We start from the raw sequence: 113,599 nt of genomic DNA, 5'->3' as shown, positions 1-113,599 counted from the left end.
AGGCCTCGGTGGCCGCGTCGACGCCCGCGAAGGGCTCGTCCAGGATCAGGATCGGCGCGTCCTGGATCAGCGCCCGGGCCAGGAACACCCGCTGCTGCTGGCCGCCCGACAGCTGGTCGATCTGGCGGTCGGCGTAATCCTGCATGCCGACCTGGGCCAGGGCCGCCATGGCGCGGGCCCGGGCCGCGCGGCCGGGTCGACGGAACCAGCCCAGGCTGCGATAGAGCCCCATCTCGACCACGTCGGCGGCGGTGGTGGGGAAATCCCAGTCCACGGAATGGCGCTGCGGGACATAGCCGATCCGCCCGCGCATCGCGCCGACCGGCTAAGCCCAGGAACCGCACATGGCCCGCGACCGGGCGCACCAGCCCCAAGGCCGCCTTGATCAGCGTCGACTTGCCCGCCCCGTTCGGCCCCACGATGGCGCACATTACCCCGATCGGCACGTCCAGGTCGATGTCCCACAGCGCCGGCATGCTGCCATAGCTGACGGTCAGGTCCTCGACATGCAGGGCCTGGTCGGGTTCGTGCAGCATGTCCTTGCCCATATGCGGCCTTTCGCCAAGATCCCGCGGCTCAGCGGGGCAGATCCCATTCGGCCGCCCAGCCTTCCAGCGCCTCGGGCCAATCCGGCACCTGCCCGCCCAGGGCCCGCGTGATGGTCACCGCATTGGCGCGGATCATGCCGATATAGCTGCCCTCGGGCGTGCCCGCATCCCCCATCGCATCGGAAAACAACGTGCCGCCGATGGCCAGGTCATGGCCGCGGCTGGCAACCTCGGCCTGCAGCGCCTCGATGGTGCGGGGGCTGATGGTGCTTTCGACGAAGACCGCGGGCACTTGGCGCGCGATGACGAAATCGGCCACCTGGCGGATGTCGCCGATGCTGGCCTCGGACGCGGTCGAGATGCCCTCGATCGCCTCGGAGGCCTCGATCCCATAGGCATCGGCGAAATAATAAAAGGCGTCATGCGCCGTGACCAGCACGCGCCGCTCCTCCGGGATCGAGGCGATGGCCTGCCCCACCCAGTCATGCAGCGCGGCCAGATCCGCGACCAGCGCATCCGCATTGGCGGCCAAGGTGTCGGCGCAGGCCGGGCGGGCATCGGCGATGGCATCCGCCAGGACCGGCACGATGCGCGACCAGCGGTCCACATCCATCCACAGATGCGGGTCCATCCGGCCCGGCGCCTCGGGATCCTCCAGCAGCGCATCGGCGCCGAAGGTCGCCTGCACCAGGCCCAGGGTCGGCACCCGCCCGTCGAACCGTTCCAGCACATCGGCCAGCCGTTCCTCCAGCGCGCGGTCAACATAGACGATCAGCTCGGCATCCGCGATGACCTGCACGTCGCGCGGCGTGGCGGAAAAGGAATGCGGATCCACCCCCGGCCCGATCAGGGTCGAGACCGCGGCGCAATCCCCCGCCACCCCCTGGGCCAGGTCGCCGATCATCCCCACCGTCGCCAGCACCTGCAAGGGCGCATCTTGGGCCTGGGCCGGTGCCGCAAGCCACAGCGCCGCCAGCAGGGTCGTGCATCGCATCACCATTCGTCCCATCCTGATTCGCCCCTTCGGTCCGGCGCAGGATATGCGAATGAGAATTGTTTGCAAGTTCTGCGCGCGGAGATGCTTGAGCCGCCCCGCGCACCGGTCTAGAACCACGGGCATGACGCACGAGATCGACGATATCGAAGCCCAGCTTCGCGCCAAGGGGGTGCAGGTCACGCGTCAGCGGCTGGCCATCGTCAACGTGCTGCGCCTGGCCGGCGATCACCCCACCGCCGACGAGATCCTGTCCCGGGCCAAGCTGGAGGATGAAAGCATCTCGCAGGCGACGGTCTATCGCACCCTGGCCGCGCTGGAAAAGGTCGGCGCGGTGCTGAAGAACGATTTCGACGGCGCGGGCGCGCGGTTCGAGCTGGCCGACCGCGCCCATCACGACCACCTGATCGACCTGGATACGGGCGAGGTGATCGAGTTTCATTCCGAACTGATCGAATCCCTGCAGGCCCAGATCGCGGCCGAGCTGGGATACGAGATCGAATGGCACCGGCTGGAGCTTTACGCCCGCAAACGCCCCGGGGGCTGACCGCCCCCAGCCCGCAAGCCGTTCGGGCATCGCATGGTCGCGGTCCAGCGCGATCACCCGGTCGCAGCTCTGCGCCAGCAGGTCGGGATCATGGCTGACGATCAGCAGGGCCATGCCGCCGTCACGGGCGGTGCGGATCAGCAGATCCGTCACCTCGGCCTGGGTGATCAGGTCCAGCCGCGATGTCGGCTCGTCCGCGAACAGGAAGACCGGATCCAGCAGCAGCAGCCGCAGCAGGGCCAGGCGCTGCAATTCCCTCCCGAAACCTCGGTCGGCTTGCGCGCCAGAAGCCCCGGATCCAGCCGCAGCTGCGTCAGCAGCGGCGCGACCCGCCCGCCGTCCAGCCGGTGCAGCCGGATCACGTCGCGCAGTGACCGGCCCAGGGTGACATGGCGGGGAAAGGCGCTCGGCGGATCCTGATAGAGCTTCTGGAACCGCGCCGGGGCCAGACCCGCGCCCCGTTCCACCCAGCCCGCCTGCGGCGGGGCCAGCCCCAGCAGCAGGTCGCCCAAGGTGGACTTGCCGCAACCGCTCGGACCCCAGATGCCGGTGATCTGGCCGGGATGCAGGTCCAGATCCAGACCCTGGAACAGGGTCCGACCGCCGCGGTGCGCGGTCAGGCCCCGTGCCCGGATCACCGGGGCGCCGGTGACGGGCCGGGCCGGACGCTTGGGCCAGCTGGCCGGATCCGCCGCGATCAGGCGGCGGGTATAGTCGTGACCGGGCCGCGACAGGACCCGCTCGGCGGGGCCGCGTTCCACGATGCGGCCCTTCAGCATCACGATCAGCTCGCCCCCCAAGCGGCGGGCCAGCGCCAGATCATGGGTGATGGTCAGCAGCGCGCCGCCCGCCTGGACCTCGCGGGCCAGAAGGCCGATCACCCCGTCGCGCCGCGCGATGTCCAGACCCTTGGTCGGCTCGTCCGCGATGACGATGCGGGCGCCGCCGGTGCGCGCGGCGGCGAAGGCCACGCGCTGCGCCATGCCGCCCGACAGCTGGTCGGGCCGGCGGCCGCCCGCACCCTCCAGCCCCAGATCGGCCAGGTCGCGATCGGCGGCGGCGCGGGCCTCGGCCCAAGGCAGGCCGCGGACCAGCGCGTGACCCTCCGCCACCTGCTCGCGGGCAGGCATCAAGGGGTCCAGCGCCAGCCACGGCTCCTGCGGCAGAACGCCCAGCACCCGCCCCCAGAGCGCGCGGTGGCCGCCCGGGCGCGACAGGTCCAAGGCCCGCCCCTCCAGCGTGACGGCGCCCTGCGCGGCCAGGCCCGCGGGCGGGGCCGATGATGATGGCCTGCGCCAGAAGGCTCTTGCCCGATCCGGTCTCACCCAGGATGGTCAGGACCTGGCCCGCCCGCAGCGACAGCGAGACGGGTTGGACCAGCGGCACGCCCCGGGCGGTGACCGCGACATCGCGGGCGATCAGCAATTCGGTCACGGGCGGCGTCCTCCGGCAATCAGGTTCAGGCCCAGCAGCGTGACGAATGTCGCCAGCACCGGCACCAGCAGCGCCATCGGCGCCTCGCGGTAATAGGGCAGCATCTCGACCATCATCTGGCCCAGCTCGGGCTCGGGGGGGCGGATGCCCACGCTGACGAAGCCGAGCGCCGCGATGGTCATCACCGCCGTCGCCGCACCGAAGGCCGCCAGCGTCAGCAGCATCGGCGCCAGCTCGGGCCACAGATGGCGGCGGAAGACGTGCCATGGCCCAAAGCCCAGCAGGCGCGAGGCCTGCACCCCCGGCGCCGCCAGAAGGCGGCTGACCGTGGCCCGGGTCAGGCGGAAATATTCGATCCACAGGACCAAGGTCAGGCCGATCCAGAAGGCCACCGGCGTCACCGGCACAATAGCCAGGACGATCAGCACCAGAAGCAGCCCCGGCAGGGCCAGAAAGCTGTCCGCGACCAGGCTGGCCAGCCGGTCGACCCAGCCCCCGCGCCACGCCGCCAGCACCCCCATGGCGACGCCCAGGACCGCCGAACTGACCACCGCCGCCGCCGCGATCGCCAGCGACAGGCGCAAAGCCGCCGCCAGCCGCGCCGTCAGCGACCGGCCCAGATGGTCGTAACCCAGGGGCGACGCGGCATCCGGCCCCGCCAGGATGTGGCGCAGGCTCTGGCGCAGCGGATCGGCGGGAAAGATCCACGGCGCCAGCAGCGCAAGGCCCAGCACCGCGGCCAGCAGCCCGGCTCCGATCCAGCGGCCCCAAGGGCGGGCGGCGGGGGCCAGGGGGATGTCGGCGACGATCATGTCCCGACCCCCCCTGCGCGGGGGTCGATCCAGCGCGCGGCCAGGTCGACCAGCGCGTTCAGCAGCACGAAGCCCAGCCCCAGCAGTAGCGCGGTCCCCTGCACCATCGGCACGTCGCGCCCGAAGATCGCATGGACCAGCGCATGCCCGATGCCCGGCCAGCCGAAGATCGCCTCGATGACCACCACGCCCTCGACCAGCATCGCGAATTGCAGGCCCAGATAGGTCACCATCGCCACGCCGATATTGCGCAGCCCGTGGCGGCGCAGCATCTGCGCCTCGGACAGGCCCTTCCAGCGGCCGAAGGCGTAATGCGGACTGCCCGCCACCCTGGCCATCGCGTCCCGCGCCACCCGCGCCGAGACCGCCGCCAGCCCCAAGGCCAGGGTCAGCGCCGGCAGGATGAAATGCTCGGCCCGGCCATGCCCCGCCGCGGGCAGCCAGCCCAGCTGGATCGACAGCAGCACGATCAATACCAGCCCCATCAGGAATTGCGGCACCGATCGCAGCGCGGTGGACAGGACCAGCAGCACCCGGTCCAGCGGCCCCCGCGCGCAGCCCGGCCAGGATGCCGATCGGCGGCCCGATCACCAGGGACAGTGCCAAGGCCGCCCCGGCCAGCTGCAGGCTGGCGCCCAGCTGGTGGCGGATCTCGGTCATCACCGGCGCGCCCGAGATCACCGACGTGCCGAAATCCAGCCGCATCAAGTCCCAGAGCCATGACCCGAAGGCCGCGATGGCCGGGCGGTCCAGCCCCAGCTCCTGCCGGACGGCCTCGGCGGCCTGGGCGTTCACATTGTCATAGCCAGCGCCCCGCCGCGATGCGAAAGGCCATGTCGCCGGGCAGGGACTGCATCATCAGGAAGGTCAGGACCCCGACCAGCAGTGCGACCATCACGGCCTGCGCCAGCCGGTGCAGGATCGCCCGCCTCATTCCGCCCACCGGATGGACCGCAGCCCGAGCGTGCGCTCGAAGGGATCGACCACCGCGCCGGTGATCGCCCCGGATATGGCGGCGGTCTGCTGATACCATGCGACAGGGATCACCGGCAGTTCGGTCTGCAGGATCTCGATGGCGCGGTCGCGTTCGGGCTGGCCGCCCTCGCCCCGGGCCAGGTCGCGGATCAGGGCGGTGAATTCCGGGCTGTCCCAGTTCATCGCCCCCCAATCGCCGGTCGGCGCGTAATCGGTCAGGAAGGTGCCGATCGGGTCCGGCACCAGCGCGAAGTTGCGCGCGAACAGCGCCATGTCCAGCGACCCGTCCCCGTGCCGCACCGCCACCTCGGAGGAGTTGGTGGAATCGATCACCACCTCGACCCCGATATCGGCGAACATCTGCTGCAGCACCGCCGCCGACAAGGGCAGCTCGGGGCGGTCGGGATAGGTGGTCAGCACCAGGCTGAAGCGGTCCCCGTCGCGGGTCAGGATGCCGTCCGGCCCCGGCTGCCAGCCCAGATCGGCCAGCAGCGCGCGCGCGGCTTCCGGGTCATGGGTCAGGGGCGCGACCGTCTCGGAATGCCAATCGGCCAGCGAGGGCGGCAGGATCTGGTCGGCCCCGGCGGGATAGCGCAGGATGGCCTGGGCCAGCCCCTCGCGGTCGATGGCCATGGACAGGGCCTGGCGCGCGCGGGCATCCGACAGGGCCGGATGATCGCCGTTCAGCTTGATCAGCAGCGAACGCGGGACCGAGACCGACTGCACCTCCAGCCGGTCCAGCCCCGACAGCCGCGCCACTGAGGCCGGGTCCAGGTTGAAGACGTAATCGGCATCGCCGCTTTCGGCCAGCAGGGCGCGCGTCTCGGCCCGGCCCACGGATTGATAGCTGGCGCGGTCGATGAAAGGGGGTCCGTCCCAGTGATCGGCGAATCCCTGCGCCTCCAGCCGCAGCGGCGCGTCCAGGCGCGTGACGCGATAGGGGCCGGTGCCGATCACCTCGGTCACCTCGCCGTCCGGGCCATAGGCGGCGGGGGCCAGGATCAGCGATCGGTATTCCGACAGAAAGGCCGGCAGCGGCGCGAAGGGTTCGGTCAGGGTGACGACCAGGTCCCCGCCATCCGCCGCGATGGCCGAGATGGGCGCTGTCTCCAACAGGCCGGGCTTGGCGCGGGCCACGTTCAGCGCATGGGCGGCGGCATCGGCGTCGAAGGCGCTGCCGTCGTGAAAGACCACGTCCGGGCGCAGCTCGAAGCGCCATTCCAGCCCGTCATCCGAGGCCTGCCAAGACAGCGCCAGGCCCGGGGTCAGCCGCCCGTCCGGGTCGACATTCACCAAGGTCTCGGCCAGGTCCATCTTGATGAAGATGTTGCCCGAGGTGACGGGATCGGCCCCCTTGATCTCGAACGGGGCGACAATGTCCAGGACACCGTCATTCGCCCCCGCGGTCAGGGGCAGCGACAGGGCGGCAAGGGCCGCCGCGGAAAGGAAAGCGGGACGCATGGTCAACTCCGATGATATGCGGCGTTATTATATCACATATCATGGATTGCAAGACGCGTCCTGCGAGGCGGGCGCGATCAGCGCGCGGCCAGCCGCACCGCGCCGTCCAGGCGGATGATCTCGCCGTTCAGGGCCGGGTTCTCGACGATCTGGCGGACCAGCATGGCATATTCCTCGGGCCGGCCCATGCGGGGGGGAAAGGGGATGCCCTGTTCCAGGTCCCGGCGCATCTGCGGGGTCAGGCCCGCGCTCATCGCGGACTCGAAGAGGCCCGGCGCGATGGTCATCACGCGGATGCCGAAGCGCGCCAGCTCGCGCGCGGCGGGCAGCGTCAGCGAGGCGATGCCACCCTTCGACGCGGCATAGGCCGCCTGACCCACCTGCCCGTCCTGCCATGCGACGGATGCGGTGTTCACGATCACCCCCCGCGCGCCGTCCGCATCCAGCGGATCGGCCTGGGCCATGGCCCGGGCGCAGATCGCCATGACGCGATAGGTGCCCATCAGCTTCACGTCGATGGTGCGGGCGAAGGCCTCCAGCCCCAGCTGGCCGTCGCGGGGCAGGATGCGGCCCGCCGTGCCGATCCCGGCACAGTTCACGACGATGCGCGGCACCGCCCCGAAATGATCGCAGGCGCGGTCCAGCGCGGCCTCGATCGCGGCCGCGTCGGTCACGTCGGCGGCCAGGCCCAGCCCGTCGATCCCGGTCGCGGCGCGCCGCGCGGCCTCGCCGTCGCGGTCCAGCAGGGCGACGCGGGCACCGGCGCGGGCCAGGTCGCGGGCGGTCGCCGCGCCCAGGCCGCTGGCCGCGCCGGTGACCAGGGCGATGGTGCCGGTGATCTGCATGGTCAATGTCCTTTCATGTCGATGAAGCGATGGGCGCCGCGCGCCTCGGCCGCCTGCAGGGCCAGCGCCGGGCGGGCGGTGGCCAGGAACAGATCGGCCGCCGCGCTGCCCGGGATCCGGGCCGACAGCCAGGCCTGGACCGCGATCCAAGCCGCCCGCATCAGCGGATCGGCCTGGGCGCGCAGGCGCGGCAGGCGCGTCTCGGCCCGCGGGGCGGTCATCAGGGCGGCGAAATCCTCGATCACGGCCAGCCGCAGGGGGCAGTCGGCGCAATCGCCCCGCGCGCGGTCCAGAAAATCGTCCAGCAGGCGGCCCTCGCAGGCCAGGCTCTGGCGGATCAGGAAATCCTGGGCCTGCATGGCGGTCGTGCCCTCGTAGATGGCGAAGACGCGGGCATCGCGCAGCGCCTGTTCGGCCGGATGGTCGCGCGTATAGCCCGCCCCGCCCAGCACGGTCACCGCCATGTCGGCGGCGTCGAAGGCCAGCTCGGCCCCGAAGGTCTTGATCATCGGCAGCAGCCAGGCGCAGCGGTTGTCGCGGCCCAGATCGGCCGAGACCGCCGCCTCCAGCAGCGCCAGCCGCAGCAGGTCGACCCGCATCGCGATCCGGGCCAGGTGACGGCGGATGTCGGGATGGCGGGCGATGGGCAGGGGCGGCGCGTCGGGCGGGCCCCCTTGGCAGCGTTCGGCCGCATGGGCGCGGGCCATGTCCAGGCAGCGCAGCGCGACGCCCAGGCCTTGGGTGCCGACGGTCAGCCGCATCTGCCGGATCATGGTGAAGAGCTGCGCCAGCCCCCGCCCCTCGGTCCCGATCAGCCGGGCGGGGGCCGCGTCGAAATGCAGCGCGCAGGTGGGGGATGCGTGCAGGCCCAGCTTGCGCTCGATCCCGGTGCAGGCGACGCCGGGGCCGCGTTCGACCAGGAACAGGCTGAGGCCGCGCGTGCCCGGGTCGTCCGTGCTGCGCGCCAGGACGCAATGGCCGATGCGGTCGGTCAGGTCGTGATCGCCGAAGCTGATCCAGATCTTGTCGCCCGTGACGCGCCAGCCGGTCCCGTCGTGCCGGGCGCGGGTGCGGATGCGCGCCAGGTCCGATCCGGCACCGGGTTCCGAGATGCAGATGGTCGCGGTCCGCAGCCCGGCGGCCAGCGCGGGCACCCAATCGTCGCGCGTCGCAGGATCGGCATGTTCCGCCAGCAGCCGCGCCGCCGCCCGCGTGCTGCCCGCGGCCATCATCAGCGCGGGCGAGGCGCGTTCGAAGGCCGGGTTCACGGCGGCGAAGACCGCCAGGGGCAGGCCCGCGCCGCCTAAGGCCTCGGGCAGCTCCAAGGCCAGCCAGCCGCCCTCGGCCAAGGCCCGAAAGCCGTCCCGCGCGCCCGGAGGCAGGGTGACGCGACCGCCCTCGTGCCGCGCGCCCGACCGGTCGCCCGGACCGTCCAGCGGCGCGATGACACCCGCGGCCAAGCGCGCGGCCTCGTCCAGGATCGCCGCCATCAGCGCATCGTCGGGCCGGCCCGCCACGGCATGCCAGCCGGGCGTCGCCCGCAGCGCGTCCAGCATCGCGGCGCTGTCCCCGTCCCAGCTCATAGCAGCGACGGCAGATACATGATGACCGCCGGGAACAGGATCACCAGCGCCACGACCACCAGATCGGCGGCGATGAAGGGCGTCACGCCGCGAAAGATCTGGCCGGTGGTGACGTATTTTCCTGCCACGCCCTTGATGACGAAGCAGTTCATGCCGACCGGGGGTGTGATCATCCCGATCTCCAGCAGCTTGACCAGCAGCACGCCGAACCAGACGAGGTCGATCCCCTCGGCCCGGAAGACCGGCAGCAGCACCGGCAGGGTGATCAGCATGGCGCCGAAAGGCTCCATGAACATGCCCAGGATCAGATAGATCACCACCACGATCAGCATCAGGTGCAGGAACCCGAAATCCGCCCCGCCGACGAATTGCGCGATATAGGCCGACATCCCCGTCAGGCCCAGAAAGCGCGTGAACATCGCCGCCCCCACCCCGATGATGAAGAGCGAGGCCGAGGTCATCAGCGTCTCGGTCAGCGCGTCGCGCATCACCTGCCGCGTCAGGGTCCGCGTCACGGCGGCGATCAGGATCGCGCCGCCCGCGCCGATGGCCCCTGCCTCGGTCGTGGTGAAGATGCCGGAAAACAGCCCGCCGAAGACCATCCCCATCAGCGCCAGCACCGGCCAGACCCGGACCAGCGCCTGGCGCATGGGCAGCACCTCCCCCTGGGTCGGGCGCGGCGGCGCGATGTCGGGCCGCAACCAGCAGGTGATCAGCACGACGACGCAATAGGACAGCGCGGTCAGCGCCCCCATCGCGATGCCGCCCAAAAAGACGCGCAGCACCGATGTCTCGGCAAAGACGCCATAGACGATCATCAGGATGGATGGCGGGATCAGCGCGCCGAGCGTGCCGCCCGCCGCGATGGCGCCCGCCGCGAAGCTGGGGGCATAGCCCGCGCGCACCATCTCGGGGATGGCGATGCGGCCCATCGTGGCGGCGGTCGCCAGCGACGATCCGCAGACCGAGGCAAAGCCCGAACAGGCGAAGATGGCCGATATCGGCAGCGCGCCGGGAATGCGGCGCAGGACGGCTTTGGCGGCCTCGAAAAGGCCCGTCGTCATGCCCGAATGATAGGCCACAAAGCCCATCAACAGGAACATCGGCACCGCCGACAGGGTCCAGTTCGCGACGAAGGAAAAGGGCGTGTTGGCAATGATGCCCATGGCCGGCCCGATCCCCAGCATCCAAGCGACGCCGCCGAAGGACACTGCGATCATCGCCAGCGCCACCGGCACGCGCAGCGCCAGCAGGACGAACAGGACGGCGATGCCGCCGAAGGCCGTGGCGATGCTCATGCCGGGGTCTCCTCGGGCCAGAGGGCGCGCAGCGCGGTGACCAGCGCCGCGATCCCGAGGCCGAGCGGCGGCAGCCAGAAGGCGGGCCAGGTCACGACCCGGACATTGTTCGTCATGATGAAGCTGCCATTGGCGGTGTTCGTCAGCGCCGTGCGCAGCGTGACCCAGGCCAGCGCGCCATAGACCAGCGCCGAGATCAGCGTGACCCCCAGATCCGAGACGCGCCGCACCCCCGCCGGCATCAGGCCGTGGATCACGTCGATGCGGACCATGCCGCCCCGCGTCTCGACCCAGGCCAGGGGCAGGAAGGCCAGGCCCACCATGTAGTAATGGGTCACGATCTCATAGGTGGCGGGGATGGGCGTGCCGCGCAGGCTGCGCATCGCCACATCGGCCGAGACATGGATCAGCAGCGCCAGCACGGCCAGCGCACCCAACAGGGTCAGCAGGGCCAGCAGCCCCGATTGCAGGCGTCGGATCAGATGCGGCATGACGGGCCCTTCGGTGAATGGGGGGCGCAGGACCGCGCCCCCGCGGGGATCAGCCGCCGTAGCTGGCGAAATCGACCTGCGACCAGACCTCGTCCTGGACGCGGGCGGCGATGTCGGCGGGGGCCATGCCGTCCACGATCCCCTCCCATTTCTCCAGCAGGTCCAGGAAGCGGGCGACGTGATCGCCGGCATCCTCGATCCCGAAATTGCGCTGCGCCAGTTCGATCGCGGTCTCGCGCTCGGTCGCGGCGAAATCCTGGACGGCCTGGATCAGCGAGGCGTCGGCCTCGACGAATTCGATGCCTGCCCCGCCCGCGGCCTCGATCGCCTCGGTCGGCATGTCATAGCCCCAACGCTGCGTCATGTCGGCATTGGCCAGGTTCGCGGCCTGGGCCAGGGCCTGCCGGTCCTCGGTCGAAAGGCTGGTCCAGGCGGCCGAGGACACGGTGAAGTTCTACGTCGCCTGATAAAGCCCGAGCGGCAGTTCGGTCACATGGGTCACCAGCTCGATCAGGCGGAAGCTCTGCAGATCCGCGACCGAGGCGATGGAGCCGTCGATGACCCCTTGGCTGAGGGATTCGAACGTGTCGTTGACCGAGATCTGGGCCGGGGTGGCGCCGAAATGTTCGGCCAGGCGCGCCCAAGGGGCGCCGCCGGTGCGCAGACGCATGCCGCGCAGATCCTCGGCGGTGCGGACCGGGCGGGTGGACAGGATCTCGTAGACATCCGAGGTGCCCGATCCCAGATAGACCAAGTTGAAGCGGCGCAGCTCGTCCTGGCAGGGCTCGCAGGTGACGATGAATTCGGTCATCGCGGCGCCCGCGGCATGGGACTCGCCCGGGATCAGGGACAATTCGCCCGCCAGCGCCATGAAGGGCAGCTCGGCCGGGTAATAGAGGGGCAGCAGGTTGCCGACCTCGACGATCTGGCTCTGCAGCGCGTCCTTCATCTGGCCGAGGCTCGCCACCTCGGGGCCCAGGATCGTGGCGCCGAGCCGGCCGTCCGAAGCCTCGGCCAGATAGCCGAGGAAGTTCTGGTACATCACCTCGTTCGAGGGATGGGCCGGCGGCGTGCCGGGGGCCGCGCGCAGCACGCGGTCCTGGGCTGCGGCCGGCAGGGCCAGCGCGGTGGTCAGGGCCAGCGCCGCAAGGGCGCGTGTCGTCAGGGTCGTCATCGGTCAACTCCTCCCAAAGTTGGTGACAGTCTCAGAGCTTCAGCAGCTTGCGCGCGTTCTCCTTGAGGATCAGGTCGCGCACCTCGTCGCGGAACGGGGCCTTGGCGAAATCGGCCAGCCAGCGGTCGGGCGTGATCGCCGGCCAGTCCGACCCGAACAGCATCTTGTCCTTCAGCAGCGTGTTGGCGTAACGCACGAGGATCTCGGGGAAATATTTGGGCGACCAGCCGCTGAGGTCGATATAGACATTGGGCTTGTGCTGGGCGACGGCCAAGGCCTCCTCCTGCCAGGGAAAGGAGGGATGGGCCAGGATGATCGGCATGTCGGGGAAATCGACGGCCACATCGTCCAGATGCATCGGGTTCGAATATTTCAGCCGCATTCCCATGCCGCCGCGCATCCCCGATCCGACGCCCGTCTGGCCGGTATGGAACAGGGTGATCGCGCCCTCCTCCGCGATCGCCTCCAGCACCGGATAGATGGCGCGGTCATTGGGAAAGAACCCCTGCATCGTCGGGTGGAACTTGAAGCCCTTGACCCCGAAATCGCGCACCAGCCGCCGCGCCTCGCGCGCGCCCGCCCGCCCCTTGGCCGGGTCGATCGAGGCGAAGGGGATCAGGATGTCGTCATTCTCGGCGCAGAGCTGCGCGACCTCCTCGTTGGAATAGCGGCGAAACCCGGTCTCGCGTTCGGCATCGACGGGAAAGATCACCGCGGCGATGCGGCGCTCGCGGAAATAGGCGGCGGTCTGCGGGACGGTGGGCAGCATCCCCTGCCCGCCTGCGGGGTTCCTGAAATACCGCGCCATCGCGGCCTGGAAATCGTTGTAGCCGTCGTCGCGATGCGTGCAGCAGGGTTCCTCGGCATGGGTGTGGATGTCGATGGCGATGATGTCGTCCATGTTGATCGGCATGGCGGTCCCCTTTCAGAAGGCCAGCTTGCGCATCAGCGCCAGCAGCGTGTCGAATTCCGCGGGCGTCATCCCCGTCGCCTCGGCCGAGGAGACGCGGCGGAACCGCTCGCGGTGGCGGTCCAGATGCGCGCGCCCCGCATCGGTCAGCGACAGCGTGACCGAGCGGCGGTCATCGGGCGGCACCAGGCGCGCGACCAGGCCCGCATCGATCATCCGCTGGACCAGCTTGGTCATATGGGCGGGCTTGATCAGCAGCGTGCGCGCCGCCAGCCCCTGCCGGATGCCGGGATTGAGGTCCAGCAGCCACAGCAGCGTCATCTCGCCCGGGCGCACGTCGGTGCCCTCGAAGGCGGCGAAGAAGCGGTCGTAATGGCGCACCTGCGCCAGCCGCAGCAGCAGGCCGAAGAAATCCGGCAGCTCGCCCAGCTCGGGCCGGTCGCCGGCCTGGGGGCCATGCGCGGTCATGCGGCGCCCCCCGGCCGGGCGACCTTGGCGGCGCGCTTTTCCAGAAAGGCGTTCAGCCGTTCCTCGGCCTCGGGCGAGGTCGCGGTGAAGGCCGAGACGATGCTCTCGACGAAGAGCCCCTCGCCCGAGGCCATGTCGGCGATGCGCGGCAGGGCGTGGATGATGGCATAGTTCGACATCTGCGCGTTGCCCGCGGCCTGCGCGGCCAGTTCGACCGCGCGGTCCAGCGCCTGGCCCGGGGGGGTGCGCAGGCTGACCAGGCCCCAGGCCTCGGCAGTGGCCGCGTCGATGCTGCGCCCGGTCAGCATCAGGTCGGTCATCCGCGCCACGCCCATCAGCCGCGCCGAGCGGACCGATGCGCCGCCGCCGACGAAGATGCCGCGCTGGCCTTCGGGCAGGGCGAAGAAAGCGCTGTCATCGGCGACCCGCACATGGACCGACGAGGCCAGTTCCAGCCCGCCGCCCACCACCGCGCCGTGCAGCGCCGCGAACCACGGGATCGCCCCCATCTGCAGCCGTCCGAAGACGGCGTGCCAGCGGCGCGAGTTCTGCACCCCCTCGAAGGGGGTCTTGCGGACATGTTCGCCCAAGTCCAGCCCGGCGCAGAAGTGATCGCCATGGCCGTGGATGACGCCCGCGCGGGCCTCGGTCTCGGCGCGGGTGATCAGGGCGTCCAGCTCCTCCAGCAAGGCATCCGATATGGCGTTGCGTTTGGCGGTGCGGTTCAGGCCGATCAGCGCGACATCGCCGCGGATCTCATAGTTCAGATGGGTCACGGGCGAAGCCTCCGGTTGGTCGGATTCAGTATCCGTGGAAAACATATCCATGTAAACCTAATCCGTCGCGGGCTGGGCCAGGGGGCGGATCACCTCCGCGCCCCCGGCCTCCAGCCGGGCGGCCAGGTCGGGGCGGCCGTTGCGGATGGCACGCTGATTGACCGATCCCTTGTCGGTCACCTCGCCGCGCTCGAAGCTGAGCGGGCGGTCGATGACCATGGCCCGGTCGATCCGCAGGGACAGGCCCGGATGGGCGGCGTTATGCGCGGACAGCCCCGCGGCCAGCGCGCGGCGCAGGTCGGGATGGGCCAGCAGGGCTGCATCGGACAGCCCCGCGCCGCCCGGGATCAGCCGCTCGATCGCCGGGCGGAAGGGCAGCAGCAGCGCCGACAGCCGGCCCTGCCCCTCGCCCAGGATGACCGCGTCGCGGACCAGCCCGCTCATCGCGTCGATCAGCCGGGCGCGCAGGGCACCGACATTCACCCAGGTCCCGGTCGACATCTTGAAGTTCTCGGCCACGCGCCCGTCGAAGAAGAACCCCGCGGACGGATCGCCCGGCACCGCGAAGCGCAGCGCGTCGCCCAGGCAGAAGAACCCCTCGTCGTCGAAGACCTCGGCCGTCAGGGCCGGGTTGCGCCAATAGCCGGGGGTGACGTTCGGACCCTTGACGCGGGCCTCCCACTTGCCGTCGACGGGGACCAGCTTCAGGATCAGGTCGCGGGCGGGCAGGCCGACATTGCCCGCCTCGGCCCCCGGATCGGTGTTGAAGATGGCGAAGGGCGCGGTCTCGGTCGATCCCAGCCCGGTGGTCAGCAGCACGCGCCGGCCATGGACCTGCCGCGACAGGGCGTCCAGCTTGTCCTAGGTGTGGCGCGCCATCGCCGCGCCCGCATAGAACATCACCTTCAGGTCGTGAAAGAAGGACCGCGCCAGCGCCGGGTCGGCCTCCATCGCCTCGGCCAGCATCTCGTAGCCGAAGGGGACGTTCCAGTACCAGGTCGGGCGGATCTCGCGCAGGTTGGCGATGGTCTGGCCGAAGGCCTCGCGCGTCGGACGCCCGCCGTCGATGTGAAGCGTGCCGCCGTTGTAGAGCGTCACGTTGAAGACCTTGTTGCCCCCCGCGACATGGTTCCAGGGCGACCAGTCCAGCACGACCGGCGGCTCGTCGCGCAGATAGGCGAAGCAGTCGGTCGATTGTTCGGCATTGGCGCACAGCATCCGCTGCGTGGTGATCACCGCCTTGGGCGATCCCGTCGTGCCCGAGGTGAACATGAACTTGGCCACCGTGTCCGGCCCCGTCGCCGCATGGGCCGCGGCGACCCCGGGTCCGGGGCGGGTCCGCATGATCGCCTCCAACGTCAGGGCGACGGGCCCCCGCCGCCCGATCACCGGCAGGCCCGCCAGCACGCCGTCTAGGGCGGCGGCGAAGGGCGCCGCATCCTCGGCATAGACGGCGCCGGGGGTGATCTGGTCGCGCACCGCGCGCAGCTTGTCATGATCGCCCGAGGCCAGCGCATAGGCCGGCGCGATCGCGGCCGAGGGGATGCCAGCATGCTGGGCCCCGAGCGCCATCAGCGCATGGCCCACCGAATTGCCCGACAGGATCAGCAGCGGCCGATCCACCGACAGGCCCAGATCCAGCAGCCCCTGCCCGATGGCCTGCACATGTCCGGCCAGCGCGCCATAGGTGACCCCTTGCCAGCCGCCGTCGGGGCCGCGCTCGGTCATCCAGACCCGGTCGGGGGCAGCCTCCGCCCAATGCGCGATGCGGTCCGACATCCGGTCGGGATGGGCGCCGAGCGGGTCCTTCTGGCGCAGGACGATGCTGCCGTCCGGGCGGTCCTGCCAAGTGATCCGCGGCGACCACAGGGCTGCGGGGCGAATGGTCGAATCAGTCATCTCGGTCCTCCCTGCAGTTAGTTTACGCGGAAATATTTGCCAAGTGGACGACAATCACATCAGCCCGGGCAGCCACAGCGACAGGCCCGGCAGCGCCACCAGCAGCATCAGCGTCAGCAGCATGGCGACCCAGAACGGCAGCACGCCGCGGAAGATGTCCATCAGCGGCACCTGGCGCGCGACGGATTTCACCACGAAGACGTTGATCCCCACCGGGGGCGATATCAGCCCCATCTCCAGCGTCAGGACGACCAGCACCCCGAACCAGATCGGGTCGATGCCCAGCTGCAGGATCACCGGCAGAAAGATCGGCAGCGTCAGGACCAGCATGGCCAGCCCCTCCAGAAAGCAGCCCAGCACCAGATAGACCGCCAGGATCAGCAGCAGCGTGCCATAGACCCCCAGATCGGCGCCGACCAGCAGGCGGCTGACCTCGGCGGGCAGGTGGCTCAGCGCGATGAAGGGGTTGATCAGATGGGCCGCGATCAGGATCAGCATGACGGATGCGGTGGTCACCGTGCTGCTGCGCGCGGCCCTCCAGAAGCCCCGCCAGTCCAGCGACCCGGTCGTCAGGCCATAGACGATGACCATCGCCGCCCCCACCCCCGCCGCCTCGGTCGGCGAGAAGAACCCGGAATAGATGCCGCCGATCGTCGTCACGATCACCGCCAGGATCGGCACCGCCCCCAGAAAGGCGCGGGCCTTCTGCGCGCGGTCGGTGGCCGGGCCGCGGGGCCCCATCTCGGGAAAGACCGCGCAGAGGATCAGCACCGTCAGCAGGAATGCCGACAGCAGCAGCAGCCCCGGCACCACGCCCGCCATGAACAGCCGGCCGATGCTCTGCTGCGTCAGGATGGCATAGATGACGAAGCCGGTGGAGGGCGGGATCAGGATGCCCAAGGTGCCGCCCGCCGCGACCACGCCCGTGGACAGGCGGCGGCTGTAGCCGAAGCGGTCCATCTCGACCAGCGCGGTGCGGCCCATGGTCAGGGCGGATGCGACCGACGATCCCGACAGCGCCGCAAACCCGCCGCAGCCGATCACGGTGGCCGCGGCCAGCCCGCCGCGCATCCGGCCGATGGTGGCATAGGCGGCCTCGTAGAGACTGCGGCTCATGCCGGTGACGCTGGCCACGTTGCCCATCAGGATGAACAGCGGCACGACGATCAGCTCGGCATTCGAGGCCAGCGCGAAGGTCTCGGAGGACAGAAGGCCCACCGCCGCCTGCAGCCCGTTCAGGGACCAGATGCCCAGAAAGCCCACCGCGAACATCGCGAAGGCCACGGGGATGCGGATCAGCAGCAGCACCAGCAGGACGGCGATGCCGGTCAGTCCGGCGGCGACGGGGCTCATGGGTCGGCCCCGGGCCAGGGGGCGGGGGGCGCGCCGCGGATCAGCGTGACCGCCGCGCGCAGCGACAGGGCCAGCGCGCTGACCAGCGACAGCCCGACCAGCGCGAACTGGAACCAGGCCGTGGGCAGGCGCAGCAGGTTGGTGGACAGGTTCAGCATCTGGCTCAGCTGGGCGCTGCGGAAGACGGCATAGGCGATGGCCAGAAAGATCACCGCCCCCAGAAGGGCGGCCAGCACGTCGATCGCGCGGTTCACCCGGTCGGGGAACCACGGCTGGAAGATGTCCACCGCGATATGCCCGCCCGTCCGGTCGCAGAGCGCCATGCCCCCGAAGACGACCAGCACCATGGTCATCGTCACGAGGTCCTGCGCCCCGAAGAGCGGCGCGCCCAGGTTGCGCCCCGTCACATCCGCGACGATGACGCCGGTGACGACGATCAGCCCCGCCGTCCCGATCATCGCCGACAGCGCGATCAGGGCGTCCGACAGCCGCACCAGCCGGTCCAGCATCATTCCCCGCGCATCCGTGCCAGCACCTCGGCGCCGCCGACGCGGGCCACATAGGCCTCGGTCACCTCGGCCATCGCGGCGTCGAAGGCGGCGGCCTCCTCGCCCTGCAGGTCGTGGACGGTCACGGCGTCCGACTGCCGCGCCGCGTCCAAGCGGAAGTCCTGCAGCACCGAGCCGCCGCTGACCAGCCCGTCGATCAGCCCGGTCTGCAGCCCGTTATAGACCTGGGTCATCGGGATCTGGACCGGCGTCGCGCCAAGCGCCGCGACGGCATCCGCTGCGATGGCCCCCGCAACGCGGATCTTCAGCCCGGCCAGATCGCCCGGCGCGCGGATCTCGCGGTCGCGCATCATCAGGATGTTGGGCTCGGAGCCCCAGAAGGACAGGACCTCGGTCATCGGAAACTCGCCCTCGACCGCATCGGCGGCGCGGCGGAAGGCGGCATGGACGGGTTCGTCCAGGGGCAGCGCGCCCGGCGCCTCCAACATCATCGTCAGCGGGAATTGCGACGAGGTGTAGCCGGGCAGGCCCCAGCCCAGATCGGCCGTGCCTTGGACCACACGCACGAACTGGTCCTGCGGGCCCGCCCCCAGCTCGCCCCCGTGATAGGCGCGCAGGGTGACCGCGCCGCCGGTGCCCGTGGACAGCGCCTCGGCCATGGGGTCGATCTGGGATGCGGTGATCGTGTGCATGGGCGCGGCCCAGTTGGCATAGCGCAGTTCCTGCGCATGGGCGGCACCCGCCGACAGGCTCAGCGCGGCGGCCAGGGTGATGGTGCGGGTCATGGTTCTCTCCTCCCAAAGAAAGCCGGTGTCAGGCGGCGATGATGCGGTCCAGCAGGGCCCCGTCCCCGTCCGGGGGCGATGACAGGTGGCGGCGCGCGGCCATATGGGTGCGCGGATTGTTCAGCGTCTCGATGGCGGCCAGGCCGTGTTCGTCGATCCGCGCCACGGTGCCGGGCGCCAGGACGCGGTCCTCGGCCCCCGGTCCGGCATGGCCCGCGATCTGCAGCTTGCAGGCCCCCTGATCCGACCAGAACCACGGCAGGGCGGCATAGTCGGCGGGCGCCCCGCCCGCGATGCGCGCGGCGATCAGCCGGGCCTGGTCGGTCGCCGCCTGCACGCTTTCCAGCCGCAGATGCCGCCCCGTCCGGGCCGAGGGCACCGAGGCGCAATCCCCGAAGGCCGAGATCGCGGGATCGCGCGTCAGCAGCCGGCCGTCGACGCGGATGCCGTCCGCGACCTCCAGCCCGGCGGCCTCGGCCAGTTCGGTGCGGGGCCGGACGCCCGCGGCGATGACGACCAGATCGGCGGGGATGTGGCGGCCATCCTCCAGGACCACGCCCCGGTCGACCTCGGCGGCCGCGCGGCCCAGATGCAGGACGCTGCCCTGCGCGCGGTGCCAGTCGGCCAGCGTCGCGGCCATGGGCGCGGACAGGGTGCGGACCATCGGGCGGGGGGCGGCCTCGATCACCGCCACCTCCAGCCCCAGGCCGCGGGCGACGGCGGCGAATTCCAGCCCGATGAAGCCCGCCCCGATGACCGCCACCCGCCGGGCATCCGCCAGCCGCGCCCGCAGCGCCCGCGCATCGACCATGCTGCGCAGGCCCAGGGCGGTGTCGGCCCCCGGCAGGGGCGGGACCAGGTTGCGCGACCCGGTGGCCAGGACCAGGTGGTCATAGGGCAGCACCCGCCGCCCGCCCGCATGATGCAGGGTGACGGTGCGGGCGGCGCGGTCGATCGCCTCGGCCCGGTGCCCGGGCAGGTAGGTGATGTCTTTGGACGCGAAGAAGGCGGCCGGGCGCAGGATCAGCGCCTCGGCCCGGCCGTCCAGCAGGAAGGCCTTGGACAGGGGCGGGCGCTGATAGGGCAGGCCGTCCTCGGCGCCGACCAGGGTCACGGGACCGGAATGGCCCGCCTGGCGCAGGCTAGCGGCCAGCTGCAGCCCGCCCTGCCCCGCGCCGATGATGACGGTCCCGGCCGGGGTCACATCTGTTCCTCGGGCAGGTGCACCACCAGCCCGTACAGCCCGGGCCCGAGCCGGATCTGGCAGGACAGGCGGGACCGGTCGTCGACCTCGGCGGCGGCGCCCTCCAGCATCTCGGCCTCGTCGGGGGACGGGCCTCCGGTGCGGGCGGTCCAGGCGGCATCGACATAGCAATGGCAGGTCGCACACATCATCGCGCCGCCGCATTCGCCGACGATGCCGTCGATGTCATGGGCGACGGCGGCCTGCATCACGCTCTGGCCGTCCTCGGCCTCGATGGTGGTGGCCTGTCCGTCGGGGGCAGTGAAGGTCACGCGGATCATGGGGCGTCCTTTCTGGTCAGTTCAGCCGCACGGGCAGGTTGACGGGGCCGCGGAACCCGAAGCCGCGCCAGCGCACCGCGTCCGGATCGGGCAGGCGCATGTCGGGAAAGCGGTCGAACAGCATCGGCAGGATGATCTTGCCGACGGTGCGCCGGGCGACATGGGCGCCCGCGCAGTGATGGGGGCCATTGCCGAAGGCCTGATGCGGGTTCCTGGCGCGGAAGACATGGAATTCCTCGCCCCGCTCGAAGATCTCCTCGTCGCGGTTCGCGCTGGCCTGGATGGTCATGACCGTGTCGCCGGCGGGAATGTCGAAGCCGCCCAGCTGGGTGTCGCGCGTCACCAGGCGCGAGCTGGCCTGGATGGGGGCGACCCATCGCACGCCCTCCTCGAAGGCCTCGGACCAGGCGTCGCGGGCCCGCACCTCGGCCAGCTGGTCGGGATTGGTCAGCAGCCCGAACAGGATCGTGGCCATCGCGTCGCGCGGCTCGTTGATGCCGCCGCCGATGGCGATCTTGATGTTGGCATGGATCTGGGAGACCGGGATCGGGCTGTCCGCCGTCAGCATCAGCGACAGGGCCGATCCGTCGGGATCGGCGATCCGCCGGGGCCCCACGCGGTCGAACAGGGCGTCCATCTCGTCATTGGCGCGGTCGGATGCGGCGAAGGGCTCGGGGCGCCAGCCGAAATTGCCCGCCCCGTCGATCAGCTGCTGGGACCAGCGCATCATCTGCGCGTCGCTGGCCTCCGGGATGCCCAGGATATGCGCCAGGATCCGCGCCGAAAGCGGCCCGCAGAGATCGGCGAAAAGATCCACGACCTCGCCCCGCGGCAGGCGGGCGATGTATTCCTCGGCCAGGCGTTCGTAGAGCGGTGCCCAATCCGCCACGATCCGCTTGGGCGTCAGCGCCTTGGAGATCGCGCGCCGTTCGGCCAGATGTTCGGCACCGTCCTTGCGCATCAGGGTATGGGCGCGGAAGGCCGGGCGCATGGGGGTGTTGGGGTCGTCGCTGCTGAACAGCTCCGGGTCGTCCTTGACCAGCTTGGTCAGCGCGGCCTTGGTCAGCAGGGTCCGGCCCACCGATTCCACGCGCAGCACCGGGCTTTCCGCCCGCAACCGGCGATAGACCGGATAGGGGTCGCGGGCCAGTCGGTCCAATGTGATCGTGCGGTCCAGGGGTGCAAGCGGCACGTCCAGATCCTCCCTTCCTCTCCTCCGGGGTCAGGCTAGACGATGCGGGGGGTTTCGATCCATGCGATGGATCGGTTATGATCCATCAGGAAATTCGATGGAGGCCGTCATGCGTCACCCCACCCTGCCCCCCGAGGCCGCCGCGCTGGACTTCGCCGCGCTGGAGATGCTGCAGGTCGTGCGCGATGCGGGGTCCTTCTCGGCGGCGGCGGACCGGTTGGGCGTGAACCAGTCGGCGGTCAGCTATACCATGGGCAAGCTGCGGGCCTGTTTCGGCGATCCGCTCTTCGTGCGCCAAGGCGGGGCGCAGGTGGCGACGGAACGCTGCGCCGCCCTGCTGGCGGGCACCGGCACGATCCTGGCCGCGATGGAGGAGATGGTGCGCCCCGACGCCTTCGATCCCGCCCGATCGACGCGCAACGTGACGATCGCCTGCAATTATTACGAACGGGTGCTGCTGATCCCGCGCATCGTCGCGGCGATCCGGCAGGCGGCGCCGCGGATGACGGTGGCGGTGATCAACGCCGCCGGGGACGGGCATCTGCGCCTGCTGTCGCGCGAGGCGGATGTGCTGGTCGGCCCCTTCGCGCCCGCGGGGGCGGGGTTCCATTCCCGCCGCCTCTATCCCGAGGATTACGCCTGCCTGATGGATCCCGCCCATCCCGCCGCCCGCGGCCCGGAGCTGGACGAGGCCGCCTATCTGTCGCTGGCCCATGTGCTGATCCAGTATGGCGGCACATGGCGGTCCGCCTATCTGCAGGAGATCGAGGCCGCGGGCCATCGCCTGACGCCCGCGATCACCGTGCCCAGCCCCGCCGGGCTGGACACGCTGATCGCGGGGTCGGATCTGGTGGCGACGGTGCCGCGCAGGCTGGGCGCGCGGCTCGGGGCGCGGCTGGTCCTGCGGGACTGTCCGTTCGGGGGCCGGTTCGACCTGCGCATCGGTTGGGCGGCCGACACGAACGCCTCGGCCCTGCATCGCTGGCTGCGCGAGCTGATCTGGCAGGCCTGCCGCGGCTGACCGGTCAGAAGGGGTAATGCTGATGCGGGTCCTCGATCGTGACCCAACGCAGCCAGGTGAAGGCGTCGATGGCCGCGGTGCCGCCAAACCGGCCATAGCCCGAATCCTTGACCCCGCCAAAGGGCATCTGCGCCTCGTCGCCCACGGTCGGGCCGTTGATGTGGCAGATGCCGCTGTCGATCCGGTCGGCCACGCGCATCGCGCGCGTCAGGTCGCCGCCATAGACCGCCGCCGACAGCCCGTAGGGCGTGTCATTGGCCACCCGCACGGCCTCGTCGTCATCGGCCACGCGGATGATCGGCTTGACGGGGCCGAAGCTTTCCTCGGCATAGACGGTCATGTCGGGGGTGACATGGTCGATCAGCGTCGCCTCGACCACGGCGCCGTCGCGGCCGCCCCCGGCGATCACCCGCCCGCCCTTGGCGGTGGCGTCGGCGATGATGTCGTCCATCCGGCCGGCCGCCTCCGGGGTGACCAGGGCGCCCAGGACGACCTCGCCCCGCGGATCGCCCGCGGGCAGGCCGCGGACCTTGTCGACCAGCGCCGCGACGAAGCGGTCGGCGATCCCCTGCTGGACGATGATGCGTTCGGTGGACATGCAGATCTGTCCCTGGTTCATGAAGGCGCCGAAGGCCGCGCCGTTCACCGCCGCATCCACATCCGCATCGTCCAGCACGATCAGCGGCGCCTTGCCGCCCAGTTCCAGCAGGGCGGGCTTCAGCCCCTCGGCGGCCAGGCGGGCGATGATGCGCCCGACCTTGGTCGATCCGGTGAAGTTCACATGCCTGAGGCGGTCGTCGCCGACCAGCGCCTCGACCACCGCGGCGGCATCGTCGGGGGCGTTCGTCACCACGTTCAGCACGCCCGGCGGAAAGCCCGCGCGGCGGAAGGCCTCGCCGATGGCCATATGGGTGGCGGGGCACATCTCGGAGGCCTTCAGCACCACGGTGTTGCCGCAGGCGATGGGCATGGCCACCGCCCGCGTGCCCAGGATGACCGGGGCGTTCCACGGCGCGATCCCCAGGCAGACGCCATGCGGGCGCCGCTGCGCCATGGCCAGGGTGCCGGGCTTGTTCGACGGGATGATCTGGCCCGCGATCTGGGTGGTCATGGCCGCGGCCTCGCGCAGCATCCCGGCGGCCAGGCTGCAGTTGAAGCCGATCCAGGGGCCGGTCGCCCCGGTTTCGGCCATGGCGGTGCGGATGATCTCGGGGGTCATCTCCTCCAGCGCGTCGGCGGCCTTGGACAACAGCTTGCGGCGCTCGCCCGGGCCGGTGGCGGACCAGGCGGGAAAGGCCGCCGCCGCCGCATCCACCGCCCGGCGCATGTCGTCCGGGCCCGCGGCGGGGGCGGTGGTGGCCACATCCCCCGTCACCGGGTCGCGGCGGTCATAGGTCGCGCCGGATGCGGCGGGGCTGTCCTGCCCGTCGATGATCATGGATAGCGTCATTGAGTCCTCCCTTTCCCGCCCCGGTTCACAGGGGCAGGCCCACGTAATTCTCGGCCAGGTCGCGGCGCGCGGTCTCGGACCGGGCCAGGTGGTCCAGCGTCGCGCGGCGCATCTGGGCGGCAAAGCCGTCCTCGCCGTCGAAGCGGTGCAGCATCGTGGTCATCTGCCAGCTGAACCGCATCGCCTTCCAGATCCGCGCCAGCGCGCAGTCGGAATAGCCGTCGATGCCCGCCCGGTCGCCGCCGCGCAGCGCCGCGATCAGCGCCTGGTGCAGATAGAACACGTCCGAGGCCGCCAGGTTCAACCCCTTGGCCCCGGTCGGCGGCACGATATGGGCGCTGTCGCCGACCAGGAACAGGTTGCCCCATCGCAGCGGCTCGGAGACGAAGCTGCGCAGCGGCGCGATGGATTTCTCGATCGAGGGGGCGGGGGTCAGGCCTGCGGCCAGTTCGGCCGGGATGCGGCGCGCGAAGGCCTGCCAGAACCGCTCGTCGGACCAGTCCTCGGGGCGGTCGGTGGCGGGGACCTGGACATACATCCGCACCAGCGCGGCGTTGCGCATGGAGGCCAGGGCAAAGCCGTCGGGGGAATTGGCATAGACCAGCTCGGGCGCCAAGGGCGCCATCCGCGCCAGGATGCCCAGCCAGCCGAAGGGATAGACCCGTTCGAATTCGCGGCGCCGATCCTCGGGAATGGTGCGGCGCGACACGCCGTGAAACCCGTCGCAACCGGCGACGAATTCGGCCTCCAGCCGCATGGCGCGGCCCTGATGGGTGAAGGTGACGACCGATCGGGGCTGGTCCAGATCGGTGATGCGCACATCCTCGACCCCGTGCAGGATCCGGGTGCCCATCGCATCCTGCGCCTGATAGAGGTCGCGCGTCACCTCGGTCTGGCCATAGACAGTGACCTGCCGCCCGGTCAGCGCATGGATGTCAACATGGATCATCCGGTCCTCGTCCGACAGGCAGAAGCCGTCATGGGGGATGCCCTCGGCCCGCAGGCGGTCATCGACCCCGGCCTCGGCCAGCAGGTCCACCGTGCCGCTTTCCAGGATGCCCGCCCGGATGCGCGACAGGACGTGGTCGCGGGTGGCGCGTTCCAGCACGACCGTGTCGATGCCCGCCCGGTTCAGCAGCTGCGACAGCAGCAGCCCCGACGGGCCGCCGCCGATGATGGCGACCTGGCTGCGGATGGTGGTCATGGCGCGTTCCCCCCTTGTCTGGTCCCAGCCTAGCGCCGGGCCGGTCCGGCGCGAATGGACGCGCCCGGCATTGAGTGGTACTTTTCGCGCATGATCCCGGTCTTTTCCCTCTATGGCGAAACCAGCGCCTTTCCCGATGTCGTGCATTGCGAACGCGTGCTGGACCGCGCGCGGCTGCATGACTGGGTGATCACCCCGCATCGCCACCCCCAGATGTCCCAGATCCTGCGCATCGAGGGGGGCGAGGCGCAGGCCCGCGCCGATGGCGAGGCGATGCGGCTGCGGGCGGGGGATTACCTCTATATCCCCGCGCAGGTGGTGCATGGCTTCGTCTTTTCCCAAGGGGCCGAAGGGGCGGTCCTGTCCTTTCCCAGCCCCGTGACGGCGGGGATGATGCCCGATATGGCGCCATGGCTGGGCGCGGTGCGGCGCGGGCGGGTGGGCGCGCGGGCCGGGACGCTGATGGACGACCTGCAGGCGGTCCATGCGGGCGCTGGCACATTTCGCGCCCAGCAGCTGGTCGGGCTGACCCAGGTCCTGCTGGCCAGCTTGGCCGAGGAGAGCGACGCCGCGGCCCCCCCTGCGGGCCATGCCCTGACCCGGCTGGAATCGCTGATCGCCGCCAATCTGGGCCGCGGCTGGACGGCGCGGGACTATGCGGCGGCGATGAACGTGACGACCAGCCATCTGAACCGGATCATCCGCGCCGCCAAGGGTCACAGCCTGACCGCCCATCTGGAGGCCGCGACCATGGCCGAGGCCTGCCGCCTGATCGCCTTCACCCGGATGCCGGTGGCGCAGATCGGCTATCGCTTGGGCTTTGGCGACCCGTCCTATTTCTCGCGCCGGTTCCGGCGGCGGATGGGGGAATCGCCCTCGGACTACCGTTTGCGCCTGCAGGACGGCTGAGCGGTCAGTCCCGCGACAGCCGGTCCAGGTTTTGCGCGATGCGGGCCAGAGTCCGGGCGGCCTGGTCCAGATCCTCGGGGGGGATGCCGCGCAGCACCTCGCGGCGCAGATGGTCGGTATGTTCGGCGATGGCGCTGTCGCGGCCCCGCGCGGTCAGGATCAGCGCGTTCTTGCGCGCATCCCCCGCCAAGGGCTGGCGGGCGACGAATCCGTCGGCCACCAGCGCGTCGATCTGGCGTTTGAGGGTCGGCGGCTCGATGGACAGCTCGGCCGCCAGCTCGGCCTGGGTGACGGGGGGATTGCCCAAGGCATGGTGGCGCGCCAAGGCCCCGAGCGCGCGGGCCCGCGACAGGGTCAGACCCACATCCCGCGCCCGCTGGTCATAGCTGCGGCGCAGGGTTCGGATGACATGCAGCAGCGTGTCCAGAAAGGTCGTGTCGGCGGACATGGCGGGCCTTTGCGGCGTCGGGGGCCTGCTGGACCTAGACATCCCGCCGGGCGGGGACAAGCCCGCCGCCCTCAGACGGGGCGGCGGTGCCGGGCGGCGAAATCGCGCGCCTCGGCCGGGGCGGTGCCCAGAAGGCGCGGCGCGATCAGCGCGGGCCAGTCATGGCCGGGCCAGCGTTCGGCGGCCAGATCGGTCAGGTCGCGCCCCTGGGCCAGGGCCTGGCGGGACAGCTCCGCCACCTCGGCCGCGGCGCGGGTCCGGGGATGGCCCAAATCGGTCAGGGCAAAGGCCAGTGCTTCGGCATGGATGGTGCCGTGCCCCTGCCCCAGATCGCGCGCCATCGCATCCGCATCGGGCCGCAGGCTGGCCAGCACCCCGCCCGCCCGGGCCAGCATCGCCCCCGTGGCCATGGCCAGCGGCGGCAGGATCAGCCATTCGGTGAACCAGGCCGCCCCGTCGCGCGCCTGCCGGTGCAGGCCGGTCGCGGGCAGCATCCCCGACAGGCCCAGCACCTGCCGCGACAGCGCCGCCAGCGCCGATGGCCCCACCGGGTTCTGCTTCTGCGGCATGGTCGACGACCCGCCCGCCCCCTCGATCCGCAGCAGGGACTGGCCGCTCTGGGTCATCAGCAGCAGGTCCTCGGCCATCTTGCCCAAGGACGCCCCCAGCCCCGCCGTCCAGCCCGCCAGCGCGGCCAGCCCCGACCGGTCGCTGTGCCAGCCATGGCCGGGATCGGCCAGGCCCAGATCGGCGGCCAAGGCCGCGCGCACCGCAGGCCCGTCGGGCCCCATCGCCGACAAGGTCCCCGCGGCGCCCGACAGCGACAGGCGCAGCACCCGGTCCCGCAGCCCCGCCAGCGCCGCGTCGTGATCGGTCAGGGGCCAGCCCCAGCCCGCCGCCACCGCGCCGAAGCTGGTCGGCACCGCCACCTGGCCATAGGTCCGCGCGGCCATGGCGAGATCGGCGTGATCGCCCGCCATCGCGGCCAGATCGCCCGTCAGCCCGCGCAGCCGCCCTTGCCACAGATCCAGCATGTCGCGCAGCCGCAGGGCCAGCTCCGTGTCCACGATGTCTTGGCTGGTCGCGCCCCAATGCAGGTATTGCGCCGCATCCCCGCCGATCCGGTCGCGCATCACCCGCACCAGGCCCGGCACCGGCACCCCGTCGCGGGCGCTGGCCTGGGCCAGATCCGCGGGCGTCACGGTCATCGCGCTGCAGGCCGTCGCGATGGCCGCCCCCGCATCGGCGGGGATCACCCCGATGCGGGACTGCGCCACGGCCAGCGCGGCCTCGACCCGGATCATGGCGGCGATCTCGGCCTCCGGGGTCAGCAGGGCGGCGGTTTCGGCATCGCCGAACAGACCCGCATGGATGGGGCTGGATGCCGGGCCGGTCATGCGGCGGCCAGGCCCAGGATCGCGCGGGCCTGTCGCCAATCGGCCACGGGGCGGTCGTGACGGTCGCAGATCTCGACCACCCGCCGCACCAGAGCGGCGTTCGAGGGGGCCAGCCGGTCGCGGTCCAGGCGGACGTTATCCTCCAGCCCGGTGCGGGCATGGCCGCCCGCGGCGACCGACCATTCGTTCAGCTGGATCTGGTTCGCCCCGATCCCCGCCGCGCACCACGGCGCATCCTGACCGAACAGCCGCCGCACCGTGCGGATATAGTAATCGAACACGTCGCGATCGGCGGGCATGGCGTTCTTGACCCCCATCACGAACTGCACATAGGGCCGGGTCCGCAGCCGCCCGTCCTTCCACATCGCATGGGCCTGCAGGATATGGGACAGATCGAAGGCCTCGATCTCCGGCATGACGCCATGGGTCGCCATCTCGGACGCCAGCCAGTCGACCAGATCGGGCGCGTTCTCGTAGACTCGCGTGGGGAAGTTGTTCGACCCTACCGCCAGGCTGGCCATGTCGGGCGACAGAGGCAGCATGCCGCCCCGGTCGCGCCCCGCGCCGGACCGGCCGCCGGTGGACAGCTGGACGATCATGCCGGGGCAATGGGTGCGGATCCCCTCCATCAGGCGCGCGAAGCGGTCGGGGTGGCTGGTCGGGCGGCCCTCGTCGTCGCGGACATGGGCATGGACGATGCTGGCCCCGGCCTCGAAGGCCTCCTGCGTCGATTCCACCTGTTCGGCGATGGTGATGGGCACGGCGGGGTTGTTGGCCTTGGTGGGCAGGCTGCCGGTGATGGCCACGCAGATGATGCAGGGATCAGACATCCAGAAATACCGTCTCTTGGTCACCTTGCAGGTGAATGTCGAAGTGATAGGCGCCGCCCTCGCCCGTGGCGATCAGGCTGCGGCGGCGATGCGGCTGCTCGATCAGGTTCAGGACCGGATCGGCATCGTTGTCCGCATCGGGCAGATAGACCCGCGTCTGCAGGCCGACATTGATGCCCCGCGCGACCAGCCACAGCGCGATATGCGGCGCGTGGCGGCCATGGGCGCCGGGGCGGATCGTGTCGATGACGAAGTCGCCCGTCTCGAAATCGGGGACCACGCGGGACCAGCCGCGAAACCCCGCCGCCGCCCCCGGCTGGCCGGGATAGAGGCCTGCGGCATCGGCCTGCCAGGTCTCGATCAGCACGTCCTTGACCGGCGCGCCCATCCCGTCGATCACCCGCCCGGTGATGCGGATGCGATCGCCCGGCACGTCACCCGGGACGGGATCGAAGCCCAGCTCGCGGTCATAGGCGTCGAACCCCGCCGCCGCCGGGGCCAGCCCGATATGCACATAGGGTCCCGCCGTCTGCGAGGGTGTCTCCTTCAGGTAATCCATCAGTTCCCCTCCGGCCGGTTTTCGAAGAATGTCGAGCGTCGCCCGCGCAGCACGATGTCGAAGCGATAGGCCAGGCAATCCAGCGGCCGGGCCTCGTTCAGGTCCAGGGGCGCGATCAGCGCCGCGATCGCGCGGGGGTCGGGGATCGACTTCACGATGGGGCAATGGGCGATCAGCGGGTCGCCCTCGAAATACATCTGGGTGATCAGCCGCTGCGCGAAGCTGGTCCCGAAGACCGAGACATGGATATGCGCGGGCCGCCAGTTGTTCACCCAGTTGCGCCAGGGATAGGCGCCGGGCTTGATCGTGCGGAAGGCGTAGCGGCCGTCGGCATCGGTCAGGGTCCGCCCGCAGCCGCCGAAATTCGGATCGACCGGCGCCAGATAGGCGTCCTTCTTGTGGCGGTATCGCCCGCCGGCATTGGCCTGCCAGATCTCGACCAGGGTATGGGGAACGGGGCGGCGGTTCTCGTCCAGCACGCGGCCATGCACGATGATGCGTTCGCCCACCGGATCGCCCGTCCTGGCATAGTTGGTGATCAGATCGTTGTCGCCCGGCGCGATGTCGTCATGGCCGAAGCGCGGGCCGGTCAGCTCCGACGGCGTCGCCTCCAGCGACAGCATCGCCTGGCGCGGGCTGCGCGCGACGGATGTCTTGTAATCGGGCGCCAGCGCCGGGGGGTGCCAAGTGCGGTCGCGCTGGACCAGGGTCATGCGGAGTCCTCCTCTGCGTCGGCCTGAGCAAAGATCTCGCGGGCCAGCTTGATGGCATGGTTGGCGCGGGGCACGCCGGCATAGATGGCGACATGCAGCAGCGCCTCGATCACGTCGTCGCGGCTGGCCCCGGTATTGGGGATGGCGCGCAGATGCAGCGCCAGCTCGCCGTCATTGCCCAGGCCCGCCAGCAGCGCGATGGTCATCATCGACCGTTCACGCAGGGTGATGGTGTCGCGCGACCAGACATGGCCCCAGGCCGCATCGGTAATCAGGTCCTGGAAGGGCGCGTCGAAGGGCGTGGTCGCAGCCTGGGCGCGATCCACATGGGCCGCGCCCAGCACGCGGCCGCGCGTGGCCGTGCCGGTGTCGGAAAGGGTGGTCATGCATGGTCCTCCAGAAAGGGCAGGATGGCGGCGGCCAAAGCGTCCGGCGTCTCGACGCAGGGCAGATGGCCGGCCTCGGGGATCAGGTGGAACCGCGCGCCGGGGATGAGGTCCGCCGTGGCGCGCACCTGATCGGGCGGCGAAGCGCCGTCCTGCCCGCCCGCGACCACCATCACCGGCAGGCGCAGCGCGGCGGTCGCATCGGTCTGATCCGCGCCCGCCAGCGCCTGGCAGGCGGCGGCATAGCCATCCGCAGGCGTCCGGGCCAGCATCGCCTGCCACAGGGCCAGTTCGGGCGTCCGGCGAAAGGCGGGGGCGAACCAGCGCTCCATCACCGCATCGGCGATGACGGCGGTGCCGCCCGCGCGCACCGCGGCGATGCGGTCGCGCCAGCCCTTGGGCGTGCCCATTCGCGCGGCGCTGTTCGACAGGACCAGCGCGCGCACGAGGTCGGGACGGGTCGCCGCCAGCCGCTGGCCGATCAGCCCACCGATGGAACAGCCGATCAGCGTCACGGGCCGCCCGACCCATTCCGCGATCGCCGCGGCATCGGCGGTGTGATCGGCCAGGGTCGTGCCATCCCACAGGCCCGAAAGCCCATGCCCCTGCTTGTCATAGCGGATCACGCGATAGCGCCCCAGATGCGGCATCAGCCCATCCCACAGGCGCAGGTCGGTCCCGAGCGAATTGGCCAGGATCAGGGCGGGCGCATCCTCGGGCCCTTGGGCGCGGATGTGCAGCACGCCGCGGGGGCGGGTCAGGGCTTGCATGATCTCTCCTCTTGCCCATAACCTTAGCAGGGTGAAACCACCCCTGATAATGCAAAATCATCCCTGATCCATAACCGGACCGTCATGCATCCCGCGATCAAGCTGCGCCATCTGCGCGTCTTTCTGGACATCGCCGCGCAGGGCAGCCTGACGGCGGCGGCCCGCGCGCAGGGCCTGACCCAGCCCGCCCTCAGCCGCAGTCTGGCAGAGCTGGAGGCGCTGCTGGACCGCCCGCTGTTCCGGCGCGAGGGGCGACGGCTGGTCCTGACGGATGAGGGCACGCTCTTTCGCGACCATGCCGCCCGCGCGCTGCAGATGCTGGAGGCGGGGGCGGCGGCGCTGCATCCGCGGGCCGGGGGCGGCTGTCGGTGGGGGTGCTGCCGACGGTGGCGGCGCGGCTGTTCCCGCGCGTGGCGCTGGAATTCGCAGGCCTGGCCCCGCAGGTCACCCTGGCGGTCGAGACCGGGCCCCATTCCCACCTGATCGCCCTGCTGCGCGAGGGGGGGATCGCGCTGATGATCGGGCGGATGCCCGCATCGGGGGACATGGCGGGGCTGCGCTTCGACCATCTCTATGACGAGCCGGTGGCCGTCGTCTCGCGCGCGGGGCATCCGATGGCGGGGCGGGCGCTGGCCGATGCGCTGGCGGCATCGCCCGTGATCCTGCCGCCGCGATCGGCGCTGATCCGGCCCGCGGTCGACGATTACCTGGCCGCGCGCGACCTGCGCCTGCGCCCGGCCTTCGAGACCGCCGCCCCCGCCGTGGGCCGCGCCATCCTGGAGCGGTCGGACGCGCTGTGGTTCATCTCGCGCGGGGTGGTGGCGGACGGGATCGCGGATGGGTCGCTGGCCGAATGGCCGACCGGGACAGGCGCGATGACCGGGTCGGTGGGCATCACCCGCAGGCAGGCCCAGCCCCCGGATGCGGGGCTGGACCTGCTGGTGCGGCTGATGCATCGGGGGGCCTAGCGGCGCGGCATCCCTGCGGGGCGGGCGGCGCGTTTCTGCGCGGCGATGCGGAAGGGCGCGTTCGGCGCGCCATAGCCCGCATAGCCGCCCTGCCGCTGGACGATCTCGAAGAAGAACCCGTCCGCCCGCGGCTCGCTGTAGAGCTGGAAGAACCGCCCCTCGGCATCCTCGTCATACATGACGTTGGCCGCCTGCAGCCGGGCGGTCAGCGCATCGTCCAGCCCGAACCGCGCCTGCGCGTCGCGATAATAGTTCGCGCCGATCCGCAGCGGGCGGAAGCCCCGCCCCTCCAGCGCGCGGGCGGTGGCGAAGATGTCGTCGCTGGCAAAGGCCACATGCTGGACCGAGGCGCCGAAGCTGTCCTCGATGAAGCGCCCGGCCAAGGTATGGCGCGCCTCGGCCCCGTTCAGGGTGACGCGCAGCCCGCCCGCGCGGATCGCTTGGCTGCGCACCAGCCCGTCGGGATCGGCCACATCGACCATCGGCGCCTTTTCCCCCGCGAAGATCGCCGTGTAGAACAGCGACCAGCTGAGCATCTCGTCATAGGCCATGGTCTGGCCCAGATGGTCGATGCCGGTGATGCCCGCGCCCGCGCCGGGCGGATCGGCGCGGAAATCCACCTCCCAGATGCGCGACAGGTCGGACGCGCCGTCCAGCAGTCGGATCACGCTGCCGCCCACGCCCCGGATCGCGGGGATGGACAGCTGGCCGGGTGTGGCGGGCTGTTCATGGGGCTGGGCCAGCAGGGCGGTGGCGCGGGCATGGGCGCTGCGCGCATCGGGGACCATCAGCGCGATCTCGGACACGGTGGTGCCATGGGCCACGAAGGAGGAATGCGCGAACCCCGTCGCATCGGTATTGACCAGCACGTTCATCGCCCCCTGCCGCCACAGGCTGACCGGCTTGGTCACGTGACGGCCCGCCCGGTCGAAGCCGATGCTGGTCAGCAGGCCCTCCAGCGCGGGGGCCTCGTCGGGGCTGGTGGCGAATTCGATGAACTCGACCCGCTCGACCGGGGCCGGGGGCGGCAGGGGGGGCGTCGCGCCCACTTGGTCCATCAGCGCGATCAGGCTGCGATGGCCATCCTGGGCTACCATGCGAGGCAGGCCCGCGCGGAACTGGTCGTTGAAGATCTCCAGGCTCAGCGGCCCGTCATAGCCGGTGGCCAGCACCGCGCGCAGGAAGGCCGCGACATCCAGGTCCCCCTCGCCCGGCATGTTGCGGAAATGGCGCGACCAGTAGAGCAGGTCCATCGGGATCGCCGGCGCATCGGCCAACTGGACAAAGAAGATCCGGTCGCCCGGGATGGCGCGGATCGTCTCCGGGTCGAGGCCGCGACTCAGGGTGTGGAAGCTGTCCAGGATCAGCCCGATGCGGGGATGGTCGGCGCGGCGCACCACCTCCCATGCGTCGCGATGGTCGAAGACGTGGCGGCCCCAGCACAGCGCCTCGTATCCCACGCGGACGCCGTGGCGTTCGGCCAGATCGCCCAGGTCGCTGAAATCCTGCGCCATGCGGTCGATGCCGCCTTGGGCCTGCGGATGGACCGAGGAACAGACCAGCATCAGGTCGGTGCCCAGCTGGTTCATCAGTTCGAACTTGCGTTCGGCGCGGGCAAAGGCGCGGGCGCGATGCGGTTCGGGCAGGGCCTCGAAATCGCGGAAGGGCTGGAACAGCGTGATCTCCAGCCCGTGGTCGCGGACCATGCGGCCGACCTCCTCCGGGGTGAAGTCGGAGGCCAGGAAATCCTGCTCGAAGATCTCGATCCCGTCGAAGCCGGCGGCGGCGATGGCGGCCAGCTTGGTGGGCAGGGTGCCCGACAGGGTGACCGTGGCGATCGAGGTCCTCATGCGTCGCGCCCCGCGGCCAGATCGGCGCGCAGCCGGGCCTGGTCCAAGGGCAGGCCGGTGAAGATCGCCCAGGCATCCACCCCCTGCCCGATGAAGAGCTCGTAGCCCGAGATGATGTCCAGCCCCGCCGCCGCGGCATCGTTCAGGAACTGCGTGTCCACCGGCGTGTAGACCGCGTCGAAGGCCCAGGCCGCGCCCGCCATCAGCGGGGCGGCCAAGGGCGTGCCGTCATAGCCGACCATGCCGACGGGGGTGCCGTTGATCAGCCCCGCCGCGCCGGGCGCCATGGCGGCGGCATCCGTGCCCGTCACCACGGACAGGTCGGGACGCGCCGCGCGCAGGGCATCCGCCAGCCCCTCGGCCTTGGCGGGGTCGCGGTCGGCGATGCGGATCTGGGACGCGCCGAGCGCGACCAGCCCGAAGGCCACCGCGCGGCCCACGCCGCCCGCCCCGATCATCAGGACCGCCCCCGGCGCCCTGTCGCCCCGCACCCGGCGATAGGCCGCGACGAAGCCCGAATAATCGGTGTTGAAGCCGCGCGGACGGCCTTCGCCGAACAGGACCGTGTTGCAGGCCCCGATCGCCGCGACCAGCGGATCGTCGATCCTGAGGCGCCCCGCCACGACCTCCTTATAGGGATAGGTCACGTTGATGCCGCGATACCCGCCCGCCGCGCAGCGCGCGAAGAGCGCGTCGAAATCCAGCCCCTCCTGCCGCGGGATCAGGCTGTCATAGCGCACGGTGCGCCCGTTCTGCGCCCCCGCCAGCCGGTGCAGGCGCGGCGATTGGGATGCGGCGATATTGTCGCCGATCAGCCCCAGCTGGATCGTGTCGGTCATGGTCAGGTCCTTCATCTCCGCCCCCGCCAGCGCGCCCACCAAGGGGAATTGGTCACCAGGATCATCACCACGGCGGCCAGCAGCGTCAGCGACAGCGGGCTGGTGAAAATGCCCATCATCATCGCGCCGAAATCCTCGCGCGTGCTGATGATCGCGCGGCGCCAGTTGTCGTCCAGCAGCCGCGACAGGATCACCCCCAGGATCACCGGGGCCAGCGGATAGCCGTAGAGCCGCATGAAATAGCCCAGCACCCCGAAGCCCAGCATCCAGTAGACATCCGTCAGGCTGTTGTTGATCGCATAGGCGCCGACGATGGACAGGACCAGGATCACCGGCAGAAGGACGGTGCGCGGCAGCTCGACCACCTTCACGAACAGGCGGATGCCCGTCAGGCCGAAGATCAGCATGAAGCAATTGGCCAGCATCAGCGATCCGACGATGAACCAGAACATGTTGGGCTGTTCGATCATCAGCATCGGGCCGGGGTTCAGCCCGTGGATGAACAGCGCGCCGATCATGATGGCGGTCACCGCATCGCCCGGAATGCCAAGCGTCATCATCGGGATGAAGGCCCCGCCGACGGCGGCGTTGTTGGCGGCCTCGGGGGCGACGAGGCCCTCGACCGCGCCCTCGCCGAAGGGGGTCTCGGGGTTGCGGGTGACGCGCTTGGCCTGATCATAGGCCATCAGCGAGGCGATGTCGCCGCCCGTGCCGGGCAGCGCGCCCACGACGGTGCCGATGGTCGCGCTCTGCAGGCCCAGGGGCAGGTGCTTGCGGACCTTGGCCCAGCTGGGGATGATACCCGAGATCTTCTGCCGGACGGCGGGGGTGTGGACATTGTGCAGCTGCATCAGCGCCTCGGACACGCCGAACATGCCGATCATCACCGCCACGAACGAGATCCCGCCCCGCAATTCGTCGATGCCGAAGACAAAGCGGTCCTGCACGGTCAGCGGGTCCATCCCAACCGCGCCGATCCCCACGCCCAGGGCACCGGCGAAGACGCCCTTGGTCAGGCTGCCGCCCGACAGCGATCCGACTAGCAGGATGCCCATGATCGCCAGCAGCATGAAGTCGCGCGGCTGGAACCGCAGGGCGAAATCCGACAGGACCGGGGCAAGGGCCGCCAAGGCCGCGATGCCGATGAAGCCGCCGATAAAGGACACGACCGTGACAATGCCGATCGCCTCGCCCGCGCGGCCCTTCTGGGCCAGGGGAAAGCCGTCCATGGCGGTCGCGATGGCCGATGGCGCGCCGGGGATGTTCAAGAGGATCGCCGTGCGCGATCCGCCATAGACCCCGCCCATATAGATGCCGATCATCAGCGCCAGCGCCGGATAGACGTCCCAGGCAAAGGTGAACGAGATCAGGATCGACACGGCCATCGTCACCGACAGGCCGGGGATCGCGCCGACATAGATGCCCGCAAAGGTCCCTGCCCCGATCAGGAACAGCAGGTCCAGATGCGTCAGCGGCATCAGCAGGTTCGACAGGATGTCCATGACGGCCCCTTCAGAAAAGCTGGGTGATGAAGGCGACGATACGGGCCTCGGGGAAGATCCCCGCCGGCATCAGCACCGAAAACACCATGCGGAAGATCAGCCAGATCAGCGTGACCGTCCCCACCGAGACCACCGCGCAGAACAGGATCGACCGCCGCGACAGGAACCGAACCAGCACCGCCAGGAACAGCACCGATGTGGGGATGAAGCCCAAGGGCCGCAGCAGCAGCGCATAGCCCAGGATCATCGCGATGGTCACCACCACCGACAGGGGCAGGATGTGGCGCGCGACGGTCTGGGTGCTGCCCGCCGGGCGGCGCAGCGTATGGACCAGCACCATGATCGCCGCGATGACCATGATCGCGGTCGTGGCCATGGGCACCGCACCGGGCGAGGACAGCGCCTCGAACCCCGCGATGCCATAGGCCGACCACAGAAGGCCTAGGCTGGCGGCCAGCAGGAACAGGGTGAAGACGATCTCGCCGGGGCGGCGCGGATGGGGGTCCATCGGCGGCTCCTTCCAGGGGTGGGGTTGGGGCGGCGGGTCAGCCGCCGCCCGCGGGCCGGATCAGGGACGCTCGATCCCGAAATCCTCGGGCGAATTGCGGGCGATCTCCGCATCCCACAGGATCCAGGCGGTCTGGCGCTGCCAGTCGTCCAGGAAGGACTGCGCCTCGTCGCCCGACAGCGACAGCATGCGGAAGCCGCGCCCGTCCATCAGCGACAGGAAATCCTCGTTCGCGGCACCGGTCTGGAAGGCGTCGGTCAGCGTCTCGACCACGTCGTCGGGCGTGCCGGCCTTGGCGAAGATGCCGAAGAACGGACCCCAGGGCAGCAGCTCGGCGAATTCGGGATTGGTCTCGGTGATGGCGGGGGTGTCGGGCAGCTGCTCGACCCGCTCGGTGTCGAAGATCGCGATAGGCTTGAGGTTGCCCGCGCGGATCGCCTCGATCGCGGCGCCCAGCACGGCGGGCATCACGTCGACCGCGCCGCCCTGCAGCGCCGTCAGCGCCGGGCCGTCGCCGTCATAGGGCACGGCCGTCACGTCGATGGGCGTCTTGTCGTTGATCATCGCCGTGACCACCGAAGGCAGCCCCCCCGGCCCGGTCGAGCCAAAGCGCAGTTCGCCCGGATTTTCCTCGATATAGGCGATCAGTTCGGGGAAGGTGTCGAAGGGCGCGTCCGGGCGGGTCACGATGATCGGGATGCCGCGCGCCAGGATGTTGATCGGCACGAAATCCGAATAATCCTTCTGGCCCAGCCCCATCACCTTGTAGAGCAGCGGGTTTTCCGCCCCGAACAGCAGCGTGTGGCCGTCGGCCGCCGCGCGTTCCGCCTGGTTCAGGCCGATGGCGCCCACGCCGCCGGTGACATTCTGCATGATGATGCGCTGGCCCAGGACGGCCTCGGCATGGGGTGCGACGGCGCGGCTGACCACGTCGGTCGACCCGCCCGCACCCCATTGGATGATGCCCTGGATCTCGCGTTCGGGGAAATCGGCGAGGGCCGGCGTGGCCGAGATCGCCAGTGCGGCGATGATGCCGCCCAGAGTGTGACGCATGAAAAACCTCCCAGTGAATGCGGTCCCTGTCCTCTCAGGGATACCGGGGAAGAATGGCAAAGGACAGATGTAACAGCAAATACCGATATGATCGCCATCGTAACATCGGGTTAATCGTCCCACCGGTCGCGCGCGCGGGCGCGGGCCAGTTCGCGGCGGAACAGCCCGATGGTCGTCTCGGCAAAGCTGGACAGGGCGCGGCCGCGCTTGGTGACCGACCAGGCGGTGATCGAGGCGGGCTCCAGCAGGGGCCTGCGGACCAGGCCGGGCATATAGACCTCGGCCACCGAGAATTCGTCGATGACCGCGACCCCCAGGCCGTGGCGGACCAGGCTGACGATGGTCTGGGCAAAGCGGCCGCGCATCGCATAGCGCGGGTTCAGGCCCGCATCCTCCAGCGGGCGGGCCAGGATGCGGCCATAGGGATCGGCCCGGTCCACCCCTACGAAGGGATGGCGCACCAGATCGTGGATCGAGACCACGCCCTTGGCCGCCAGCGGGTGGCCCTCGGGCATGATTGCGATGATGCGGCCCTCGCCCAGGGGGGTGTTCTCGACCGCGGGATTGTCCAGGGCAGATGACATGATGACCATCTCGCCCCGTTCCAGCAGCAGATAGTCCAGCGTCTCCTCGATCTTGAGGATGTCCAGCGCGATGTCCAGATCCGGCAGGCGGGTGCGCAGGCCCCGGATCACCCGCGCGGTGATGAACTGCGCGATCGAGGGGGCCGAGGCGAAGGACAGGGTGAAGTCGCGCCCTTTCTGCATGGCGCCCACGGCGGCGTTCAGGTTCTCCATCTGGCGGTGGACCTGTTCGATCATCGCAAAGATCGCATGCGCCTCCGGGGCAGGCACGAAGACCCCTGCCCGCCGTTCGAAAAGGCGCAGGCCCAGCCCCTCCTCGGTATGCTTGACCAGGCGGCTGATGCCGGGGGCCGAGACGTTCAGCAGGTTCGCCGCCCCCTGGATCGTGCCCGCGATCATCACCGCGCGGATGACCTCGACCTGGCGCAGGGTCAGTTCGCGCATCCGATCAGTCCCGGTCCACCGCGTCGGGGTCGGCGATCCAGGCGCGGCGGCGGGCATCCCGCAGCAGGCGGTCATGCAGCGCGCGGTCCCCGTCATGGCGGCCCGCCCGGATCGCCGCCGGGTCGGCATGGTCGGGCGCGGGCGGGGGGGATGACAGCTCGCGCCGCGCCATGGCCAAGGCATTGGCGGCCAGCAGCGCGTGATAGCGCGCATCAGAGCCGCCCGGCGCGACGGCGTCGCGCAGCAGCGCCTCGGCTGTGGCGATCAGGTCCAGCGCGTCGCTCATGCGGCCTCTGGCGCGGTCATGCGCAGCAGCTGGTATTCCAGCACATCGGCGATCCGCCCGGTCAGCGCCAGATGCAGCGAGGGTTCCGCCCCGCCCGCATGGCGGTCGCCCTGCTGCAACGCGATGACCGCCCATCGGGCATGGGCCATCACCTCCCACCAGCGGATGCGGTCGGGGTCGGGGACGGTGCCGCCGGCCGCGGCATATCCCTCCAGCACGGCGGAACGTGGGGCGATGCCGCCCCCCTCCAGGTCCGGGCGCGAGAACCGCCAGCAGCGTGCGCAGAACCAGCCGATGTCGCAGGCCGGGTCCGACCAGGCGGCGAATTCCCAATCCAGCACGGCGGTCAGCCCGTCCGCGTCGATCAGCACGTTGCCGCTGCGGAAATCCTGATGGGTCAGCGTCACGCGGTCCGGCGGGGGGGCGTGGCGTTCCGCCCAACGCAGCGCCCATTCCAGGCCCGGGCGGGGCGCGGGCCGTGCATCCAGCCAGCCCCGCAGGACCGCGACCGCGTCCCGGGCCGGATCGGCCGGGCGCGGCCCCAGGATGCGGGCCAGCGCGGCATCGGGGCGGATCGCGTGGATCAGCGCCATCTGGCGGCCCAGCTCGCGCCCCAAGGCCAGCCGGTCGCCGCCCAGGGTCAGGTCGCGCACGACCTTGGGGCCGTATCCCGTGCCCTCGACCCAGGCCATCGCCGCGAAGGGCGCGCCGATGACCGCCGGATCGGCGCAGAAGCCCAAGGGTTCGGGCACCCGCACCCCGGCCCGGTGGGCGGCGGCGATCAGGGCATATTCCTCGGCCCGGCTTCGGCTGGCGGCGATGGTGGCGGGGGCGTCGCGGCGGATCACCAGGCGGCGGCTGGACGCGCCCGTGGCCACCGTCACGGCCCAGTTTTCCTGGATCGCGCCGCCCGACAGCTTGTCGGCGGCCACGACCCGCGCGCCGGGCATGTCCAGCGCATCGGCCAGCCAGCCGTCCAGCGCCGGATTTCCCGTCAGGCTCATGCGCCCCAGCCCCAGAAATCGTCGCCCTCGCGCGCATAGGCATCGGCCAGCACCATCCGATGCACCTCGGAGGCGCCATCGACCAGCCGCGCCTGGCGCGCATAGCGATAGATCCATTCCAGCACCGTGTCGCGGCTGTATCCCCGCGCGCCGTTCAGCTGGATCGCCACATCCGCGGCCTGATGCAGCGTGTCGGCGACATGCAGCTTGGCCATGGACACCTCCTTGCGGGCATGGCTGCCGCGATCCAGCGCGGCGGCGGCGTTCATCGTCAGCAGCCGCCCGATCTGGATGTTCAGCGCCACGCCGCCCAGCATCAGCCGCACGGATTCCCGGTCGGCCAGGCGGATGCCGAAGCCCTCGCGCGCGTCGACATAGGCCTGCGCCTCGGCCATGCAGCGTTTCGCCAAGCCCAGCCAGCGCATGCAATGGGTCAGCCGCGCGGTGCCAAGGCGGATCTGGGTCACCTTCAGCCCGTCGCCCACGCCCATCAGGCGGTTCTCGTCGGGGATCTTCAGCCCGTCGAATGCCAGCTCGCAATGGCCGCCATGTTCCTCGGGGCCCATGATGGGGATGCGGCGCAGGATGCGCCAGCCGGGCTGGTCGCGGTGGAACAGAAAGGCCGTCAGGTGGCGGCGGCGTTCCTCGGGGTTGGGATCGGTGCGGGCGATCAGGATGAAATGAGCGGCACCCTCGGCCCCGGTGATGAACCATTTGCGGCCGGTGACGCGCCAGACATCGCCATGGCGGGTGGCGGTGGTGCCGATCATGCCGGGATCGGACCCGCCGCCGGGCGCGGGTTCGGTCATCACGAAGCTGGACCGCACATCCCCCGTGACCAAGGGCGCCAGCCAGCGCGCCTGCTGATCGGGCCTGCCCACGCGGGCCAGGATGTCCATGTTGCCGTCATCGGGGGCGGCGCAGTTGAAGACGGCGGGCCCAAAGATCGAGCGGTTGGCCTCCTCATACATGACCGCGCGGCCGGAGACGGTCAGCCCCATCCCGCCCAGATCGCGCGGGACCTGCGGGCACCACAGCCCCTCGGCCCGGGCCTCGGCGCGCAGCGCGCGCAGGGGCGCCTCGGCGATGTTGTCATGGGCGTCCCAGGCCGAGCGGTCGGCCTCCACCGGCAGGATGCGGGTCTCGACAAAGGCGCGCGTGCGGCGGCGGATCGCCTCCAGATCGGCGTCCAGGGTGAAATCGATGGTCATGGGGCCTCCTCCTGCCGGGGTCAGAATGGGGGATGCGCCCTGCCGCGTAAAGGCGCGATCAGACCATCTCGACCGGGCCGCCATAGCGGCCGATGGCGCGGTCGGCGGTCAACAGGATCAGCCCCTCGGTGATGGCCTGGGCCAGCAGCATCCGGTCGAACGGGTCCGAATGCAGCGCCGGCAGCGCGGTCAGCGCCAGGCAGTGCCGCCCCTCGACCGGCAGCTCGTGATAGTCGTTGGACAAAAGCCCCGCGCGCAGCACGCCGGGATCGACGCGGAAATCGGGCCGGTCCAGCGCGCGCTTGATCGACACCTCCCAGATCGAGGCGGCCGAGAACCACAGCCGGTGGCGCGGCTCCGCCATGATCGCGCGCGCCCGGTCGGGCAGGCGGTCCGCCCCGAAGGCCGCCCAGAGCAGCAGATGCGTGTCGATCAGATAGTTCACGCCGGGCCGTCGAACATCGCGCGGATCCGGTCGGCATCCATCCGGTCGAAATCGTCGGGGATGGCATAGGCGCCGTCCAGGAACCCGATGCGGGTGGGGGCGGGGCTGTCGATCTGGACGACCTTGACCATCGGGCGGCCGGCGCGGGCGATGACGAAGGGTTCGCCCTGGACGGCGGCCTCGACCAGGCGGGACAGGTTCGTCTTGGCTTCGTGGATGTTCACGGTCTTCATGGCGGCCTCGTGACTTAGTCCGGGGGACTTAGTCAAGATAGGCCGCCCGCCGCCTCCGGGCAAGGGCCGTGATCGGGCAGCGCGGGCAGGATGCGCCCGGTGCAGGGGCCAAAGCCGATCCGGTAGCCCGCGCCATGCGCATGGGCGAACAGGTCCACCCGGTCGCCATCCTCCAGAAAGCGGCGGGTCTGGCCGGCGACGGTGACGGGTTCGGCGCCGCCGCGCGTCATCTCCAGCAGGGCGCCGACCTGATCCGGGCCGGGCCCGGAGATCGTGCCCGATCCCAGCAGGTCGCCCACCCGCATCGGGCAGCCCGAACTGGCGTGATGGGCCAGCTGCTGGGCGGCGGACCAGGACATCACCGAATGGTTCACCCGCGCCATCACCTGCCCGTTCAGCGACCAGCCCATCTGCAGGTCGTAAAAGCCCGGACGCGGGTCCTGCAGATGCGGCAGCAGCGGCGCCTGGCGCTGTGCGCCGCGGCGGCGGAACGGCTCCAACGCGGCCTGGGGGACGATCCAGGCGCCGATGGTGGTGGCGAAGGCCTTGGCCTGGAACGGGCCCAGGGGCTGGTATTCCCAGGCCTGGATGTCGCGCGCCGACCAGTCGTTCAGCAGGACATAGCCGAAGATCATGTCCTCGGCCCGGTCCACGCCGATCCGCGCGCCCAAGGGGCTGTCGGCGCCGATCACCGCGCCCAGCTCCAGCTCCAGGTCCAGGCGGGCGGTGGGTTCGAAGCGCGGCCCCTGGGGCCCGCGAAGCTGGCCCATCGGCCGGTGGATGTCGGTCCCCGACACCACGACCGAGGATGCCCGCCCGTTATAGCCGATGGGCAGGTGGTCCCATTGCGGCGGTAGCGCGTTCTGCGGGTCGCGGAACAGGCAGCCCACGTTGAAGGCATGGTGGCGCGAGGCGTAGAAATCCGTGAACTCGGCCACCGCAAAGGGCAGGTGCATCCGCGCCGCGGCCATCGGCACCAAGGGCAGGTCGCCCTGCCCCCCCTGGCCCAGCAGCGCGGTCAGGGCCGCGCGCACCCGGTCCCATTCCGCCCGCCCCCGCGCCATGAAGCCGTTCAGCGCCCCCGCCCCGAAACAGCCCGCATCCGCGATCAGCCCGCGATCGGCGCAGGCGGCCAGATCCAGGATCATGTCGCCGATCGCCACCCCGCAGCGCGGCGCGCCCCCGTCCGAGAAGACCCCATAGGGCAGGTTGTTCAGCGGAAAGGGCCCGTCGGGCCGGTTGGCCGATGCGACGCGGCAGGGGATCGGGCCGATCACTTGACCCCCGGCGTGCCGTCGAACTTCTTGTCCAGCGCTTGCCACAGATCGACATAGTCGGGCTGCATCGGCGCCTCGCGCGCGGCCCATTCGGTCAGGTGCTGGGGAAAGCGGGTCTCGAACATGAAGGACATGGTCTGGTCCAGCTTGTGGGGCGTCAGCTCGGCATTGCTGGCGCCCTCGAAGGCGTCGCGGTCGGGGCCGTGGGGCAGCATGCAGTTGTGCAGGCTGACCGATCCGGGCGCGAAGCCTTGGGGCTTCGCGTCATACTGGCCATAGATGTTGCCCATCAGTTCCGACATGATGTTCTTGTGATACCAAGGGGGGCGGAAGCTGTGTTCCGCCACCAGCCAGCGTTCGCGGAACAGCACGAAGTCGATATTGGCCGTCCCCTCCTGCCCCGATGGCGCGGTCAGCACGGTAAAGATCGACGGGTCGGGATGATCGAAGAGGATCGCGCCGACCGGCGAATAGGTCCTGAGGTCGTATTTGTAGGGGCAGTAATTGCCGTGCCAGGCCACCACGTCCAGCGGGCTGTGCCCGATCCGGGTCTCGTGGAACTGGCCGCACCATTTGACCGTGACGCGGGACGGCACCTCGCGATCCTCGAAGGCGGCGGTGGGGCATTTGAAGTCGCGCGGATTGGCCATGCAATTCGCACCGATGGGCCCACGATGGGGCAGGTCGAACTTCTGGCCGTAATTCTCGCAGACAAAGCCCCGGGCGGGACCATCCAGCACCTCGACGCGGTAGACCAGGCCGCGGGGGATGATCGCGATCTCTTTCGGCTCAAGGTCGATGACGCCCAGCTCAGTGCAGAAGCGCAGCCGCCCCTCCTGCGGGACGACCAGCAATTCGCCATCGGCCGAGAAGAAATATTCATCCTCCATCGAGCGGGTGACCAGATAGACATGGGCGGCCATGCCGGTCTGGGTGTTCACGTCGCCCGCCGTGGTCATGGTCCGCATGCCGGTGATCCAGGTCAGCGGTTCATCGGGCACGGGAATCGGGTCCCACCGGTATTGCCCCAGGCTGGACAGGTTCGGAACCACGTTCGGCGCCGTCTTCCAATGCGGCATGTCGATGGGCGCGAACCGGCCGACATGATGGACCGAGGGGCGGATACGATAGCACCAGGTCCGTTCGTTCTGGCCCCGCGGCGCGGTGAAGGCCGTGCCCGACAGCTGTTCGGCATAAAGACCGTAATTGCATTTCTGGGGGCTGTTCTGGCCCTGCGGCAGCGCGCCGGGCAGGGCCTCGGTCTCGAAGTCGTTGCCGAAGCCGGGCATGTAGGCGGGACGGGTCATGGCGCACCTCCTGAGGGTCGGGGCCAGGATACCGTTGCAGATGCAACGAAGTCAATCGCGGCGGCGGCCATGAAAAATGGCGCGCCACGGGGGGCGCGCCAGTCAGGGAACATCGACGGGGATGCGATCACATCGCGGGCAGGACCGTCAGGTCGCGGATCTGGCCCTCGACGCCTTCGATCTGGCCGGCCTGGGTGGCCATGCCGCTGTCCAGATCGACGGAATAGATGGCATTGCCGGTGACCAACCAGGCCATGTTGTTGCCATCGGCATCGCCCTGGATGTCAAAGGCCATCTCGGCGCCGGGTTCGGCGACCTCCAGCATGCCGACCGTCGCCAGCGTGCCGTCATTGGGGGCGGTCTGGCGGATCAGCGCGCCGATGCCCGCATCGATGTTGTACATCGCGGTCGATTCCGGGGTGCCGAAGCTGTTGGTATAGCCGGTGGCCACGGACATGGGCATGGCTTCGGAATTCTCGTCCTCGGCGGCCCAGTTCAGGTCGCCGTCCGCGGTGACCTCGCCCGTGTCCATGTTGACGCGGTGGTTGGTCACGCCGGTCATCAGGCGCAGGCGGTCGGCGGCGGGGTTCACGTCCACGATCACCGGCTGGTCGGCGACCGGCAGGGGCGTGTCCATGACCGACAGTTCGGTCGCCGCGCCCGAGGCGGTGTCGATGGTGACGATGCGCATGTCGTCGGTCACGCCGATCAGGCTGTTATCGGCGGCGCGCATGTCGATGCCCAGCAGGCGGTCGACGCCCTCGACCTCCATCGTGCCGGTGACCTCCAGGGTCTCGGTGTCGAACATGACCAGGGTGCGGTCATCGGTCAGGCCGACGCCGGTGGCGGCGACGGCGGCGGTCATCGACAGGGCCAGGGCCGAGGTCGAAAGTGCAGCAAGGCGAAACATGGAAAACTTCCTTTCTGTTCGTCGACTGTCGAGCGGCGATCCGGCCGCTCCTGTCATGGGGACGCAGGGACGGGGAAAACGGATGCAGGAAAATTTCGCGCGATCCCGGCGGGGGGCGGTTGCAACCCCGGCGCGCGAGCGGCAGGATGCGCCCGAACCAATGCCCGAGATCGGGGACTGACGGGGGACGCCGTGACCGACCACGCATCCACGCGCAGCCGCAGGCTGGACCAGGCGCTGGCCGCCTGCGTCGCAGGTGATCCGGGCGGCATCGACATCATCCTGGACCTGGAGGGGCCGCAGCTTCTGGGCGTGGCCCGGCGCATCCTGCAGCGCCACGACCTGGCCGAGGAGGCGCTGCAGGACGCGATGGTGCTGGTCTGGCGCAAGGCCGCCCAGCAGAACCGCGACCAAGGCACGGCGCGCGGCTGGATCTATGCGGTGCTGCGCAACCGCTGCCTGACCATCCTGCGCGACGGCGCGCGCCTGTCCAGCCTGCCGCCCGAGGACCTGACCCGCCTGCAGGAGGCCCGCCAGGATCTGGTCCCCGACGATGGCTGGCGGCTGCTGGCCGGGTCGGGGCGGCTTGGCGAATGCCTGGACGCGCTGGACGATCTCAGCAGGCGGGCGATCCTTCTGGCCCATGTGGCGGGCTACAGCCATGGCGAGATCTCGGAACGTCAGGGCGTTCCCTTGGGGACCGCGAAATCCTGGATCCGGCGCGGCCTGGCATCCCTGCGCGAGTGCCTGTCATGACCGTGATCCGCGACGACCTGGCCGGCTATGCCGATGATTTCGTCCTGGGCCTGCTGACCCCGCCCGAGGCCGAGCTGTTCGAGGCGATGATGGCCGCCGACCCCGCGCTGGCCGCCCGCGTGGCGCGGATGCGCGACCGGCTGCTGCCGCTGGACCTGTCGGCGGCCCCCGCCGACCTGCCCGAGGGCTTCCGCGACAGGCTGCGCGCGATCATCGCGGATACCGCCCAGGACGCGGCCCGCGCCGGATCGGTCCTGCCCGACCCGACCGCGCCCTTGGCGGCCAATGACACGATGGGCCCGCGTCCCGCGCGGCGCTGGCTGGGGCTGGCGGCCGGTCTGGCCTTGGGGGTCCTACTGGGCTTTGGCGGCGCGATGCAGCGGCCCGGCCCCGACCCGGTGGTGGTCGCGGTCCTGCTGGACGATGACGGCCGCCCCCGCGCCATCATCGAAGATTACGGCAATGACCGGGCCCAGATCCGCTTCGTCTCGGATGTCGAGGTGCCGCCGGGCAGCACGATCCAGGCCTGGACCCTGCCCTCGGAGGAGATGGGGCCGATGTCGCTCGGGGTGCTGGACGCGCCGCGATCCGCGCGCCTGGCCTGGCCGGACCTGCCCGCCCCGAGCGACGCGCAGCTCTACGAGATCACTTTGGAGCCTGCGGGCGGATCGCCCACCGGGCGGCCGACCGGGCCGATCATCGCCAAGGGCCTGGCCGCCGCCCAGGATATCTGACCGCCCATCACGGTCACGTCATCGCATCGGGCGCGATGTCGCGGGCGGGAACGCGCGCGGGGCGGCGGCGGTTGGGGTCGGACATCCCATAGAAGGCCGCGCCATGACCCGAGACCCCGACCTGACCTGCGACGTGGCGATCATCGGCGCAGGCAGCGCGGGCCTTGCGGCCGAACGCGCCGCGCGCAAGGACGGGGCCCGCACCCTGCTGATCGACCCGGATTTCCGAGGCACGCTTTGTGCCAATACCGGCTGCATGCCGTCCAAGCTGGTGATCGCGGCCGCCCATGCCGCCCATGCGCTGGACCGCGCGCCGGTCTTCGGCATCCATCCCGGCACCGTGATGATCGACGGGGCGGCGGTGATGGCGCGGGTCCGGTCCGAACGCGACCGCTTTGCCGCGGCGACGCGGGAATCGCTGCAGGACCTGCCGGCGGGCACGATGCTGCGGGCGCGCGCGCGGTTTCTGGCCGCGGACCGGCTGGCTTTGTCGGACGGGCGGGTGATCGCGGCGCGGGCGGTGGTGATCGCCACGGGCTCGGTCGCCGCGGTCCCGCCGCCCTTCCGCGACCTGGGGCCGCGCATCCTGACGAACGAGACGCTGTTCGACCTGCCCGACCTGCCCGAAAGCCTGGCCGTGATCGGCGCGGGCCCCATCGGGTTGGAGATGGCGCAGGCCATGGGCAGGCTGGGCGTCCGGGTCACTCTCTTCGATCAGGGCGACCGGCTCGGCAAGGCACGCTGCGACAGGGTCCATGACGCGATCCGCCAGGCCGTCGCCCGCGACGTGACCCTGTGCCTGGGTGTCGAGGTCGAGGCCCGCGCCCATCCCGACGGCATCGCCATCCGCTGGACCGGCGACAGCACGGGCGATCAGGTCTTTGGCCATGTACTGGTCGCCACGGGCCGCCCGCCCAACCTCGACGGGCTGGACCTGGACCGCACGGGCCTGGCACTGGACGATCACGGCACACCGGAATTCGACCCCGCGACCATGCAATGCGGCGATGCGGCGATCTTCATCGCGGGCGATGCGGATGCCGACCGCACCCTGCTGCACGAGGCATCGACCGAGGGCGCCATAGCAGGCCGCAACGCCGCCCGCTGGCCCGAGGTGACCCCGGCCGAACGCAGCCTGCAATTCGCGATGACCTTCATCGACCCGCCCATGGCGACCTTGGGCGCGGATCCGGGCGATGGCGCGATCTGCGGCCATGCCGATTATTCGGATCAGGGCCGCGCCCGCGTCGAGGCGCGGGCCGAAGGGGCCGTCACGCTCTATGCCGATGCGGACGGGGTGCTGACCGGGGCCGATCTCTGCTGTCCGGGGGCCGAGACGATGGCCCATCTGCTGGCCTGGTCGATCCAGTCGGGGGCCACGGCGTCGGGGCTGCTGTCCCTGCCCTTCTATCATCCGACGCAGGTCGAGGGGCTGAAGCCCGCCCTGCGCCAGATCTGTCGCGACACCCGCCAGCCCGAACCCGAGGGGCGCGATTTCGGCACGCCCCCCGGCGCCTGACACCACGGAAAGGGATACGCATGCTGCATGATCTGGGTCACGGCTTCTGGACGATCCGCGGCGATCTGCGGATCGGGGGGGTGCTGAATGTCGGCACGCAGGCGGGGCTGGTCGCGCTGAAATCCGGCGGTTTCGTGATGCTGGACAGCTATCCGTTGAAGGGCGAGGTCCGCGACCGGGTCATGGCGCTGACCGATCAGGGCCGCGCGCTGAAGGCGGTGCTGAACCTGCACCCGTTCCACACCCTGCATTGCGCCGCCATCGCGCAGGATTTCCCCCATGCCGCGCTTTACGGCACGCATCGCCACCGGCTGCGCCATCCCGACCTGGACTGGCGCCCCGAACCCGTCGAAAGCCCGGAACTGGCCGAGATCTTCGCCGATGACCTGGTCCTGACCCAGCCCCGCGGCATCGACCTGGTCACCCGGAACGAGCGTGTCCATGCCGGATCGGTTCTGGCTTGGCACCCCGCCAGCCGGGTGCTGCATGTCGATGACACGATCAACCTGCTGCCGGTGCCGCGCCTGCTGCGGCGGATCTTTCCCACGCCGCGGGTCTTTCTGCACCCGACCCTGCCGAAGGCGCTGCTGCCGCGGGCGGGGGCGGTGCGGGATTTCCGCGACTGGCTGCACGGGCTGGCGGCGATGACGCGGGACCTGCGCTGGCTCTGCGCGGCCCATTCGGGGCATCACGAATTCGCGCCGGGCCAGTTCTCGGACCGGCTGCTGGCCGCCTATCGCCGGATCGAGGATCGCCTGACCCGCGCCGAGGCGGATCAAAGCTGACCCCTTGCGCCCCCGCCCGCCCCGCGCTTTGATCTTGCATCGGGTGGCCAAGCAGGCGGGATGGACGACATGGCAAGGCTGCCCGACGGGCGCATGGTGGGGGGCGTCACGCTGCGGGCGGGGCGGCTGACGGCGCGGGTTATCACCTTGGGGGCCATCGTCCAGGACCTGCGGATGGCGAGCGTGGACCATCCGCTGGTCCTGGGCCATCCCGATCCGGCGGCCTATCTGGACCGCTTCATCCATGTCGGCGCGATCGTCGGGCGGTTCGCCAACCGCATCGCGGGCGCGCGGTTCCGCCTGTCGGGGCGCGATCATCGGCTGGCGGCGAACGAGGCCGATGCCTGCCTGCATGGCGGGCCGAACGGCGCCTCGCTGCGGGTGTGGCGGATCGCGGATGCGGGGCCGGATCACGTCACCATGGCGCTGGATTTCGCGGATGGCGAGGCGGGGTTTCCCGGCGCCATGCAGGCGGTGGCGCGGCTGTCGCTGATCGACGGGCCGGAGGGGGCGGGCATGATCGTGGCCCTGCAGGCCACGGCGACGCGCGCCACCCCCTGCAGCCTGACGCATCACGGATATTGGACCCTCTCGCCCGGCGGGCGGGCCGATCAGCGCCTGCAGGTGGATGCCGACCGCTACCTGCCGGTGGACGAAGGCAAGCTGCCCCTGCCCTCGGCCCCCGCGCCGGTCGCGGGGACGCGGTTCGATATGCGCGCGCCGCGGGCCTTGGACGATCAGGGGATCGACCATTGCCTCTGCCTGTCGGACGGGCCGCGGCCGCTGCGCCAGGTGGCCTGTCTGCAGGCGCCCGATCTGCGGCTGCGGGTGCTGACCACCGCGCCGGGGCTGCAGGTCTATGATGGCGGGCATTTCCCCGCTGAGGGCATCGCGGGCCATCCCGGCCAGGTCTGGCGGTCCGAGACCCGCTACATGATCGACCGCGCCCCCCTTGCCGCGGGGGATCATTTCCGATAATCGGGAAAGATGGAAAAGTCTGACGCCCTCGCCGCCCTCGCATCCCTGGCCCATGACCGGCGGATCGAGGTGTTTCGCCTGCTGGTGCGCGCCGGTCCCGCCGGCATGGCCGCGGGCGACATCGCCCAGGATCTGGGCATGCTGCCCAACACCCTGTCGAACAACCTGACCATCCTGACCTCGGCCGGGATGATCCGGTCCCTGCGCGAGGGGCGGTCGATCCGCTATTTCGCCCGGATGGAGACGATGCGCGGCCTTCTGTCCTATCTGATGGAGGATTGCTGCGGCGGCCGTGCCGATCTCTGCCAGCCGGTGCTGGACGAGATCGCCTGCGCCTGCTGACCCCATCCCGAGGACGCATCCCATGACCGCGGCATCCGACCCCCTGGGCCCCGTCGAGCGCTGGCTGACGCTGTGGGTCGGGCTGGCCATGCTGGCGGGGCTGGCCATCGGGGCCGTCGCGCCGGGGCTGGTCCAGGCCGTGGCGGGGGCCGAGATCGCCTCGATCAACCTGGTCGTCGCGGTGCTGATCTGGGCGATGGTCTATCCGATGATGGTCAATGTGGACCTGGGCGCGGTGGCGGGCGTGGCGCGCCAGCCGCGCGGCCTGCTGATCACGCTGGCGGTCAACTGGCTGATCAAGCCCTTTACCATGGCGCTGCTGGCGGTGCTGTTCTTCGACCATGTCTTCGCCCCCTGGATCGCACCCGAGGACGCGCAGCAATATATCGCGGGCCTGATCCTGCTGGGGGCGGCGCCCTGCACGGCGATGGTCTTCGTCTGGTCGCAGCTGGTGCGGGGGGATGCGACCTATACGCTGGTCCAGGTCTCGGTCAATGACGTGATCATGGTGGTGGCCTTCGCCCCCATTGTGGCGCTGCTGCTGGGCGTCACCGATATCGCGGTGCCGTGGCATACGCTGGTCCTGGCCACGATCCTCTATGTCGTGCTGCCCTTGGCTGCGGGGCTGCTGACGCGCCGGGCGCTGCGCGCGCCTGCCCGGATCGCGGCGTTTTCCGCCCGCGTGAAGCCCTGGTCGATGATCGGGCTGGTCGCGACGGTGGCGATCCTCTTTGCCCTTCAGGGCCGGACGATCCTGGACCGGCCGGGCATCATCGCTCTGATCGCCGTGCCGATCCTGATCCAGAGCTATCTGATCTTTGCCATCGCCTATGGCGCGGCCCGGGCCATGCGCGTGCCGCACCGGATCGCGGCGCCCTGCGGGCTGATCGGGACCTCGAATTTCTTCGAACTGGCCGTGGCGGTGGCGATCAGCCTTTTCGGCCTGAATTCCGGCGCGGCGCTGGCCACGGTGGTCGGCGTGCTGGTCGAGGTGCCGGTGATGCTGTCGCTGGTGGCCCTTGCCAACCGCACCCGCACCCGCTGGCCCGAGGAGAGACGATGACCGACGACCTGCCCGCCCTGGACCGCACCCTGCTGCCCGGTGCCCTGACCCTGCCCGCCGCCGCCGATCCCGGCCATGCGCCGCGCATCCTGATCCTTTACGGCTCGCTTCGGGCACGCAGCTTCTCGCGCCTCTCGGCCGAGGAGGCGGGGCGCATCCTGACCCATCTGGGGGCCGAGGTGCGGTTCTTCGACCCCGCGGGCCTGCCCCTGGTCGATGACAATGCCGATGCCGACCACCCGCGCGTCCGCGCCCTGCGCGATCTGGTCGCCTGGTCCGAGGGCATGGTCTGGTCCAGCCCCGAACGCCATGGCGCGATGACCGGGCTGATGAAGACCCAGATCGACTGGATTCCGCTGTCGGACGGCGCGGTGCGCCCGACCCAGGGCAAGACCTTGGCCGTGATGCAGGTCTCGGGCGGATCGCAGAGCTTCAACGCGGTGAACCAGATGCGCGTGCTGGGCCGCTGGATGCGGATGCTGACCATCCCAAACCAGTCCTCGATCCCCAAGGCCTTTCAGGAATTCGACGAGGCCGGGCGGATGCGCCCCTCGCCGCTCTATGAACGGATCGTCGACGTGATGGAGGAGCTGGTCCGCTTCACCCTGCTGACGCGCGGCCGGTCCGCATGGCTGACCGACCGCTATTCCGAACGCCGGGAAAGCGCGGCGGATCTGATCGCGCGGGTGAACCTGTCGCAGGCGACCTGAGCCACGCCCTGTCATGGGAATGTCATTGGACGCGGGCCTTATTTCCTGTATTCCCGAATTATCGAACCGGTATCCGCCGTTCATCAGGGGAAACGATCCATGGCCGACATGTTCCACGTCCTGTTCATCTGTTCGGGCAATTCCGCCCGCTCGATCTTTGCCGAGGCGCTGCTGCGCGATCTGGGGGCTGGGCGCTTTGCGGCCCATTCGGCGGGCACCCGCCCCGGCACCCGGCTGAACCCCTTCGCGCTGGAGGTGCTGGAGCGCAACGGCCATGACGTCGCGCAGATGCGGTCCAAGCATCTATCCGAATTCCAGGCCCCGGATGCGCCGCGGATGGATTTCGTCTTTACCGTCTGCGACACGGCGGCGGCCGAGGAATGTCCCCCCTGGCCCGGCCAGCCCATCACCGGCCATTGGGGCCTGCCCGACCCGGTCAAGGCCGAGGGCACGGATGCGGAAAAGGCGCTGGTCTTTGCCCAAACCTATGGCGCGCTGCGCCGCCGGATCGAGGCTTTCGTGGCCCTGCCCATGGCCAGCCTGGACCGCATTTCCCTGCAGAACCGCGTCGATGCGATCGACGCCGAGGCAAAGGACTGACTAATGACGCGCATCGCATTGAACGGCCTTGGCCGCATCGGCAAGCTGGCCCTGCGCCGCCTGATTGACCAAGGCATGGGCGACCGGATCGTGCTGCTCAATGACATCGCCGGGGATGCCGAACAGCACGCCCTGCTGATGGAATTCGACAGCGTGCATGGCCGCTGGCCGGTGCCGGTCGCCGCCGATGGCGATGCGCTGGTGCTGGACGGGCACCGCATCCCGCTGACGCGGGAAAAGACCATCGAGGCCCTGCCGCTGGAGGGTGTCGATCTGGTCATCGACGCGACCGGCGTCTTCAAGACCGGGGCGAAGATCGAGCCTTATTTCGCGGCGGGCGTGAAGCGCGTCGTGGTCAGCGCCCCGGTCAAGGACGGCGATGCGCTGAACCTGGTCTATGGGATCAATCATGACCTCTATGACGGCAGCCAGCGCATCGTGACGGCGGCCAGCTGCACGACGAATTGCCTGGCGCCGGTGGTCAAGGTCATCCACGAGGGGTTGGGCATCCGCCACGGCTCCATCACCACGATCCATGACGTGACCAACACCCAGACCATCGTGGACCGCCCGGCCAAGGACATGCGCCGCGCGCGCTCCGCGCTGGCGAACCTGATCCCCACGACCACGGGCAGCGCCACCGCGATCACCCTGATCTATCCCGAACTGACGGGCCGGCTGAACGGCCATGCGATCCGGGTGCCGCTGCTGAACGCCTCGCTGACCGATTGCGTCTTCGAGGTCGAACGCGAGACCACGGTCGAGGAGGTCAACGCCCTGCTGCGCGCTGCCGCCGAAGGACCGCTGGCGGGCATCCTGGGATATGAGACCCGGCCGCTGGTCTCGACCGACTACGTCAACGATCCGCGCAGCGGGATCGTGGATGCGGGATCGACCATGGTCGTGAACGGCACGCAGGTGAAGATCTACGCTTGGTACGATAATGAATGGGGCTATGCCTGCCGGCTGGTGGACATCGCCCGGATGGTCGCGGAGCGCATGGCATGAATGGCTTGCGCGCCTATGCGGCGGTGACGGCGGCCTATTGGGCCTTCATGCTGTCGGACGGCGCGCTGAGGATGCTGGTCCTTCTGCATTTCAATGGGCTGGGATTTTCGCCGGTGCAGCTGGCATACCTGTTCCTGCTCTATGAGGTGGCGGGGATCGTGACCAATCTGGCGGCGGGCTGGCTGGCCGCGCGCTTCGGGCTGGCGGCGACGCTTTATGCGGGGCTGGGCATCCAGATCGCGGCGCTGGCGGCGCTGGCGCAGCTGAATCCGGGCTGGACGGTGGGGGCCTCGGTGATCTTTGTCATGGCGGTGCAGGGGGCATCGGGCGTGGCTAAGGACCTGGCCAAGATGTCGTCGAAATCCGCGGTCAAGGTGCTGGCGCCTGCGGATGGGGGCCTGTTCCGTTGGGTCGCGGCGCTGACCGGGTCCAAGAACGCGGTCAAGGGGCTGGGCTTTTTCCTGGGCGCGGCGCTGTTGGCGTTGGCGGGGTTCCAGGCGGCGATCTGGGCGATGGCGGCGGTGCTGGCGGTGATCCTGCTGGCGGTGGCGCTGTTTTTGCCGCCGGGCCTGCCGGGGCGGATGAAGGGCGCGGACAGCTGGTCGGGCTGGCGGTCGTCGGACCCTCGCGTGAACCGCCTGTCGCTGGCGCGGATGTTCCTGTTCGGGGCGCGGGACGTGTGGTTCGTCGTGGGCATCCCGATCTATTTCCAGGCGGTCCTGTCGGACGGCACCGCCGAGGGCCGGCGCGAGGCGTTCTTTCTGGTCGGCGGCTTCATGGCGGCCTGGATCATACTCTATGGCGCGGTGCAGGCGGCGGCGCCGCGCATCCTGGGCGGCGCGAACCGCCCCGAGGGCGCCGTGACCCGCGATGCGATCCGGTGGGCGGGGATGTTGGTGCCGATCCCGTTTGCGCTGGCCTTGGCGGTATGGGTCGCGGGCGATCCGGCGCCTTGGCTGACCGGGCTACTGGTGCTGGGACTGCTGGGCTTCGGCTATGTCTTTGCGATCAATTCCTCGGTCCATTCCTATCTGATCCTGGCCTTCGGGCAGGCCGAGCGGATCACGCGGGATGTGGGCTTTTACTACATGGCCAATGCGGCGGGACGGCTGATGGGGACGCTGTTGTCGGGGATCAGCTATCAGCTGGGCGGGCTGCCCCTGTGCCTGGCCACCGCCGGGGTGATGGCGGCGGCCAGCTGGTGGGCGGTCAGGCGTCTGGCGTGACGCGGATCACCGCCTCGGCCATGGGGAATTGCGGATGGCGGGCGGTCACACGCAGCGCGCCCGCTTCCCCCGTCAGGCGCAGGATCAGCCCCGCCGTGCCGCCCTGCAGGGGCCGCAGCTCCGGCCCGATCAGCCGCGCGGGCCCATCCACCGCGACCGAGACCGAACCCGGCAGGAAGGGCAGCCGGTTCCCCGCCTGATCCAGCGCCCGGATGATCACCCGCAGGTCGATATCCGCATCGGCGGGCAGCGCGTCCCGGTCCGGAGCCACCTGCAGCCTGGTGGGCAGCGGATCGGCGGCAAAGTCGCGCCGCGCGACCGCGACCCCGTCCAAGTATCCGGTGATGCGGCCCGGATGCCAGCTCATGCCCCAGAGGCCCAGATCCTCGGGCGACAGGTGCCGGTGGTCGATGATGACCGGCGGATGGGGCAGATGCGGGAACCGCTCGCGGTCGGGGCCGACCCGGCGGGTGACGCCCGCGCATTCGAACTCGACCTCGTCGCAATTCGTCAGGATGACCAAGGGCAGGACGCCGCCGATATTGCGCTCGCCCCGCGCCCAGAAGGTCACCGGCTCCATGACGATGCCCTCGGATGGCGGCTTCTGGCTGGCATAGGCATGGGCCGCGAATTTCGGCTCGCGCCAGATGTCCATGACGCCGTGATGGCAGATGCGGTCGCCCGCGCCGAAATCCTTGTGCGTGTTGTAGTCGAACATGCACCAGCCGATGCACCCCGAGATCGCCGGGTCGCCATGGGCGGCGTTCAGCACCTCCAGATGGCGGATCACATGCTCCATCTGGCGCAGTTCGGGATCGCCCGCCTTGGTCGGGAACATGTGGCCGTTATATTCGGTGACCAGATAGGGGACGGGTTTCTTGATGCCGGTGACCTCTGCCGGCGCGCGCAGCGCGGTGCGCGGGCGGTTGATCAGCGGCAGCTCAGATTCGTCCAGGATGAAATCGTTCATCGTATAGACATCCTCCAGCAGTTCGCTGTCGGTGATGCAGCGCACGCCGCCGGTGGCCCGCGTCGGGTCCAGGTCCCGCGCCAGCGCGTTGGTGCGGGTATAGAAGTCGTGATCGTCCGGGCTCTCGTTGATGCGCACGCCCCAGATGACGATGCTGGGATGGTTCCAGTCGCGGGTGATCATGGCGCGGACGTTGTCCACGCTGCGGTCCTGCCAGGCCTCGTCGCCGATATGCTGCCAACCGGGGATTTCCTCGAAGACCAAGAGCCCGATCTCGTCGCAGCGATCCAGGAACCACTTGCTTTGGGGATAATGCGAGGTGCGCACGATATTGCAGCCCAGATCATGGCGCAGGATCTCGGCGTCGCGTTCCTGCGCATGGCGGCCCGCAGCATAGCCCTGATGGGCCCAGCTTTGGTGCCGGTTCAGCCCGCGCAGCGTCATCGGCTGGCCGTTCAGCAGAAAGCCCTGCGGCGTCCATTCCGCGGTGCGGAACCCGAAGCGGTGCGTGGTCACGTCGCCGCTGTCGGGCAGCGTCAGCTCCACCGTGTAAAGCTGCGGGCTGTCGGTGGACCAGAGGCCGAGGCCGGTCAGGCCCGACAGGGTCAGATCACCCTCGCCTTCGGTGGCTGCGATCTCACGCGCGCCGTCCAGCAGGCGGGCGCTCACCAGGCCGGGGGCGGTGACCTCGGGGCGGATCACGACCGTTTTCGCGTCCGACAGCGCGTCGGGCGTCAGGATGCGCGCATTGGTCAGGTGCCGTTCAGGCCGCACCATCAGCCAGACATCGCGATAGATGCCCGCATAGGTCAGATAGTCGATCTGCGCGCCAAAGGGCGGGATGGCGGGGTTCTCGGACCCGTCGATCTGCACCGTCACCAGATTGTCGCCCGGGCGCAGATGGTCGGTCAGATCCGCCACGAAGGGCGTGTAGCCGTCGGGATGGGCCACGACCTGCACGCCGTTCACCCAGACCACATTGTCGGCCATCGCCCCGTCGAACCGCAGCTGCACCCGGCGGCCCGCCCACGCCTCGTCCCACGCGATCACGCGCTGATAGGTGAAGGGTCGCTGGAAATCCGCCTCGTCGAAATAGGTCAGGGACAGGTCCACCGCATTATGCGGCAGGGTGACGGAGGTGCCCTCCAGCGGCGCCGCGGGGTCGGCATGGCCTTCGGCAAAGGTCCAGCCATGGTTCAGTTTCGTCACGTCTCGCATGATCACCATTCCGCAAAGCTGCCGTCGGCATGGCGCCAGACGGGGTTGCGCCAGCGGTGCCCTTGGGCGGCCATCTGGCGGACCTTGTCCTCGTTCACCTCGATGCCCAGGCCCGGCCCCTGCGGGATCGCGACGAAGCCATCCTCATAGGCAAAGACCGAGGGGTCGGTCAGGTAGTCCAGCAGGTCGCTGCCCTCGTTGTAATGGATGCCAAGCGACTGTTCCTGGATGAAGGCGTTGTAGCAGACCGCGTCCAGCTGCAGGTTCGCGGCCAGCGCGATGGGGCCGAGCGGACAGTGCAGCGCCAAGGCCACGTCATGCGCCTCGGCCATGGCGGCGATGCGATAGGTCTCGGTGATGCCGCCCGCATGGCTGGGATCGGGCTGGATGATGTCGACATAGCCGCCCTGCAGGATCGCCTTGAAATCCCACCCGGAATAGAGGCGTTCCCCAAGCGCGATGGGGGTGGAGCAGTGATTGGCAATCTCGCGCAGCGCCTCGGCATGTTCCGACAGGACCGGCTCCTCGATGAACATCAGGCGGAAGGGTTCCAGCTCACGCGCCAGCACCTTGGCCATCGGGCGATGCACGCGGCCGTGGAAATCGATGCCGATGCCGAAATCGGGGCCCATCTCCTCGCGGATGGCCTGCACGCGCGCCAGGACCTGATCGACCTTGGCATGGCTGTCGACGAACTGCATCTCCTCGGTGCCGTTCATCTTGACGGCGGTGAAACCCCGGTCGCCGCAATCGCGCGCCATCCGCGCCGTGTCGCCCGGACGGTCGCCGCCGATCCAGCTATAGACGCGGATGCGGTCGCGCTGCTGGCCGCCCAGCAGGGCATGGACCGGCACGCCCAGATCGCGGCCCTTGATGTCCCACAGCGCCTGGTCCAGCCCCGCGATGGCCGACATGTGGATGCCGCCACCGCGATAGAAGCCCGCGCGATACATCACCGTCCAATGGTCCTGGATCAGGCGCGGGTCGCGGCCGATCAGATAGTCGGACAGTTCCTCGACGCAGGCGGCGACCGAGGCGGCGCGGCCCTCCAGCACGGGTTCGCCCCAACCGCTGATGCCCGCGTCGGTGCTGATCTTCACGAAGCACCAGCGGGGCGGCACGATGAAGGTCTCGATGGCGGTGATCTTCATGGGTGGTCCTCGAAGGCGGGGGCCGCGTGGCGGCGGCCGGTCAGGAAGGCATCGGCGACAAGGCGCAGCGGCGCCAGGTCGCAATCGCTGTGCCCGGTGGCGATCAGGTCGCGGAAACGGGCATAGAGGCGGGGATATTCGCGATCCTCGCCCCCCGTAGCGATGCCCGGCGCGGTGAAGCGGGCGCCGCCCTCGGACAGGGTCGCGGGGCCGTCATCGGTCTCGAAGGCGATCTGCCAGGTCTGGGGGCCGGTCTCGCGCCAGTCGAAATGCGCCGTGACCGGATGGCCCGCATCCAAGGTCAGATCGGCGGCGATGGGGGTCTGGCGGTTGTCGGGGATGTGCAGATCGGCCCCGACCAAGCGCGCATCGGGCATCAGCGCGGTCAGGATCGACAGCGCGTTGATGCCCGGATCGAAAACGCCCAGCCCCCCCGGCTGCCAGATCCAGTCCTGGCCCGGATGCCAGCGGCGCACATCCTCGCGCCAGTCGATGCGGGTCGCGCGCAGGCTGCGGCGCGACAGCCAGTCGCGGGCGGCCTCGACCGCCGCCGCCTCGCGCGAATGCCAGGTGGCGTGGAGGGTGACGCCCTGCCGCGCGGCCTCGGCCTCCAGCAGCGCCATTTCCGACAGGGCGGCACCGGGGGGTTTTTCCAGCATCAGGTGGCGGCCCGCGCGCAGCACGGCCATGGCCTGATCGAACCGCCCCTGCGGCGGCGTGCAGAGCGTCACCGCATCCACATCGCCCAGCATCTGGGCCAGGTCGGTATGGTTGGCGACGCCGGCCAGCGTCGCGTTGCGGCTGGCGATGGCGGTCAGGGTCAGCCCATCCGTCGCGGCGATGGCGGGCAGGTGCTGGGCGCGGGCGATGGTGCCCAGGCCCACGAGGCCGAGGCGCAGGCTCATCTGAGGCGCTGCCCGGTCTGGGCGTCGAAGAAGAAGGCATGCGCCGGATCGAAGGCCAGCCCCAGACTGCCGCCGCCCGCCGGGTCCAGCCGCTGGCCGGTCTGGACGATCAGCTTCTCGCCCGAGGGCGCGCGCAGATGGGCGAATGTCGTGCCACCCAGATTCTCGGCCAGCTCGACCCGGAAGGGGCCGTCGGGCGTGATGGTCAGCGCAACGGGGCGCAGCCCGATCTCGACCGCGCGGCCATCCGTCAGGGCGGGGCTGGCTGCGGGGATGGGCGTGTCGAAGGCAGGCGTCACGACCTGCCCGCCCTGCACCCGACCGGCCAGGAAATTCATCGCCGGGCTGCCGATGAAGCCCGCGACGAAGCGGTTGTCGGGATCGTCATAGAGGTCCATGGGCGCGCCCACCTGCTCGATCCGGCCGGCACGCAGGACCACGATCTTGTCGGCCATGGTCATCGCCTCGACCTGGTCATGGGTGACATAGATCATCGTGGCCTTGATCTCGCGGTGCAGGCGCGCGATCTCGGCCCGCATTTCCACGCGCAGCTCGGCATCGAGGTTCGACAGCGGCTCGTCGAACAGGAAGACCTTGGGGCCGCGCACGATGGCCCGCCCGATCGCAACGCGCTGGCGCTGGCCGCCGGACAGGTTGGCAGGCTTGCGGTCCAGCAGCGGGTCCAGCTTCAGGATGCGGGCGGCCTCGGCCACCTTGGCGGCGATCTGGGCCTTGGGATGGCCGTTCATCTTCAGGCCGAAGCCCATGTTCTGGGCCACCGTCATGTGGGGATAAAGCGCATAGGTCTGGAACACCATCGCCACGCCCCGGTCGGCGGGTTCGGCATGGGTGACGTCGGCGCCCTCGATGCGGACCTGGCCGGCGCTGGTCTCCTCCAGCCCCGCGATCATGCGCAGCAGGGTGGATTTCCCGCAGCCCGAGGGGCCGACGAAGACGCAGAATTCCCCCTGCTCGATGGCAAGGTCGACGCCGTGGATCACCCGGACGGGGCCGAAATCCTTGGTGACGCGGTTCAGCTGGACGCCGGACATGGGCAACCTCATGCGGATCTGTGTTCGGGAAACCGCCACGCCTCGGCGGCCTGGGCGATGCGGGCGGCGGCGTCGCGGACGGGACCGGCCAGGGCCAGCAGGCGGTCGCGCGGCGTACTCGCCGTGGTGGTCGTGACCGAGATCGCCCCCAGCACCCGCCCCGGTCCTGTCGGGGGCGGCGATGCAGGCGATGCCGGCCTCGTGTTCCTCGTCATCCAGCGCATAGCCGCGCGCGCGGATGCGGGCCAGATCGGCACGCAGCGCGGCCGGGTCGGTCAGGGTGCTGGGCGTGTGGCGGTGAAAGGACTGGCGGTCGATGGCGGCGGCCAGCCGATCCTCGGGCAGATGGGCCAGCATGGCCTTGCCGACGCCCGTGCAATAGGCGGGGCCCACCTTGCCCGATTGGGCGAACATCTCGACCGGCAGCTTGGCGTTGCGCTTGTCGACATAGAGGACCGCGCCATTGTCCAGCTGGGCCAGGTGGATCGTCTGGCCCAAGGCCTCGGCCAGCTCGTCCAGGACCGCGCGCGCCACCGGCGCCAGGCTAGACTGCGCCCAGGCCGAATGGGCCAGCCGGACCAGCCGCATGCCCGGCGCATAGGTCTGATGCGCCTCGTCGAAGGCCAGCATGTCCTGATGCGTCAGCGCCTGCAGAAACCGATAGAGCGTCGCCTTGGGCAGCCCCGCCACCGGCAGCAGCTCGGCGAACCGCACCGGCCGCCCGAACCCCGCCACCAGGTCCAGCACCGCCAGGGTGCGCCCCACCGTGCCGTCGCTCGTCTCGCGCCCTGTCATGCCGAACGGCCCTCCCCTCGTTGTTGACAGGCTAGGCGATTCGCCACATAGTTTCAATATTCAAAACACGGTTTCAAAATATGGAACAACGCAGGGAGGAACGACATGCTGACATCACGGAAGGCCCTGGCGCTTGCCGCGCTTCTGGCCAGCGCCGCGCCGGCGCTGGCGCAGGACCGCGTGCTGACCTTCAACACCAATGCCTCGGACCCCGCGCCGCGCCAGATGTTCGAGACGCTGGCCGCCGATTTCATGGCCGAGCACCCCGAGATCCGGGTCGAGATCAACACCTTCGACCACGAGGGCTTCAAGACCGCGATCCGCAACTTCCTGACCGCCGATCCACCCGACCTGATCACCTGGTTCGCGGGCAACCGCATGAAGCCTTTCGTCGATGCGGGCCAGCTGATGGACATCTCGGATGTCTGGGCGGCCGAGGGCGTGGGCGAGAACCTGGCCTCGGCCGAAAGCTCGGTCACCTTCGACGGCAAGCAATGGGGAATGCCCTACAGCTATTACCAGTGGGGCGTGTATTACAACCGCGACGCCTATGAGGCCGCGGGCATCGCCGAGCCTGCCACCGATTGGGACGGTTTCCTGGCCAATTGCGAAACCTTCCAGGCCGCGGGCATCGACTGCCTGACCACGGGCAGCAAGGCGCTGTGGCCGGTGGCGGGGCTGTTCGATTATCTGTCGCTGCGCACGAACGGCTATGACTGGCACATGCAGCTGACCAACGGGGAAATCCCCTGGACCGATGACAGCGTGCGCGCCGTCTTTGCCGAGATGGGCCGCATCGCCCCCTTCATCACCGCCAACCATGCCGCCATCGACTGGCAGGATGCGGTGGCGCTGATGGTCCAGGGCCGGGCCGCGCATTACGTCATGGGCAATTTTGCCGTGGCGGCATTCCGCGACGGGGGCATGACGGATGACAATCTGGGCTTCATGTCCTTCCCCACGATCAACGCGGACATCCCCCGCGCCGAGGAGGCCCCGACCGAGACCGTCCACATCCCCGCAGGCGCCCGCAACCCCGATGATGCCAAGCTGTTCCTGACCTATCTGGCCCGCGCCAACGTGCAGACCAAGATGAATGACATGCTGGGCCAGCTGCCGGTCAATTCCGAGGCCAGCGTCGGCGACGATCCCTTCCTGCAGGCCGGGTTCGAGATGCTGTCCACCGCCGAGGGCGGCATCGCGCAGTTCTTCGACCGCGACGCCCCCGCCGAGATGGCCAAGGCCGGGATGGAGGGCTTCCAGGAGTTCCTGGTCCGCCCGGAGCGTCTGGACCAGATCCTGGACCGGCTGGAGCGCCAGCGCCAGCGCATCTACGCCACCGCCCAGTAGGCGCCGGATGCGGGCCACTCACGGCCCGCATCCCCCCGGCCCGCATCACCTTGGCCCGACCCGGAGCGTCCGATGACCGCCCTGCCCCATGACCCCGCCCCGCCGCGCGCCCGCCGGACCCGCAAGACCCTGACGCCGTGGCTGTTTCTGGCGCCGGGCATGGCGATGTTCCTGATCTATGTGCTGATCCCGATCGTCCAGTCGGTCTGGGTGTCCTTCCATGACTGGGACGGGCTGGGCCAGATGCGCTGGATCGGGCTGGCCAACTATTCCGAGCTGTGGTGGGACGACGCCTTCTATACCAGCCTGAAGAACAACGTGATCTGGCTGGTCCTCTATATGCTGGCGGTGCCGGCGGGGCTGATGATCGCGCTGTTCCTGAACCAGACCGTGCGCGGCATCCGCATCTACAAGTCGCTGTTCTTCTTTCCCTTCGTCATCAGCCAGGTGGTCGTGGGGCTGATCTTTTCCTGGTTCTACGCACCGGGCTTCGGGCTGCTCTATGCGATGATCGAATGGCTGACCGGGCGCGGCGTGGCCATCCTGGCCGAGGAGGATTACGTCACCTACGGCATCATCGCGGCAGGCCTCTGGCCGCAGATCGCCTATTGCATGATCCTCTATCTGACCGGCCTCAATGCCGTCGCCCCCGACCAGATCGAGGCCGCGCGCCTGGACGGCGCCAAGGGCTGGCGGATGCTGTGGCATGTGGTCCTGCCGCAGCTGCGCCCGGCCACATTCATCGCGGTGGTGATGACCGTGATCGGCGCGCTGCGCAGCTTCGATCTGGTCAGCATCATGACCTCGGGCGGGCCCTTCGGGTCCAGCCGCGTGCTGTCCTATTACATGTATGAACAGGCGCTGTCGGAATACGGCTACCGGATGGGCTATGGCGCGGCCATCGCGGTGGTGCTGTTCGGCATCATGATGATCTTCATCTCGGGCTTCATCTGGAAGATGTGGCGCGACGAGAAAGGGCTGTAGAGCGATGTTCCCCCGTCCCGTCCAATCCATGTCCCCCGCCGCCCGGACGATGTATCAGGTGGCGCTGCCGGTGATGCTGATCCTGTGGCTGCTGCCTTTGCTGGGGGTGGCCGCGACATCGGTCAGGCCGTCATCGGACCTCGCGCAGGGTAACTACTTCGGCATGCCCTCGCGCCTGGCCTTCGAGAATTACCTGGATGTCTTCCGCAATTCGCCCATGGGCAGCTATCTGTGGAACAGCCTGCGCACGACGATCCCGGTGATGATCGGGGCGGTGGCCCTGTCCTGCCTGACGGGTTTCGCGCTGGCGGTCTATCGGTTCCGCTTTTCGATGCTGGTCTTCTTCATGTTCGTGGCGGGCAATTTCGTGCCCTTCCAGATCCTGATGGTGCCGGTGCGCGATCTGACGGTCAGCCTCGGCCTCTACAACACGATCACCGGGCTGGCGCTGTTCCACATCGCCTTCCAGACGGGGTTCTGCACGCTCTTCATGCGCAACTTCATCAAGGCCCTACCGCGCGAGCTGATCGAGGCCGCCCGCGTCGAGGGCGTCACCGAATGGCAGATCTTCTGGCATATCGTCCTGCCCTTGGTCCGGCCCGCCATCGCGGCGCTGTCGGTGCTGGTCTTCACCTTCATCTGGAACGATTACTTCTGGGCGATGGTGCTGACCCAAGGGGCGGGCACGCAACCCGTGACGGCCGGGCTGAACAGCCTGAACGGCCAGTGGATCGCCGCCTGGCACCTGGTCAGCGCCGGATCGATCCTGGCCGCCATGCCGCCCGTTCTGATGTTCTTCCTGATGCAGCGGCATTTCATCGCCGGGCTGACCTTGGGGGCGGTGAAATGAGCCTCTGGCGCATCGACAGCCCGGCGCAGACGCTGGTTTTCGGCAGCGATGGCGGCATGTCCGCCTGCCATTACTGGGGCGAGCCCCTGCCTGCCGATACCGACCTTGACGCACTGGTCGCGGCGGGCGCGGGCGGGGTCACCGGCGGGATGCTGGACGCGCTGCCGCCTCTGTCGCTGCTGCCCGAGGCGCGGCGCAGCTTTCCCGGCCAGCCCGGCCTGGTGGCCTTTCAGGACGACCGCCCGCTCCTGCCCGAATGGCGGCTGGCGGGGGCCGATCAGGATGATGGCGGCCTGGTGCTGCGCCATGTCGCGCCGGGGCTGCGGCTGGATCACCACATCGCCACGCGGGCGCATGGGCTGATCACGATCGAGGCGGTTCTGCGTGCGGATCGGCCGCTGGTCCTGCATCACCTGGCCGTGGCGCTGCCCGCGCCTTTGCACATGACCCGGCTGACCGAGCTGGCAGGCCGCTGGACGCGGGAATTCCAGCCCGTCACCGCCACGCTGGACCACGGCACCCGCCTGCGCGACGCGCGCACCGGCCGGTCGGGGCATGAACACCCGCCGCTCTTCTGGCTGACGACGCCGGGCACCAGCCACACGACCGGCGAGGTCGCGGCCCTGCACCTCGCCTGGTCGGGCGGCCACCGCATGCTGGTCGAGACCCTGCCCGAGGGCCGTCGCCAGATCCAGCTGGGCCCGGCCTCGGGCAGCGAACCGGAACCGGGCACGGAGTTCCGCACCGCACCCCTCTGGCTGATCCGGGGCGAGGCCGGGCTGAACAGCGCCGCCATCCCGCTGCAGCGCAGGATCCGCGACGCGCTGCCCCCGTCCCGCCAACCCCGCCCCGTTCATTACAACGGGTGGGAGGCCGTCTATTTCCGCCATGACCAGACCGAGCTGGCCCGCATCGCCGACCGCGCCGCGACGCTTGGCGCCGAACGCTTCGTGCTGGACGACGGCTGGTTCGGGCGGCGCGACGACGACACGACCTCGCTCGGCGACTGGACGGTCGATCCGCGCAAGCATCCCAAGGGCCTGGGGCCGCTGATCGCCCGGCTGCGCGCGATGGGCCTGCGCTTCGGCCTGTGGCTCGAGCCCGAGATGGTGAACGAGGACAGCGACCTGTTCCGCGCCCATCCCGACTGGATGCTGGGGCCGCGCGACCAGATCCGGGGCCGCAACCAGCTGCATCTGGACCTGTCGCGCCCGGAGGTCCGCGATCATCTGTTCGACCACATCGACCGCATCCTGACCGATCATGACATCGACTATGTCAAATGGGACCATAACCGCCTGACGCCCATGGCCGATGCGCGCCAGACGCGCGGGCTCTATGCGCTGCTGGACCGGCTGCGCGCGGCACATCCGGGGGTGGAATGGGAAAGCTGCGCCTCGGGCGGGGGGCGGATCGACGGGGCGATCCTGACCCGCTGCGGGCGGGTCTGGCTGTCCGACAGCAATGACGCGATCGAACGCCTGCGCATCCAGCACGAGGCCGCGATGCTGCTGCCCGCCTGCGTCACCGGCAGCCATGTGGGGCCCCGCGACTGCCACACCTCGGGTCGTGTCCTGCCCATGGCCCTGCGCGCCTGGACCGCCGCGCAGCGCCACATGGGCTTTGAGATGGACCCGCGCGAACTGACCGATGACGAGGCCCGCATCTTGGCCCGCGTTACCGCCTGGTGGCGTGAGAACCGCCACTGGATGATGGCGGGCGACATCTGGCGGCTGGACCGCCCCGCGGGCAGCCTGGCCGAGATGCAGCTGGCCGCCGATGGCGCGCGCATGGTCGTCTTCGCCGCCCAGATCGAGGCCCCCGTGGCCCTGCAGCCCCCGCCCCTGCGCCTGACCGGGCTGGATCCGCGGGCCGTCTATCGGCTGCGGATGCTGGAACGCCCGCGCGGGCATCCCGCGTCGCGGACGGCCCTGACGCAGGGGCCGGTCACCCTGACCGGGGCGGCGCTGATGGCCCAGGGGGTTGCGCTGCCGCCCGCCTTCCCGCAGACCATCGCCGTGATCGAAGGAACCCGCCTGTGACCATCAACTGGATCGCCGCCGATTGGGGCACCACGAACCTGCGCCTCTGGGCCATGTCGGGCCGCAAGCCGGTCGAGGCGCGGTCCTCGGATCAGGGCATGGGCGGGCTGGCCCCCGACCAGTTCGCCCCCGCCCTGGCCCGCGCGACCCGACCATGCCGCAGGCGATGACGGGGACGGCGGGCCAGCCCTCGGTCGCGCCAGGGCTGGATCGAGGCGCCCTATGCCCCCGTCCCCTGCGCCGCCACGCCCCGGCTGGTCGCCCTGCCCGGCGATCCCGGCGGCCGCCCCGTCCGCGTCGTCTGCGGCATCCGCCAGGACAGCCCCGCCGATGTGATGCGCGGCGAGGAGACCCAGATCGCGGGCCTTCTGGCGCTGGAGCCGGATTTCGACGGCATCGCCTGCCTGCCCGGCACGCATACGAAATGGGTCCGCATCTCGGCCGGCGAGATCTGCAATTTCGTCAGCTTCATGACCGGCGAGATTTTCGCCCTGCTGTCGCGCCAATCCGTGCTGCGCCATTCCCTGGGCGAGGGTCAGGGCGATCCGGCGGCCTTCCGCACCGCCCTGTCCGACGCCATGTCGCGCCCCGAACGCGGCTATGCCGGGCTGTTCCAGCTGCGGGCGGAATCGCTGCTGTCGGGGCTGGACCCGTCCGCGGCGCGGGGGCGTCTTTCCGGCACCCTGATCGGGTGGGAGCTGGCGGCCGCGCGCCCGTGGTGGCTGGGATCCCAGGTGACGGTGATCGGCGCCCCGGCCTTGGCCGACCTCTATGTCGATGCGCTGGCGGCCCAAGGCGTGCCCGCCGCGCGCATGTCGGCCACCGATGCCACCTTGGCAGGGCTTGCCGCCGCGCACCGCCGCTTTCAGGAGGAATGATCCCATGTCCCGCCCCATCATCGCCATCCTGCGCGGCCTGACCCCGCCCGAGGCCCCGGCCATTGCCCGCGCCCTGATCGATGCCGGCATCACCCGGCTGGAGGTGCCGCTGAATTCCCCCGACCCCCTGGACAGCATCGCCGCCATGGCCCGCGATTTCGGCGACCGGGCGCTGATCGGCGCGGGCACGGTGATGACCCCCAACCAGGTGGCGCAGGTCGCCCGGGCCGGGGGCCGGATGGTCCTGTCGCCCCATTGCGACGCGGCCGTGATCCGCGCCACGACCGCCGCCGGCATGAACAGCTTTCCCGGCGTCATGACCCCGACCGAGGCCTTCGCGGCGCTGGCCGCCGGCGCCACCGGGCTGAAGCTGTTCCCGAGCGAGCTGATCGGCCCCGCGGGCCTGCGCGCCCTGCGCGCGGTCCTGCCCGCGGGCACCGCATGCTGGGCCGTGGGCGGGGTCTCGGCCGCGACGATGGACGATTGGCGGCGCGCGGGGGCCGCGGGCTTCGGGATCGGATCGGCGCTTTATTCCCCCGGCGACGCGCCCGAGACGGTCGCCGCCAAGGCCCGCGACATCGTCGCCGCATATGAGGCATCCGCATGATCTTCGACGACACCCCCTGCACCTTGGGCGAAGGCGCGCTGTGGCATCCCGACCGCCAGTCGCTGATCTGGTTCGACATCCTGAATGCCAGACTGTTCGAGCGTCCCTTGGACGGCGCGCGCCGGTCCTTCGATCTGCCGGGGATGGGGTCGGCGGCGGGGATCGTGGATGCCGACCGGCTGATCGTCGCGACGGAAACCGCGCTGCGCCTCCTCGATCTGCGCGACGGCCGGTCCGAGGTTCTGGTGCCGCTGGAGGCCGACAATCCCGTCACCCGCAGCAATGACGGCCGCGCCGATCCGCAGGGCGGGTTCTGGATCGGCACGATGGGCCGGGCGGCCGAGCCGCGGGCGGGCTCGATCTGGCGATACCACCGGGGCGAACTGCGCAGGCTCTTTGCCGACATCACCATCACCAACGCGATCTGCTTTTCGCCCGAGGGCGACCTGGCCCATTTCGCCGATACCGACCGCGCGACGATCTGGCAGCTGCGGCTGGACCGCGACGGCTGGCCCCTGGGCGATCCGCAGGTCTTCGTCGACCTGGCGGCCGAGGGGCTGAACCCCGACGGCGCGGTGATCGACGCCGAGGGCGGGCTGTGGTCCGCGCAATGGGGCGCGGGGCGCGTCGCGCGCTATGACCGGCAGGGGCGGTTCGACCGGGCGGTGGCCTTTCCGGCGGCCCAGATCTCCTGCCCGTCGCTCGGGGGGGCGGGGCTGGACCAGCTGTTCGCGACATCGGCGCGTCAGGACATGGACGATCCCGGCCCGATGGACGGATGCACCTTCCGCGCGCCCGCGGGGGTCAGGGGCCAGGCGGAACATCGCGTCCTGCCGGGCTGAGCGTTGCACCCCCCCGCGGGCATAGGCTCCGGCCCTGCACGGAAGACGTGCGGGGCCGGGCGACACTGGTTTCTCGGAGCTCGTTTATCGAAATGGTAACTTTCCTGACATAGACCGGCAGGGACGGCGCCTGCGCGCCGCACCACGCACGGGACGTGTGACGAAAGGAAACACGATGACCAAACGGGCACTGATCACCGGCATCACCGGGCAGGACGGCAGCTATCTGGCCGAATTCCTGCTGGAAAAGGGCTACGAGGTCCACGGCATCAAGCGCCGGTCGTCATCGCTTAACACGCAGCGCATCGATCATATCTACGAGGATCCGCATACCAAGGACGCCCGCCTGTTTCTGCATTACGGCGATCTGGGCGACACCTCGTCGATCATGCGGATCATGGCCGACGTGAAGCCCGACGAGGTCTATAACCTCGGCGCCCAGTCCCATGTCGCGGTCAGCTTCGCCACGCCCGAATACACCGCCAATGTGGATGCCATCGGCACGCTGCGCATCCTGGAGGCGATCCGCTTTCTGGGGCTGGAGGGCAAGACCCGCTTCTACCAGGCCTCGACCTCGGAGCTTTATGGCCTGGTCCAGGAGATCCCGCAGCGCGAAACGACGCCCTTCTATCCGCGATCGCCCTATGCGGTGGCCAAGATGTATGCCTACTGGATCACGGTGAACTATCGCGAGGCCTATAGGATCTATGGCTGCAACGGCATCCTGTTCAACCATGAATCCCCCCGCCGGGGCGAGACTTTCGTGACCCGCAAGATCACCCGCGGCCTAACCAACATCGCCCAAGGGCTGGAGGATTGCCTTTATATGGGCAATATCGACGCGCTGCGGGACTGGGGGCACACCAAGGATTACGTCCGCATGCAGTGGATGATGCTGCAACAGGACGCGCCCGAGGATTTCGTGATCGCCACCGGCCTGCAATATTCCGTGCGCCAGTTCATCGAATGGTCGGCCGCGCATCTGGGCATCACCCTGCGCTTCGAGGGCACGGCCGAGGCCGCGCAGGGCATCGTCGAGGCCGTCAGCGGCGATGACGCGCCGGGCGTCAAGCCGGGCGACGTGATCGTGCGGATCGACCCGCGCTATTACCGCCCGACCGAGGTCGAGACCCTGCTGGGCGATCCGACCAAGGCGCGGGAAAAGCTGGGCTGGGTCCCCGAGATCACCACCCAGCAGATGTGCGAGGAGATGGTGGCCGAGGATCTGAAATCCGCCCGCCGCCATGCGCTGCTGCGCAGGCATGGCTATGATCTGCCGATCTATCACGAAAGCTGAGGGTCCCATGACGCGCATCTTCGTCGCAGGGCATCGCGGCATGGTCGGCAGCGCGATCCTGCGTCAGCTGCAGGACCGGCCGGATGTCACCCTGATCACCCGCACCAGCGCGGAACTGGACCTGACCGACCAGGCGGCCGTGCGCGCCTTCATGGATGCCGAACGGCCCGATGCGGTGATCCTGGCCGCGGCCAAGGTGGGCGGTATCCATGCCAACAACACCTATCCGGCGGAATTCATCCACCGCAACCTGATGATCGCCTGCAACGTCATCCACGAGGCCTGGGCTCATGGCGTCACGCGGCTGCTGCAGCTGGGCTCCAGCTGCATCTATCCGCGCGAGGCGGACCAGCCCATCCGCGAGGACGCCCTGCTGACCGGCATCCTGGAACCCACGAACGAGCCCTATGCCATCGCCAAGATCGCGGGGATCAAGCTGTGCGAAAGCTACAACCGGCAATATGGCACCGATTACCGATCGGTGATGCCGTCGAACCTCTATGGCCCTGGCGACAATTTCGACCCGGAGAACAGCCATGTGATGCCCGCCCTGATCCGCCGCTTTCACGAGGCCGCGCGCGACGACCTGCCCGAGGTGGTGATGTGGGGCAGCGGCAGGCCGCGCCGCGAATTCCTGCATGTGGACGACATGGCGCGGGCCTCGCTTTTCGTCTTCGACCTGGACCGGGCGGTCTATGACGCGCATACCGAACCGATGCTGTCGCATCTGAATGTCGGATCGGGCAGCGATGTCGAGATCGGCGAGTTGGCCCGGATGGTCGCGGATGTCGTGGGCTATCGCGGCCGTATCACCAACGACCTGTCGCGCCCGGACGGCACGATGCGCAAGCTGATGTCCTCGGACCGGCTGCGCGCCATGGGCTGGGCGCCGCAGGTCGATCTGCGCGACGGCATCGCCCGGACCTATCGCTGGTTTCTGGACAACAGGGCGGGCTGATCGGGATGGAGGACCGGGGCAAGCTGATCGCGTTTCGCGCCGACCGGATGGGGGGCCGGCTGATCGCGCTGCTGAACACGCTGCGTTTCGCGCGCAGTCACGACCTGCCCTTCGTGGTCCATTGGCGCGACAGCGACGGGTTGGGCGACGGGACCGAGCTGTTCTCGCAGGATTTCGTGCGCGACCATTTCATCGACAAGCCCAGCTATCAGCGGATGAAGGGCCGGGCGACGGCGATCGGCAGCGTCCTGCAGAGCCCCACGCGCGAGGCCTTTCTGGACCATTTCAAGGGTGGCATGCATGTCCTGCTGGACCCGCCCTTCGACGTGTTGAAGATGCCCTTCGAGGACGAGGCCGAGGTGCATCGCGACTTTCGCGCGGTGGTCGACGACCTGCCGCTGAACCCGGTCCTGGCCGAACATCTGGACCGGCTGCGCGGCCAGCTGCGCGACGGGCGGCGCACGGTCGCCTATCACATCCGCCGCGGCGATCTGACCAGCGACATGCGCGCGATGAACCGCGCCTGGCCCAACAAGTTCGTCCCCGACGAATTCTTCGAGACCCATATCCGCGCCAATTTGGAGGGCAGCGGTACGCGAACGATCCTGTTCAGCGACAATCCTTCGGTGCTGACCCGCTATACCGGCATGTTCCCCGACCTGCTGACCTTTGCCCGCGTCGCCGATACCAGCGCCCTGACCGAGGTGCAGCGCGACGCGCTGGAGCTGTTCGCCATGTCGCTGTCGGACCTGATCGTGGCGCCGCCCTCATCAGCCTTCAGCTCGACCGCGCGCACCATCGGCGGGGGCGAATTCCGCGACGTGGAATCCGAGATCACGCCCGAGGCGCGCCATGCCGCGCTGGACCTGCTGGCCAGCCGCCTGCGCGACCAGCCCGACCTGTTCGCCAATGAGGGCGAGATCGGGCAATATCTGGTCTATGCCTGCGACCACCTGGTCAAGACCGGCCGGCGCGCCGAATTCATCGAGATCGCCGCAGGCCATATCCGCAGCGGTCTGAACATCGCCTTCGTCCATGCCATGACCCTGCGCGAGATGTTCTTCGACGGCCAGTATCAGGCCATCTGCGACCTGCGCCCGGTGATCGACCGGGGTTTCGTGGCCTTTCAGCGCAGCTTCGCGCAGGTCGCGCTCTATCACGGGCTGGCGCTGCTGATGCTGGGCCGGCAAGCCGAGGGGCTGGAACAGATCGTCTCGGCCTTCTGGCACGAGCCGGTCGAGGGCGAGATCAACGCCCTGGCGGGCCTGCTCCGTGCGCAGGGCGATTTCGACCAGACGAATTTCTGGGTCTCGGACCCGGAGATCGAGCGGCTGTTCCCCAACCGCTTCGTGGTCGATCACGTCCGCACCTACTACACCCCGCTGGTCGATGCCGGGGTGCTGGAATTCGACAAGATGGTGCCCACGAACCGGGTGATGGTCTGGGAATGGCCGGATTTCACCCGGTCGGACCTGCGCAGCCATTACAAGTTCCGCGGCCATTTCCGATCGATCCTGCGCATCCTGGAACGGCGGGTCTGGTCCACGAACCTGAAGCCGCATTTCGACAGCTTCACCGGCATGATCGCCCTGCGCGAGGGCGATCTGGACCAGGCGGCCCGGATGATGGCCATGGCCATCGAAGCCAAGCCCGACATCGCCATCTTTCACAAGCGCCATGCCGAACTGCTGCTGGAACAGGAGCGCATGCCCGAGGCCTTGGCCGCGATCGACCGCGCCATCGCCCTGGCCCCGGAGGCGGGGATCTTTCGCGCCATGCGCGGGCTGATCCAGCTGCGCGCGGGCGATGCGGCGGGCGCGGCCGACACGCTGATGGCGCTGATGGACCAAGGCGCGATGCGGTTTCCGTCGGTGTTCTTTCTGGCCGCCGATGCCGCCCAGGCCGCCGGGCGTCCGCAGGACGCCGAACGCATGCTGGATGCGGGGCTGCGCCTGGCGCCGCTGAACTGGCGCCGGCAATGTGCGCTGGCGCAGCTGCGCGCGGATCTGGGCGATGTCGACGGCGCGCGCCGCGTGCTGGACTGGACCCTGCAATGGGCCGACGACCACCCGCCGCTGGTCATGCTGAACACCGATCTGCTGGTCGGCGCGGGCCGGCTCGACGATGCCCGCAGCAGGCTGGAACGCCTGATCCGGCGCTATCCCGACAAGCAGCAATATGCGCGCCGGCACAAGAAGCTGGCGCGTCTGTAACGATGGCGGCTTTTTCCGCCCCCAGACCGGAGCATCGAGGATGAGACGAGGTCACAGCAGCATCGACCAGGCCCATTTCCTGGTCTATTCCAACGGGGTCGACCCCTTTGCCGCGAATGCCGACGATTACTGCGCATCGGCGCTGAAGGTCGGCTTCGACAGCGCCACCCATGTCACCGAGGAGGCCCTGCGCGCCACCCCCTTCTGGGAGGAGAACCGATTTATCCTCGAACAGCCCCGCGGCGCGGGATACTGGCTGTGGAAGCCGTGGATCGTGCTGCAGAAGCTGCGCGAATGCGGGCCGAACGACATCGTCATCTACAATGATGCGGGCCGCTACGGGCGCGGGTCGTTCCGCCAGTTCCCGGCCTTTCCCCATGGGGCGGTCGAACTCTGCGCGCGCACGCCCAAGCGGTTCATCCACGGCTTCATCTCGAACTGGCAGATCCAGGGGCATTACACCAAGCGCGACGCCTTCATCCTGATGGATGCCGATACGGACGAACAGCGCCTCGCGGCCCAGGTCTGCACGGGGCCGCTGCTGTTCATGCCGTCGGATGACAGCTTTGCCTTTCTGGAACAGTGGCTGGACTACTGCCGCGACCCGCGCATCCTGACCGACCAGCCGGACGAGCTGGGCCGCCCCTTTCCTGTCTTTCGCGACCACCGCCACGACCAGTCGGTGGGGTCGATCCTGGCCCACAAGACCAAGGCGCATTACTTCGACTTTTCCGAAGGCGGCGCCTTCCAGGCATCCGAGGATGTGCGCCAGCGCAACCGCCATGTGCCGCGCCTGCACACCCATGTGGGCTATGTCTCGCTGATCGCGGCGCGGGCCATGCCGGACGATTTCCTGATGCGCGACGATCCCGACATGGCCGAGCTGTCGCATCTGCTGCGCAACCTTTCGCCGGACCAGCCCCTGCCCGTCCATCCCGACAAGGTCCCGCAGGCGGTCCTCGAGGCCGAACTGGACGAATTGCTGCTGGACCCGCGCCCGACGCTCTGCCGCGATCACATGATGGTGGCGCTGACCGACAACCGCATCGCCAATTCGCGCCTGCATGTTTTGGGCAAGTATCCCGACGATGCCGTCACCTTCTGGGAGATCGCCTGCCAGGCCTTCCGCGACCGCGCCGCCGCCGCCCATGCCGACGGCACGCCCCCCACATGGGCCGACGCGCCGCGCATGGCGGTCATGGCGCTGCGCGACGCGGAATCGCGCATGCCGGACCTGCGCCGCAGGGTCATGGCGGGCTATGTCTGGACGCTGCTGGATGACGATGCGCGGGCGATCTTCAAATCCGCCCACAAGAACATCAGGACCCCCCGCGGCATGGAGGCGATGGAACGCTTCGTCGCCCTTCTGGACGAGGGGGACGCCATCCCCCTGGCGGTCGAGCTGGCCGGCGACGACCGCCCGCTGAGCGAGGACGTGTCGCGCCGGCTGCGCGACTGGATGCTGCGCGACGGCCAGCCCGCGGGCTGATCCTCACGCCTCGACGGTGATCCGGCCCAGGGGGTTGGAACAGCAGGCCAGGATCCAGCCCTCGGCGATGTCGTCATCCGTGATGCCGCCGTTATGGACCATATGCACCTCGCCCGCGGTCTTGCGGATGCGGCAGGTGCCGCACAGCCCGAAGGTGCAGCCCGAAGGGATGTTCAGCCCCGCCCGCTTGGCCACGGCCAGCACGGTGTCGGTTTCCGTGCAGGCAGCGGTGACGCCGCTGGCGGCGAAGGTGACCTGGGCGCGGGCATCCTCGGTCGGGGCCACATCGTCGATCACCGGGGCCTCGGCCTCGGACGCCACCGGGGCGCCGAAGCTTTCCTGGTGATAGCGCTCCATGTCGTAGCCGAGCGATCCCAGCATGTCGCGCACCGCCTGCATGAAGGGCTCGGGGCCGCAGCAGAAGACCTCGCGATCCAGGTAATCGGGCGCCATCAGCCCCAGCATCAGGCAGTTCAGCCGCCCCTCATAGCCGTGCCAGACCCGGAAGGGCTCGGGCCGTTCGACGGTCAGCCGCAGCTGCAGCCCCGGCACGCGGGCCGCGTAATGCTCCAGCTGGTCGCGGAAGATGATGTCCGAGGGGCGCTGCGCGGCGTGGACGAAGACGATGTCGGTATCCTGCGCCCGGTCCCAGGCCCAGGTGGTCATCGACATCATCGGCGTGATCCCCGACCCGGCCGAGATGAACAGGTATTTCGACGCCGGATGGCGGTGAAAGCTGAAGATCCCGTTCGGCCCATAGGCGCGCAGCCGCATCCCCGGCCGCAGATGGTCCAGCATCCAGCGCGTGCCGACCGAGGCCTCCTGCGCCTTGACCGTGACCGAGATCGACAGCGGCCGCGAGGGCGACGAGCTGATCGTGTAGGTCCGCTGGATGTTGCCGCCGGGCACCGGCAGGTCCAGCGTCACGAACTGGCCCGGCTGATAGTCGAACCAGGCCCCGGAGGGCGCGCGGAAGATGAAGCTGGACGTGTCGCGCGTCTCGGGGACGATCATCACGCATTCCAGCATCTCGTCGTCGGACCACGGCTCGGCGGTCCAGTTCAGGCGGGGGCGCGGCATCTATTCCGCCGCCTGCCTGAGGCCGAGCCGCGCGGACATGACCCCGCAATACCAGTCGATCAGGTGGATCACCCCGGCCTCCTGGCTGGGGGAATAGGGGCCGGGCTCGTAGGCGGGCGACAGGATGCCCAGCTGGTTCTCCTCGACCACCTGGCGGTCCTCGTCATTGGTGGCCAGCCAGACGGTGGTCAGCGTGTCCAGGTCGTAATCCGTGCCCTCGACCGCGTCCTCATGGACCAGCCACCAGGTGGTGACCTGGGTTTCCGTGGGGCTGACGGGCAGGATGCGGAAGACGATGGCGTGATCGGGCAGGAAATGGTTCCAGCTGGACGGGAAATGATAGAACATCAGGCTGCCCGCGTCGTTCCACGGCAGCTGGCCCATGCGGCGCGCGACGGCGGCCTTGCCCGACATGGTGAAGCTTTCCTGATGATCCATCAGCGGCACGCGGGCCATGCGCCACTGCATGTCGGGGGCGTTGACGAAGCGCGCGGGCAGGCCCGCCGCGTCGCAGCGGTCCCAGTGGGCCAGGATCTCGGGGCTGGCGGAATTGGGCCCCTCCATCACCGTCATCAGCGGATCGTCGGAATAGGTCCGGCAGAGCGACGGATGGCTGCCGCTGCAGTGATAGCATTCGCGGTTGTTCTCCATCACCAGCTTCCAGTTGCCCTTTTCCACGATGGTCGAGCTGTGGGCGACCTTGGAGCGGTCCAGCCCCGAGGGCGCCACATAGCGCATCAGGTTGGCGGCCAGTTCGTTGATCGCGGGGGGCACCTGGGCCAGGCAGATGAAGATCATCCCCTTCAGGTCGATGCAGTGGACGGGCTTCAGGCTGTATTTCGCCGGGTCGAAATCCGGCCCCATGTCGCGCGCGAACAGCAGCTTGCCGTCCAGGTCGTAGGTCCATTGGTGATAGGGGCAGACCAGCTTGGCCCCCGTCCCCGCCGCCTTGGCGCAGAGCCGCTGGCCGCGATGGCGGCAGACGTTGTGAAAGGCGCGGATGCGACCGTCGGCGCCGCGCGTGACCACCACCGGGTAGTCGCCGACCTGCATGGTCAGATAGCTGCCCGTGCGCGGCACCTGGGCGGCGGGGCCGGCGAACAGCCATTCGCGATACCAGATGTGGTCCAGGTCGTCCTGATAGGCCTGACGCCCGCAATAGAGCGCGCGGTCCAGCGCATGTCCGGGACGGCGCGCGGCGATCAGCTGGGCGGTCGAGGGGGTTGGATCATGGGTCATGGCGCTGTCCGGGCAAGCGGGTGGATATCGGCCCCAACCTAGCCGCAGCGCCGCGCGGACATGGCCGAATTGCGACATTCGGCCAGCGGAATCAGACATCCCCCCCGGATGGGATCAGCCCGTCCTTGTGCAACCGGCCGAAGGGCTGGCCGGAATGGGGGCTGCGTTCGGCCAGCAGGCGGCGCCATTCGGCGACCAGCTCCGGCGGGCGGGCGCGGTTGACCGTGGTGAAGAGCGAGGTCGCCAGCAGCTCGTCGGTCATGGTGCTGACCATCCAGTCATGGGCGCGCGGTAGATCCACATCCAGGGCTCGCACCAGCGGGGGCCCGGTCCGCGGGGGTGGAAGTCGCAATCAACTCATGGGTCAACACCGCACCCGCTGGCGTTTTGCGAAATTATGGAATGTTTTTCCAAAATGCCTTGGCAGCGGCGTTCCGCTGGCGTATCACGGGGGTCAGACGCCACGCTGGCATGACCGGAGGACCACCCATGACCGCATCCACCGCCACCCGCAACGGGCTGGAGATCGACCAGGACTTCCTGCGCTTCGTCGAGGATGAGGTGCTGGCCGGGACCGCCGTCGCGGCCGATGACTTCTGGGCCGGCTATGCCGCGCTGCTGGACGAATTCGCGGCCGAGAACCGCGATCTGCTGGACCGCCGCACCGCCTTGCAGCGCCGGATCGACGATTGGCACCGCCAGCGGGGCAACCAGGGTTGGGACCAGGCGGCCTATCGCGACTTTCTGACCGAGATCGGCTATCTGGTGCCCGAACCGGCCCCCTTCACCATCGAGAACGGCCGGATCGACCCGGAGATCGCCACCATGGCCGGCCCGCAGCTGGTCGTGCCGGTCAGCAATGCGCGCTTTGCACTGAACGCGGCCAATGCGCGGTGGGGATCGCTCTATGACGCGCTTTACGGGTCGGACGTGATGGGGCCGCCGCCCGCCGGATCGGCGCTGGACCCGGACCGCCGCGACGCGGTCGTGGCCCGCGCCGCGCGCTTTCTGGACGAGGCCCTGCCGCTGGACGGGGGCAGCCATGCCGATGTCACCGCCTATGACAGCGACGGCCGGGGCCTGATCGCCACGGTGGGCGGCAAGGCGCTGCGGCTGCGCGATCCGCGGGCCTTCATCGGCACGCGGCAGGACGGTGCGGCGCGGGGGCTGGTGCTTCGCCATCACGGGCTGCATGTGGAACTGGTGATCGATGCCGACCATCCGATCGGGGCGGCCTCGCCCTCGGGGCTGCGCGACGTGGTGCTGGAGGCGGCCCTGTCGGCCATCCAGGATTGCGAGGACAGCGTGGCGGCCGTCGATGCGGCCGACAAGATCGCGGTCTATCGCAACTGGCTGGGGCTGATGAAGGGCGATCTGTCCGAGACTTTCCAGAAGGGCGGCCGCGCCATGACGCGCCGCCTGGCCGATGACCGGCAGGTGACGCGGCCCGACGGGACCACCGTCACGCTGCAGGGCCGCGCGCTGCTACTGGTGCGCAATGTCGGGCATCTGATGACCACGGATGCGGTGCGCCGCGATGGCCGACCCACGCCCGAGGGCTTCATGGATGCGATGGTCACCGTCGCCGCGGCGCTCCATGACCTAGCCCGCGACCAAGGCCCGCGCAACAGCCGGGCGGGCGCGGTCTATGTCGTCAAGCCCAAGATGCACGGCCCCGACGAGGCCGCCTTTGCCGACCGCCTCTATGGCCGGGTCGAGGCGATCCTGGGCCTGGCGCCCAACACCGTCAAGCTGGGCCTGATGGACGAGGAACGCCGCACCAGCGCCAATCTGGCCGCCTGCATCCACGCGCTGCGCAACCGCATCTTCTTCATCAACACGGGCTTTCTGGACCGCACCGGGGACGAGATCCACACCTCGATGCAGGCGGGCCCGTTCCTGGGCCGCGACGCGATGAAATCCGCGCCCTGGCTGAAGGCCTACGAGGATCGCAACGTGCTGATCGGCCTGAATGCGGGGATGCGGGGCCGGGCGCAGATCGGCAAGGGCATGTGGGCCAAGCCCGACGCCTTGGCCGAGATGCTGGAGGTCAAGATCGGCCATCCGCAATCGGGCGCCTCGACGGCCTGGGTCCCCTCGCCCACGGCGGCGACGCTGCATGCGCTGCATTACCACGCGGTCGATGTCGTTGCCGTCCAAGACCGGATCTCGGATCGTGCGGTCCCGGGGCTGGACCTGCTGCTGACCCCCGCCTTGGCGGATGCGCCGATCCCACGCGACGCGGTCCTGCGCGAACTGGACAACAGCGCGCAGGGCATCCTGGGCTATGTCGTGCGATGGGTCGACCAGGGGATCGGCTGTTCCAAGGTTCCCGATATCGACGATGTCCAGCTGATGGAGGATCGCGCCACCTGCCGCATCAGCGCGCAATATCTGGCCAACTGGCTGGAACACGGGCTGATCACCCGCGACGAGGTCGAGGACGCGCTGCGCCGCATGGCGGCCAAGGTCGATGCCCAGAATGCGGGCGATCCTGCCTATCGCCCGATGGCGCCGGGCTTTGACGGGCCGGCCTTCCAGGCGGCGCGCGATCTGGTGCTGACCGGGACCAGCCAGCCCTCGGGCTATACCGAACCCGCGCTGCATGCCCGCCGGGCCGAGGCCAAGCGACGCGCGGCCTGACGGGTCACATCTGGCGGCGCAGGTCGGCCTCGATCTGGCGCCGCTCGCGCCGCGACCGGATCTGGCGCGCGGACAGGGATTTCGGGCAGAGGCACAGCTCGTCCCCCTGACGCTGCATGGTGAAGTCGCGGTTCGCCGCGACGATGCTGCTGTCGGCGGCGGTGATCGCGGCGACGGTGACGCGGAATTCGCGCACATCCTGCGGCTCGATCCGGTCGAAGCCCTTGGACCGCGCCCGGTCCAGCAGGTCGGTGACGCTGCCGATCTCGACATGATCGCCGCTTTTCAGCGGTCCCTGTAGCGTCGCCTCGCGCGGGGTCGGGTGCTGGTCGCGGGCGATCTCGGTCCGGTCGGCGACCGAGGACATGCGCTGGCCGTCCGCGGTGCCGACGGTCAGCATGATCTCCAGCACATAGATCGGCTCGAAGCCCAGATTGCTGACCAGGAACCGGGCCGACAGGTCGCGCGAGCCGCCCAGATGGATCAGGATCTCGGTCAGCCGCTGGCGGCGCAGGCCCGACACGATGATGTGCAGATAGACCATCCAGACCAGCGCCGTCACCGCCGCCATCGATGCCTGCACCAGGCCGCTGTTCTCTGATATCCATTCCCACATGCGCCCCCAACCCGCCCCTGCCCGCGATGTTCCACCGAAGGGCCGCGCGGCGGACGCCGCAGGCTTGAACCCGCCTGATCACCCACGCGTTGGGCACAGGCCCCAACCGGAAGGACCGCGCCATGACACACCCCACCGACCCCGCCCTGGCCGCGCTGGAGGCGCGCCTGGTTGCGCAGCGCCGCCTGCTGGGCCGCCTCGTTGCCGCCCTGCAGCCCGACACCCGCGACCAGGTGATGGACTGGCTGGGCCAACGCGAAAGCCTGCGCGACGGACAGGAGGATCCCGGCGCCGTCCCCACCGAGGATGTCGGCCCCGCCTTGGCCATCGCCGATGAATTCCGCATGATCCTGCGCCTGGCCCAGGACCGCATGCACGAGGAGGACCGCCCCTAGGCCCCGCGCTCGGCCAGCATCCGGTCCAGATCGTCGGGCCGGATCAGCGCGTCCAGATCGACCCGCGCCCGCAGCCGCGCCAGCAGCAGGTAGAGCCCGCCGATCTTGCGATGCAAAAACAGGATCTCGGGCGGGGGCATTTCGGCACGGCTGCGCTTGCGGGCCAGGTCCATGGCCAGGTCGGCCACGCGCTGCGGAATGTCGGTCCGGGCCAGATCCATCATCCCCCCTCGGCGCAGCGGGGTGAAGGCCACCTCCATCATGTCCAGAAGCGCGCGCTGATGGTCGGGATCGGTCTCCTCGCGGAAATAGCCGATGCGGATCGCGGCCTCGCGCACGCCGTCGCGGTCCCCGGCAAGCGCCGCGCGCAGCAGCGCCAGATAGCGCGGCGCGACCTGGGGCGAAAACCCGCGCGTCGCCCCGAAATCCAGCAGCACGATGCGCCCGCCATCCGCGCGGGCCGGATCGGGCTGCCAGTGGAAATTGGCGAAGTTCGGGTCGGTCTGCATCAGATCGAAGCGGAACAGCTCCTCGATGACCAGCCGAGCCAGATGGGTGGCCGCGCGGTCGCGCTGATCGGCGGGGGCCTCGGCCAGGGTCTCGATCGGGCGGGCCTCGATGAAATCCATGGCCAGCACGTCTTCGGTGCTGAACTCGTCATCGGGCGTCGGCAGCAGGAATTCGTCCCGCCCCCGCAGGTTCGCGCGATAGAGCCGCATCTGCCGCGCCTCGCGCCGGTAATCTGCCTCGGCATGCAGCTGTTCGCGCGCCTCGGCCATCAGGGCGGGCAGGTCCACCCCCTGCGGCACCAGGCCGGGGACCCGCAGCAGCAGGCCCAGATTGTCGATATCGCTGTCGATGCTGGACCGGACGCCGGGATATTGCACCTTGATCGCCAGGTCGCGGCCATCCTTGGTGCGGGCGCGATGCACCTGCCCGATCGAGGCGGCGGCAATGGGGCGCACCTGGAACCGCTCGAACCGGGCCAGCCAACCGGGGCCCCAGGCCGCATCCAGAACGCGCTGCAGCTGCTTGGGCGGCATGGGGTCGGCATCGGATCGCAGGCGGGCCATGATCTCGGTCAGTTCGGGGGGCAGGAAATCGCCCGCCTCCATCGAGACCAGCTGGCCCAGCTTCATCGCGGCGCCCCGCATCTGGGCCAGCTGGCCCGCCAGCCGCGCGGCATTGGCCGGGGTCAGGAACAGGTCCGGCGCGCGGGGCCGCTGGCCGGTGGCCAGCTGGCGCACCCCCTGGGCCAAGGCGCGCCCGCCGATCCCCGAGGCCAGCCCGCCGATGCGCAGCATCCGGCCCAAGCGGCCCTGCGGCACGGCGCGCGGGGTGCGGTCGTCGACGCTCATGCGCCTTGGTCCCGCAGCCACTCGCCCATCGCCGTGCCGCTGGCCCAGCCATGTTCCGCCAAGGGCCCGAGCGCCCAATCCCCCCCCACCGCCAGCCGCGTCGCGGCATCGCCCAGAAACGCCTGGCCCAAGGCCCGGTCGGTCCGGGCATAGAGCCAGCGATGCGCCGCGCTGTGGACCAGATCCCCGGGTGCTGCGCCCAGTTCGCGGATCAGGGCGGGGGCCATCATCGCGGCCAGATCGTCGAAGGGCAGGTCGATATGCGCGGCGCTCCAATCCGGGTCGGCCTGGGCGATCCAGGTGGTCAGGGGCTGGCCCTGCCGCCCGGGCTTGTCGGCATCCTGCGCGATCCAGGCCAGCATGCCAGACCCCTCGCGTCGGGCGAAGGGGCGCGGGGCCGTAGGCGCCAGCCCCGCCATCAGCGTGACCGAGGCGTGATAGCGTACCTGCGCCAAGGCATCCGCAAAGGCGTGATCGCGGCCCAGAAGGTCGCGGGCCTGGGGCGCGGGGATGGCCAGCACGACGCTGTCGGCCTGATGCGCGACGCCCTCGCCGCCCAGATGCCAGCGGCCGTCGCGGCGTTGCAGCTGATTGATCGCGACGCCTTGGGTCACGGTCAGGCCTTGGGCCAGGGCGGCGGGAATGGCCGACATGCCCGGCAGGCCGACCAGACCCGCCTCGCCCCAGGACGCCGCATCGCCGCGCGTCGCCAGATCGGCCAAGGCGGTGGCCAGCCCCGGATCGCGCGGCGCGGGCAGGACCTGCGCCCCGTGATCGAAGCGCAGCCCATTGCGGGTGATCCGCGTCGCCATGCGCCCGCCGATCCCCCGCCCCTTGTCGAACAGCCGGACCCGGCGGCCCGCCTGGACCAGCACCCGCGCGCAGGCGATGCCGGTCATGCCCGCGCCGATGATGGCAACCTCGTCCGTCTGATCCACGCCCGTCCTCATCCGTGACCCGAGGCCCGCAGGCTGGCCGAAGGTCGGGGCCAGGTGCAAGGCGTCATTCTGTCCGAACGCGGGCGGGCGGGGCCGGGGTCCGGCCTGGGGGCGAAATGCCCTCAGCCGGTGCAGATGCGCGCGATGCGGTCCAGGATCGCCTGCGGATCGCCGTCCAGGGTGGCCTGCTGGGCGGGCCGCCCCTCCCACGCGCCGGCGGGGCCTTGGCGGTCGGCGGGGTTCATCAGCGTCAGGCCCATGGCGATGCCATCGGACAGGACACGCACCTGGCCCGCGACGGTCGTGAACAGGTCCGGATCGGTCAGATAGACCGCCGCCGTCGCGTCATGGACCAGCATCCCGTCATAGCCCACGCCCTGATAGAAGCGCACATAGCCTTGGGACAGATCGGCCACCAGCCGCATCCCCGGCCCGCCATCCCGGGCCAGTCGGTCCAGCTGGCGGCGGTCCAGAAAGGTCCGCGTCGTCAGGTCCAGGGGCACCGCGACCACCGGCCATGCCGCGCCGAAGACGATGTCGGCGGCCAAGGGATCGCCCCAGATATTGGCCTCGGCGGCGGGGGTGATGTTGCCCGGCTCGCGGAAGGCGCCGCCCATCAGGACCACGTCGCGCACCAGCCCCGCGATCCCCGGATCGATCTGCAGCGCCCGCGCCAGGTTGGTCATGCGCCCGACCGCCAGGATGCGGATCTGGCCCGGATGCGCGCGGATCGTGTCGACCAGGTATTGCGCGGCCTCGTCTGCGACCTCGGTCACGGGCATGTCGATGGGGTGATCGCCCAGGCCGTTCTCGCCATGGATATGGGCGGGAAAGAATTCCGGCGGCATGTCGGGGGTGATCGGCCCCGCGGCACCGGCATGGACCGGCACATCGGCCCCCCATTCGCGCAGCAGGAACCGCGCGTTGCGCGTGGTCACCGCGACCGGCGCATTGCCGAAGACCGTGGTGACGCCGATCAGGCCAATGCCCGGATGCCGCAGCAGGTAATAGAGCGCCAGCGCGTCGTCCACGCCGGGATCGGTGTCGAAGATGACCTTGTCCATGTTCTGCCTTTCGCTGTCGGGATGGCGGGTCTGTCCGGTCCGGGCGGCGCCGTCAAGACGGCTCGGACCGGGGTTCCTGCATCACCATCGTCGCCTTGACCGCGCGGCGCCATGCGCCGTATCGCGCATCGCGGTCCGCGCCGTCCATGTCGGGCTGGAAACTGCGGTCCAGCGCCCAGGAGGCCGCGAAACCCCCCGCATCGGGATAGAGGCCGCCGCGCTGCCCCGCCAGCCAGGCCGCGCCGAGCGCCGTCGTCTCCAGCACCTCGGGGCGGTCCACCTGGGCGCCCAGGATGTCGGACAGGAACTGCATCGCATAGTCGGAAGCGCTCATGCCGCCATCGACGCGCAGCGCGGTGCCGCCGCGCGGTTCCCAATCGGCCTTCATCGCCTCCAGCAGGTCGCGGGTCTGAAAGCCCACCGATTCCAGCGCCGCGCGGGCCAGTTCGGCCGGGCCGGAATTGCGCGTCAGCCCATAGATCGCGCCGCGGCAGTCGGGCTGCCAATAGGGCGCGCCGAGGCCCGTGAAGGCCGGCACCAGCACCACCTGCTGGCCGGGATCGGCCTGTTCGGCCAGGGGCTGGGTCTCGGCCGCGCTGCGGATGATCTTCAGCCCGTCGCGCAGCCATTGCACGACCGCGCCCGCGATGAAGATCGACCCCTCCAGCGCATAGGTGGGTTTGCCGTCCAGCTGATAGGCGATGGTGGTCAAGAGCCGCTGCGAGGATGCGACCGGCGTGTCCCCGGTATTGAGCAGCGCGAAACAGCCGGTGCCATAGGTCGATTTCATCATGCCTGGTTCGAAACAGGCCTGGCCCACGGTCGCCGCCTGCTGGTCGCCCGCGACCCCGGTGATGGGGATGGGGCGCCCGAACAGGTCGGGCCGCGTGGTGCCGAAATCGGCGGCGCAGTCGCGCACGTCGGGCAGCATCGCCATGGGAATGTCGAACAGCTCGCAGATCGTCCGCGACCAGCGGCCCTTGTGGATATCGTACAGCATCGTGCGCGCGGCATTGGTCGCATCCGTCGCATGGACCGCGCCGCCGGTCAGGTTCCAGATCAGCCAGCTGTCCACCGTCCCGAAAGCCAGGTCGCCCGCCTGCGCGCGGTCACGGGCGCCGTCGACATGGTCCAGGATCCATTTCAGCTTGGTGGCCGAGAAATAGGGATCGACCAGCAGCCCGGTGCGGGCGGTGATCATGTCGGCATGGCCCGCGGCCTCCAGTTCGCGGCAGAATTCGGCGGTGCGGCGGTCCTGCCAGACGATGGCGTTGTGGACGGGCTTGCCCGTCTTGCGGTCCCAGACCACGACGGTCTCGCGCTGGTTGGTGATGCCGATGGCGTCAATGCGGGGGTTGCCGCATTTCTCGATCGCGGCGCGGCAGGTGGCCGCCGTGCTGGCCCAGAGATCGCCCGGATCATGTTCGACCCAGCCCGAGCGGGGGAAATGCTGCTCGAACTCCTCCTGGGCGCTGCCGCAGGGCTGCATGTCGCCGTCAAAGACGATGGCGCGCGACGAGGTCGTGCCTTGGTCGATGGCAAGGATATGGGTCATGGCGGCGGTCCTTTTCCGACGGATTGGGGGGCGCGGTCGCCCGCGCCCCCCGTTATGGTTAGCGTGGCCAGATCACTCCTGCCAGCGCTGGATCAGCTCCTCATAGGCGATGGTGACCGGGGCGGGCTTCTCGTTCTCCAGCTTGGGGACCGGGGCGCCTTCGCGGTCCAGCCAGACCTGCGGATCCTCGGGCTCGTTCAGGACCGGGCCCAGATCACCCTGCACTCCGGACCGCTGGATGCGTTCCATCACCGCCTCCTGCTGTTCACACAGCGCGTCCAGAGCCTCCTGCGCGGACTTGGCGCCCGAGGAGGCGTCACCGATATTCTGCCACCACAGCTGCGCCAGGCGCGGATAGTCGGGCACGTTCAGACCCGTATCCGACCAGCGCGTCCGGTCCGGCGAGCGATAGAATTCGACCAGCCCTCCCAGTTGCGGCGCGCGCTCGGTGAAGCTCTCGTGGCGGATCGAGCTGTCGCGCACGAAGGTCAGGCCGACATGGCTCTTCTTGGTGTCGACGGTCTTGGACACGATGAACTGCGCATAGAGCCAGGCGGCTTGCGCCCGGTCCACGGGGGTCGATTGCATCAGCGTGGCCGAACCCACATCCTGATAGCCGACCTTCATCCCTTCCTCCCAATAGGCGCCATAGGGGGACGGGGCCATGCGCCATTTGGGCGTGCCGTCATCGTTCATGACGGGCAGGCCTTCCTTGACCATGTCGGCGGTGAAGGCGGTGTACCAGAACATCTGCTGAGCGATTGCGCCCTGCGCCGGGACCGGTCCGGCCTCGGAGAAGGTCATGCCGGCCGCCGCCGGGGGCGTGTAGTTCTGCAGCCAGTCGATGTATTTCTCGATCGCATAGACGGCGGCCGGGCTGTTCGTGGCCCCGCCCCGCGCCATGCAGGATCCCACCGGCTGATAGTCGTCATTGACGCGGATGCCCCATTCATCGACCGGGAAGCCGTTGGGTTCGCCCTTGTCGCTGGCGCCTGCCATGGACAGCCAGGCATCGGTGAAGCGCCAGCCCAGGCTGGGGTCCTTCTTGCCGTAATCCATGTTGCCATAGACCTGCTGGCCGTCGATCTCGCGCCCGGTGAAGAACTTGGCGATGTCTTCATAGGCGGACCAGTTCACCGGCACGCCCAGATCGTACCCGTATTCGGCACGGAAATCGGCCATGATCTCCGGGTCGGTGAACCAGTCATGGCGGAACCAGTAGAGGTTCGCGAATTGCTGCAGCGGCAGCTGATAGAGCTTGTCATCCGGGCCGGTGGCCGAGGCCAGGCCGATGAAATCGTCCAGGTCCAGGTCGGGATTGGTGAAATCCGCGCCCTCGTTCGCCATCCAGTCGGTCATGTTGCGGACCTGCTGATAGCGCCAATGCGTGCCGATCAGGTCGGCATCGTTGATGTACATGTCATAGACGTTCTCGCCGGTCTGCATCTGGGTCTGCAGCTTCTCGACGACGTCGCCTTCGCCGATCAGGTCGTGGGTGACCTGGATGCCGGTGATGGCGGTGAAGGCCGGGGCCAGGACGCGGGCCTCGTATTCATGGGTGGTGATCGTTTCCGACACCACGTTGATCGACATGCCGCGCAGGGGCTCGGCGGCGTCGATGAACCACTGCATCTCGGCCTCCTGCTCCTCTCGGGTCAGGACGGACTGGTCGCCGATCTCGGCATCGAGGAAGGCGCGCGCCGCCTCGATATCGGCGAAGGCCGGGCCGGTCAGGCCCAGCAGCACCGCCGTGGTGGTCATCAGTTTCAGGTTCATGGTTCTCCCTCCCATTGGTTCGGTTTTGCCCGTCACACCCACCGGAACACGGCTGCGGCATAGATCAGGCAGATCAGCATCGCCCAGGGTTGCAGCGCCGCCCCCATCACCCCCAGCCAGGCCAGGTTGATGAAGGCGGACCCCAGAAGCGTGATGAACAGGCGGTCGCCCCGCGTCGTCTCGATCCCCAGGATGCCGCGGCGGGGCGTCTCGGGGAAACGGATCGCCAGCACCGAAAAGGTGACCAGCAGCAGGGCGATGATGACGAAGAAGATCGCGGTCGGTTGGGTCCATGCCATCCAGGACATCGGCGCGCCCCCCCTTACACGCGGCCCAGGGCAAAGCCCTTGGCGATATAGTTGCGCACGAACCAGATGACCAAGGCGCCGGGGATGATGGTCAGCATCCCCGCCGCGGCCAGCACCCCCCAATCGACGCCGGACGCGCCTTGGGTGCGGGTCATCGTGGCCGCGATCGGCTTGGCCGCGACCGAGGTCAGCGTGCGCGACAAAAGCAGCTCGACCCAGCTGAACATGAAACAGAAGAAGGCCGCCACCCCGATCCCCGAGGCGATCAGCGGCATGAAGATCCGCACGAAGAAGCGCGGGAAGGAATAGCCGTCGATATAGGCGGTCTCGTCGATCTCCTTCGGCACGCCGCGCATGAACCCCTCCAGGATCCAGACGGCCAAGGGCACGTTGAAGAGGCAATGCGCCAAGGCCACCGCGATATGCGTGTCGAACAGCCCGACCGAGGAGTAGAGCTGAAAGAACGGCAGCGCAAAGACCGCGGGCGGCGCCATGCGGTTGGTCAGCAGCCAGAAGAACAGGTGCTTGTCGCCCATGAAGTGATAGCGGCTGAAGGCATAGGCCGCAGGCAGCGCCACCGCGACCGAGATCACCGTGTTCAGCACCACATAGATCAGGCTGTTGACATAGCCCATATACCAGGCCGGATCGGTCAGGATCACCTGATAGTTGCGGAAGGTCAGGGTCTGGGGCCAGAGGCTGAAGGTGCCGGTGATCTCGGCATTGGTCTTCAGGCTCATGTTCAGCAGCCAATAGATCGGCAGCATCAGGAACAGCAGATACAGCACGATGACCAGGGTGCTGCCGTTCAGGCGGGTGCGCATCATCCTCAGCCCCTTTTGTCCAGATTGGTCATGACCGTGTAGAACACCCAGGAGATCAGCAGGATCACCAGGAAATACATCAGCGAGAAGGCCGCCGCGGGCCCCAGGTCGAACTGGCCCAAGGCCATCTTGACCAGGTCGATCGACAGGAAGGTCGTCGCATTTCCCGGCCCGCCCCCGGTGACCACGAAGGGCTCGGTATAGATCATGAAGCTGTCCATGAACCGCAGCAGGATCGCGATCATCAGGACCCCCATCATCTTGGGCAGCTCGATATAGCGGAACACCTTCCAGCGGCTGGCCTGGTCGATGCGGGCGGCCTGGTAATAGGCCTCGGGGATGGATCGCAGCCCGGCATAGGCCAAGAGCGCCACCAGCGAGGTCCAGTGCCAGACATCCATCACGATGACCGTGGCCCAGGCATGGGCGGGGTTCTGGGTGTAGTTATAGGCGATGCCCAGCTTGTTCAGCGTATAGCCCAGAAGGCCGATATCGACGCGCCCGAAGATCTGCCAGATCGTGCCCACCACGTTCCACGGGATCAAGAGCGGCAGCGACATCAGGACCAGCACCACGCTGGCCCAGACCCCGCGCTTGGGCATGTTCAGCGCCACGAAGACCCCGAGCGGGATCTCGATCGCCAGGATGATGCCGGAGAAGGCCAGCTGGCGCCACAGCGCGTTCCACATGCGTTCCGAGGCCAGCAGATCCTCGAACCAGCCCAACCCGTGCCAGAAGAAGACGTTGTTGCCGAACGTGTCCTGGAAGGCATAGTTCACCACCGTCATCAGCGGGATCACCGCCGAGAAGGCCACCAGCACCAGCACCGGCAGGACCAGGAACCAGGCCTTGTGATTGACAGTCTTGTCCATCGCGATCCTCCTGTCAGTGCGGGGCCACGCGCCAGTCATCGGCATAGATGCCGATGCGGGCGGGGTCGAAGACGGCGCGGGTCATCTCCGGGCCGATGGGCTGGTCCTCGGGGGCGATGATGTTCAGGTCATGCCCCTCCAGATCGGCGCGGATGATGCGGTGGCGGCCCACATCCTCGATCCGGCGGATGGTGACGGGCAGGCCCTCATCGGCCGACAGGCGCAGATGTTCGGGGCGGATGCCCAGCTGGACGCGGCCCGTCAGGGTCGGGTAATCGACCGCCAGCGGGGTGACGCCGCCTGGGATGCGCGCCAGCCGGCCCGCCACCTCGGCCGGCAGCAGGTTCATGCCGGGCGAGCCGATGAAATAGCCCACGAAGGTATGTTCGGGCCGGTCGAACAGATCCTCGGGCGTGCCGATCTGGACCACGCGGCCGTCATGCATGACCACGACCCGGTCGGCAAAGGTCAACGCCTCGGTCTGGTCATGGGTGACATAGATCATCGTATGGCCGAAATCGTGATGCAGCTTCTTCAGCTGGGTCCGCAGCTCCCATTTCATGTGCGGGTCGATGACGGTCAGCGGCTCGTCGAACAAGAGTGCGTTCACGTCCTTCCTGACCATGCCGCGGCCCAGGCTGATCTTCTGTTTCGCATCCGCCGTCAGGCCCCGGGCCTTGCGGTCCAGCACATGCTCCATCCCGATCATCGCGGCGATCTCGGCCACGCGTTCGGCCACATAGGCCTCGGGGCGGCCGCGGTTGCGCAGGGGAAAGGCCAGGTTGTCGCGCACGGTCATGGTGTCGTAGACGACGGGAAACTGGAACACCTGGGCGATGTTACGCTCCGCCGTCGGCGCATGGGTCACGTCCACCCCGTCGAAGAGGATCCGTCCTTGGCTCGGGATCAGCAGCCCCGAGATGATGTTCAGCAGCGTCGATTTCCCGCAGCCCGAGGCGCCCAGCAGCGCATAGGCCGCACCGTCCTGCCAGTCGTGGTTCAGCTCCTTCAGGGCGAAATCCTCGGGGCCCTGCGGGCGCGGCAGGTAGGAATGGGCCAGGTTGTCCAGCGTGATCGTGGCCATGGGTCCTCAGGCGGCTTGCGCATAGGGGGCGGGGGCGGCCAGGCGGCCATCCGCGTCGAACAGATAGACGTGGCGCGGCTCCAGCCAGACCTGCAGCGCCATGCCGGGGGTCAGGTCGTGGATGCCATGGACCAGCCCCACCCACCGCTGGCCCGCATGGTCCAGATGCAGGAAGGTCTCGGACCCGGTCAGCTCGGTCACGACCAGGCGCGTGTCCAGCGCGACCGCATCGCCCGACGGCGCGCGCAGATGCAGGTGGTTGGGCCGGAACCCCGCCTGATAGGCGCCGGGCGCCAGACCCGGCGCGGGCAGCGCGGCGCCGCCCAGATCCATCCGCCCCCCCGCCACGGTGACGGGGACGAAATTCATCGGCGGATCGCTGAAGACCCGCGCCGTCGTCGCATCGACCGGCAGGCGATAGACATCGGGCGCGGGGCCGAACTGGGTCACCCGCCCCTGCCACAGGGTCGCGGTATTGCCGCCCAGCAGCAGCGCCTCCTCGGGTTCGGTCGTGGCATAGACGAAGATCGCCCCCGAAGCCGCGAAGATGCGCGGCAGCTCGGCGCGCAATTCCTCGCGCAGCTTGTAGTCCAGGTTCGCCAGCGGCTCGTCCAGCAGCACCAGGCCCGCATCCTTGACCAGCGCGCGGGCCAGGGCGCAGCGCTGCTGCTGGCCGCCCGACAGCTCCAGCGGGCGCCGCTCCAGCATGGGCGTCAGGCGCATCAGGGCCGCCGTCTCGCGCACGCGGGCGTCGATGGCGGCGCGGTCGATCCCCTGCAGGCGCAGGGGCGAGGCAATGTTGTCATAGACCGACATCGAGGGGTAGTTCACGAATTGCTGATAGACCATCGCCACCTGGCGATCCTGCACGCGCTGGCCGGTCACGTCGCGGCCCTGCCACAACACGCGCCCCTGGGTCGGGCGGTCCAGCCCCGCCATCAGCCGCATCAGCGAGGTCTTGCCCGACAGCGTCGGCCCCAGCAGGACGTTCATCGTGCCCGGCCGCAAGGTCAGGTCCGTCGGGTGGATATGCACCTGCCCGTCGACCCGCTTGCAGACGGCCTGCAATTCAAGGCTCATCGTCCTTCCCCCCCCATTTTGATCCGCCATGGCCGCCGACCCTAGCCGGTCGGCGCGGCCTCAGCGGGTGACTGCGGGCCTGCGCCGCGCGGTCATCCAATCCTCCAACGCCCGGACCTGGTCGGCATCCAGCCGCAGGCCCAGCTTGCTGCGCCGCCACAGCACGTCATCGGCGCGGCGGGCATATTCGTGATCCATCAGCCAGACCAGCTCGGCCTCGGTCAGGGTGGCGCCGAAATCGACGCCCAGATCGGCAGCCTGGTGCGCACCCGCCAGGATCCGGCGCGCATCCGTGCCGTAGGCCCGCACCAGCCGCCGCGCCCAAGCGGGGGTCAGGAACGGATGATCCGCCTGCAGCGCGGCCACCAGCGCATCGACCCCGTCCACCGGGAAATCGCCCCCCGGCAGGGCCACGCCCCGCGTCCAGGGACCGGGCAGGCCCGCAAAGATCGGCGCGATCTGCGCCATGGCCGATTCCGCCAGACGGCGATAGGTGGTGATCTTGCCGCCGAAGACGTTCAGCACCGGCGCCCCGCCCGTCCGGTCGACCTTCAGCGTATAGTCCCGCGTGGCGGCCGTCGCGCTTTTCGCGCCGTCATTATAGAGCGGCCGCACCCCGGAATAGGTCCAGACCACGTCATCGGCGGTCAGCTGGCGGCGGAAATACTGGTTGGCAAAGCCCAGCAGATAGTCGCGTTCCTCGGGCGTGCATTCGGGGCGGCGGTCGGGATCGTCGTGATCGGCATCGGTGGTGCCGATCAGGGTGAAGTCCGTCTCGTAGGGGATGGCAAAGATGATCCGCCCGTCGGTCCCCTGAAAGAAATAGCACTTGTCGTGATCGAACAGCCGCCGCGTCACGATATGGCTGCCCCGCACCAGCCGCACCCCGTCCGAGGAATTCAGCCGGATCGTCCCCTGGATGATCTGGCCCACCCAAGGCCCGCCCGCATTGACCAGCATCCGCGCCCGGTGCCGATGCGCAGCCCCCGCGGCGTCGCGGGTGGTGACGACCCAGTGATCGGCATGGCGGTCGGCGGACAGCACCTCGGTCCGGGTCATGATGCGGGCGCCGCGCGCCTCGGCGTCGCGGGCGTTCAGCACGACCAGGCGCGAATCCTCGACCCAGCAATCGGAATATTCATAGGCATGGCGAAACCGGTCCTGCAGGGGCGCGCCCTCCGGCGTGCCCTCCAGCGACAGGCTGGCGGTGCCGGGCAGGATCTTGCGCCCGCCCAGGCTGTCATACATCATCAGGCCCAAGCGGATCAGCCAGGACGGCCTGCGCCCACGCATCCACGGCATGACCCGCCCCAGCAGTTTCGACGTCGGCGTGTCGGATTCGAACCGCATGTCGGGATGCCATGGCAGCACGAAGCGCATCGGCCAGCTGATATGCGGCATGGCGCGCAGCAGCACCTCGCGTTCGATCAGCGCCTCGCGCACCAGGCGGAATTCGAAATATTCCAGATAGCGCAGCCCGCCATGGAACAGCTTGGTCGAGGCGCTGGAGGTCGCCTGCGCCAGGTCGTCCTTTTCGGCCAGCGTGACCGACAGCCCCCGCCCCGCCGCATCCCGCGCGATGCCGCAACCGTTGATGCCGCCGCCGATGACGAACAGGTCGGTCATGGGTGCTGCATCGGTCACGTCGGGTTCCTTCGGCTGGTTGCACCACCCGTTCTGGCAAATCCCGCGCCAAAAGGAAAGCAATTTGTTTTCGTTTGGGTTCACCGGGGATTTGCGCTATGTTTCATCGACCTAACTGCGGAAACCGGGCGGCGCGGGCCTTTTGATGGCCCAAAACGGCCGCCTTCACCTCCGGAACTTGCACGAAACGCAAAATAACGAACATCCGACAAGGAACCCGCCATGTCCCAGACCTTCCGCCAGCCCGAGATCCTGGAAATCGCCCGGCGCGACGGCAAGGTCACGGTCGAGGATCTGGCGGCCCATTTCGGCGTGACCCTGCAGACGATCCGCCGCGACCTGACCGACCTGGCCGAGGCGGGGCGGCTGGAACGGGTGCATGGCGGCGCGATCCTGCCATCCGGGGTGGCCAATATCGGCTATGAGGAACGCCGCGCGCTGAACCTGGATGCCAAGACCGCCATCGCCCGGGCCTGCGCGGCGGAAATCCCCGACAAGATCAGCCTGTTTCTGAACATCGGCACCAGCACCGAGGCGGTGGCCCGCGAATTGCTGGGCCATCGCGACCTGCTGGTGGTCACGAACAACATGAACGTGGCCAATATCCTGGCCGCCAATCCCGATTGCCAGGTGATCGTGACGGGCGGCAACCTGCGCCGCGCCGATGGCGGGCTGGTCGGCAACCTGGCGGCCGAGACCATCCGCCAGTTCAAGTTCGACCTGGCGGTGATCGGCTGCTCGGCGCTGGACCGCGACGGCGACCTTCTGGATTTCGACATCCAGGAGGTGGGCGTCAGCCAGGCGATCCTGCGCCAGTCGCGCCGCACCGTGCTGGTGGCCGATCATTCCAAGCTGTCGCGCAGCGCGCCCGCGCGCATCGCCTCGCTGTCGCAGCTGGACGCGATCTTCATCGACCGGCCCCTGCCCGCCGATCTGGCGCGCGCCTGCGCGGATTGGCAGACCCGGGTCGTCACCGCCTGAGACGCGGGCGGATGCCGCAAAGCTGACGCCCGCGCCTGCAACCCCCGGTGGACAGCCGGGCGCGGGACCCCTATCCAAGGCCGGTATCCGACCTTTGGGAGATCTTTGCGACATGTCCGACCCGATCCAAGGCAGCCTGCCCGCCGAACTGGTCCAGGCCATGGCGCGCCATGCCGACCGCCCCGCGATGCGCGACCGCGCCCGACACCTCAGCTATGGCCAGCTGGCGCGGGCGGTGGCGGCGATGGGGGCGGGTCTGGGCGATGCGGCGGCGGTGGGGATCTATGGCGTGCCGGGCGTGCCCCTGGGGGCGGCGGTGGTGGCCGCGACGGTAGCAGGGCGACCCTTCGTGCATCTGGACCCGGCCATGCCCGACCAAGTGCTGGGCAACATCCTGGACGAATTGCGCATCGACACGGTCATCGCCTGCCAGCCGGTGCCGCAGGGCCGCCTGCCCGCCGCCTGCCGGGTGATCGAGGCGGCCCCCTGCCTGACCGCCGATGCCGCGCCCGCGCAGGCGGCGACGGTCGATCCAGGCGATCCGGTCTATCTGGTCGCCACATCCGGCACGACGGGGCGGCCCAAATGCATCCCCGTCACCCATGACGCGGCCTGGCTGTCCTATCGCTGGCGCGACGCCCACACGCCCTATGGTCCGGGGATGCGGGTCGGGATCTACATCTTCGCCATCTGGGAATTGCTGCGCCCGCTGCGCGACGGGGCCGAACTGGTCTTTCCCGGCCTGAACGACCTGATGTCGCCACAGGCCCTGGTCGCCTTTCTGCGCGACGCCCGCATCGACGAGATGCTGTTCACCCCGTCCTTCCTGGAAAAGACCCTGACCGCCATCGCGCCGGATGGCGGCACCCCCCTGCCCCTGCGCCGCGTGATCCTGAACGGCGAGGTCGTCACCCCCGCCCTGGCCGCCGAGGCGCGCCGCAAGCTGCCCGGGGCCGAGATCCTGAACCTCTACAGCATCTGCGAGACGCATGACATCAGCCTGACCCGGTTGGAGGATGGCTGCGACGGATCGGTGGGGGTGGCCATGCCGCATCTGCGCGCCGTGGTGCTGGACGATGACGACCGCCCCTGCCCCCCCGGCCAGCCCGGGCGCCTGCATTTCGAGGGGCCGCGCATGCTGGGCCCCGGCTATGTCAACCGCCCGGAGGAGACCGCCCAACGCTTTCGCGACCTGGTGATCGAGGGGCGCGCCGCGCGGCTCTATGACACAGGCGACCAGGGCTTCGTCGCACCCGACGGGCGTATCCATGTGCTGGGCCGCATCGCGCATATGCTGAAGCTGCGCGGCCACAGCATCCAGACCGCCGACCTGGTCCAGACCCTGTCCGGCGCGCTGCGCTTTCGCCAGGCGATCCCGTGGGTCCAGCAGATCCCGGGCCAGGGCCAGGCGCTAATCCTCTATTACACCGCCGATGCAGAGGGCGCGGACCACAACGCCCGCCATTGGGGCCTGGGCGACGGCTGGCGGCGCATGCCCGCCGACCTGGCCCGCCGCCTGCAGGCGCAGCTGCCGCGCTACTGCATCCCCGCCTGGCTGGTGCGCCTGGACGAGGTGCCGCTGCATCCCGTCTCGGGCAAATGCGACCATCGCGCCCTGCCGCCCGCGCCGCCCGCCGACCGGATCGCCACGGGCGATGCGGGGCCGCCGGTCCTGACCCATGCGGCGGCGATCCTGGGGCTGGCCGCGGCGGATCTGGACCCGGACCGGTCCTTTCAGGACCAAGGGGGCGATTCGCTCTCCTGCGTGGATTTCCTGATCGCGCTGGAGGCCGCCCATGGCCGCCCCGTCGATTTCGAATGGGCGCTGACCCTGCCGCTGATGCGGCTGCACGCGCTGCTGACGCAGGACGAGGCCGCACGCCCCGACCGCCCCGACCGGCCCGGCATCCTGCTGACCGGGGCCACGGGGTTTCTGGGCGGGCATGTGCTGGCCCGGCTGGCCGCCAGCCTGCCGCCGGATCAGGTGATCTATTGCCTGGTGCGGCCGCGCAACCGCGATGCCCAGGACCGGCTGATGCGGGCGGCGCGCGATCACGGCGTCGATCCGGCGCGGCTGCGCGCGGTGCCGGGCACGCTGGACCAGCCGATGCTGGGACTGGACGGGGACAGCCATGCGGGTTTGGCCCGGGCCGTCAGCCGCGTCATCCATTGCGCCGCGATGGTCAACCTGGCGGTCGATCGCGACCATATGGAGGGGCGCGCCCGCACCGCCATCGGCCATGTCCTGGATTTCTGCCGCGCGGCGGGGGCGGGGCTGGTCTTTTCCAGCTCGACCTCGGCCTTTCCCGACCAAGGTGGCTCCTTTCCCGAAGGCCCGGTCAGGCCCTTCGACGGGATCTCGGGCTATGGCGCGGCCAAGATCGCGGCCGAGGCCGCCATCGCGGCATCGGGCGTCGATGCGTTGATCCTGCGCCTGCCCTCGCTCTATGATCTGGACCGCCCGAACCCGCGCGACATCTACGAGACGGTGATGGCCGCCTGCGCGCGGATGGGCCGGGCGCCGCGCGACCTGCGCTTTCACATGACGGATGTGCGCGCGGCGGCGCAGGTCATGGCCGATCACCGGCCCCGCGGGCTGGTCTGGGCGAACCTGGTGGCCGACCGGCCGGTCACGGTGCCGGGCGACATGGCGCCCGCCGACTGGCTGGACCAAGCCCCGCTGGAGCCCGCCATGGCGCGGTTCCTGCGCGACGCCCCGGACAGCCTGACCGCCGATCCCGCCTGCGACAATGCCCGGGCGCGCGACCTCTGGCCCGGGGATTTCGACCGGATCTCGCAGGCGCGCACGCTTCTGGCGCGGCGCCTGCCCGCAATGGCCTCAGCGCCGCGTCACCAAGGCGATCCCGCATTCACCGGGTAATCGGCCATGGTCATCGCCCGCCCCGCATCGGATGCCAGATAGAGCGCCAGCTCGGCGATCTCGTCGGGCTGGACCAGCTTGCCCTGCGGGTTTGACGCCTCGTAGGTGGCGCGCACCTCGGCCTCGGGCTGGCCGGTGCGGGCGATGTCCTGGGCGATGAACTGGCGCAGCATCTCGGTCTCGACCCAGGTGGGGCTGATGCTGGCGCAGGTGACGCCATGGGGCGCGCCCTCCAGGCTGACGCAGCGCCCCAGGCCCAGAAGCCCGGCCTTCGACGCGCAATAGGCCGCGTTCCCCGCCATGCCCGTATGCGCCGCCATCGAAGCGATGTTGACGATCCGCCCCCATCCGCGCGCGACCATGCCGGGCATGACGGCGCGGATCATCTTGAAGCTGCCGGTCAGGTTCGTGTCCAGCGTGTCGGACCAGAGCGCGTCCGGATGCCCCTCGATCGGGGCCTCGTCATAGATGCCGGCGGCATTGACCAGAACGTCGATGCGCCCCTCGGCCGCCATGACGCGATCGACGAAGGCCGCCACGCTGTCGCTGCAGCGCACGTCCAGGGCGGATATGGCCACCGGCCCCCCGAACAGGCGGTCCGCATCCGCGCGAAAGGCCGGGTCGTCGCCGCGGCGGGCCCCCACATGGACGGACATCCCCGCGGCGCGGAAACGGGTGGCTGTGGCGCGACCGATGCCGGTCAGGCCGCCGGTGACGATGGCGACGCGGGCTGTGGTGGTCATGGGCGATCCTCGTTCATGGCAGGTGCCGCCCTTATGACCGCCCGGGCCAGGATCGTCCAACCGGTATCCGGGATCAGCCGATCCCCGCCATCTCGGGCGCCGCGACGAAGCGCCAGTTCCGGCGCGGACCCGCCATGACGTTCAGGTAGTAAAGCCCGAACCCATGCGGCGCCCCGCAGGGGTGGTGGCCGCGCGGGACCAGCACTACGTCATGGTCGCGCACGGCCATCACCTCGTCCAGACTGCCGTCATCGGTATAGACGCGCTGGACCGCCCAGCCATCCGCCGGGTTCAGGCGGTGGTAATAGGTCTCCTCCAGATAGGTGATGCGGGGGAAATCATCCTCGTCATGGCGGTGGCTGGGATAGGAGGACCAATGCCCCGCCGGGGTGAAGACCTCGGTCACCAGCAGGCTGTCGCAGTGATCCTCGGCCTCCATGGCGATGTTGTTGATCCAGCGGGTGTTCGTGCCCTCGCCCCGCTGCGTCAGGGTGATGCCCTCGGGCCCGATCCGGCGCGCGGGATGCCCGCCATGGCCGGGCGCCGAACAGACCGCGATGGTGCAGTCGGTCACCGCCTCGGCCGCCCAGTCCTGGTCGTTCGGCACATAGAGGCAATGCGGCGGGGTCCGCTCGAAGACATCCATCCGCTCGCCCAGCACGCCCCAATCCCGGCCCGCGGCGCGGAAGGCGGCGCGGCCCTCGACCATGACCAGCATCACCTCGCGACCGCCCGTCGCCTCCGCGACGCGCTCTCCGGGCCGCAGGCGGTGCAGCGCAAAGCCCACGTAACGCCAGCCCGCGTCGGCGGGGGTGATCCGATGCACCGCGCCATGGGTGCCGAAGGGTCGTCTCAACAGATCGGCCATGGCCTGCTCCTATTCGGGGTTGGGGTCAAGACCGGCCTCGCGGGCGGCGGCCTTCAGCGCCTTGAGACCCATGGCCTGATAGGTCAGCGGGTTGCGGACCTCCGGGTCCTGTTCCGCCTCGATCACCAGCCAGCCCTGATAGCCCGCCTCGGCCAGGATGCGCAGCAGCGGCACGAAGTCGATCGCGCCCTCCGGGTCGCCCGGCACGGTGAAGGCCCCGGCCATCACGCCTTGCAGGAAGGACAGCCCCTCGGCCCGCACCCGCTCGGTCACGGGGCGGCGGATGTTCTTGGCGTGGACATGCGCCACGCGGGCGGCATGGCGGCGCAGCACGGCCTCCGGCTCGCCACCGCCGAATGCGCAATGCCCCGCATCGAACAGCAGATGCGTGGCAGGCCCGGTCGCGGCCATGAAGGCATCGATCTCCTCGGGGCTCTCGACCACGGTGCCCATGTGGTGGTGATAGGCCAGGGTGACCCCCTGCCCCGCCATCCAGGCCGCGAATTTCTCCATCCTGGCGCCGAAATCCGCCATCTGATCGGCGGACAGACGGGGCCGGTCGTTCACGGCGACATCGGGGTCGCCATGCACGCTGTTGGAACATTCGCAGACGATGCAGACGGTGCAGCCATTGGCCTTCAGCCGCGCCAGATGCGGCCCGACCGCCGCGATCTCCTCCGCGACCGAACGCGTCAGCAGATGCGTCGAATACCAGGCCGAGACCAACCGCAGCCCGTATTCCCCCAGAAGCGCCCTGACCGCCTGGCCGTCCTCGGGCCAGCGGTGGCCGTTCTCGATTCCGTCGAAGCCGATCTCGCGCCCCGCCTCGCGCAGGATCTGCTCGGTCGGGATATGCGCGCCGATGGACTGGTCGTCGTCATTGGCCCAGGCAATCGGGTTGGTGCCGTAGAGGATCATGGTCGTGCCTTCAATTGATCAGGGATTGCCGGGCGGCGTGGTCCAGATAGCGGGCATAGGCTACCTGCGAGCCGCCGGTCGCGGGGACGGCCACGTCCCACCAATGGCCCGCCCCCTCCAGCCCGTCGCCGGGGCCGGGGCGGGCGGTGGTCTCGATGACGATGACGGTGGGAATGTCGCGGCCCCGCGCGGCGGCGACCCCGGCCTCCAGCGCGGACAGGTCGGCGGCGCGGACTGCATGCGCCCCCATGCTGGCCGCATGGGCCACGAAGTCGATCATGGGCTGCGCCTCGACGCGGCTGTCCAGATACATGTTGTTGAAGGGCGCGCCGCCGCAATGCGCCTGCAGCCGGTTGATGCAGCCATAGCCGCGATTGTCGGTCAGGATCACGGTGAAGGGCACGCGGCGCATCACCGCGGTGGCCAATTCGCTGTTGGCCATCATGTAGCTGCCGTCGCCGACGAAGCACAGCACCTGCCGGTCGGGCCGCGCCAAGGCCAGCCCCATCGCGCCCGCGATCTCGTATCCCATGCAGGAGAATCCGTATTCCATGTGATAGCCGCCCTGCGAGGCCCGCCACAGCAGCTTCAGCGCGCCCGGCATGGTACCCGCCGCGCACATGGCGATGCCCTCGGGGGCCGCGCGCTGCACCGCGCCGATCACCTGCGCATCGGTCGGCAGGCCTTGGGGCGCGGTCGCGCAATGCGCCTCGACCGCCGCCAGCCACTCCGCGCGCGCCTGCATGTCGGGATCGAAGCGCAGATCGCCCAAGGCGCGGCTCAGCGCCTCCAGCGCGATGCACGCATCGGCGACCAGGGCCTGCGCGCCATGCTTGCCCGTGTCATAGGCCTGCACGTTCACCGCGATGATCGGCGCGGTGAACAGCGTCCGCGACCCGGTGGTGAAATCCTGCAGCCGCGTGCCCACCGCGATCACCAGATCGGCGTCCTGCGCCGCCCGGTTGGCCGCGGCCGAGCCATCGACCCCCGCCGCCCCCAGATTCATCGGATGCGCCTGCGCCAAGGCGGATTTGCCCGCCTGCGTCTCGATCACCGGGATGGCGTGGCGGGTCGCAAAGTCGCCCAGCACCGCCTCGGCCCCGGAATGGATCACGCCGCCCCCGCAGACGATCACCGGCGCGCGCGCCGCCCGGATCGCATCGACCGCGCGGGACAGCTCGCCCGCATCCGGCGCGGGGCGGCGGATATGCCAGATGCGCGGCGCGAAGAACGCCTCGGGCCAGTCATGGGCCTCGGCCTGCACATCCTGGCAGAAGGACAGGCAGACCGGCCCGCATTCGGCGGGGTCCGTCATCACCCGCATCGCGCGGGGCAGCGCGCTCAGCAGGTGCTCGGGCCGGGTGATGCGGTCGAAATAGCGCACCACGGGGCGGAAACAGTCATTTGCGCTGACCGTGCCATCACCGAAATCCTCGATCTGCTGCAGCACCGGGTCGGGGCGGCGGCTGGCATAGACGTCCCCGGGGATCAGCAGCAGCGGCAGGCGGTTCACATGGGCGACGGCGGCGGCGGTGACCATGTTCGTGGCGCCCGGCCCGATGCTGGACGTCACCGCCTGCGCGCGACGGCGCCCATGTCCCTTGGCAAAGGCGATGGCCGCATGCGCCATGGTCTGCTCGTTCTGGCCCCGCCAGGTCGGCAAGGCGTCCCCGATCCCGTGCAGCGCCTGCCCCAGGCCCGCCACATTGCCATGACCGAAGATCGCCCAGACCCCGTCGATGAAGCGCTCCCCCTCCTCGGTCATCTGCACCGACAGCCAGCGCACCATCGCCTGCGCCGCGGTCAGCCGCACCGTCTCGCCCATCGCCGCGTCACCCATTCCCGGATCCCCCTTTCCGTGCCTTGTCCCAGATCGCGCAGAGCCGCCGATACCGCGCCTCCATCGCCGCCACCGCGTCGCCATCGCCGATCCGCCCCGCGAACCAGTCCCGCGCCGCCGCGCCGAAGATCGTGCGCCCCACCGCAAAGCCCCGCACCAGCGGAAAGCCCGCCGCCACCGCGAAACTGTCGGCCAGCGCCTCCTCCGGCGCGTCGAGGCCCAGCACCACGATGCCGCGCGTGTGCCGGTCGTGATCCTCGATCGCGGCGACGGCCTTGGTCCAGGCGGCGGCGGTGGTCAGCGGCTCCAGCTTCCACCAGTCGGGGCGGATGCCCGCGGCATAGAACTGCCGGATCAGGGTCGCGGTCGTGTCGTCATCCACCGGCCCGACCTTGGAGGGAATGACCTCCAGCAGGAAATCCAGCCCGTTGCGGCGCGCGGCGGTGTAAAGCCGCGCGACCTCGGCCTCCTGCCGCGCGCGCAGATCGGGGGCGTCGTCGGGGTGACAGAAGCACAGCACCTTGACCACCTGTTCGCGCGGCCATTCCGCCAGCCCGCCGCAATCGGGGCCCAGCTGCGGCTCCAACACCAAGGGCCGCGATCCCGGCCATTCGGCGGGCCGACCGATCCACAGCCCCGTTCCGCTGGCCGCATGCAGCGCCCCCCGCCCGATCCGGTCGTCGCAGAGGATGCCATACCCCCCCTGCCCCTCCTGCACCCGCAGCGCCGCCTCCAGGCACAGGCGCTTGAACGCGCCGCCCTTTTCCGGGGTGTAGCCCTCCATCGCCTCCAGCTGGGCGCGGTGGTCGAAGGCAAAGACCCGCATCGTCGACCAGTCGCCGCCCATCCGGCCCTGCCGGTTGGTGGACCAGTGGATATGCTCCAGCGCGGCATCGTTGCGCAGATCGGGCCGCGTCACGCCGCGATCCAGGAAAAACCGCAGCTCCTCCAAGCTGGGATAGGCGGGGGTGCAGCCATGGCGGCTGACCGCGAAGGCGCCGCAGGCATTGGCGTATTCCAGCGCGCGCGGCCAAGGCGCGTCCTCCAGCCAACCCTTCAAGAGCCCCGAGAAGAACCCGTCCCCCGCGCCCAGCACGTTGAAGACCTCGATGGGAAAGCCGGGGCCCTGCTGGCCGCTCTCCCACCCCTCGACCGGGCCCTCGAAGACCACCGCCCCCTCGGCCCCCCGCTTGCAGACCAAGGTGGCGTCGGTGATCGCACGCACGGCGCGCAGCGCCGCCAGCGTGTCGGTCGCGCCACCGGCGATGTGGAACTCCTCCTCGGTGCCCACGATCAGATCGAAGAGCGGCAGCGTCGCCTGCAGGCGCGCGGTGACGGTGGCGCTTTCGACGAACCTGCTCTCGCCCGCGCCATGGCCCGCCACGCCCCAGAGGTTCGGGCGATAGTCGATGTCCAGCGCCGTCCGCGCCCCATGCGCCCGCGCCAGGTCCAGCGCGCGCATCACCGCGGCCTCGGTCCGGGGATGGCTCAGATGCGTGCCGGTCGCCAGGACGCAGCGCGCATCCGCGATCAGGCCCTCGTCGATATCATCCGGCGACAGGGCCATGTCGGCGCAGTTCTCGCGATAAAAGATCAGTGGAAAGCTGTCCTGATCGCGGATGCCCAAGATGACCAAGGCGGTCAGCCGCTCGGGGTCGGTCGCCACGCCGCGCACATCGACACCCTCGCGGATCAGCTGCTCGCGGATGAAGCGGCCCATATGCTCGTCGCCCACCCGGGTGATGACCGCCGAGCGCAGCCCCAACCGCGCCGTCCCGCAGGCGATGTTCGTCGGGCTGCCGCCGATATATTTGGCGAAGGACCCCATATCCTCCAGCCGCCCGCCGACCTGCTGGCCATAGAGGTCGACGCTGCTGCGTCCGATGGTGATGACGTCCAAGGTCTTCATGCGCCCTCCAGGGAAACGGGGCGACCGGCGCTGGTCGCCATGGCGTGGATGATCCGTTCGATCCGCAGCCCGGCGGCGAAATCGGGCCCGCAGGGCGCGCCGCCTCGGATGGCGCGGATCAGGTCGCGGCATTCCACGACCTTCTGTTCGTTGAAGCCGAAGCCATGCCCCGGCGCGGGGCAGAAGGCCGCAAAATCCGGCTGCTCCGGCCCGGTCAGGTGGCGGGTGAAGCCCGCATCGCCCGCCCGGTGGACCCAGAGTTCGTTCATATGCTCCTGGTCGAAGACCAACGTGCCCTCCGACCCGTGCACCTCCCATTGCAACCGGCATTTGCGGCCCCGCGCCACGCGCGACGTGGCGAAGGACCCCTGCGCGCCGCTGGCAAAGCGGATCAGGGCCAGGGCACTGTCCTCGTTCTCGACCGCGCGGGGGCCTTCGGGGGATGGGCGCGTGGGCACGGCGATCTGGGTCATGGCGGTCAGTTCCGCGACCGGCCCCATCAGCGCGACCATGACGCTGACCAGATGACAGCCCAGATCGCCAAGCGCGCCTAGACCGCCGCCCTCATGCGTCATGCGCCAGGACCAAGGCAGGGACGGGTCGGCGGAGTAATCCTCGTCGTAGACCCCGCGAAAGGCCAGGGGTGTGCCGATCACCCCATCCGCCACCATCGCACGGGCCGCCTGAAAGGCCGGGCTGCGCAGATAGTTGTAGCCCAGCAGCGTCACCTGACCGGGGTGCGCGGCGGCCAGATTGGCCATGGCCTGCGCGTCGGCCAGCGTCAGGGCCATGGGCTTTTCCAGCCAGACATGCTTGCCCGCGCGCAGGGCCGCCTCGGCCATGGGGCGGTGCAACCCGTTGGGCGTGGTGACGCTGACCACATCCACCGCAGGATCGCTGACCGCCGCCTGCCAATCGCCCGTGGCGCGGGCAAAACCCCAGGCCCGGGCCAGATCGGCGGGCGCCGTGGCATCGGCCAGAACCTCCAGCCGCGGCGGCACCCCGCCAAAGGCGGTCGCCACGTTGCGCCAGGCCATGGCGTGGCACTTGCCCATGAAGCCGATGCCGATCAGCGCGACGCCCAGGGACATCAGATCGTCCCCCCCAGGCTGCCTTCCAGCGCCGCCAGCTCCTGCCCGCCGGCCATCAGGTCCTGCAGCTCGGCGGCGTCGATCTGGCCCTTCTCGGCGGTGCCGAGCGTCTGGCCCCGGTTCAGCACCGTGAAGCGGTCGCCCACCGCCAGCGCGTGGCGGACGTTGTGGCTGATGAAGACGACCCCCACCCCCTGCGCCCGCACCCGCGCGATGGTCGCCAGCACGTTCGAGGTCTGGCGCACGCCGAGCGCGCTGGTCGGCTCGTCGAGGATCAGCACCTTGGCGCCGAAATGGACGGCCCGCGCGATGGCGACGGTCTGCCGCTCGCCGCCCGAAAGCGTGCCCACGGCCTGGTCCGGCGCGCGCAGGTTGATGCCCATCTCGCGCATCTTCTCCATCGTGATCCGGTTCGCGGTCTCCAGATCGAAACGCTTGACGAAGCGGCCCTTGGTGGGCTCGCGGCCCATGAAGAAGTTGCGCGTCACGCTCATCAGCGGGATCATGGCGAGATCCTGGAAAACCGTGGCGATGCCCGCCTCCATCGCGTCGCGGGGGCTGGAGAACTCCATCGGCCGGCCCTCGAAGGTGATCGTGCCCTCGGTGGGCTTGTGGACGCCCGACATGGTCTTGATGAAGGTCGATTTCCCCGCGCCATTGTCGCCCAGCAGGCAGTGGCATTCACCGGGGCGCACATCGAAGGTGACGCCGTTCAGCGCGATGACATTGCCGAAATGCTTCTTGATGCCCTGCATCCGGATGATGGGTTCGGACATCTCAGCGCTCCCCCGTCACACGCTTGCGGATCGCGTTGTTGAAGACCACCGCCAGCAGCAGCATGCCCCCCAGGAAGACCTGGAACCAGTCCTGGTCGAAGCCCGTATAGGTCAGCCCGATGGTGACCATGCCGAAGATGATCGCCCCGAAGAAGGCCCCGATGGCCGAGCCGTAACCCCCGGTCAGCAGGCAGCCCCCGATGACGGCGGCGATGATCGCCTCGAATTCCTTCATGAAGCCGCGGCGCGCATCCGTGGACCCGGTGTCGATCACGGTGATGATCGCCACCAGCGCCGCCGCGCAGGCCGTCAGCATGAAGAGCGAGATCTTGACCCGCCGCACCGGCACCCCGGAATTGCTGGCCGCGACCCGGTCTCCGCCGGTGGCAAAGATCCAGTTGCCCGCAGGCATGCGCAGCAGCACGAAGGTCGCCACCGCGGCAAACCCCAGAAACCACAGGATCGAGACCGGCACGCCCGGCACCGCGGGGTTCCCCGAGGCCAGCGTCGCGATCCAGCCCTGATCGGCCATCCAGCGGAACAGGCCCCCGAAGGCATGGCCCGAAAAGATCGGCGTCAGCCAGTCGCCCGCCACCGCGTCGCGCACACCGCGCAACTGGGTCGCGCCGCCGGTAAAGACCTTCAGCCCCACCAGCGAGGCCCCGCGCAGGATGAACAGGAAGGCCAGCGTCACGATGAAGCTGGGCAGCCCGGTCCTCAGCACGATCGCCCCGTTCACCGCGCCAAGCGATGCGGCCACCGCCATGGTCATCGGGATCGCCAGGATCAGCGGCAGGCCCATGCTGACGACCAGAACGCCAAAGACCATCCCCGCAAAGGCGATCATCGATCCGATGGACAGGTCGAACTCGCCCCCGATCATCAGCATGGCGGCGGCGATGCCGATGATGCCCAGCTGGGCCGCGGGCGTCAGAAAATTCATCACCCCGGCCAGCGTGAACATCGCCGGGCTGGCGGTGACCAGAAAGAAGATCGTGACCAGGATGACCCCGCCCACGGCGCCCAGCTCCGGGCGCTTCATCAGGCGGGTGGTCAGGGATTCGGTCCTGACGCGTTCATCCGGGGCGGCGGTGGTGGCAGACATGATCGGTCCTCCGTCAGATCGGCGGGAAGGCGGCGGATGGGATGGGGCCGGGCGCGAAGCCCGGCCCGGCGCGCGCGTCAGCGGATGCCCTGCGCCGACAACTCGATGGCCTGGGCGGCGGCATCCTGTTCGACCAGGTTCGGCCCCGAGGGCACGTCGCCGCCCGGCATCAGCCCGTATTCCGCATTCAGCGCCAGGAAGGTCACCGGCAGATAGCCCTGCAGATATTGCTGCTGGTCGATGGCGAAGCTGGCGCGCCCCTCGGACACGGCCTCCAGGAAACCCGCCGACAGATCGAAGGTCGCGATGCGCACGTCGTCGCGGCCAAGCGCCTCGACCGCGGCGATGGCGGGTTCGCCCACCAGGCTGGCCGACAGGCCCAGAACCGCATCCACCTCCGGGTCGGATTCCAGCGCGGCGCGGACGCGCGACTGGACCTCGGTCGGGTCGTTCTGGGTGGGGATGACGGTCACGGTCTGGGCAAAGCCCTCCTCGAAGCCCGCGCAGCGCTGGTCCAGGCTGACATTGCCGACCTCGTGATTGACGCAGATGGCCTTGGTCGCGCCCATCTCGGCCATGCGGGCCCCGGCGGCGACGCCCGCATCATATTCCGACTGGCCCACATGCAGGCGCACGCCCAGATCGGCGGCCACATCGCCGCCCGAATTCATCGAGATCACGGGAATCCCCGCCTCGACCGCGCGCCGGATCGACGGCCCGAGCGCGTCGGCATCGGGGATCGACACGACGATGCCTGCTGGCTGCTGGTTCACGGCCGCGTCGATCAGCTGGCCCATGGCGACCATGTCGAAGGTCTCGGGCGCGCGGAAATCGACGCTGGCGCCGGTATGGTCGCCCGCCAGCATGGCGCCGTTCCGGACGACCGACCAGAAGGGGTCGTTCGCCTGACCATGGGCCACGACGATGATGTTCTGGGCCAGCGCCGGCCCGGTCAGGGCCATCAGCGCGGCGACTGCGACGGTGATCTTGTTCATTCTATCCTCCCCTTTTGATGATGGTCCCGGCCGCTCCCCCGGCCGGGCTGGTGATGCCGCGCGTCTCCGCGCGGATGGCTCAGCCCAGCATGTCGGGCGTGATCTCGATGGTGACCCCTTGGGCCAGGGACCGCGTGGCGGCCTCGGCGCAGGCGAGCGCCGCCACGCCCTCGCGCAGGGTCACGGGCATGGGCCCGCCTTGGGTCACCGCGTCCAGAAAGGCGGCCCATTCGACCTGATAGGCCCGCATGTAGCGTTCCAGAAAGAAATGCAGGGGCTTGGCGGCCACCACGCCCGCGGCGGTGGACAGCCGGACGGTGTTCTCGGCCACGTTCTCGGCCTGCAGCAGGCCCTCGGCGCCCAGGATCTCGACCCGCTGGTCATAGCCATAGGCGGCGCGGCGCGAATTGCGGATCGTGGCGATGCGCCCATCGGCCCAGACCATGGTGACGGCGGCGCTGTCCACATCGCCCGCCTGCCCGATCGCCGGATCGACCAGCGCGGATCCATGCGCGGTGATGCGCGCGGGCGGGCCGCCGAACAGCCAGCAGGCCATGTCGAAATCATGGATCATCATGTCGCGGAACAGCCCGCCGGACACGCGGATGTAATCGACCGGCGGCGGGCCTGGATCATGCGAGGTGATGGCCAGCATCTCGCCCCGCCCGACATGGCCCGCATCGAAAGCCGCTTTCAGCGCCGCGAAATTCGGGTCGAAGCGGCGGTTGAAGCCGATCATCACCGGCGCATCGCCCGCCAGGCGCAGCGTCTCCAGCGCGCGATCCAGCGACAGGTCCACCGGCTTTTCGCAAAGCACTGCCTTGCCCGCGGCCACCGCACGCCGGATCAGGTCGGAATGCGTATCGGTCGATGTGGCGATCAGCACCGCACCGATGGCCGGATCGGCCAGGATGGCGTCGATGCCCCGCGCCTCGGCGCCGATGGCCTGGGCCAGATCGCGGGCCGCGCCCTCGTCGCGATCGGCCACCGCGACCAGGCGGCACCCCGCCCCCGCCGTCATCGACAGCGCATGCACCCGGCCGATACGGCCCGCCCCCAACAGCGCCACCTGCAGCATCCCCGTCCCTTCCCCCGCTCGAATCGCCCCCTCCGGCGATCTCCTCCGGGGTGACGTTGCGTCGCTTTGCACGCGTGTGCAAGAAAAATCTGCACGCGCGTGCAAACGGGTTCCTGCCCGGCCCGCGACGGGGTAGGATCGGCGCCATGGACGGAACGGAAAACAAGGGCGCGGTCACCGCGGATGATGTCGCGGCGGCGGCAGGCGTGTCGCGCTGGACGGTGGCGCGGGCCTTCAAGCCCGATGCCTCGATCTCGCGCAAGGCGCGCGAACGGGTCCTGGCCGTGGCCGAGGATCTGGGCTATGCGCCCGACCTGCTCGCCGCCTCGCTGGCCTCGGACCGGTCGAACCTGGTGGCCATCGTCAACAACGATTTCCGCAACCCCCACAAGCTGGTCGTGCTGGAACGGCTGACCCGCATCCTGTGGACGCGCGGATGGGGCACGCTGCTGGTCCACATGTCCGACAGCGAGGACGCATCCGCCGCGCTGCTGGCAGCCAGCCAGCGCCGGGTTGATGCGGCGGTGCTGATCGGCACGCGCTTCGACGACCGGATCCTGGACACGGCGCTCGGGGCGCGGCGGCTGAAGAAGCTGGTGATCTTCGCCCGCTACAGCCAGAACCCCAACACGCTGACCATCGCCTGCGACGACGTGATCGCGATGCGCCAGATCGGCGACCACCTGCTGGCCAAGGGCTATCGCCGCCCGGTGTATCTGGCGGGGCCGGACACGCAATCGGCCAAGCTGCACCGCCGCGCGGCCTTCGCCGCCCATTGGCAGGCCGCGACCGGCGACGCGGTCCCCGCGCTGCATGCCGAGGCCTATGACACCGACGCCGCCATCGCCCGCGTGACGACCCTGTTCGCGACCCAAGGCCCCCGCCCCGACGTGCTGGTCTGCGAAAACGACATCATCGCCATCGGTGCCATCGACGCGCTGCGCCACAATCTGGGCCTGCGCGTCCCCGAGGACGTGGCCGTGACCGGCTTCGACGACATTCCCTTGGCCGCATCCCCGGCCTACCGACTGACGACCTATCGCCAGCCCATCACCGCCATGACCGAGGCCCTGCTGGAGGTGCTGGAGGGCAAGCGAGACCGCGACATCCACCTGCCGGGACGCTTCGTCGCACGCACAAGCGCCTGATCCGGGAACGAAAAAGCCCCCGCGCGGTTCCTGTTCGGACGCGCCTTGGCCTGCCGGGCCGGGCATCCCCGGAACTCAGCCAAAGGAAATCGCTCCATGGAACTCGTCCTTGCCTTGGTGGCGGTGCTGGTCCTCGTGGTCCTTCTGGGCCTCAAGATCGTGCCGCAATCGCAGAATTTCGTCATCACCCGGCTCGGCGCCTATCACCGCACGCTGGATGCGGGGGTCAACGTGATCGTGCCCTTCCTCGACCGCGTCCATTCGCGCGTGCCGGTCAACGACCAGGTTCTCAGCGATATCGAGCTGGAGGTCGTGTCCGCCGACAACGTGGTCTTCGGCGCGCAACTGCTGGTGGTCTACAGGATCGAGAACCCCGAGGCCGCCGTCTTCCGCGTCAATTCCATCAATGCCCTGGTCATCGGCCTGGTACAGTCGCTGGTCCGGTCGGAACTGGGCAAGGTCGAACTGGACGCGGTGCAATCCGATCGCGGCTCGCTGAACGTCGCCCTGCTGGAGGCCTTGGAAGATGCCGGCAAGACCTACGGCATCCGCATCTCGCGGTCCGAGATCACCGACGTGCGCCTGAACGCCACCACCCAGACCGCCATGGCCGAGGTTCTGGCCGCCGAACGAGAACGCCGCGCCGCCATCACCCGCGCCGAGGGCCAGCGCCGCGCGGCCGAGCTGAACGCCGATGCCGAGCTTTACGAGGCGCAGCGCCGCGCCGACGGCATCCGCGCCATCGCCGAGGCCAATGCCGAGGCGAACCGGATGATCTCGGCCTCTCTGGTGGGCGAGAACACGCGCGAGGCGCTGACCTTCCAGACCGCCCGCATGCAGGTCGAGGCGTTGGAGGGGCTGGCCAAATCCCCGAACGCCAAGCTGATCATGCTGCCCGGCGGGCCGTCCAACGCCTTCCGCGAGGCCGCCGCCATCCTCAAGGAGATCTGATCCATGGGCATCCTGGGCCTGCCGGACTGGGTCATCTGGGGGCTGATCGCGGCGCTGCTGCTGGCGGTCGAGATGATCTCGACCGCCTATATCGCGCTCGGCTTCGCGGTGGGCGCGGCTGTGGCGGGGCTGGTCGTCTTTCTGCTGCCCGGCCTGCCGGTGGTGGTTCAGGCGCTGATCTGGGCGGGGATGGGCCTCGGGGTCTGGCTGGTCCTGTCGCGCCGCAACCGCATCCGCCACGCGCTGCGCCCCGACATCAATGATTTCGACCCGGTCGAGTCCCTGCCCCGATCCGACCGCGCCCGGCGCGAGGCGCAACGGCGGATGGACAACGCCCCGGATTGATCCCGCATCTGGTGGTTAGATTGGATTGATATACTACATATGGGAACGGCCCGGGCATCGCTGCCCGGGCCGTTCCACCTTCCCCGCGGGGAAGGGTCACTCGATCTGGTCCAGCAGCGAGGCCACCGCAGCCTCCAGCTTGCGCCGGTCGATGGTCGAGAAGTCCCGGCCCAAGCGGATCTCCAGCCGGCCATTGGCGGCGATGCAGCGGGCGCTGCCCTGCGGACGGGCCAGCTGAAAGGTCGTCTTGGCCTTGGCCGCCTGCTGCGGCGTGGCGGGCGTGGCGCGTGGCGCCGCGACCCCTGCCCCATCCCCCTGCCCCGCGAAACGGCGCAGCACCTCCAGCTCGTCGGTGATCGACCGCGTGTCCCAATCACGCAGCTCGGACTTGATCGCCGCGGCCATGCCCGGCATCTCGGTCAGGCGGCTGGCCAAGGCCAGGCCCAGGGCGCGCGGGATCTCCTGCGGATAGATCAGAGCCTCGCCCAAGCGCTCGACCAGCGGGATGAAGTTGCGGATATAGCTGCGCTTCTGATAGCCGGCCGACTTGAACAGGATCGCCACCGCCTTTTCGGGGTCCGTCTCGGCGGTCAGCGGGTCCATCGCGTAATGCAGCGCCAGCTGCGCCATCTCGGCGAAGGAGATGTCCTTGCGCACCAGGTTCTCATCCACCATCCGGCGATAGAGGTCCTCCAGCGCATCCCCCCGCGCGGCGATCCCGGCTGGAATGCGGCCCCAGGCCTCGGCATCGCCCGTCTCCTCCAGCAACTGGCGAAAGGCCGACAGGCGGCGCCAGCCCTGGATCAGCTCATATCGCCCATCGCCCGAGGGCTCAACCCGGATCGGGTTCGACAACCCGATCTCGCGGATGGACGCGACCAGCTCGGCCAGTTCGAAATCCGCGACCGGGCGGCGGTCGCGGATCAGCTTCTGCGTGTCGATCGCATCCAAGGGGATCATGTCGGTGATCAGCCCTGCCCGCTTCAGCCGCACATGCTCGGCGGCCAGCGCGTCATTCTCGGCGCGGATCTGCGCCTCGACCCGCGCCCGGTCGCGGGTGCTTTCGGCGGTTTCGCTGATGGCGGCGGCCATCGGCCCGCGGCGGGATTCGACCTTCCCCGCGGGGAAGTCCTCCGGATCGTCGGCGGGCAGGTCGATGTCGAACATGCGGCGCTTGCGGCTCATGCGCTTGCCTCCTGCGCGGTCCAAGCGGCCAGCACATGGCCGCGGAATTCCTCATAGGCCTGATCGAATGTCGCCCGCGCCCGGCGCCAAGTGCCTCGGGTCATCTCGCGATAATCGATCTCGTAGATCGAGGACAGGAACCGCCCCGACTGCTCGACCGCCCGGGTCAGCTCGATGGGATGTTCCGCGACGCGGTCGCCGAAGACCTGGCGGAACGCCCCCAGCATGGCCTGATGCAGCTCGTTCGAGGGCTCGTAACGCGTCATCAGGAAACGGATGTCGTCAAAGGCCTTGGGCAAGGCGATCTTCCCCGTGGGGAAGTTCTCGAAGCCATGGGACAGATCCTCCAAGGCTTCGGCCAGCTGGCCGATAAAGCTGGTGGTCGAGTCGTATTCCCAATAGCCCGGCCCCGACGGGATATAGAGCATGTCGGCGGCAAAGACCGCGTTCATCGACTGATAGCCAATCGCCGGCGGGCAATCGAAGAGGATCAGGTCATAGGCATCGTCGGCCAGGGTGTCGAGAAACCGCGACACGGCGCCGAAGAAGGTCCATTCCGGGTTCAGGTGCCGGTACTGGGCGCTGGCGAATTCGACGAAGGCGGCATTGGCGCAGCTGGGCACGATGTCGATCGTGGGCCAGGCGGTGGGCTTGATGAAATCGGCCGGGCGCAGCGTGCCCAGCCCCATGTCGCGGATCGAGGCGGGCAGCTTTCTTTGGGGCAGGGCGGTCCCGGACTCCGCGCCTTGGGCAGCGGCGTTCATCCGGTCGGTCTCGCGCTCCAGATCGCGGGCCATAATGCCCCAGACCGTGTGATCCTCGCCCACATCGGACAGGCCCATCGAATGGGACAGCGTCGCCTGCGGGTCGAAATCGACGACCAGCACCCGATACCCGTCCAGCGCCGCCGCATGGGCGAAATGCAGCGCCACGGTCGACTTGCCCGCGCCGCCCTTGAAATTGGCGATGGCCGCGCGGAAGGCGCGCTTCCCCTCGGGGCGAGGGGGCATCAGGGACTTGCGGTTGATGCGGATGCGGCGGCGCAGCTCATTGACCTCCTCCAGGCTGAACCAGCGCTGGCGGCCATCCTCCTCGACTTCCCCGAGGGGAAGGTTCGGATCCGCGGCCAGCTTGCCGCGGAAGGTCGACTGGTTGATGCGGAAGATCAGCTCGGCCACCTCCCAGCTGGAGAAGCGGCGCAGCGTCTTCTCGTTGCCGGGGCTGAAGGTCTGGCGCCGGATCCAGCCCTGCATCTTCAGGGACTGGGCCTGCAACCGCGCGAGGTCTTGGTGGGTATACAT

106 protein-coding genes and 6 pseudogenes (1 of these 112 cut by a window edge) are annotated in these 113,599 nt (G+C 69.5%); 34 read left to right on the top strand and 78 right to left on the bottom strand.

The features are described from left to right. Together JHW48_RS17625 and JHW48_RS17620 are read right to left on the bottom strand one after the other, a co-directional pair. Positions 1-548 (bottom strand): annotated as a pseudogene (locus JHW48_RS17625) (metal ABC transporter ATP-binding protein); it reaches 224 nt to the left of the window's first position. A 28-nt stretch (positions 549-576) separates the two neighbouring features. After that, positions 577-1,542, bottom strand: coding sequence for a metal ABC transporter solute-binding protein, Zn/Mn family (locus JHW48_RS17620; RefSeq protein WP_272835866.1), 966 nt, complete (start codon positions 1,540-1,542; stop codon positions 577-579). A gap of 124 nt (positions 1,543-1,666) precedes the next feature. Here JHW48_RS17620 and JHW48_RS17615 point away from each other — a divergent pair, with 124 nt between their 5' ends. Further along, positions 1,667-2,089, top strand: a complete 423-nt coding sequence (locus JHW48_RS17615) for a Fur family transcriptional regulator (protein ID WP_119887467.1) — start codon at positions 1,667-1,669, stop codon at positions 2,087-2,089. A gap of 42 nt (positions 2,090-2,131) precedes the next feature. On the opposite strand, the pseudogene JHW48_RS17610 reads toward JHW48_RS17615, so the two are convergent. The 21 genes and pseudogenes from JHW48_RS17610 to JHW48_RS17515 form a co-directional block, all read right to left on the bottom strand. Beyond that, positions 2,132-3,523, bottom strand: a pseudogene (locus JHW48_RS17610) (ABC transporter ATP-binding protein); the annotation flags it as partial. Next, a complete protein-coding gene (locus tag JHW48_RS17605) occupies positions 3,520-4,335 on the bottom strand; it encodes an ABC transporter permease (protein WP_119887463.1) in 816 nt (271 codons plus the stop codon). The pseudogene JHW48_RS17610 and the gene JHW48_RS17605, both read right to left, overlap by 4 nt. Next, positions 4,332-5,269, bottom strand: a pseudogene (locus JHW48_RS17600) (ABC transporter permease). Before JHW48_RS17600 ends, JHW48_RS17605 begins: the two are co-directional and overlap by 4 nt. Beyond that, entirely contained in the window at positions 5,266-6,771 is a 1,506-nt protein-coding gene (locus JHW48_RS17595) for an ABC transporter substrate-binding protein (RefSeq protein WP_272835894.1), read from the bottom strand. Before JHW48_RS17595 ends, JHW48_RS17600 begins: the two are co-directional and overlap by 4 nt. Before the next feature lie 77 nt (positions 6,772-6,848). After that, positions 6,849-7,616, bottom strand: a complete 768-nt coding sequence (locus JHW48_RS17590) for an SDR family NAD(P)-dependent oxidoreductase (RefSeq protein ID WP_119886916.1) — start codon at positions 7,614-7,616, stop codon at positions 6,849-6,851. Positions 7,617-7,618: 2 nt separating this feature from the next. Beyond that, on the bottom strand, positions 7,619-9,199 hold the full coding sequence (locus JHW48_RS17585; RefSeq protein WP_170152322.1) for an acyl-CoA dehydrogenase family protein: 1,581 nt from the start codon (positions 9,197-9,199) through the stop codon (positions 7,619-7,621). Beyond that, positions 9,196-10,497: a TRAP transporter large permease gene (locus tag JHW48_RS17580; RefSeq protein WP_119886915.1), complete on the bottom strand. Its 1,302-nt coding sequence runs from the start codon at positions 10,495-10,497 to the stop codon at positions 9,196-9,198. The genes JHW48_RS17585 and JHW48_RS17580 overlap by 4 nt, the downstream gene beginning before the upstream one ends. Next, positions 10,494-10,988, bottom strand: a complete 495-nt coding sequence (locus tag JHW48_RS17575) for a TRAP transporter small permease (protein ID WP_119886914.1) — start codon at positions 10,986-10,988, stop codon at positions 10,494-10,496. Before JHW48_RS17575 ends, JHW48_RS17580 begins: the two co-directional genes overlap by 4 nt. A gap of 49 nt (positions 10,989-11,037) precedes the next feature. Next, positions 11,038-11,433: a hypothetical protein gene (locus JHW48_RS17570; RefSeq protein ID WP_205961946.1), complete on the bottom strand. Its 396-nt coding sequence runs from the start codon at positions 11,431-11,433 to the stop codon at positions 11,038-11,040. A gap of 9 nt (positions 11,434-11,442) precedes the next feature. Further along, positions 11,443-12,162 carry a type 2 periplasmic-binding domain-containing protein gene (locus JHW48_RS17565; protein WP_205961945.1) on the bottom strand — a complete coding sequence of 240 codons (720 nt, stop codon included), beginning with the start codon at positions 12,160-12,162 and terminating at the stop codon, positions 11,443-11,445. 31 nt (positions 12,163-12,193) lie between these two features. Beyond that, positions 12,194-13,069, bottom strand: a complete 876-nt coding sequence (locus tag JHW48_RS17560; protein ID WP_119886920.1) for an amidohydrolase family protein — start codon at positions 13,067-13,069, stop codon at positions 12,194-12,196. Between the two features lie 18 nt (positions 13,070-13,087). Then, complete coding sequence (locus JHW48_RS17555) at positions 13,088-13,540, bottom strand: MarR family winged helix-turn-helix transcriptional regulator (RefSeq protein WP_119886913.1); 453 nt, start codon at positions 13,538-13,540, stop codon at positions 13,088-13,090. Beyond that, entirely contained in the window at positions 13,537-14,361 is an 825-nt protein-coding gene (locus tag JHW48_RS17550) for a crotonase/enoyl-CoA hydratase family protein (RefSeq protein WP_119886919.1), read from the bottom strand. Before JHW48_RS17550 ends, JHW48_RS17555 begins: the two co-directional genes overlap by 4 nt. A 12-nt stretch (positions 14,362-14,373) precedes the next feature. Beyond that, positions 14,374-15,135, bottom strand: a complete 762-nt coding sequence (locus JHW48_RS18595; RefSeq protein WP_336390911.1) for a hypothetical protein — start codon at positions 15,133-15,135, stop codon at positions 14,374-14,376. Positions 15,136-15,177: 42 nt separating this feature from the next. Next, positions 15,178-16,215 (bottom strand): AMP-binding protein, encoded by a 1,038-nt coding sequence (locus tag JHW48_RS18590; RefSeq protein ID WP_336390910.1) that lies wholly within the window; start codon positions 16,213-16,215, stop codon positions 15,178-15,180. Between the two features lie 54 nt (positions 16,216-16,269). After that, complete coding sequence (locus tag JHW48_RS17540; RefSeq protein ID WP_119886912.1) at positions 16,270-17,568, bottom strand: TRAP transporter large permease; 1,299 nt, start codon at positions 17,566-17,568, stop codon at positions 16,270-16,272. Then, positions 17,565-18,080 (bottom strand): TRAP transporter small permease, encoded by a 516-nt coding sequence (locus JHW48_RS17535; RefSeq protein ID WP_272835893.1) that lies wholly within the window; start codon positions 18,078-18,080, stop codon positions 17,565-17,567. The genes JHW48_RS17540 and JHW48_RS17535 overlap by 4 nt, the downstream gene beginning before the upstream one ends. Beyond that, positions 18,077-18,862: a TRAP transporter substrate-binding protein DctP gene (dctP, locus tag JHW48_RS17530; RefSeq protein ID WP_119886911.1), complete on the bottom strand. Its 786-nt coding sequence runs from the start codon at positions 18,860-18,862 to the stop codon at positions 18,077-18,079. The genes JHW48_RS17535 and dctP overlap by 4 nt, the downstream gene beginning before the upstream one ends. A 28-nt stretch (positions 18,863-18,890) precedes the next feature. Then, on the bottom strand, positions 18,891-20,066 hold the full coding sequence (locus JHW48_RS17525) for an FAD-dependent oxidoreductase (protein ID WP_119886910.1): 1,176 nt from the start codon (positions 20,064-20,066) through the stop codon (positions 18,891-18,893). Then, complete coding sequence (locus tag JHW48_RS17520) at positions 20,063-20,386, bottom strand: 2Fe-2S iron-sulfur cluster-binding protein (protein WP_119886909.1); 324 nt, start codon at positions 20,384-20,386, stop codon at positions 20,063-20,065. Before JHW48_RS17520 ends, JHW48_RS17525 begins: the two co-directional genes overlap by 4 nt. A 16-nt stretch (positions 20,387-20,402) precedes the next feature. Next, complete coding sequence (locus JHW48_RS17515) at positions 20,403-21,578, bottom strand: cytochrome P450 (RefSeq protein ID WP_119886908.1); 1,176 nt, start codon at positions 21,576-21,578, stop codon at positions 20,403-20,405. 109 nt (positions 21,579-21,687) lie between these two features. Between JHW48_RS17515 and JHW48_RS17510 the strand changes: the two genes are divergently transcribed. Next, on the top strand, positions 21,688-22,599 hold the full coding sequence (locus JHW48_RS17510) for a LysR family transcriptional regulator (protein ID WP_119886917.1): 912 nt from the start codon (positions 21,688-21,690) through the stop codon (positions 22,597-22,599). A 4-nt stretch (positions 22,600-22,603) separates the two neighbouring features. On the opposite strand, the gene JHW48_RS17505 is transcribed toward JHW48_RS17510, so the two are convergent. Both JHW48_RS17505 and pobA read right to left on the bottom strand, forming a co-directional pair. Then, the gene (locus JHW48_RS17505) at positions 22,604-24,049 is read right to left on the bottom strand and encodes an aldehyde dehydrogenase (protein WP_272835908.1); all 1,446 of its coding nucleotides are present in this window, start codon (positions 24,047-24,049) and stop codon (positions 22,604-22,606) included. 25 nt (positions 24,050-24,074) lie between these two features. Next, positions 24,075-25,253, bottom strand: coding sequence for a 4-hydroxybenzoate 3-monooxygenase (gene pobA, locus JHW48_RS17500; protein ID WP_119887904.1), 1,179 nt, complete (start codon positions 25,251-25,253; stop codon positions 24,075-24,077). 54 nt (positions 25,254-25,307) lie between these two features. Here pobA and JHW48_RS17495 point away from each other — a divergent pair, with 54 nt between their 5' ends. Beyond that, the gene (locus JHW48_RS17495; protein WP_272835907.1) at positions 25,308-26,162 is read left to right on the top strand and encodes a helix-turn-helix domain-containing protein; all 855 of its coding nucleotides are present in this window, start codon (positions 25,308-25,310) and stop codon (positions 26,160-26,162) included. 4 nt (positions 26,163-26,166) lie between these two features. Here the strand turns inward: JHW48_RS17495 and JHW48_RS17490 are convergent, their stop codons facing one another. The 7 genes from JHW48_RS17490 to pcaD form a co-directional block, all read right to left on the bottom strand. Further along, positions 26,167-26,610, bottom strand: coding sequence for a MarR family winged helix-turn-helix transcriptional regulator (locus tag JHW48_RS17490; protein ID WP_119887771.1), 444 nt, complete (start codon positions 26,608-26,610; stop codon positions 26,167-26,169). 71 nt (positions 26,611-26,681) lie between these two features. After that, positions 26,682-28,007, bottom strand: coding sequence for a lyase family protein (locus JHW48_RS17485; RefSeq protein ID WP_119887772.1), 1,326 nt, complete (start codon positions 28,005-28,007; stop codon positions 26,682-26,684). Further along, positions 28,004-28,837, bottom strand: coding sequence for a 3-oxoadipate:acetyl-CoA acetyltransferase (locus JHW48_RS17480; protein ID WP_119887773.1), 834 nt, complete (start codon positions 28,835-28,837; stop codon positions 28,004-28,006). Before JHW48_RS17480 ends, JHW48_RS17485 begins: the two co-directional genes overlap by 4 nt. Further along, the gene (gene pcaG, locus JHW48_RS17475) at positions 28,830-29,396 is read right to left on the bottom strand and encodes a protocatechuate 3,4-dioxygenase subunit alpha (protein ID WP_119887774.1); all 567 of its coding nucleotides are present in this window, start codon (positions 29,394-29,396) and stop codon (positions 28,830-28,832) included. The genes JHW48_RS17480 and pcaG overlap by 8 nt, the downstream gene beginning before the upstream one ends. Next, positions 29,396-30,109 (bottom strand): protocatechuate 3,4-dioxygenase subunit beta, encoded by a 714-nt coding sequence (gene pcaH, locus JHW48_RS17470; protein WP_119887775.1) that lies wholly within the window; start codon positions 30,107-30,109, stop codon positions 29,396-29,398. The genes pcaG and pcaH overlap by 1 nt, the downstream gene beginning before the upstream one ends. Next, the gene (pcaC, locus tag JHW48_RS17465) at positions 30,106-30,495 is read right to left on the bottom strand and encodes a 4-carboxymuconolactone decarboxylase (protein WP_119887776.1); all 390 of its coding nucleotides are present in this window, start codon (positions 30,493-30,495) and stop codon (positions 30,106-30,108) included. Before pcaC ends, pcaH begins: the two co-directional genes overlap by 4 nt. Next, entirely contained in the window at positions 30,492-31,265 is a 774-nt protein-coding gene (gene pcaD / locus JHW48_RS17460; protein WP_119887777.1) for a 3-oxoadipate enol-lactonase, read from the bottom strand. Before pcaD ends, pcaC begins: the two co-directional genes overlap by 4 nt. 84 nt (positions 31,266-31,349) lie before the next feature. Between pcaD and JHW48_RS17455 the strand changes: the two genes are divergently transcribed. Then, positions 31,350-31,748, top strand: a complete 399-nt coding sequence (locus JHW48_RS17455) for a LysR family transcriptional regulator (RefSeq protein ID WP_272835906.1) — start codon at positions 31,350-31,352, stop codon at positions 31,746-31,748. Beyond that, positions 31,634-32,233, top strand: coding sequence for a LysR substrate-binding domain-containing protein (locus JHW48_RS17450; protein ID WP_272835905.1), 600 nt, complete (start codon positions 31,634-31,636; stop codon positions 32,231-32,233). The genes JHW48_RS17455 and JHW48_RS17450 overlap by 115 nt, the downstream gene beginning before the upstream one ends. Here JHW48_RS17450 and JHW48_RS17445 read toward each other — a convergent pair. The 14 genes from JHW48_RS17445 to JHW48_RS17380 form a co-directional block, all read right to left on the bottom strand. Next, positions 32,230-34,083: a bifunctional sugar phosphate isomerase/epimerase/4-hydroxyphenylpyruvate dioxygenase family protein gene (locus JHW48_RS17445; RefSeq protein ID WP_119887360.1), complete on the bottom strand. Its 1,854-nt coding sequence runs from the start codon at positions 34,081-34,083 to the stop codon at positions 32,230-32,232. The genes JHW48_RS17450 and JHW48_RS17445 overlap by 4 nt on opposite strands. Continuing rightward, positions 34,080-34,922, bottom strand: coding sequence for a shikimate dehydrogenase family protein (locus tag JHW48_RS17440; RefSeq protein WP_170152344.1), 843 nt, complete (start codon positions 34,920-34,922; stop codon positions 34,080-34,082). The genes JHW48_RS17445 and JHW48_RS17440 overlap by 4 nt, the downstream gene beginning before the upstream one ends. Before the next feature lie 11 nt (positions 34,923-34,933). Next, positions 34,934-36,424: a tripartite tricarboxylate transporter permease gene (locus JHW48_RS17435; RefSeq protein WP_119887359.1), complete on the bottom strand. Its 1,491-nt coding sequence runs from the start codon at positions 36,422-36,424 to the stop codon at positions 34,934-34,936. A gap of 10 nt (positions 36,425-36,434) precedes the next feature. After that, positions 36,435-36,932: a tripartite tricarboxylate transporter TctB family protein gene (locus JHW48_RS17430; RefSeq protein WP_119887358.1), complete on the bottom strand. Its 498-nt coding sequence runs from the start codon at positions 36,930-36,932 to the stop codon at positions 36,435-36,437. Between the two features lie 60 nt (positions 36,933-36,992). Further along, a complete protein-coding gene (locus tag JHW48_RS17425; RefSeq protein WP_119887357.1) occupies positions 36,993-37,985 on the bottom strand; it encodes a tripartite tricarboxylate transporter substrate binding protein in 993 nt (330 codons plus the stop codon). A gap of 110 nt (positions 37,986-38,095) precedes the next feature. Continuing rightward, entirely contained in the window at positions 38,096-39,013 is a 918-nt protein-coding gene (locus JHW48_RS17420; RefSeq protein WP_119887356.1) for a LysR family transcriptional regulator, read from the bottom strand. Between the two features lie 4 nt (positions 39,014-39,017). Further along, entirely contained in the window at positions 39,018-39,299 is a 282-nt protein-coding gene (locus tag JHW48_RS17415) for a hypothetical protein (protein ID WP_119887355.1), read from the bottom strand. Next, positions 39,296-40,303 (bottom strand): phosphotransferase family protein, encoded by a 1,008-nt coding sequence (locus JHW48_RS17410; protein ID WP_205961970.1) that lies wholly within the window; start codon positions 40,301-40,303, stop codon positions 39,296-39,298. Before JHW48_RS17410 ends, JHW48_RS17415 begins: the two co-directional genes overlap by 4 nt. Further along, positions 40,300-41,508, bottom strand: a complete 1,209-nt coding sequence (locus JHW48_RS17405; RefSeq protein WP_119887361.1) for an acyl-CoA dehydrogenase family protein — start codon at positions 41,506-41,508, stop codon at positions 40,300-40,302. The genes JHW48_RS17410 and JHW48_RS17405 overlap by 4 nt, the downstream gene beginning before the upstream one ends. Positions 41,509-41,572: 64 nt before the next feature. Further along, complete coding sequence (locus JHW48_RS17400) at positions 41,573-41,959, bottom strand: type II toxin-antitoxin system VapC family toxin (protein ID WP_119887354.1); 387 nt, start codon at positions 41,957-41,959, stop codon at positions 41,573-41,575. Continuing rightward, positions 41,956-42,192: a type II toxin-antitoxin system Phd/YefM family antitoxin gene (locus JHW48_RS17395; RefSeq protein ID WP_119887353.1), complete on the bottom strand. Its 237-nt coding sequence runs from the start codon at positions 42,190-42,192 to the stop codon at positions 41,956-41,958. Before JHW48_RS17395 ends, JHW48_RS17400 begins: the two co-directional genes overlap by 4 nt. A gap of 32 nt (positions 42,193-42,224) precedes the next feature. After that, on the bottom strand, positions 42,225-43,469 hold the full coding sequence (fahA, locus tag JHW48_RS17390; RefSeq protein WP_419182430.1) for a fumarylacetoacetase: 1,245 nt from the start codon (positions 43,467-43,469) through the stop codon (positions 42,225-42,227). Beyond that, positions 43,466-44,776, bottom strand: a complete 1,311-nt coding sequence (gene hmgA / locus JHW48_RS17385; protein WP_119887668.1) for a homogentisate 1,2-dioxygenase — start codon at positions 44,774-44,776, stop codon at positions 43,466-43,468. Before hmgA ends, fahA begins: the two co-directional genes overlap by 4 nt. Before the next feature lie 127 nt (positions 44,777-44,903). Then, a complete protein-coding gene (locus tag JHW48_RS17380) occupies positions 44,904-45,686 on the bottom strand; it encodes a DUF4394 domain-containing protein (protein ID WP_119887667.1) in 783 nt (260 codons plus the stop codon). A gap of 192 nt (positions 45,687-45,878) precedes the next feature. Between JHW48_RS17380 and JHW48_RS17375 the strand changes: the two genes are divergently transcribed. The 11 genes and pseudogenes from JHW48_RS17375 to arsJ all read left to right on the top strand — a co-directional run bounded on the left by JHW48_RS17375 (position 45,879) and on the right by arsJ (position 55,407). Then, on the top strand, positions 45,879-46,442 hold the full coding sequence (locus JHW48_RS17375) for a sigma-70 family RNA polymerase sigma factor (protein WP_240637968.1): 564 nt from the start codon (positions 45,879-45,881) through the stop codon (positions 46,440-46,442). Further along, entirely contained in the window at positions 46,439-47,176 is a 738-nt protein-coding gene (locus JHW48_RS17370) for an anti-sigma factor (RefSeq protein WP_119887666.1), read from the top strand. Before JHW48_RS17375 ends, JHW48_RS17370 begins: the two co-directional genes overlap by 4 nt. A gap of 103 nt (positions 47,177-47,279) precedes the next feature. After that, on the top strand, positions 47,280-48,695 hold the full coding sequence (locus tag JHW48_RS17365) for a dihydrolipoyl dehydrogenase (protein ID WP_119887665.1): 1,416 nt from the start codon (positions 47,280-47,282) through the stop codon (positions 48,693-48,695). A 20-nt stretch (positions 48,696-48,715) separates the two neighbouring features. Next, the gene (locus JHW48_RS17360; RefSeq protein WP_119887664.1) at positions 48,716-49,480 is read left to right on the top strand and encodes a hypothetical protein; all 765 of its coding nucleotides are present in this window, start codon (positions 48,716-48,718) and stop codon (positions 49,478-49,480) included. 69 nt (positions 49,481-49,549) lie between these two features. Continuing rightward, positions 49,550-50,458: an aldose epimerase family protein gene (locus tag JHW48_RS17355; protein ID WP_272835904.1), complete on the top strand. Its 909-nt coding sequence runs from the start codon at positions 49,550-49,552 to the stop codon at positions 50,456-50,458. A 9-nt stretch (positions 50,459-50,467) separates the two neighbouring features. Next, positions 50,468-50,800, top strand: coding sequence for an ArsR/SmtB family transcription factor (locus JHW48_RS17350; protein ID WP_119887320.1), 333 nt, complete (start codon positions 50,468-50,470; stop codon positions 50,798-50,800). Positions 50,801-50,822: 22 nt separating this feature from the next. Further along, positions 50,823-51,863 carry an ACR3 family arsenite efflux transporter gene (gene arsB, locus JHW48_RS17345; protein WP_119887319.1) on the top strand — a complete coding sequence of 347 codons (1,041 nt, stop codon included), beginning with the start codon at positions 50,823-50,825 and terminating at the stop codon, positions 51,861-51,863. Next, the gene (gene arsH, locus JHW48_RS17340; RefSeq protein WP_119887318.1) at positions 51,860-52,573 is read left to right on the top strand and encodes an arsenical resistance protein ArsH; all 714 of its coding nucleotides are present in this window, start codon (positions 51,860-51,862) and stop codon (positions 52,571-52,573) included. Before arsB ends, arsH begins: the two co-directional genes overlap by 4 nt. Positions 52,574-52,684: 111 nt before the next feature. After that, positions 52,685-53,173: pseudogene (locus tag JHW48_RS17335) on the top strand (arsenate reductase ArsC); the annotation flags it as partial. A 3-nt stretch (positions 53,174-53,176) separates the two neighbouring features. Next, complete coding sequence (locus JHW48_RS17330; protein WP_119887317.1) at positions 53,177-54,181, top strand: ArsJ-associated glyceraldehyde-3-phosphate dehydrogenase; 1,005 nt, start codon at positions 53,177-53,179, stop codon at positions 54,179-54,181. Further along, the gene (gene arsJ / locus JHW48_RS17325) at positions 54,178-55,407 is read left to right on the top strand and encodes an organoarsenical effux MFS transporter ArsJ (protein WP_119887316.1); all 1,230 of its coding nucleotides are present in this window, start codon (positions 54,178-54,180) and stop codon (positions 55,405-55,407) included. Before JHW48_RS17330 ends, arsJ begins: the two co-directional genes overlap by 4 nt. On the opposite strand, the gene JHW48_RS17320 is transcribed toward arsJ, so the two are convergent. The 5 genes and pseudogenes from JHW48_RS17320 to JHW48_RS17300 all read right to left on the bottom strand — a co-directional run. Then, a complete protein-coding gene (locus tag JHW48_RS17320) occupies positions 55,391-57,595 on the bottom strand; it encodes a glycoside hydrolase family 2 protein (RefSeq protein ID WP_119887321.1) in 2,205 nt (734 codons plus the stop codon). The genes arsJ and JHW48_RS17320 overlap by 17 nt on opposite strands. A gap of 2 nt (positions 57,596-57,597) precedes the next feature. Beyond that, a complete protein-coding gene (dgoD, locus tag JHW48_RS17315) occupies positions 57,598-58,746 on the bottom strand; it encodes a galactonate dehydratase (RefSeq protein ID WP_119887315.1) in 1,149 nt (382 codons plus the stop codon). Beyond that, complete coding sequence (locus JHW48_RS17310) at positions 58,743-59,651, bottom strand: Gfo/Idh/MocA family protein (RefSeq protein ID WP_119887314.1); 909 nt, start codon at positions 59,649-59,651, stop codon at positions 58,743-58,745. The genes dgoD and JHW48_RS17310 overlap by 4 nt, the downstream gene beginning before the upstream one ends. After that, complete coding sequence (locus tag JHW48_RS17305) at positions 59,648-60,703, bottom strand: ABC transporter ATP-binding protein (protein WP_119887313.1); 1,056 nt, start codon at positions 60,701-60,703, stop codon at positions 59,648-59,650. Before JHW48_RS17305 ends, JHW48_RS17310 begins: the two co-directional genes overlap by 4 nt. A 231-nt stretch (positions 60,704-60,934) precedes the next feature. Next, a pseudogene (locus tag JHW48_RS17300) lies at positions 60,935-61,498 on the bottom strand (IclR family transcriptional regulator); the annotation flags it as partial. Positions 61,499-61,603: 105 nt separating this feature from the next. On the opposite strand from JHW48_RS17300, the gene JHW48_RS17295 reads away from it, so the two are divergent. From JHW48_RS17295 to JHW48_RS17245, 11 genes and pseudogenes are all read left to right on the top strand, one after another. After that, entirely contained in the window at positions 61,604-62,848 is a 1,245-nt protein-coding gene (locus tag JHW48_RS17295; protein ID WP_119887311.1) for an ABC transporter substrate-binding protein, read from the top strand. A gap of 72 nt (positions 62,849-62,920) precedes the next feature. Beyond that, a complete protein-coding gene (locus JHW48_RS17290; protein WP_272835903.1) occupies positions 62,921-63,832 on the top strand; it encodes a carbohydrate ABC transporter permease in 912 nt (303 codons plus the stop codon). Between the two features lie 4 nt (positions 63,833-63,836). After that, positions 63,837-64,682, top strand: coding sequence for a carbohydrate ABC transporter permease (locus JHW48_RS17285; RefSeq protein ID WP_119886169.1), 846 nt, complete (start codon positions 63,837-63,839; stop codon positions 64,680-64,682). Then, complete coding sequence (locus tag JHW48_RS17280; RefSeq protein WP_119886168.1) at positions 64,679-66,724, top strand: alpha-galactosidase; 2,046 nt, start codon at positions 64,679-64,681, stop codon at positions 66,722-66,724. The genes JHW48_RS17285 and JHW48_RS17280 overlap by 4 nt, the downstream gene beginning before the upstream one ends. Next, a pseudogene (locus JHW48_RS17275) lies at positions 66,721-67,602 on the top strand (2-dehydro-3-deoxygalactonokinase). Before JHW48_RS17280 ends, JHW48_RS17275 begins: the two are co-directional and overlap by 4 nt. Positions 67,603-67,606: 4 nt before the next feature. Next, positions 67,607-68,209 (top strand): 2-dehydro-3-deoxy-6-phosphogalactonate aldolase, encoded by a 603-nt coding sequence (locus JHW48_RS17270; RefSeq protein ID WP_119886166.1) that lies wholly within the window; start codon positions 67,607-67,609, stop codon positions 68,207-68,209. Then, positions 68,206-69,051: an SMP-30/gluconolactonase/LRE family protein gene (locus tag JHW48_RS17265; RefSeq protein WP_119886165.1), complete on the top strand. Its 846-nt coding sequence runs from the start codon at positions 68,206-68,208 to the stop codon at positions 69,049-69,051. The genes JHW48_RS17270 and JHW48_RS17265 overlap by 4 nt, the downstream gene beginning before the upstream one ends. A gap of 175 nt (positions 69,052-69,226) precedes the next feature. Further along, complete coding sequence (gene gmd / locus JHW48_RS17260) at positions 69,227-70,348, top strand: GDP-mannose 4,6-dehydratase (RefSeq protein WP_119886164.1); 1,122 nt, start codon at positions 69,227-69,229, stop codon at positions 70,346-70,348. Positions 70,349-70,355: 7 nt separating this feature from the next. After that, positions 70,356-71,306, top strand: coding sequence for a GDP-L-fucose synthase (fcl, locus tag JHW48_RS17255; protein WP_119886163.1), 951 nt, complete (start codon positions 70,356-70,358; stop codon positions 71,304-71,306). Between the two features lie 5 nt (positions 71,307-71,311). Next, complete coding sequence (locus JHW48_RS17250) at positions 71,312-73,519, top strand: tetratricopeptide repeat protein (protein WP_119886162.1); 2,208 nt, start codon at positions 71,312-71,314, stop codon at positions 73,517-73,519. Positions 73,520-73,559: 40 nt separating this feature from the next. Beyond that, positions 73,560-75,008 (top strand): hypothetical protein, encoded by a 1,449-nt coding sequence (locus JHW48_RS17245; protein ID WP_119886161.1) that lies wholly within the window; start codon positions 73,560-73,562, stop codon positions 75,006-75,008. A 3-nt stretch (positions 75,009-75,011) separates the two neighbouring features. On the opposite strand, the gene JHW48_RS17240 is transcribed toward JHW48_RS17245, so the two are convergent. From JHW48_RS17240 to JHW48_RS17230, 3 genes are all read right to left on the bottom strand, one after another. After that, positions 75,012-76,088 (bottom strand): FAD-binding oxidoreductase, encoded by a 1,077-nt coding sequence (locus JHW48_RS17240; RefSeq protein WP_119886160.1) that lies wholly within the window; start codon positions 76,086-76,088, stop codon positions 75,012-75,014. Beyond that, positions 76,089-77,327, bottom strand: coding sequence for an aromatic ring-hydroxylating oxygenase subunit alpha (locus JHW48_RS17235; RefSeq protein ID WP_119886159.1), 1,239 nt, complete (start codon positions 77,325-77,327; stop codon positions 76,089-76,091). A gap of 91 nt (positions 77,328-77,418) precedes the next feature. Further along, positions 77,419-77,643 carry a transposase gene (locus JHW48_RS17230; protein ID WP_147388090.1) on the bottom strand — a complete coding sequence of 75 codons (225 nt, stop codon included), beginning with the start codon at positions 77,641-77,643 and terminating at the stop codon, positions 77,419-77,421. A 173-nt stretch (positions 77,644-77,816) separates the two neighbouring features. On the opposite strand from JHW48_RS17230, the gene JHW48_RS17225 reads away from it, so the two are divergent. After that, complete coding sequence (locus tag JHW48_RS17225; RefSeq protein WP_119886157.1) at positions 77,817-79,970, top strand: malate synthase G; 2,154 nt, start codon at positions 77,817-77,819, stop codon at positions 79,968-79,970. A gap of 4 nt (positions 79,971-79,974) precedes the next feature. Here the strand turns inward: JHW48_RS17225 and JHW48_RS17220 are convergent, their stop codons facing one another. Beyond that, positions 79,975-80,541 carry a hypothetical protein gene (locus JHW48_RS17220; RefSeq protein WP_170152283.1) on the bottom strand — a complete coding sequence of 189 codons (567 nt, stop codon included), beginning with the start codon at positions 80,539-80,541 and terminating at the stop codon, positions 79,975-79,977. Between the two features lie 167 nt (positions 80,542-80,708). On the opposite strand from JHW48_RS17220, the gene JHW48_RS17215 reads away from it, so the two are divergent. Beyond that, the gene (locus tag JHW48_RS17215; RefSeq protein ID WP_119886155.1) at positions 80,709-80,981 is read left to right on the top strand and encodes a hypothetical protein; all 273 of its coding nucleotides are present in this window, start codon (positions 80,709-80,711) and stop codon (positions 80,979-80,981) included. On the opposite strand, the gene JHW48_RS17210 is transcribed toward JHW48_RS17215, so the two are convergent. From JHW48_RS17210 to glpD, 11 genes are all read right to left on the bottom strand, one after another. After that, positions 80,978-82,339, bottom strand: coding sequence for an ABC1 kinase family protein (locus JHW48_RS17210; RefSeq protein ID WP_119886154.1), 1,362 nt, complete (start codon positions 82,337-82,339; stop codon positions 80,978-80,980). The genes JHW48_RS17215 and JHW48_RS17210 overlap by 4 nt on opposite strands. After that, on the bottom strand, positions 82,336-83,277 hold the full coding sequence (locus JHW48_RS17205; protein WP_170152282.1) for an NAD(P)/FAD-dependent oxidoreductase: 942 nt from the start codon (positions 83,275-83,277) through the stop codon (positions 82,336-82,338). Before JHW48_RS17205 ends, JHW48_RS17210 begins: the two co-directional genes overlap by 4 nt. A 122-nt stretch (positions 83,278-83,399) precedes the next feature. After that, positions 83,400-84,341: a nucleoside hydrolase gene (locus JHW48_RS17200; protein ID WP_119886152.1), complete on the bottom strand. Its 942-nt coding sequence runs from the start codon at positions 84,339-84,341 to the stop codon at positions 83,400-83,402. 52 nt (positions 84,342-84,393) lie between these two features. Then, a complete protein-coding gene (gene glpK, locus JHW48_RS17195; protein ID WP_119886151.1) occupies positions 84,394-85,896 on the bottom strand; it encodes a glycerol kinase GlpK in 1,503 nt (500 codons plus the stop codon). A 72-nt stretch (positions 85,897-85,968) separates the two neighbouring features. After that, positions 85,969-87,672, bottom strand: a complete 1,704-nt coding sequence (locus JHW48_RS17190; RefSeq protein ID WP_119886150.1) for an ABC transporter substrate-binding protein — start codon at positions 87,670-87,672, stop codon at positions 85,969-85,971. Between the two features lie 32 nt (positions 87,673-87,704). Further along, positions 87,705-87,980, bottom strand: coding sequence for a DUF2160 domain-containing protein (locus JHW48_RS17185; RefSeq protein WP_119886149.1), 276 nt, complete (start codon positions 87,978-87,980; stop codon positions 87,705-87,707). Positions 87,981-87,994: 14 nt separating this feature from the next. Then, positions 87,995-88,807 carry a carbohydrate ABC transporter permease gene (locus tag JHW48_RS17180; RefSeq protein ID WP_119886148.1) on the bottom strand — a complete coding sequence of 271 codons (813 nt, stop codon included), beginning with the start codon at positions 88,805-88,807 and terminating at the stop codon, positions 87,995-87,997. A gap of 2 nt (positions 88,808-88,809) precedes the next feature. After that, a complete protein-coding gene (locus JHW48_RS17175; RefSeq protein WP_119886147.1) occupies positions 88,810-89,676 on the bottom strand; it encodes a carbohydrate ABC transporter permease in 867 nt (288 codons plus the stop codon). A gap of 13 nt (positions 89,677-89,689) precedes the next feature. Next, positions 89,690-90,760 carry an ABC transporter ATP-binding protein gene (locus JHW48_RS17170; protein WP_119886146.1) on the bottom strand — a complete coding sequence of 357 codons (1,071 nt, stop codon included), beginning with the start codon at positions 90,758-90,760 and terminating at the stop codon, positions 89,690-89,692. Between the two features lie 6 nt (positions 90,761-90,766). Beyond that, positions 90,767-91,840, bottom strand: coding sequence for an ABC transporter ATP-binding protein (locus JHW48_RS17165; protein ID WP_119886145.1), 1,074 nt, complete (start codon positions 91,838-91,840; stop codon positions 90,767-90,769). A gap of 60 nt (positions 91,841-91,900) precedes the next feature. Then, positions 91,901-93,466 carry a glycerol-3-phosphate dehydrogenase gene (gene glpD / locus JHW48_RS17160; RefSeq protein WP_272835909.1) on the bottom strand — a complete coding sequence of 522 codons (1,566 nt, stop codon included), beginning with the start codon at positions 93,464-93,466 and terminating at the stop codon, positions 91,901-91,903. A gap of 240 nt (positions 93,467-93,706) precedes the next feature. On the opposite strand from glpD, the gene JHW48_RS17155 reads away from it, so the two are divergent. After that, a complete protein-coding gene (locus tag JHW48_RS17155; RefSeq protein WP_119886592.1) occupies positions 93,707-94,465 on the top strand; it encodes a DeoR/GlpR family DNA-binding transcription regulator in 759 nt (252 codons plus the stop codon). Between the two features lie 112 nt (positions 94,466-94,577). Continuing rightward, complete coding sequence (locus tag JHW48_RS17150) at positions 94,578-97,346, top strand: AMP-binding protein (RefSeq protein ID WP_119886593.1); 2,769 nt, start codon at positions 94,578-94,580, stop codon at positions 97,344-97,346. On the opposite strand, the gene JHW48_RS17145 is transcribed toward JHW48_RS17150, so the two are convergent. The 10 genes from JHW48_RS17145 to iolG form a co-directional block, all read right to left on the bottom strand. Beyond that, entirely contained in the window at positions 97,316-98,089 is a 774-nt protein-coding gene (locus tag JHW48_RS17145; protein WP_119886594.1) for an SDR family NAD(P)-dependent oxidoreductase, read from the bottom strand. The two genes, JHW48_RS17150 and JHW48_RS17145, sit on opposite strands and share 31 nt — an antisense overlap. Positions 98,090-98,162: 73 nt before the next feature. Then, positions 98,163-98,957, bottom strand: a complete 795-nt coding sequence (iolB, locus tag JHW48_RS17140; protein ID WP_119886595.1) for a 5-deoxy-glucuronate isomerase — start codon at positions 98,955-98,957, stop codon at positions 98,163-98,165. A gap of 9 nt (positions 98,958-98,966) precedes the next feature. Further along, positions 98,967-99,875, bottom strand: a complete 909-nt coding sequence (iolE, locus tag JHW48_RS17135; protein ID WP_119886596.1) for a myo-inosose-2 dehydratase — start codon at positions 99,873-99,875, stop codon at positions 98,967-98,969. A gap of 10 nt (positions 99,876-99,885) precedes the next feature. Continuing rightward, entirely contained in the window at positions 99,886-101,700 is a 1,815-nt protein-coding gene (gene iolD, locus JHW48_RS17130; RefSeq protein ID WP_119886609.1) for a 3D-(3,5/4)-trihydroxycyclohexane-1,2-dione acylhydrolase (decyclizing), read from the bottom strand. Between the two features lie 7 nt (positions 101,701-101,707). Next, complete coding sequence (locus tag JHW48_RS17125) at positions 101,708-103,624, bottom strand: bifunctional 5-dehydro-2-deoxygluconokinase/5-dehydro-2-deoxyphosphogluconate aldolase (protein WP_119886597.1); 1,917 nt, start codon at positions 103,622-103,624, stop codon at positions 101,708-101,710. Continuing rightward, positions 103,621-104,715 carry a Gfo/Idh/MocA family protein gene (locus JHW48_RS17120; RefSeq protein WP_119886598.1) on the bottom strand — a complete coding sequence of 365 codons (1,095 nt, stop codon included), beginning with the start codon at positions 104,713-104,715 and terminating at the stop codon, positions 103,621-103,623. Before JHW48_RS17120 ends, JHW48_RS17125 begins: the two co-directional genes overlap by 4 nt. Beyond that, complete coding sequence (locus tag JHW48_RS17115) at positions 104,715-105,491, bottom strand: ATP-binding cassette domain-containing protein (protein ID WP_119886599.1); 777 nt, start codon at positions 105,489-105,491, stop codon at positions 104,715-104,717. Before JHW48_RS17115 ends, JHW48_RS17120 begins: the two co-directional genes overlap by 1 nt. 1 nt (position 105,492) lies before the next feature. Next, positions 105,493-106,596, bottom strand: coding sequence for an ABC transporter permease (locus JHW48_RS17110; RefSeq protein ID WP_119886600.1), 1,104 nt, complete (start codon positions 106,594-106,596; stop codon positions 105,493-105,495). A gap of 77 nt (positions 106,597-106,673) precedes the next feature. Then, on the bottom strand, positions 106,674-107,591 hold the full coding sequence (locus JHW48_RS17105) for a sugar ABC transporter substrate-binding protein (RefSeq protein ID WP_119886601.1): 918 nt from the start codon (positions 107,589-107,591) through the stop codon (positions 106,674-106,676). Between the two features lie 79 nt (positions 107,592-107,670). Next, on the bottom strand, positions 107,671-108,669 hold the full coding sequence (iolG, locus tag JHW48_RS17100) for an inositol 2-dehydrogenase (RefSeq protein WP_119886602.1): 999 nt from the start codon (positions 108,667-108,669) through the stop codon (positions 107,671-107,673). A 146-nt stretch (positions 108,670-108,815) separates the two neighbouring features. Between iolG and JHW48_RS17095 the strand changes: the two genes are divergently transcribed. From JHW48_RS17095 to JHW48_RS17085, 3 genes are all read left to right on the top strand, one after another. Beyond that, positions 108,816-109,817: a LacI family DNA-binding transcriptional regulator gene (locus JHW48_RS17095; protein ID WP_119886603.1), complete on the top strand. Its 1,002-nt coding sequence runs from the start codon at positions 108,816-108,818 to the stop codon at positions 109,815-109,817. A gap of 96 nt (positions 109,818-109,913) precedes the next feature. Beyond that, positions 109,914-110,768: an SPFH domain-containing protein gene (locus tag JHW48_RS17090; RefSeq protein ID WP_119886604.1), complete on the top strand. Its 855-nt coding sequence runs from the start codon at positions 109,914-109,916 to the stop codon at positions 110,766-110,768. 3 nt (positions 110,769-110,771) lie between these two features. Continuing rightward, positions 110,772-111,113, top strand: a complete 342-nt coding sequence (locus JHW48_RS17085; RefSeq protein ID WP_205961924.1) for an NfeD family protein — start codon at positions 110,772-110,774, stop codon at positions 111,111-111,113. 96 nt (positions 111,114-111,209) lie between these two features. On the opposite strand, the gene JHW48_RS17080 is transcribed toward JHW48_RS17085, so the two are convergent. After that, entirely contained in the window at positions 111,210-112,298 is a 1,089-nt protein-coding gene (locus JHW48_RS17080; RefSeq protein WP_119886605.1) for a ParB/RepB/Spo0J family partition protein, read from the bottom strand. Continuing rightward, the gene (locus tag JHW48_RS17075) at positions 112,295-113,599 is read right to left on the bottom strand and encodes an AAA family ATPase (RefSeq protein WP_119886606.1); all 1,305 of its coding nucleotides are present in this window, start codon (positions 113,597-113,599) and stop codon (positions 112,295-112,297) included. Before JHW48_RS17075 ends, JHW48_RS17080 begins: the two co-directional genes overlap by 4 nt.

Source organism: Paracoccus aestuarii (assembly GCF_028553885.1).
Lineage (GTDB): Bacteria > Pseudomonadota > Alphaproteobacteria > Rhodobacterales > Rhodobacteraceae > Paracoccus > Paracoccus aestuarii.
The sequence above is the reverse complement of the archived record's forward strand: the minus strand, read 5'-3'. Positions and strand labels throughout refer to the sequence as shown.

Coding starts and splice junctions, on each gene's coding strand:
- arsJ (WP_119887316.1), top strand. CDS start 54,178: ATGAATGGCTTGCGCGCCTATGCGGCGGTGACGGCGGCCTATTGGGCC.
- pcaH (WP_119887775.1), bottom strand. CDS start 30,109: ATGACCCTGGTCCAGCGCGACCGCACTTGGCACCCCCCGGCGCTGGCG.
- JHW48_RS18590 (WP_336390910.1), bottom strand. CDS start 16,215: ATGACTGATTCGACCATTCGCCCCGCAGCCCTGTGGTCGCCGCGGATC.
- JHW48_RS17370 (WP_119887666.1), top strand. CDS start 46,439: ATGACCGTGATCCGCGACGACCTGGCCGGCTATGCCGATGATTTCGTC.
- gmd (WP_119886164.1), top strand. CDS start 69,227: ATGACCAAACGGGCACTGATCACCGGCATCACCGGGCAGGACGGCAGC.
- JHW48_RS17615 (WP_119887467.1), top strand. CDS start 1,667: ATGACGCACGAGATCGACGATATCGAAGCCCAGCTTCGCGCCAAGGGG.
- JHW48_RS17330 (WP_119887317.1), top strand. CDS start 53,177: ATGACGCGCATCGCATTGAACGGCCTTGGCCGCATCGGCAAGCTGGCC.
- JHW48_RS17295 (WP_119887311.1), top strand. CDS start 61,604: ATGCTGACATCACGGAAGGCCCTGGCGCTTGCCGCGCTTCTGGCCAGC.
- pcaD (WP_119887777.1), bottom strand. CDS start 31,265: ATGCAAGCCCTGACCCGCCCCCGCGGCGTGCTGCACATCCGCGCCCAA.
- JHW48_RS17320 (WP_119887321.1), bottom strand. CDS start 57,595: ATGCGAGACGTGACGAAACTGAACCATGGCTGGACCTTTGCCGAAGGC.
- JHW48_RS17580 (WP_119886915.1), bottom strand. CDS start 10,497: ATGAGCATCGCCACGGCCTTCGGCGGCATCGCCGTCCTGTTCGTCCTG.
- iolB (WP_119886595.1), bottom strand. CDS start 98,957: ATGGCCGATCTGTTGAGACGACCCTTCGGCACCCATGGCGCGGTGCAT.
- JHW48_RS17455 (WP_272835906.1), top strand. CDS start 31,350: ATGCATCCCGCGATCAAGCTGCGCCATCTGCGCGTCTTTCTGGACATC.
- JHW48_RS17150 (WP_119886593.1), top strand. CDS start 94,578: ATGTCCGACCCGATCCAAGGCAGCCTGCCCGCCGAACTGGTCCAGGCC.
- JHW48_RS17445 (WP_119887360.1), bottom strand. CDS start 34,083: ATGAGGACCTCGATCGCCACGGTCACCCTGTCGGGCACCCTGCCCACC.
- JHW48_RS17245 (WP_119886161.1), top strand. CDS start 73,560: ATGAGACGAGGTCACAGCAGCATCGACCAGGCCCATTTCCTGGTCTAT.
- JHW48_RS17165 (WP_119886145.1), bottom strand. CDS start 91,840: ATGAGCCTTGAATTGCAGGCCGTCTGCAAGCGGGTCGACGGGCAGGTG.
- JHW48_RS17200 (WP_119886152.1), bottom strand. CDS start 84,341: ATGGACAAGGTCATCTTCGACACCGATCCCGGCGTGGACGACGCGCTG.
- glpD (WP_272835909.1), bottom strand. CDS start 93,466: ATGACCGACCTGTTCGTCATCGGCGGCGGCATCAACGGTTGCGGCATC.
- JHW48_RS17190 (WP_119886150.1), bottom strand. CDS start 87,672: ATGAACCTGAAACTGATGACCACCACGGCGGTGCTGCTGGGCCTGACC.
- JHW48_RS17170 (WP_119886146.1), bottom strand. CDS start 90,760: ATGGCCACGATCACGCTGGACAACCTGGCCCATTCCTACCTGCCGCGC.
- iolE (WP_119886596.1), bottom strand. CDS start 99,875: ATGATCCTCTACGGCACCAACCCGATTGCCTGGGCCAATGACGACGAC.
- JHW48_RS17290 (WP_272835903.1), top strand. CDS start 62,921: ATGACCGCCCTGCCCCATGACCCCGCCCCGCCGCGCGCCCGCCGGACC.
- JHW48_RS17620 (WP_272835866.1), bottom strand. CDS start 1,542: ATGCGATGCACGACCCTGCTGGCGGCGCTGTGGCTTGCGGCACCGGCC.
- JHW48_RS17145 (WP_119886594.1), bottom strand. CDS start 98,089: ATGACCACCACAGCCCGCGTCGCCATCGTCACCGGCGGCCTGACCGGC.
- JHW48_RS17550 (WP_119886919.1), bottom strand. CDS start 14,361: ATGTTTTCCACGGATACTGAATCCGACCAACCGGAGGCTTCGCCCGTG.
- JHW48_RS17235 (WP_119886159.1), bottom strand. CDS start 77,327: ATGACCCATGATCCAACCCCCTCGACCGCCCAGCTGATCGCCGCGCGC.
- iolD (WP_119886609.1), bottom strand. CDS start 101,700: ATGGGCGAGACGGTGCGGCTGACCGCGGCGCAGGCGATGGTGCGCTGG.
- JHW48_RS17355 (WP_272835904.1), top strand. CDS start 49,550: ATGGCAAGGCTGCCCGACGGGCGCATGGTGGGGGGCGTCACGCTGCGG.
- JHW48_RS17210 (WP_119886154.1), bottom strand. CDS start 82,339: ATGAGCGTCGACGACCGCACCCCGCGCGCCGTGCCGCAGGGCCGCTTG.
- arsH (WP_119887318.1), top strand. CDS start 51,860: ATGACCGACGACCTGCCCGCCCTGGACCGCACCCTGCTGCCCGGTGCC.
- JHW48_RS17415 (WP_119887355.1), bottom strand. CDS start 39,299: ATGAGCGACGCGCTGGACCTGATCGCCACAGCCGAGGCGCTGCTGCGC.
- JHW48_RS17535 (WP_272835893.1), bottom strand. CDS start 18,080: ATGATGCTGGACCGGCTGGTGCGGCTGTCGGACGCCCTGATCGCGCTG.
- JHW48_RS17435 (WP_119887359.1), bottom strand. CDS start 36,424: ATGGACATCCTGTCGAACCTGCTGATGCCGCTGACGCATCTGGACCTG.
- JHW48_RS17480 (WP_119887773.1), bottom strand. CDS start 28,837: ATGTCTGATCCCTGCATCATCTGCGTGGCCATCACCGGCAGCCTGCCC.
- JHW48_RS17110 (WP_119886600.1), bottom strand. CDS start 106,596: ATGTCTGCCACCACCGCCGCCCCGGATGAACGCGTCAGGACCGAATCC.
- JHW48_RS17495 (WP_272835907.1), top strand. CDS start 25,308: ATGGACGCGCCCGGCATTGAGTGGTACTTTTCGCGCATGATCCCGGTC.
- JHW48_RS17555 (WP_119886913.1), bottom strand. CDS start 13,540: ATGACCGCGCATGGCCCCCAGGCCGGCGACCGGCCCGAGCTGGGCGAG.
- JHW48_RS17090 (WP_119886604.1), top strand. CDS start 109,914: ATGGAACTCGTCCTTGCCTTGGTGGCGGTGCTGGTCCTCGTGGTCCTT.
- JHW48_RS17270 (WP_119886166.1), top strand. CDS start 67,607: ATGTCCCGCCCCATCATCGCCATCCTGCGCGGCCTGACCCCGCCCGAG.
- pcaG (WP_119887774.1), bottom strand. CDS start 29,396: ATGGATTACCTGAAGGAGACACCCTCGCAGACGGCGGGACCCTATGTG.
- JHW48_RS17120 (WP_119886598.1), bottom strand. CDS start 104,715: ATGTCCCTGGGCGTCGCGCTGATCGGCATCGGCTTCATGGGCAAGTGC.
- JHW48_RS17180 (WP_119886148.1), bottom strand. CDS start 88,807: ATGATGCGCACCCGCCTGAACGGCAGCACCCTGGTCATCGTGCTGTAT.
- JHW48_RS17240 (WP_119886160.1), bottom strand. CDS start 76,088: ATGCCGCGCCCCCGCCTGAACTGGACCGCCGAGCCGTGGTCCGACGAC.
- JHW48_RS17280 (WP_119886168.1), top strand. CDS start 64,679: ATGAGCCTCTGGCGCATCGACAGCCCGGCGCAGACGCTGGTTTTCGGC.
- JHW48_RS17565 (WP_205961945.1), bottom strand. CDS start 12,162: ATGACGACCCTGACGACACGCGCCCTTGCGGCGCTGGCCCTGACCACC.
- JHW48_RS17220 (WP_170152283.1), bottom strand. CDS start 80,541: ATGGCGGCGGTGACGGCGCTGGTCTGGATGGTCTATCTGCACATCATC.
- JHW48_RS17215 (WP_119886155.1), top strand. CDS start 80,709: ATGACACACCCCACCGACCCCGCCCTGGCCGCGCTGGAGGCGCGCCTG.
- JHW48_RS17425 (WP_119887357.1), bottom strand. CDS start 37,985: ATGCGTCACACTCTGGGCGGCATCATCGCCGCACTGGCGATCTCGGCC.
- JHW48_RS17505 (WP_272835908.1), bottom strand. CDS start 24,049: ATGACGCTATCCATGATCATCGACGGGCAGGACAGCCCCGCCGCATCC.
- glpK (WP_119886151.1), bottom strand. CDS start 85,896: ATGACCCATATCCTTGCCATCGACCAAGGCACGACCTCGTCGCGCGCC.
- JHW48_RS17490 (WP_119887771.1), bottom strand. CDS start 26,610: ATGTCCGCCGACACGACCTTTCTGGACACGCTGCTGCATGTCATCCGA.
- JHW48_RS17395 (WP_119887353.1), bottom strand. CDS start 42,192: ATGAAGACCGTGAACATCCACGAAGCCAAGACGAACCTGTCCCGCCTG.
- JHW48_RS17285 (WP_119886169.1), top strand. CDS start 63,837: ATGTTCCCCCGTCCCGTCCAATCCATGTCCCCCGCCGCCCGGACGATG.
- arsB (WP_119887319.1), top strand. CDS start 50,823: ATGACCGCGGCATCCGACCCCCTGGGCCCCGTCGAGCGCTGGCTGACG.
- JHW48_RS17185 (WP_119886149.1), bottom strand. CDS start 87,980: ATGTCCTGGATGGCATGGACCCAACCGACCGCGATCTTCTTCGTCATC.
- JHW48_RS17350 (WP_119887320.1), top strand. CDS start 50,468: ATGGAAAAGTCTGACGCCCTCGCCGCCCTCGCATCCCTGGCCCATGAC.
- JHW48_RS17305 (WP_119887313.1), bottom strand. CDS start 60,703: ATGTCCGGCGTCCAGCTGAACCGCGTCACCAAGGATTTCGGCCCCGTC.
- JHW48_RS17585 (WP_170152322.1), bottom strand. CDS start 9,199: ATGAGCTGGGACGGGGACAGCGCCGCGATGCTGGACGCGCTGCGGGCG.
- JHW48_RS17590 (WP_119886916.1), bottom strand. CDS start 7,616: ATGCAGATCACCGGCACCATCGCCCTGGTCACCGGCGCGGCCAGCGGC.
- JHW48_RS17380 (WP_119887667.1), bottom strand. CDS start 45,686: ATGTTTCGCCTTGCTGCACTTTCGACCTCGGCCCTGGCCCTGTCGATG.
- JHW48_RS17440 (WP_170152344.1), bottom strand. CDS start 34,922: ATGACCGACACGATCCAGCTGGGGCTGATCGGCGACAATATCGCCGCA.
- pcaC (WP_119887776.1), bottom strand. CDS start 30,495: ATGACCACCCTTTCCGACACCGGCACGGCCACGCGCGGCCGCGTGCTG.
- JHW48_RS17250 (WP_119886162.1), top strand. CDS start 71,312: ATGGAGGACCGGGGCAAGCTGATCGCGTTTCGCGCCGACCGGATGGGG.
- JHW48_RS17365 (WP_119887665.1), top strand. CDS start 47,280: ATGACCCGAGACCCCGACCTGACCTGCGACGTGGCGATCATCGGCGCA.
- JHW48_RS17080 (WP_119886605.1), bottom strand. CDS start 112,298: ATGAGCCGCAAGCGCCGCATGTTCGACATCGACCTGCCCGCCGACGAT.
- JHW48_RS17485 (WP_119887772.1), bottom strand. CDS start 28,007: ATGACCGGCCCGGCATCCAGCCCCATCCATGCGGGTCTGTTCGGCGAT.
- JHW48_RS17430 (WP_119887358.1), bottom strand. CDS start 36,932: ATGGACCCCCATCCGCGCCGCCCCGGCGAGATCGTCTTCACCCTGTTC.
- JHW48_RS17085 (WP_205961924.1), top strand. CDS start 110,772: ATGGGCATCCTGGGCCTGCCGGACTGGGTCATCTGGGGGCTGATCGCG.
- fcl (WP_119886163.1), top strand. CDS start 70,356: ATGACGCGCATCTTCGTCGCAGGGCATCGCGGCATGGTCGGCAGCGCG.
- JHW48_RS17540 (WP_119886912.1), bottom strand. CDS start 17,568: ATGAGCCCCGTCGCCGCCGGACTGACCGGCATCGCCGTCCTGCTGGTG.
- JHW48_RS17115 (WP_119886599.1), bottom strand. CDS start 105,491: ATGTCCGAACCCATCATCCGGATGCAGGGCATCAAGAAGCATTTCGGC.
- pobA (WP_119887904.1), bottom strand. CDS start 25,253: ATGACCACCATCCGCAGCCAGGTCGCCATCATCGGCGGCGGCCCGTCG.
- JHW48_RS17310 (WP_119887314.1), bottom strand. CDS start 59,651: ATGAGCCTGCGCCTCGGCCTCGTGGGCCTGGGCACCATCGCCCGCGCC.
- dgoD (WP_119887315.1), bottom strand. CDS start 58,746: ATGAAGATCACCGCCATCGAGACCTTCATCGTGCCGCCCCGCTGGTGC.
- JHW48_RS17360 (WP_119887664.1), top strand. CDS start 48,716: ATGCTGCATGATCTGGGTCACGGCTTCTGGACGATCCGCGGCGATCTG.
- dctP (WP_119886911.1), bottom strand. CDS start 18,862: ATGACCCGCACCATCACCCTGGCCGCCGCGCTGAGCCTGTCGGCGGGT.
- iolG (WP_119886602.1), bottom strand. CDS start 108,669: ATGCTGCAGGTGGCGCTGTTGGGGGCGGGCCGTATCGGCCGGGTGCAT.
- JHW48_RS17420 (WP_119887356.1), bottom strand. CDS start 39,013: ATGCGCGAACTGACCCTGCGCCAGGTCGAGGTCATCCGCGCGGTGATG.
- JHW48_RS17125 (WP_119886597.1), bottom strand. CDS start 103,624: ATGAAGACCTTGGACGTCATCACCATCGGACGCAGCAGCGTCGACCTC.
- JHW48_RS17410 (WP_205961970.1), bottom strand. CDS start 40,303: ATGAGCCTGACGGGAAATCCGGCGCTGGACGGCTGGCTGGCCGATGCG.
- JHW48_RS17095 (WP_119886603.1), top strand. CDS start 108,816: ATGGACGGAACGGAAAACAAGGGCGCGGTCACCGCGGATGATGTCGCG.
- JHW48_RS17575 (WP_119886914.1), bottom strand. CDS start 10,988: ATGCCGCATCTGATCCGACGCCTGCAATCGGGGCTGCTGGCCCTGCTG.
- JHW48_RS17225 (WP_119886157.1), top strand. CDS start 77,817: ATGACCGCATCCACCGCCACCCGCAACGGGCTGGAGATCGACCAGGAC.
- JHW48_RS17175 (WP_119886147.1), bottom strand. CDS start 89,676: ATGGACAAGACTGTCAATCACAAGGCCTGGTTCCTGGTCCTGCCGGTG.
- JHW48_RS17105 (WP_119886601.1), bottom strand. CDS start 107,591: ATGAACAAGATCACCGTCGCAGTCGCCGCGCTGATGGCCCTGACCGGG.
- JHW48_RS17510 (WP_119886917.1), top strand. CDS start 21,688: ATGCGTCACCCCACCCTGCCCCCCGAGGCCGCCGCGCTGGACTTCGCC.
- JHW48_RS17155 (WP_119886592.1), top strand. CDS start 93,707: ATGTCCCAGACCTTCCGCCAGCCCGAGATCCTGGAAATCGCCCGGCGC.
- JHW48_RS17520 (WP_119886909.1), bottom strand. CDS start 20,386: ATGATCCGCGTGACCTTCACTGCCCCCGACGGACAGGCCACCACCATC.
- JHW48_RS17265 (WP_119886165.1), top strand. CDS start 68,206: ATGATCTTCGACGACACCCCCTGCACCTTGGGCGAAGGCGCGCTGTGG.
- JHW48_RS17595 (WP_272835894.1), bottom strand. CDS start 6,771: ATGCGTCCCGCTTTCCTTTCCGCGGCGGCCCTTGCCGCCCTGTCGCTG.
- hmgA (WP_119887668.1), bottom strand. CDS start 44,776: ATGACCCGTCCCGCCTACATGCCCGGCTTCGGCAACGACTTCGAGACC.
- JHW48_RS17605 (WP_119887463.1), bottom strand. CDS start 4,335: ATGATCGTCGCCGACATCCCCCTGGCCCCCGCCGCCCGCCCTTGGGGC.
- JHW48_RS17075 (WP_119886606.1), bottom strand. CDS start 113,599: ATGTATACCCACCAAGACCTCGCGCGGTTGCAGGCCCAGTCCCTGAAG.